At 66.3% G+C, this 83,289-nt stretch carries 61 protein-coding genes and 1 pseudogene; 24 read left to right on the top strand and 38 right to left on the bottom strand.

The annotated features are described in order from the left end of the window. The first annotated feature begins 32 nt into the window (after positions 1-32). On the top strand, positions 33-9,677 hold the full coding sequence (locus A6A40_RS32245) for a beta strand repeat-containing protein (RefSeq protein ID WP_261344803.1): 9,645 nt from the start codon (positions 33-35) through the stop codon (positions 9,675-9,677). Positions 9,678-9,723: 46 nt separating this feature from the next. On the opposite strand, the gene A6A40_RS30265 is transcribed toward A6A40_RS32245, so the two are convergent. Beyond that, the gene (locus tag A6A40_RS30265; protein ID WP_236784157.1) at positions 9,724-10,227 is read right to left on the bottom strand and encodes a MarR family winged helix-turn-helix transcriptional regulator; all 504 of its coding nucleotides are present in this window, start codon (positions 10,225-10,227) and stop codon (positions 9,724-9,726) included. A gap of 285 nt (positions 10,228-10,512) precedes the next feature. Between A6A40_RS30265 and A6A40_RS30260 the strand changes: the two genes are divergently transcribed. Next, positions 10,513-11,181, top strand: coding sequence for an HAD family hydrolase (locus A6A40_RS30260; protein WP_108549555.1), 669 nt, complete (start codon positions 10,513-10,515; stop codon positions 11,179-11,181). 466 nt (positions 11,182-11,647) lie between these two features. On the opposite strand, the gene A6A40_RS31155 is transcribed toward A6A40_RS30260, so the two are convergent. Together A6A40_RS31155 and A6A40_RS30240 are read right to left on the bottom strand one after the other, a co-directional pair. Continuing rightward, positions 11,648-12,751 (bottom strand): methyl-accepting chemotaxis protein (locus tag A6A40_RS31155; protein ID WP_211112052.1); only part of this gene is annotated, 1,104 nt, incomplete at its 3' end. A gap of 1,048 nt (positions 12,752-13,799) precedes the next feature. After that, positions 13,800-15,086, bottom strand: coding sequence for an MFS transporter (locus A6A40_RS30240; protein WP_108549491.1), 1,287 nt, complete (start codon positions 15,084-15,086; stop codon positions 13,800-13,802). An 863-nt stretch (positions 15,087-15,949) separates the two neighbouring features. Here A6A40_RS30240 and nifJ point away from each other — a divergent pair. The 5 genes and pseudogenes from nifJ to A6A40_RS30210 all read left to right on the top strand — a co-directional run. Continuing rightward, a pseudogene (gene nifJ, locus A6A40_RS30230) lies at positions 15,950-19,444 on the top strand (pyruvate:ferredoxin (flavodoxin) oxidoreductase); the annotation flags it as partial. 174 nt (positions 19,445-19,618) lie between these two features. Then, positions 19,619-21,139, top strand: a complete 1,521-nt coding sequence (locus tag A6A40_RS30225; RefSeq protein WP_108549490.1) for a tagaturonate reductase — start codon at positions 19,619-19,621, stop codon at positions 21,137-21,139. Positions 21,140-21,204: 65 nt separating this feature from the next. Then, positions 21,205-21,507 (top strand): hypothetical protein, encoded by a 303-nt coding sequence (locus A6A40_RS30220; RefSeq protein WP_108549489.1) that lies wholly within the window; start codon positions 21,205-21,207, stop codon positions 21,505-21,507. 36 nt (positions 21,508-21,543) lie between these two features. Continuing rightward, a complete protein-coding gene (locus A6A40_RS30215; RefSeq protein WP_108549488.1) occupies positions 21,544-22,608 on the top strand; it encodes a LacI family DNA-binding transcriptional regulator in 1,065 nt (354 codons plus the stop codon). A gap of 132 nt (positions 22,609-22,740) precedes the next feature. Then, positions 22,741-24,264, top strand: a complete 1,524-nt coding sequence (locus A6A40_RS30210) for an FAD-binding oxidoreductase (protein WP_108549487.1) — start codon at positions 22,741-22,743, stop codon at positions 24,262-24,264. 177 nt (positions 24,265-24,441) lie between these two features. Here the strand turns inward: A6A40_RS30210 and A6A40_RS30205 are convergent, their stop codons facing one another. From A6A40_RS30205 to pflB, 3 genes are all read right to left on the bottom strand, one after another. After that, a complete protein-coding gene (locus tag A6A40_RS30205; RefSeq protein ID WP_108549486.1) occupies positions 24,442-25,995 on the bottom strand; it encodes an esterase-like activity of phytase family protein in 1,554 nt (517 codons plus the stop codon). A 132-nt stretch (positions 25,996-26,127) separates the two neighbouring features. Beyond that, entirely contained in the window at positions 26,128-26,901 is a 774-nt protein-coding gene (pflA, locus tag A6A40_RS30200) for a pyruvate formate-lyase-activating protein (protein ID WP_236784156.1), read from the bottom strand. 126 nt (positions 26,902-27,027) lie between these two features. Further along, positions 27,028-29,313, bottom strand: a complete 2,286-nt coding sequence (gene pflB, locus A6A40_RS30195) for a formate C-acetyltransferase (protein WP_108549484.1) — start codon at positions 29,311-29,313, stop codon at positions 27,028-27,030. A 406-nt stretch (positions 29,314-29,719) separates the two neighbouring features. Between pflB and A6A40_RS30190 the strand changes: the two genes are divergently transcribed. Beyond that, complete coding sequence (locus tag A6A40_RS30190; RefSeq protein WP_108549483.1) at positions 29,720-30,598, top strand: MurR/RpiR family transcriptional regulator; 879 nt, start codon at positions 29,720-29,722, stop codon at positions 30,596-30,598. Positions 30,599-30,643: 45 nt separating this feature from the next. Here the strand turns inward: A6A40_RS30190 and A6A40_RS30185 are convergent, their stop codons facing one another. Then, positions 30,644-31,018, bottom strand: coding sequence for a hypothetical protein (locus A6A40_RS30185; protein ID WP_108549482.1), 375 nt, complete (start codon positions 31,016-31,018; stop codon positions 30,644-30,646). A 220-nt stretch (positions 31,019-31,238) separates the two neighbouring features. Between A6A40_RS30185 and rraA the strand changes: the two genes are divergently transcribed. Together rraA and acnB are read left to right on the top strand one after the other, a co-directional pair. Then, positions 31,239-31,745, top strand: a complete 507-nt coding sequence (gene rraA, locus A6A40_RS30180; protein ID WP_108549481.1) for a ribonuclease E activity regulator RraA — start codon at positions 31,239-31,241, stop codon at positions 31,743-31,745. Positions 31,746-31,947: 202 nt separating this feature from the next. Continuing rightward, positions 31,948-34,539, top strand: a complete 2,592-nt coding sequence (gene acnB, locus A6A40_RS30175; RefSeq protein WP_108549480.1) for a bifunctional aconitate hydratase 2/2-methylisocitrate dehydratase — start codon at positions 31,948-31,950, stop codon at positions 34,537-34,539. Positions 34,540-34,671: 132 nt separating this feature from the next. Here acnB and A6A40_RS30170 read toward each other — a convergent pair whose 3' ends face one another. The 7 genes from A6A40_RS30170 to A6A40_RS30140 form a co-directional block, all read right to left on the bottom strand. Then, the gene (locus A6A40_RS30170) at positions 34,672-35,448 is read right to left on the bottom strand and encodes an SDR family NAD(P)-dependent oxidoreductase (RefSeq protein WP_108549479.1); all 777 of its coding nucleotides are present in this window, start codon (positions 35,446-35,448) and stop codon (positions 34,672-34,674) included. 33 nt (positions 35,449-35,481) lie between these two features. Further along, positions 35,482-37,008: a tripartite tricarboxylate transporter permease gene (locus A6A40_RS30165; protein ID WP_108549478.1), complete on the bottom strand. Its 1,527-nt coding sequence runs from the start codon at positions 37,006-37,008 to the stop codon at positions 35,482-35,484. A 51-nt stretch (positions 37,009-37,059) separates the two neighbouring features. Then, entirely contained in the window at positions 37,060-37,596 is a 537-nt protein-coding gene (locus tag A6A40_RS30160) for a tripartite tricarboxylate transporter TctB family protein (protein ID WP_108549477.1), read from the bottom strand. A 70-nt stretch (positions 37,597-37,666) separates the two neighbouring features. Then, entirely contained in the window at positions 37,667-38,656 is a 990-nt protein-coding gene (locus A6A40_RS30155; RefSeq protein ID WP_108549476.1) for a tripartite tricarboxylate transporter substrate binding protein, read from the bottom strand. 71 nt (positions 38,657-38,727) lie between these two features. After that, positions 38,728-39,381: a 2-dehydro-3-deoxy-6-phosphogalactonate aldolase gene (locus A6A40_RS30150; protein WP_108549475.1), complete on the bottom strand. Its 654-nt coding sequence runs from the start codon at positions 39,379-39,381 to the stop codon at positions 38,728-38,730. Beyond that, complete coding sequence (locus A6A40_RS30145) at positions 39,378-40,403, bottom strand: 2-dehydro-3-deoxygalactonokinase (RefSeq protein ID WP_108549474.1); 1,026 nt, start codon at positions 40,401-40,403, stop codon at positions 39,378-39,380. The genes A6A40_RS30150 and A6A40_RS30145 overlap by 4 nt, the downstream gene beginning before the upstream one ends. Further along, positions 40,388-41,200: an IclR family transcriptional regulator gene (locus tag A6A40_RS30140; RefSeq protein WP_108549473.1), complete on the bottom strand. Its 813-nt coding sequence runs from the start codon at positions 41,198-41,200 to the stop codon at positions 40,388-40,390. The genes A6A40_RS30145 and A6A40_RS30140 overlap by 16 nt, the downstream gene beginning before the upstream one ends. Positions 41,201-41,442: 242 nt before the next feature. Here A6A40_RS30140 and A6A40_RS30135 point away from each other — a divergent pair, with 242 nt between their 5' ends. From A6A40_RS30135 to A6A40_RS30125, 3 genes are all read left to right on the top strand, one after another. Continuing rightward, on the top strand, positions 41,443-42,552 hold the full coding sequence (locus A6A40_RS30135; RefSeq protein WP_108549472.1) for a branched-chain amino acid ABC transporter substrate-binding protein: 1,110 nt from the start codon (positions 41,443-41,445) through the stop codon (positions 42,550-42,552). 213 nt (positions 42,553-42,765) lie between these two features. Continuing rightward, positions 42,766-43,092: a heme-degrading protein HmuQ gene (gene hmuQ, locus A6A40_RS30130; RefSeq protein ID WP_108549471.1), complete on the top strand. Its 327-nt coding sequence runs from the start codon at positions 42,766-42,768 to the stop codon at positions 43,090-43,092. Between the two features lie 41 nt (positions 43,093-43,133). After that, positions 43,134-44,027: a pirin family protein gene (locus A6A40_RS30125; RefSeq protein WP_108549470.1), complete on the top strand. Its 894-nt coding sequence runs from the start codon at positions 43,134-43,136 to the stop codon at positions 44,025-44,027. Positions 44,028-44,036: 9 nt separating this feature from the next. On the opposite strand, the gene A6A40_RS30120 is transcribed toward A6A40_RS30125, so the two are convergent. From A6A40_RS30120 to A6A40_RS30045, 16 genes are all read right to left on the bottom strand, one after another. Next, positions 44,037-44,222 carry a hypothetical protein gene (locus A6A40_RS30120; RefSeq protein WP_108549469.1) on the bottom strand — a complete coding sequence of 62 codons (186 nt, stop codon included), beginning with the start codon at positions 44,220-44,222 and terminating at the stop codon, positions 44,037-44,039. After that, positions 44,219-45,367, bottom strand: a complete 1,149-nt coding sequence (locus A6A40_RS30115) for a PepSY-associated TM helix domain-containing protein (protein WP_108549468.1) — start codon at positions 45,365-45,367, stop codon at positions 44,219-44,221. Before A6A40_RS30115 ends, A6A40_RS30120 begins: the two co-directional genes overlap by 4 nt. A gap of 36 nt (positions 45,368-45,403) precedes the next feature. After that, positions 45,404-47,863 (bottom strand): TonB-dependent receptor, encoded by a 2,460-nt coding sequence (locus A6A40_RS30110; RefSeq protein ID WP_236784155.1) that lies wholly within the window; start codon positions 47,861-47,863, stop codon positions 45,404-45,406. Positions 47,864-48,034: 171 nt separating this feature from the next. Then, on the bottom strand, positions 48,035-49,060 hold the full coding sequence (locus A6A40_RS30105; protein ID WP_108549467.1) for a FecR family protein: 1,026 nt from the start codon (positions 49,058-49,060) through the stop codon (positions 48,035-48,037). Between the two features lie 101 nt (positions 49,061-49,161). Continuing rightward, complete coding sequence (locus A6A40_RS30100; protein ID WP_236784154.1) at positions 49,162-49,644, bottom strand: RNA polymerase sigma factor; 483 nt, start codon at positions 49,642-49,644, stop codon at positions 49,162-49,164. Positions 49,645-50,112: 468 nt separating this feature from the next. Further along, on the bottom strand, positions 50,113-50,457 hold the full coding sequence (locus A6A40_RS30095; RefSeq protein ID WP_014249543.1) for a HesB/IscA family protein: 345 nt from the start codon (positions 50,455-50,457) through the stop codon (positions 50,113-50,115). A gap of 23 nt (positions 50,458-50,480) precedes the next feature. Further along, complete coding sequence (locus tag A6A40_RS30090; RefSeq protein WP_108549465.1) at positions 50,481-50,948, bottom strand: iron-sulfur cluster assembly protein; 468 nt, start codon at positions 50,946-50,948, stop codon at positions 50,481-50,483. A 15-nt stretch (positions 50,949-50,963) separates the two neighbouring features. Then, on the bottom strand, positions 50,964-51,431 hold the full coding sequence (gene sufU, locus A6A40_RS30085; protein ID WP_108549464.1) for a Fe-S cluster assembly sulfur transfer protein SufU: 468 nt from the start codon (positions 51,429-51,431) through the stop codon (positions 50,964-50,966). After that, positions 51,428-52,690, bottom strand: a complete 1,263-nt coding sequence (locus tag A6A40_RS30080) for a cysteine desulfurase (RefSeq protein WP_108549463.1) — start codon at positions 52,688-52,690, stop codon at positions 51,428-51,430. Before A6A40_RS30080 ends, sufU begins: the two co-directional genes overlap by 4 nt. Before the next feature lies 1 nt (position 52,691). After that, the gene (gene sufD / locus A6A40_RS30075; RefSeq protein ID WP_236784153.1) at positions 52,692-54,059 is read right to left on the bottom strand and encodes a Fe-S cluster assembly protein SufD; all 1,368 of its coding nucleotides are present in this window, start codon (positions 54,057-54,059) and stop codon (positions 52,692-52,694) included. Further along, the gene (gene sufC, locus A6A40_RS30070) at positions 54,059-54,811 is read right to left on the bottom strand and encodes a Fe-S cluster assembly ATPase SufC (protein ID WP_108549461.1); all 753 of its coding nucleotides are present in this window, start codon (positions 54,809-54,811) and stop codon (positions 54,059-54,061) included. Before sufC ends, sufD begins: the two co-directional genes overlap by 1 nt. A 97-nt stretch (positions 54,812-54,908) precedes the next feature. Next, on the bottom strand, positions 54,909-56,393 hold the full coding sequence (gene sufB / locus A6A40_RS30065) for a Fe-S cluster assembly protein SufB (protein ID WP_108549460.1): 1,485 nt from the start codon (positions 56,391-56,393) through the stop codon (positions 54,909-54,911). A 45-nt stretch (positions 56,394-56,438) separates the two neighbouring features. Further along, a complete protein-coding gene (locus A6A40_RS30060; protein WP_108549459.1) occupies positions 56,439-56,909 on the bottom strand; it encodes an SUF system Fe-S cluster assembly regulator in 471 nt (156 codons plus the stop codon). Between the two features lie 313 nt (positions 56,910-57,222). Beyond that, positions 57,223-58,257 (bottom strand): hypothetical protein, encoded by a 1,035-nt coding sequence (locus tag A6A40_RS30875; protein ID WP_158279390.1) that lies wholly within the window; start codon positions 58,255-58,257, stop codon positions 57,223-57,225. A gap of 11 nt (positions 58,258-58,268) precedes the next feature. Next, positions 58,269-58,694 carry a phage holin family protein gene (locus A6A40_RS30050; protein WP_108549458.1) on the bottom strand — a complete coding sequence of 142 codons (426 nt, stop codon included), beginning with the start codon at positions 58,692-58,694 and terminating at the stop codon, positions 58,269-58,271. Beyond that, positions 58,691-59,698: a hypothetical protein gene (locus A6A40_RS30045; RefSeq protein ID WP_108549457.1), complete on the bottom strand. Its 1,008-nt coding sequence runs from the start codon at positions 59,696-59,698 to the stop codon at positions 58,691-58,693. The genes A6A40_RS30050 and A6A40_RS30045 overlap by 4 nt, the downstream gene beginning before the upstream one ends. Before the next feature lie 206 nt (positions 59,699-59,904). On the opposite strand from A6A40_RS30045, the gene A6A40_RS30040 reads away from it, so the two are divergent. Together A6A40_RS30040 and A6A40_RS30035 are read left to right on the top strand one after the other, a co-directional pair. Continuing rightward, a complete protein-coding gene (locus tag A6A40_RS30040; RefSeq protein ID WP_108549456.1) occupies positions 59,905-61,137 on the top strand; it encodes a hypothetical protein in 1,233 nt (410 codons plus the stop codon). 160 nt (positions 61,138-61,297) lie between these two features. Continuing rightward, a complete protein-coding gene (locus A6A40_RS30035; protein ID WP_108549455.1) occupies positions 61,298-63,457 on the top strand; it encodes a malate synthase G in 2,160 nt (719 codons plus the stop codon). Between the two features lie 40 nt (positions 63,458-63,497). On the opposite strand, the gene A6A40_RS30030 is transcribed toward A6A40_RS30035, so the two are convergent. Both A6A40_RS30030 and A6A40_RS30025 read right to left on the bottom strand, forming a co-directional pair. Further along, entirely contained in the window at positions 63,498-64,820 is a 1,323-nt protein-coding gene (locus A6A40_RS30030) for a class I SAM-dependent methyltransferase (RefSeq protein ID WP_236784152.1), read from the bottom strand. A 12-nt stretch (positions 64,821-64,832) separates the two neighbouring features. Beyond that, positions 64,833-65,309 (bottom strand): class I SAM-dependent methyltransferase, encoded by a 477-nt coding sequence (locus tag A6A40_RS30025; protein ID WP_108549454.1) that lies wholly within the window; start codon positions 65,307-65,309, stop codon positions 64,833-64,835. Between the two features lie 431 nt (positions 65,310-65,740). Here A6A40_RS30025 and A6A40_RS30020 point away from each other — a divergent pair, with 431 nt between their 5' ends. Further along, positions 65,741-66,562 (top strand): ParB/RepB/Spo0J family partition protein, encoded by an 822-nt coding sequence (locus A6A40_RS30020; RefSeq protein ID WP_108549453.1) that lies wholly within the window; start codon positions 65,741-65,743, stop codon positions 66,560-66,562. 77 nt (positions 66,563-66,639) lie between these two features. Here A6A40_RS30020 and A6A40_RS30015 read toward each other — a convergent pair whose 3' ends face one another. Together A6A40_RS30015 and A6A40_RS30010 are read right to left on the bottom strand one after the other, a co-directional pair. Continuing rightward, complete coding sequence (locus A6A40_RS30015) at positions 66,640-67,407, bottom strand: phage tail protein (protein WP_108549452.1); 768 nt, start codon at positions 67,405-67,407, stop codon at positions 66,640-66,642. Positions 67,408-67,670: 263 nt separating this feature from the next. Beyond that, on the bottom strand, positions 67,671-68,303 hold the full coding sequence (locus tag A6A40_RS30010; protein ID WP_108549551.1) for an MBL fold metallo-hydrolase: 633 nt from the start codon (positions 68,301-68,303) through the stop codon (positions 67,671-67,673). A 260-nt stretch (positions 68,304-68,563) separates the two neighbouring features. Between A6A40_RS30010 and A6A40_RS30005 the strand changes: the two genes are divergently transcribed. Both A6A40_RS30005 and A6A40_RS30000 read left to right on the top strand, forming a co-directional pair. After that, positions 68,564-69,016 carry an RrF2 family transcriptional regulator gene (locus A6A40_RS30005; RefSeq protein WP_108549451.1) on the top strand — a complete coding sequence of 151 codons (453 nt, stop codon included), beginning with the start codon at positions 68,564-68,566 and terminating at the stop codon, positions 69,014-69,016. Positions 69,017-69,115: 99 nt separating this feature from the next. Continuing rightward, positions 69,116-69,820, top strand: coding sequence for an SDR family oxidoreductase (locus A6A40_RS30000; RefSeq protein WP_108549450.1), 705 nt, complete (start codon positions 69,116-69,118; stop codon positions 69,818-69,820). Positions 69,821-69,894: 74 nt separating this feature from the next. Here the strand turns inward: A6A40_RS30000 and A6A40_RS29995 are convergent, their stop codons facing one another. The 3 genes from A6A40_RS29995 to phoU all read right to left on the bottom strand — a co-directional run. Then, positions 69,895-71,187: an adenylosuccinate synthase gene (locus tag A6A40_RS29995; protein ID WP_108549449.1), complete on the bottom strand. Its 1,293-nt coding sequence runs from the start codon at positions 71,185-71,187 to the stop codon at positions 69,895-69,897. A 116-nt stretch (positions 71,188-71,303) separates the two neighbouring features. Next, on the bottom strand, positions 71,304-72,470 hold the full coding sequence (locus A6A40_RS29990; protein ID WP_108549448.1) for an ATP phosphoribosyltransferase regulatory subunit: 1,167 nt from the start codon (positions 72,468-72,470) through the stop codon (positions 71,304-71,306). 353 nt (positions 72,471-72,823) lie between these two features. Next, the coding region (gene phoU / locus A6A40_RS29980; RefSeq protein WP_418208643.1) for a phosphate signaling complex protein PhoU at positions 72,824-73,358 on the bottom strand (535 nt) is incomplete at its 3' end. Between the two features lie 357 nt (positions 73,359-73,715). Here phoU and A6A40_RS29975 point away from each other — a divergent pair. The 5 genes from A6A40_RS29975 to A6A40_RS30630 all read left to right on the top strand — a co-directional run bounded on the left by A6A40_RS29975 (position 73,716) and on the right by A6A40_RS30630 (position 79,978). After that, a complete protein-coding gene (locus A6A40_RS29975) occupies positions 73,716-74,429 on the top strand; it encodes a hypothetical protein (protein WP_108549446.1) in 714 nt (237 codons plus the stop codon). Positions 74,430-74,454: 25 nt separating this feature from the next. Then, entirely contained in the window at positions 74,455-76,593 is a 2,139-nt protein-coding gene (locus tag A6A40_RS29970; RefSeq protein WP_108549445.1) for an adenylate/guanylate cyclase domain-containing protein, read from the top strand. A gap of 38 nt (positions 76,594-76,631) precedes the next feature. Next, complete coding sequence (locus A6A40_RS29965) at positions 76,632-78,344, top strand: ShlB/FhaC/HecB family hemolysin secretion/activation protein (RefSeq protein WP_108549444.1); 1,713 nt, start codon at positions 76,632-76,634, stop codon at positions 78,342-78,344. Positions 78,345-78,789: 445 nt separating this feature from the next. Continuing rightward, positions 78,790-79,206, top strand: a complete 417-nt coding sequence (locus tag A6A40_RS30635) for a hypothetical protein (RefSeq protein WP_146191674.1) — start codon at positions 78,790-78,792, stop codon at positions 79,204-79,206. Next, a complete protein-coding gene (locus A6A40_RS30630) occupies positions 79,160-79,978 on the top strand; it encodes a hypothetical protein (protein ID WP_146191673.1) in 819 nt (272 codons plus the stop codon). The genes A6A40_RS30635 and A6A40_RS30630 overlap by 47 nt, the downstream gene beginning before the upstream one ends. A gap of 155 nt (positions 79,979-80,133) precedes the next feature. On the opposite strand, the gene A6A40_RS29955 is transcribed toward A6A40_RS30630, so the two are convergent. Continuing rightward, positions 80,134-80,748, bottom strand: coding sequence for a cold-shock protein (locus tag A6A40_RS29955; protein ID WP_236784151.1), 615 nt, complete (start codon positions 80,746-80,748; stop codon positions 80,134-80,136). Between the two features lie 402 nt (positions 80,749-81,150). Here A6A40_RS29955 and A6A40_RS29950 point away from each other — a divergent pair, with 402 nt between their 5' ends. Next, positions 81,151-83,028, top strand: coding sequence for a right-handed parallel beta-helix repeat-containing protein (locus tag A6A40_RS29950; RefSeq protein WP_108549442.1), 1,878 nt, complete (start codon positions 81,151-81,153; stop codon positions 83,026-83,028). The last annotated feature ends 261 nt before the right edge of the window (positions 83,029-83,289 follow it).

Genomic DNA, 83,289 nt, shown 5'->3' with positions numbered 1-83,289 from the left:
GCACCACCACTTGGACTCTGACTCCGGCGCAGTTGAGCGGGCTGACGATCACGCCGCCGCCGAACAGCGACGTCGACTTCACGCTGACGGTGACCGCCATCGCCAAGGACGGCAGCGCCGTTGCCGCGACCAGGAGCGAGACGCTGCGCGTCACCGTCGATCCGGTGTCGGACACGCCGACGCTGACGGTCAGTGCTGCGACCGGCAACGAAGACAGCGCGATCCCGCTGACGATCAGCCCGGCCCTGACCGACACCGACGGATCGGAGGTTCTGACAATCCGCATCAGCGGCATTCCGACCGGCGCTACGCTCGCGAACACGCTGAACGGCACTCTGACGGTCACCAACGGCTCGATCACCCTGACGCCGCAGCAGCTTGCCGGGCTGACGATCACGCCGCCGCCGAACAGCGACGTCGACTTCACGCTCAACGTGACCGCGGTCGCCAAGGACGGCGGCGCGCAAGAAGCGACCAAGACCGATTCTCTGGTCGTGACCGTCAAACCCGTCACCGATACGCCCACGCTGGAGGTCGATCCGGCCAGCGGCGATGAAGACACCGCGATCGCGCTCAACATCACCTCCGCCCTGACCGATTTGGACGGCTCGGAAACGTTGAGCATCGTCATCAGCGGTATTCCTACCGGTGCGACGCTCTCCAACACGCTGAACGGTTCGCTGACGGTCACCAACGGCGCGATCACCCTGACGCGGGAGCAACTGGCCGGTCTGAAGATCAGGCCGAAGCAGGACAGCGGCGACGATTTCACTCTGACCGTCACCGCGACTGCCAAGGACGGGGACGCCACTGCTGTCGCCGTCCAAAAGACGCTGGCGGTGACCGTCGTCGCGGTCGCCGATACTCCGACGGTCACTGCCAGCAACGTCACCTACAATCTGGCGAGCGGACAGAACGACACCCTGACCGGAACCGCCGGCAACGACACGCTGTCGGGCGGGGCTGGCAACGACACCATCCAGGGCGGCGGCGGCGATGACGTCATCTACGGCGACGGCACCGGAACCTTCACCACCGCATTGTCGATCACGTCCGACGTGACGGACACCGACGGCTCGGAGTCGATCTCCAAGGTGACGATCTCCGGCGTGCCGGCGGGCGCCAGCCTGAGCGCCGGCACCTATGTGACGGAAGCCAACGGCACCACCACTTGGACCCTGTACAAGGCCCAGTTGCAGGGCCTTAAGCTGACCGCCAGGGAAGGCGACAGCACCCACCCGATCACCCTGACCGTCGTCGCCACGTCGGCGGAGGCCGAGAACACGAGCACAGCGGACAGCACGGCCAAGACGCTGACCATCAGCTTCACCAACACACCGCAGGGCAACGACAGCCTGGATGGCGGCGACGGCAACGACACCATTTTCGGCGGCGCCGGTAAGGATACACTGATCGGCGGTCTGGGCGACGACAGCCTGGATGGCGGAACCGGCGACGATCTGCTGGCGGGTGGCCCCGGCAACGACACCATCGACGGCGGCGATGGCAACGATACGGTGACCTACGCCTCCTCGACCGGTCCAGTGAATGCCAATCTGGCGACCGGTGTCGGCACCGGCGACGGCACCGACGTGCTTCGCAAGCTGGAGAACGTCACCGGCTCGGCTTTCGATGACGTGATCACCGGAAACAGCGTCGCCAACATCCTGATCGGCGGTGCTGGCAACGACACCATCACCGGCGGGGCAGGCGCCGACACCGTGCGGGGCGGGGCGGGCGACGATCTGTCGATTTTCACCGTGGGCACAGACGGCGGCACCTCGTCCAAGCCCGAACTTCAGGACGGCGATACCGGGATCGACACCTTCCGGGTGATGTTGACCACGGCTCAGCTGTCCAACGCCTCGATCCTGGCCGACCTGCGCACCCTGCGAGACCTGATCGAGACGGCCGCGGCAAGCCCGACGGCGGCGACCACCGACACCGACGTCACCAAGGCCGGCACCCTGTCCGCGCTCGGCATCAAGGTGGCGGATTTCGAGAGGCTGGAGCTTTATGTCGATGGCCAGCCGGTCAACGTCCGCACAGCGCTGAACTATGCCCCGTCCGCCACGACGGCCACCACCTCGACCAACGAGGACACCGCCGTCACCGGCACCCTGCGGGCGACCGACCAGGACACGGTCAATGGACGAACCGACGACACGCTGACCTACAAGGGGCCCGGCGACAACGGCCAGCCGGTGCGCCTGACGCACGGCACGCTGGTTGTGAATGCCGACGGCAGCTTCTCCTACACCCCGGACGCCGATTTCAGCGGGACGGAGACCTTCACCTTCACGGTGACGGACGCCTTCGGCGGCACGTCCACCGCCGTGCAGACGATCACTGTCGCCCCGGTCGCCGACCCGTTTCAGATCGCCACGCTCAACGCACGCGGCAACGAGGATGCCGCAGGCGGCATTGCGCTCGCCCCCACCATCACGCTGAGTGATGTCGATGCCGCCAGTCCTGAGACGGTGGAGAACATCACCCTGCTGATTCAGTCGTCCCAGCTGGACGCCGGTGGGGCCAAGCTCTATCTCGACGGCGTGCTTCTGACGCGCAGTGGTCCCACCGGCGGCAATTACAGCTGGACGATCCCGACCTCGGCATTGCAGGCCGATGGCACCACCGCCGGGGTCTGGACAATCCGGGGACTGAAGATCGTCACCGATCCCGATTCCGATGCCGATCTCGACTACACGCTGAAGGTCGGGACAATTGACGGCAGCGGTGCCACCGCAAGCCGCCGAGAGCAGACGGCGACCGGCACCATCACCGTGGACGCCGTCGCCGATGCTCCCACCGTCACGGCCGCCGCTGCTGCGACGGACGAAGACAGTTCGGTCCTCCTGACCATTGCGCCGGCCCTGACCGACATCGACGGGTCCGAGTCGATCAGCCTGATCACGATCAGCGGTGTGCCGGCTGGCGCGACGCTCAGCGTCGGCACGGTGGCGAGCACCCAGTCGGATGGCAGCACCACTTGGACGCTGACCCCGGCGCAGCTGGCGGGCCTCCGCCTGACTCCGCCGCGCGACTTCTCCGGCACCATCACGTTGGGCGTCGTTGCCACCTCCGCGGAGAGGGAGAACGGCTCCACCGCCAATTCGGCCAAGGCCGACCTGACGATCACCGTCACCGGCGTGGCCGACGCCCCCATCGTGACCCCGCAGCCCGCTTCGGGGGCCGAGGACAGCGCCATCGCGCTCGCCATCGACGCCCGGCTGTCCGACCTGACAGGGGAGTCGCTGGACCACATCACCATCACCGGCGTCCCGGAAGGGGCGAGACTGTCCGCCGGCATCCACAACGCCGACGGCAGCTGGACTCTGACACCGGCCCAGCTGAGCAACCTGACCTTCACGCCGCCGTCCAACTATTCCGGCACGGTGACGCTGACGATCACCGCCACCTCGGTGGAGGGCGCGACCAAAGCCACCTCGGCGCCGGTGTCCCTGGTGGTGACCGTCGCTGCGGTCGCCGATACGCCGGTTCTGACGGCTTCCGACGCGGTGGGGCGCGAGGATACCGCAATTCCGGTGTCGGTGGTCGCCGCCCTGACCGACCGCGACGGATCGGAGACGCTCAGCATCCTGGTCGAAGGTGTGCCGGCCGGCGCCACGCTGAACCATGGCCGTTACGACGCGGCGCTGGACAAATGGGTGCTGACCCAGGCCGACCTGGCCGGTCTGACCATCACCCCGCCGCCCAATTCCAACACCGGCTTCAACCTGATCTTCACCGCCCGGGCGACGGAGTCCTCCAACGGCAGTTTCGCCGATGCCGCCCAGGTGACCGTCCATGTCGAGGTGCAGGGCGTCGCCGACGCCGTGACGCCGAACGGCGCGCTCAGCGCCCGCGGCAACGAGGACACGGCGATCAATCTGCGCCTTGGCGATCTGGTGATGCTGGACAATGACGGATCGGAACGGCTGTCGCTGGTCATCAGCAACCTGCCAGCCGATTCCTGGCTGTCGCTGGCGGCGGGGCACGAGAGTGGGCTGGTATATCTCGGCAACGGCCGCTGGTCGGTGGATGTCGCCTATCGCAACGAGCTGACCCTGACGACGAAGAAGGACTTCGCCGGCAGCGTCACGCTCAAGGTGGACGTCATCACCACCGACAGCAACGGCGCGCCGATCGTCACGGTGAACGGCGTCACCTCCGGCGGGGTGTTGAAGGACACCCGCGATCTGATCGTCACCGTCGATCCCAAGGCTGACGAGCCGAACGTCTCCATCGGCGCCAGCGCCCTGGAGGACGCCGTCGGCGGCATCCCGTTGACCATTTCGGCGCTCACCGCCGACATCGACCATTCGGAACAGATTTCCGCGATCGTCATTTCCGGCCTGCCGTCCTGGGCGACGCTGACCAGCACGGATGCGGGCGCGCTGACCGCCAATGCCGACGGCAGCTGGAGTGTGGACCCTGCCAAGCTCGGCAACCTGCGGCTGATCGTGCCGCAGCACCGTGCCGACGATTTCACCATCACCGTGACGGTGACGGTGGCCGACGGCACCGACAGCCTGACCAAGACCTACACCCCGACGGTCGTCATCACCGCCGTGGCCGACGCACCGGTGTCGCATGCGGCGGATGGGTCCATCGTGCCCTACCATGTTGATGACCAGTCGACGACCGGCGTGCCGGACGGGCTTGTGCTGAACCTGAACGCCTTCCTGCAGGACACGGACGGGTCTGAAAGGCTGGCGGTCAGCATCTCCGGCGTGCCGAAGGGAACGGTGCTGTCGCGCGGCATCGACAACGGCAACGGAACCTGGACGCTGACTGCGGACGATTATGCCGCGGCGCTGGCCGAAGGCGGTCTGAAGCTGACAGTCAAGGATGCCCATGCCGCCGGCATCTCCCACAGCATCGACTCCGCCTCCAACGTCGACACAGCCAGCATCACGTTGACAGTCAACCCCTACAGCATCGAAAGCGAAGGGGATCGCAATGCCACCGTGTCCGACAGCTTCGTGCTGAGCTGGACCACCTCGACCGGTTCCAACGGCGGTGGCTCGACTGATCCGGGCGGCTCGAACGGAGGCAACAATGGCGGCGGCACCAGTCCACCGCCCCCGCCCCCTCCTCCCCCTCCGCCGCCACCCCCTCCGCCGCCACCCCCTCCGCCGCCACCCCCTCCGCCGCCGCTTGACCCCAGCGTCGGCAGCGACCGGCCGGCGGCCGTGACCACCGCCGAGGATTCGGCGGTCGCCCTCGGTATCGAGGCCGGCCTGGCGAATTGGCAGAACGTGTCCACCGTCACCCTGTCGGGCATCCCGACCGGGGCCAGCCTGGCCAACACGGCCGGCGATACGCTGACCGTCACCGGCGGCTCGATCACGCTGACCAAGGCGCAGCTGGCCGGCCTGACGCTCACGCCGCCCCCGAACAGCGACGCCGATTTCAGGGTCACGCTCGATGTGGTTTCCGGCAGCAACAACGCCCACACCACGTTGACACAGGCCGTGACCGTCACCGCCGTCGCCGACAGCCCGCGGTTGACGGTGCAACCGGCCTCGGGCAGCGAGGATACGGCCATCGCGCTGAATATTTCCGCTGCGCTGGAGGACACTGACGGCTCGGAAATCCTGGCCAGCATCGTCATCGAAGGGGTGCCGGCGGGCGCCACGCTGTCGGCTGGATATCTGGACTCCACCACCGGGCGCTGGCTGCTGACCCCCGACCAGCTCGCAGGGCTGAAATTCACCCCGCCCCACGATGCCAGCGGCACCTACCAGCTGAGCGTGACCGCCGTCGTGCGGGAGACGAGCAACGCCGACCGGGCGACCACGACCAGGACCTTGACCGTCGATGTGGCGCCGGTCAGCGACGCTCCTTCGATTTCCGCCGGTTCGGTCACGGCGCAGGAGGATCACGCCGCCAGCCTGTCGATCTCCGCCGCGGTTACCGATCTGGTCGGTGGCGGCGAGGTGATCACCGCGCTGAGGGTGACGGTTCCGGCCGGCTTCACCCTGTCGGCGGGTACGTTGCTCGGCAATGGCGTCTACGACCTGTCCGGCCTGACCGTGGCGCAGCGTTCCGCCCTGTCACTGACGCCGCCCGCCAACTTCGCCGGCACGGTGACGCTGACCGTGGAGGCTGCCGCAAAGGACGGCACGGCGGCGGAGACCTGGTCGTCCAAATCCCTCAATGTCACGTACGCCGCCGTCGCCGACGCGCCGAACGTCACCGTACAGAACACGACGGGGGCGGAGGACACCGCCATTGCCCTGAACGTGTCGGCCAACCTCATGGATACCGACGGGTCGGAGACGATGGCGGTCATCCTGTCCGGCCTGCCGGACGGCGCGGTACTGAACAAGGGGTCCAACAACGGTGACGGGTCCTGGACGCTGAAGCCATCGGAACTGTCAGGCCTGACCGTCACGCCGCCGCGCAACTATTCCGGCGGCATGGACCTGACGCTGACCGCCACCAGTCTGGAAAGCTCCAACAAGAGCACCGCCACCACCACGGCCACCATTCATGTGGACGTCACGGCGGTGACCGATGCACCCACCGTCATCGTTGCCAACGCCTCCGGCAGCGAGGACACCGAAATCGCGCTGAACCTGACCGCGTCCCTGGTCGATACCGACGGGTCGGAGACGATGACCATCGTGCTGTCCGGTCTGCCCGCCGGCGCGATGCTGATCGATGCGAACGGCAACAGGCTGACGCCCATCGCCGGTGCGGTCGACCTGACCGCGGCCCAACTGAGCGGGCTGAAGCTGCTGCCGCCTCCCAACAGCGGCACCGACTTCAATCTGACCCTGACCGCGACGACGAAGGAACAGTCGACCGGCGTCACCGCCACCACCAGCCAGCTGTTCCGTGTCAGCGTCGATCCTGCCGCCGACCAGCCCGTCATCACCGCGGGTGCCTTGACCGGGACGGAGGACACCGTCCTGCCGCTGAACCTGTCGGTCGCATTGTCCGATACCGACGGGTCGGAGCGTCTGGGGCTGGTAACCATCACTGGCGTGCCTTCCGATGCACTGCTGTCGGCCGGCACCCGCAACGGCGACGGCAGCTGGACGCTGACGCCGGCACAGTTGACCGGCCTGTCGCTGACCCCGCCGGCCAACAGCGATGTGGATTTCACGCTGACCGTCACCGCCGTCAGCATCGAATCCAACGGGAGCACGGCGACCAGGGTGGCCACCGTGCCGATCACGCTGAACGCGGTGTCCGACACTCCGACCCTGACGGTCACCGCCGCCAGCGGGAATGAGGACTCGGCGATCGGGCTGACGATCAACCCGGCGCTGACCGACACCGACGGGTCGGAAGCGCTGACCATCACCATCAGCGGCATCCCCGGCGGCGCCACCCTGACCAACACCGCAGGCGATGTTCTGACCATCACCGGCGGCAGCATCACCTTGAACCCCGGCCAGCTTGCCGGGCTGGCGATCACCCCGCCGCCCAACAGGGACGACGATTTCACCCTGACCATCACCGCCACCGCCACCGACGGAACCGCCGCCCCGGTCGGCACCAGCGCGCAGCTGGCGGTGACCGTTGCACCGGTGACCGACACGCCGACCCTGGATGTCCTGCCGGCGACCGGGGACGAGGATACCCGGATCCCGCTGTCTATCAGCGCGCTGCTGGGCGACACCGACGGGTCGGAGACGCTGACCGTCACCATCAGCGGCATTCCCGGCGGAGCGACCCTGACCAACACCGCCGGCGACACGCTGACCGTCAGCGGCGGCAGCATCACGCTCAATCCGGGCCAGCTTGCCGGCCTGGCGATCAAGCCTCCGTTGAACGACGACGGAGACTTCACCCTGACCGTCAAGGCCATCGCCAAGGACGGCGTCGCCAACGCGGTCGAGGTGAGCAAGACGCTGTCCGTGACGGTCGCCCCGGTGTCGGACATGCCGACCCTGGCCGTGGCCGCAGCCTCCGGCAGCGAGGACGCTGCGATCCCGCTGACCATCAGCTCCGCCCTGACCGACGGTTCGGAGACGCTGACAATCACCATCAGCGGCATCCCCGCCGGTGCACAGCTGGCCAACACCGCAAATGGCGTGCTGACGGTCGTCAACGGCAGCGTCACCCTGAGCGCGGCGCAGCTCTCCGGTCTGACGATCAGGCCGCCGTCGAATGACGACGGCGACTTCACCCTGACCGTCACCGCCACCTCCACGGACGGCGGCGCCACGCCGGCCTCCATCGTGGCGCAACTGCCGGTCACGGTGGCCGCAGTCTCCGACGCGCCGACCCTGGCCCTCCTGCCCGCAACAGGGACGGAGGACGGGACGATTCCGTTGTCCATCACCACGGCGCTGACCGACCTCTCGGAGACGCTCACCGTCACCATCAAGGACATCCCGACCGGGGCCACCCTGTCCAACACAGCCGGCGACGCGCTGACTCCGTCCAACGGGTCGATCACGCTGACGCCGGACCAGCTGGCCGGGCTGGCGATCAAGCCCCCGCCCGACAGCGGCACCAGCTTCACCCTGTCCGTCACCGCCTCGTCGAAGGACGGCAGCGCTGCTGCGGCCACCACCTCCGGTACGCTGGCGGTGACGGTGACACCGGTGGCGGACACCCCCGACCTGACCGTGGTCTCGGCTGTCAACGGGCATGAGGATACGGCGATCGCGCTGACGATCACCGCCGCCTCCACCGACATCGACGGGTCGGAAACGGTTGGAGTGCGGATCACCGGAGTGCCCGATGGCGCCAGCCTGAACCACGGTACCCACAATGCCGACGGCAGCTGGACCCTCACCACCGCGCAACTGGCGGGCCTGACCTACACCCCGCCGACCGACGCCACCGGACCGGTCACACTGTCGGTCACGGCGACCGCACAGGATGGAGCGGACCGTGCGGCGGTGACGCGGAGCGTGACGGTGACGGTCGATCCGGTGAACGACAAGCCGACCCTGGCCGCCGGCCACGCCACCGCCGTCATCGCCGCCGACGCGACCGGCCATCCGTCGGTCGCCGCCGATGCGACGATCTCCGACGTGGACAGCAGTGTCATGTCCGGCATGACGATCCGCATCGCAGCCGGTTCGCAGACCGGCGACACGCTCAATCTCGCCGGCATGACGATCGACACCGATCCGGCCACCGGCCACAAGACCTTGTCCGGGACGGGAATCGAGGTCAGTTGGAACGATGCCACTCACCAGCTGTCGCTGGCCGGAAATGCCTCGACCGCCACCTACACCGACATCCTCCGCCACCTCGCCCTGACACCCGGCGGCACCGGCGCACGGACGCTGGAGGTGACGGTCAGCGATGATCAGGGGATGTCCAGCGACCCGGTGGCGCTCCAGGTTCTGGTTGCGGGCGATGCGACGATGACCGGGAGTGCAGGAGCCGACATCCTCTATGCCGGCAGCGCAACGACCAGCATGTCCGGCGGCGATGGCGACGACCTGTTCATCTTCGCGCCGCGAAACGGCGATCTGACGATCAACGGCGGCGTGGGCAACTGGACCGACGTCGTCGAGGTTGGAGCCTTCGTCAGCAATGTCAGCGGCAACTGGTTGCAGCAGCTCGATGCCCAAGGGATTGCCTACACCGTCGACCCCTCGGGTCATGCGCTGACCTTCAACACCGACACGACGGTCACGCTGGAGGACCAGAACCATCACCAGCTGGTTCTGCAGAACATCGAACGGCTGACATACTGATATGGCCTTGCGGTGGGGGCGGGCGCCTGGCGCGTCCGTCGCCGCCTCAGGCGACCGGCGGGCGCTCCACCCTGTCTTCCGCCCTATCCTCCACCTTCTCTTCCGTCACAGGCCCGGTCTGCATATGGGTGATGATGCGCTTCATCAGGCGGCCCAGCATCGCCCGTTCATCCTGTGCCAGTCCGGCAATGGGCGGACCCAGCGACTGGCGCAACGGATCGCGGTCCAGCAGCGCCCGCCCCTCGTCGGTCAGGTCGAACAGCCAGCCGCGCTTGAATCCCGGATGCGGCCGCCGGGCGAGTAGTCCCTTGTCCACCAGGGTGGAGACGGTGCGCGAGACCGGGGCGAGGTGGATCCGCTGGAAACGGGCCAGTGCCGTCAGGGTGCGTGCAGGTTCCGGCGAATCGTGGAAATAGCGCAGGGCCACCCACTGCGCCGGGAAAAGCCCGTCGGCGAAGCCGATGCCATAGACAAGCCTGCTGACCTGATCCAGCAGTGTAACCAGATCATCGTCCGCAGACCATCCATCGTCCTCCGGCGTTCCCAACACGCGTGTCTCCCGCTCCCAACTCCACGCCGAACCGACCGGCCGCAGTCTTCAACCGGGACTGTATCGAAGTCAACACGCCAGCGGAAGCGGCCGCGTTCGCGCAAGCGTGGTGAAACAGGACTAGAATTCGCGTTCATTATCCCCAAAGGAAATCCATGGCGCTCCGCCGGAAATATTTGGCGAAGCGCTGCGGCGCCCCCACGTCTGGTTCCGTCGGGAATGCCGGCGTCGGCAATATCGCCCGTTCAACCGATGGACCATACGGATATGACCAGTTTCCCCCACATGACCAATGCATTCCTGTTCGATCTTGACGGAACGCTGACCGATACCGTGTATCAGCATGTGCTGGCCTGGAAGGAGGCCCTCGACGAGGAAGGGATCGCGCTGTCGGTGTGGCGCATTCATCGCAAGATCGGCATGAGCGGCGGATTGTTCACCAATATGCTGCTGCGTGAAACCGGGCTGGCCATCGACCAGGATCTTCTCGACCGGTTGCGCCGCCGCCATGCGGACGCATACAAGAGGCTGGCCGCCGGAGTCGTTCCGCTTCCCGGCGCGCGGGACCTGTTGGATGCATTGACCGGGATGGGCATCCCCTGGGCCATTGCCACCAGCGGACGGATGGAAACCGCGAGGCCGGCGCTGGAGAAGCTGGGGGTCGATCCCGGCCGGGCTGCGGTCGTGACCCGTGACGAGGTCCAATATGCCAAGCCGGACCCTGACCTGTTCCTGGCTGCCGCGGCCCGCATCGGCGTGGACATCGCGAGCGCCTTCGTGGTCGGTGACAGCATTTGGGACATGATCGCTGCGAAGAGGGCCCGCGCTCTTGGCATCGGCCTGTTGTCGGGCGGTTACGGGCGCGAGGAACTGGAGCGTTCCGGTGCCCTGCGCGTCTACGAGGATCCGGCCGACATGCTGACGCATCTCGACGAGGTCGGCGGCCGCCGCTGAGGGGCGGCGGCCGGGGTGTTGCCGGTAGGCTGGCCGTCGGCTCCATCCCCTTCGGCCGGCTGGTCGCGCTCGTCCGGCAGCTCCCGCCCATAGCGTGCCGGCAGAGCGGAGCGACCGATGTCAGGCTGCCTTCACGTCGCTCAGGAAGCGGCCGACCTCTCCGCGCAGCTGCTCGGCCTCCCGAGCCAGATCCCTGGCGGCGGCAAGCACCTGGCTGGCGGCGCTGCTGGTGCTGGTGGCGGCGCCGCGGATGCCGTCGACGTTCCGCTGCACTTCCTTGGTGGCATCGGCGACCTGGCTGACATTCCGCCCGATCTCCTGGGTGGCGGCGCTCTGCTGTTCGACTGCGCTGGCGACCGACACCGCCATCTGGTCGATGTCCGCCACCACGCCGATGATCTCGGAGATCGAAGCCGCCGTTTCCGTTGCGACCTTCTGAACCGATGCGATCTGGCTGCCGATCTCNGCGGGCGGCTTCGATGGTGGCGTTCAGCGCCAACAGGTTCGTCTGGCCGGCAATGCCGCTGATCAGGGCAACCACTTCGCCGATGCGACGGCCGGCGGCGTCCAGGCCGGCGACCAGTTCGCTGGCGCGCTGGGAGCGTTGTGTCGCGTCGCGGGCGATCCCGCGGGAATGGGCGGTCTGGCGACTGATCTCCTGGATCGATGCCGCCAATTCTTCGGAAGCCGACGCGACCGTCTGGACGCTGGTCGCCGCTTCGCCCGATGCATTCGCGGCCGAGGTGGACTGGCTGTCCGTCTGGGCGCTGATCGCCGACAGGGACTGTGCCGTCGCCTCCAGTTCGGTTGCGGCGGACGCCAGCATGTCCAGCATGCGGCGGGCGTCGAGGTCGAAGCGGTCGGTGAGGGTGGCGATGCTTCGCGCGCGGTCGAGCTGGACCTGTGCTTCGGCCTTCTGCTTCTCCTCCAGCTCGTGGTTGCGGATCATGTTCTGCTTGAAGATTTCGGTGGTTCGGGCGATGTCGCCGACCTCATCCCCCCGCCGGGTTCCGAAGACCTCGGTGGTCAGGTCGCCATCGGCGAGCTGGCGCAGGGATCCCACGATGTGCCGGATGGGGTCGACGATGGCCTTGCGCGAAACGAACTGTGCGGCGGCAAATCCCACCAGAATGCCCCCAACCGCCACAATCCCCATGATCCAGAGCGTGCGGTAGAAGATGTCCGTGGCCTCGTTGGCGAGATGTTCCGCCTTCATGAGATTCAGATCGGCGAATTGGCGGATGGCGCCTTCCAGCTTCGCGGCGGCCTCACGGCTGGTTTGCCCTTCATGGTTCAGCCGCTTCTGAGCCTCCGAGATTTCGACGGTGCCGGCGATTTCTTCCGCCACCTTCAGCGTCGCATCCAACTCCCTGAGATAGGTTTTCCCGAGGTTCTGAATCCTCTCCACATGCTCTTTGTTTTCTTTGTTGGAAGACTTGAGAAGTTGTTCGATCCGCTCAATGAAAACGGCACGATAATCCTCTATGGCCTTTTTTGCCTCGAGCAGGTTTTCTTTGCTTGGGTTTGCAGCAATCATGTATTCAGCACGGTTGAGGGAGAGAAGGTTCACCCTAAGCCTAACACTAAGAGTGCTTTCGAGCCCAGATGCCGCGATGTCGTCCGTAGATTTGTTTAGTTTGCTCAGGCTGTTGCCCGAGATAATTGAAATTATCACTGAGACTGCGATAAGTATAGAGCTTATAATGGTAATTTTTGTCGTTATGGAAGCGTTTTCCATTGAAACATCTCCTTTCGGGAATTAATTCAAATTCATCCGTTTGCCCTTTGTGGGGCTGGGCAATCGTCGCGTGATATATCAATCATCATATCCGGCATGTCGAATACCAATTTGCATCGGTTTGTAACAAAAGAATCGAGAAGATTAAAATAATAATAATGAAGACTCATGGATTAATAAGAGAAAGATCAAAGTTCAATTCAAAATTGTTTATGGTGACATCGGGCGATTATTAAAAACTATTTATCATTAATAAATTCAAGAGTTAAAGAAGCCATATGTATATAATGGAATTTAATAAATTTTTTGATGTGTGATTTTCCGCATATGCGCCGCGATGAATGGTTGTGTATTGAACCATTGGATGATTTAAATCACACTTTTGGATGAAAAGGGGGGGGCTTGCGGTGACATAATCTGTTGCTGCCGGCAAGGGCGTCAAAATTTGGTTGATAGAGAACAATTTATAGCTGCATATTTTTCTGATAAAATGCTCGTTTTAATTTTGTTTGAGCGCGGCTGACGCAGCAAAGAAAACGGAAAAAGATGGATCGCAAAACCTTAAATGGGCGGAGAACCGCTTCATCTCGCTCCTGATGGCCGAAACAGGATAGCCACCGGCTTCCGGACAAAAAAAAGCCGCCGGGGAAACCGGCGGCTCTGAAGTCCGAGAGGAACGTCCAACAAGTTGTGCCGCGATCAGACCACGGCGCATCCAGCGGTACAGCGACTAATATATTAATATCTCATGCGCTTGGCAAGCGGCTTCGATGGTTCGGCCGGTTTTTTCATCCGGCGGGCGTTCCGGCCTGTGCGCAAAGCAAAGGCGTTCCCCGGCGATGGAGCCGGAGAACGCCTTGGGAAAGGGGGTGCCGGATGTTCAGTCGGCGGCGCCGGTGGCGGCTTGCGGGACCGATGGGGCAGCCGTCTTGCCGCGCTCCCCCAGCACCAGGGCGATGATGACGAAGGCGGTCAGGTCGAACACGGTCAGGCAGGCGAACAGCGGCTCATACCCGATGGTGGTGGCGAGCTGGCCGATGATCAGCGAGAAGATCATGCCGCCCATGTAGCCGGCCATGCCGCCAAAGCCGGTCGCCGTGGCGACGTCCTGCTTCTCGAAGGTGTCCGTGACCAGGGCGTAGAGCAGGCTCGACAGCATCTGGTGGGCGAAGGCACCCAGCGAGAACAGGAAGATGGCGGTGATCGGGCTGGCGGAGAAGCTGATCAGGGCCGGGCCGACCATGCACAGCGCTCCGATTCCGACGCCGGCGATGCGGGAGTTGACCAGCGACATCCTGAAGCGTTTCACGAAGAAGGGCGACAGGTAGCCGCTGAGGATGCAACCGAGATCGCCGAACAGGAAGGGCAGCCAGGCGAACAGGGCGAATTGCTTGATGTCCATGCCCCGCGTGGTGACCATGTACAGCGGGATCCAGAAGCTGAAGGTCTGCCATGCCGGTTCGGTCAGGAAACGGGCGGCGGCGATGCTCCAGAACTTGCCTTTGCCAAGCACGCGCTTCACCGAGGGCTTCGGCAGTTCGACATGCTCCTGGCCTTCAAGGATGTAGGCGTGCTCCTCATTGGTCAGGCGCGGGTGGTTCTCCGGGTTGCGGTAGAGCATGAACCACAAGGCCGACATGCCGATGCCGAGCAGACCGGTGACGAGGAAGGCTTCCTGCCAGCCATAGGTCAGCGACAGCCAGATGACGAAGGGCGGGGCGACCATCGCGCCGATCGAGCTGCCGGTGTTGAACCAGCCCGTGGCGATCGAGCGTTCCTTGGCCGGGAACCACAGGGTGGAGGTCTTCACGCCCGATGGCATGGCCGCCGCCTCGCTGATGCCGAGCAGGCCGCGGAAGAAGGCCATCGACTGCCAGCCGCCGGCCAGCGCATGCATGGCGGCCGCGGTGCCCCAGACGAAGGCGAACATGGCGTAGCCGAGCTTCAGGCCGATCAGATCGGTGATGTAGCCGGCGATCGGCTGCATCAGGCTGTAGCAGAGCTGGAAGGCGCTGACGATGAAGGAATACTGCTCGGTCGTGAAATTGAGTTGCTCCTTGAGCGTCGGCGCCAGGATGCCCAGCGTGTTGCGGTCGATGTAGTTGACCACGGTGCCGAGCATCATCAGGGCAAGGATTTGCCACCGCAAACCACGGATCGTCTTCATTCTTTCCTCACATGCCTGCTTCGGCAGGCGCCGGTGCGCACGTACAGTCCCTGGACGGCTTTCCTTGGCCGGGATGCCTTGCCAACGGGTGTTCGGTGCCGGGCGACGGGTACGCTTCCGCTTCCGCTTCCGCTTCATTTCAAGGAGGGCGGGAGCCGCGTTGAAAGAGTTATATTAATATATCAGTGAAGGCATCAAGTGGTTTTCCCGGACTGCCTGCAGCCTCAGCGAAAATGTCGCAGGCCAATGCTGCGGTGCACGATTTCTTCGCAATTGCAGCGTAGTGGGGGCCGGTGCCGACGGTCGTTTCTTTGCTGCGATGCAACCTTTTCAATGGTTGAGAAATTTGTCTTTCTATTCGGATTACTGAAGAGGAGCGGTCGATTTTCCGCATCCGCATGTAGGAGGCCATGGCAGCCAGCGGAGATAAATGATCTGGATCAGTGGGCTGAGCTCGCTTGACGTCCGCGCGGGGTGCCGGCTATGGGGGCCCGCACCGGAGATTTCCCATGGAACGCCTGCACGGCGGCGTATGCTGCGGTGAGACAAATTGAGACCTTCCTTGCAAAAGTAATATATCAGACTGTTGTGCGGCGCAGAGCGGTGGCGGGCGGAAAATCCGCGTCGGACTGACACGCGTCATTGCGTCGATCCTTCGGGCAGCAGACCCTTTCCCCTGGTCGACCGCCGTTTCCTGCAGCGTTTTCCGCCGGCTTCCGCCATTGCCGGCCCTGCCCATCGAAGACGCCTTACGGAGATCACCGTCGCCACGCAGAAGGACCTTTTCCGGCATGACCCAGACCTCGACACCGACCCCATCCACCCAGGCCGTACCGCGTTCAGCTCCGCCTTCCGCCCGCATCATGGACGGCAACGAGGCGGCTGCATCGGTGGCCTACCGCACCAGCGACGTGATTGCGATCTATCCCATCACGCCATCCTCGCCGATGGGGGAGTTCGCCGACGAATGGTCGGCGGCGCGCCGTCCCAACCTGTGGGGAAGCGTTCCCGTCGTGGTGGAGATGCAGTCGGAGGGTGGGGCCGCCGGCGCCATCCATGGCGCGTTGCAGGCCGGCACCCTGGCGACGACCTTCACCGCATCGCAGGGCCTGTTGCTGATGATCCCCAACATGTACAAGATCGCCGGGGAACTGACGCCCTTCTGCATGCATGTGGCGGCCCGCACGCTGGCGACGCACGCGCTGTCGATCTTCGGCGACCATTCCGATGTGATGGCCTGCCGCCAGACCGGCTTCGCCATTCTGGCCTCCGCCAACGTGCAGGAGGCGCACGACATGGCGCTGGTCGCCCATGCCGCGACCTTGCGGGCGCGGGTGCCGTTCCTGCATTTCTTCGACGGTTTCCGCACCTCGCATGAATTCAACCGCGTCGAGACCATGTCCGACGAGGATCTGCGCGCGCTGATCGACGACGCCTGCGTCGATGCCCACCGCCGCCGCGGCCTGACGCCGGACCATCCCGTCGTCCGCGGCACCGCGCAGAATCCGGACGTCTTCTTCCAGGCCCGCGAGGCCGTGAACCCCTATTACGACGCCTGCCCGGCCATCGTGCAGGAGATGATGGACCAGCTGGCCGCGCGCACCGGCCGCGCCTATCGCCTGTTCGACTATGCCGGCCATCCGCAGGCGGAGCGGGTGGTGGTGGTCATGGGCTCCGGTGCCGAGACCTGCGCCGGTGCGGCCGGGCGGCTCGTGGAGGAGGGAGAGCGGGTCGGTTGCCTGACCGTTCGCCTGTTCCGCCCCTTCGCCATCGCCGATTTCGTTTCGGCCCTGCCGCCCACCGTTCGGCGCATCGCCGTGCTCGACCGCACCAAGGAACCGGGGGCCGTCGCCGACCCGCTCTATCTCGACGTGGTCGCGGCTTTGGCGGAAGCCCGCGCCGCCGCCCCCGAGCTTGCCGAGCCGATGGTGATCGCCGGCCGCTACGGCCTGTCGTCGAAGGAGTTCACCCCGGCGATGGCGAAAGCCGTGTTCGACGAGCTGAAGCGCGAGCGTCCGAAGCGCCGTTTCACCGTCGGCATCACCGACGATATCACCCACCACTCGATCCCCTGGGATCCGGCCTGGGGCATACAGGAGCCGGGCGTTTCCCGCGCGGTCTTCTTCGGGCTCGGCGCCGACGGCACGGTGGGGGCCAACAAGAATTCGATCAAGATCATCCAGGCGCACAGCGGAAATCATGCCCAGGCCTATTTCGTCTATGACAGCCGGAAATCCGGTTCCACCACCGTGTCGCACCTGCGCTTCGCGAGGGAGCCGATCCATGCGCCTTACCTGATCGGTCAGGCCGAGTTCGTCGCCTGCCATCATCTGCCGCTGATGGAGCGGGTGGAGGTGGTGGAGATGGCAGCCCCCGGCGCCACCGTCCTGCTGAACGCCCCCGGCACGCCGCAACAGGTGTGGGACGTCCTGCCGGCGGAAGTGCAGCGCATCTGCATCGAGCGTAAACTTTCGCTCCATGCCATCGACGCCGGCGCCGTGGCGCGCGAGGTCGGGCTCGGACGTCGCGTCAACACCATCATGCAGACCTGCTTCTTCGCCCTGTCCGGCGTGATGCCGGTCGAGGACGCGATCGCCGACATCAAGGCGGCCATCGTCAAGACCTACTCCCGCCGCGGCGAGGAGGTGGTGAAGCGCAACATCGCCGCCGTCGATCAGGCGCTCGCCCATCTCCGCGCCGTGCCGGTGCCGGACCATGTCACCGCCGACCACGACCGCCCGGCCCCGGTGCCGGAGACGGCGCCCGACTTCGTCAAGCGCGTCACCGCGATGATGATCGCCGGCCATGGCGACCGGCTGCCCGTCTCTGCGTTCCCGGTGGACGGCACCTGGCCGACCGGCACCTCCAAGTATGAACGCCGCAGCATCGCGGCGGAGGCGCCGGGCTGGAACGCCGACCTCTGCATCGAATGCAACAAATGCGTGCTGGTCTGCCCGCATGCGGCCATCCGTGCGACGGTGGTGCCGGAGTCGGCTCTGGTGGATGCGCCGGCCGGCTTCGAGACCATCCCCTACAAGGGCCGCGAGTTCCCCGGCGGGCGCTATCGCCTGCAGGCATCGCCGGCCGACTGCACCGGCTGCACGCTCTGCGTCGCCGCCTGTCCCGCACAGGACAAGGGAGGCTCCGGCCGCAAGGCGCTGGAGATGCGTCCGATCCAGGCGCTGACCGGCGAGCAGGAGGCCTTCGACTTCTTCCGCAGCCTGCCGGCCATCGCGCGCGAATCGGTGCCGGCAACCGTCAAGCACACCCAACTGCTGGAACCGCTGTTCGAATTCTCCGGCGCCTGCGCCGGCTGTGGCGAGACGCCCTACATCAAGATGCTGACCCAGCTGTTCGGCGACCGCATGGTGATGGCGAACGCCACCGGCTGCTCGTCGATCTATGGCGGCAACCTGCCGACCACGCCCTACACCACCGACGCCAGCGGCCACGGCCCGGCCTGGGCCAACTCGCTGTTCGAGGACAATGCGGAATTCGGGCTCGGCATGCGCGTTGCCATCGACCAGATGGCCGAACAGGCTCGCGACACGCTGGCGCTACTGTCCGCACAGCTGGAACCCGGTCTGGTGACGGAGCTGCTGCAGGCCGAACAGACCGACCCGGCCGGCATCGCCGCCCAGCGTGGCCGCGTCGCCGCCCTGATGGGGCAGCTTGCCGCGGTGAAGGACCCGCTGGCCCGCCGGCTGGAACAGTTGGCCGACTATCTGGTCCGCAAATCGGTGTGGATCGTCGGCGGCGACGGCTGGGCCTATGACATTGGCTATGGCGGGCTCGACCATGCGCTGGCGTCCGGGCGCGACGTCAACATCCTGGTGATGGACACGGAGGTCTATTCCAACACCGGCGGCCAGCAGTCGAAGGCGACGCCGATCGGCGCCTCCGCCAAGTTCGCCACCGCCGGCCGGTCCGCCGCCAAGAAGGATTTGGGCCTGATGGCCATGGCCTACGACCATGTCTATGTCGCCCGCACCGCCTTCGGCGCCCGTGACAGCCACACGCTGAACGCCCTGATGGAGGCGGAGGCCTACCGCGGTCCGTCGCTGGTGCTGGCTTACAGCCATTGCGTGGCCCATGGGTTCGAGCTGTCGCACGGGCTGGAGCACCAGAAGCTGGCGGTGGACAGCGGCCACTGGTCGCTCTACCGCCGCGACCCGCGCCGGCTCGCCGACGGCAAGACCGCTCTGCAGTTGGACAGCGGCGCCCCCTCCGCCGGACTTGCGGCGTTCATGGCCGGCGAGTCGCGCTTCAGCGCGGTCGAGCGCAGCAACCCCGAACGCTACCACGCCCTGCTGGACGAGGCCGAAGCGGAGATCCGCCGCAAGCGCCATCTGTTCGAGNCCGCCCAGCGGGGGAGGGTTGGGGTGGGGGCATTCGAAGCCGACACCCCAGCCACATTGCCGCACCCTTTTCCCCTTGCGCCCAATATTAATATATTAATATATTTTCCCATCGCCCGTGCCTGTTCCGATGGCGCCGGCCCTGCCTTTCTGCTCCTGTAAGGATGCCCAGTCATGCGTTCCCTGACCCGTGACCAGCTTGCCGGTGGCGCGTTCGACGTTGCCCATACCGCCGGTGCGCCGACCCTGCCCGTGACCATCCTCCAGGTGGGCGACGGCAATTTCCTGCGCGGTTTCGTCGATTGGATGGTCGATGTCGCCAACGGCCAGGGACTGACCAAAGCCGGTGTCGCCATCGCCCAGCCGCTGGATCAGGGCATCGCCGAGCTTCTGAAGGCGCAGGACACCCTTTACACCGTCCTGCTGCGTGGCATCGAAGGCGGGTGCGAGGTCGAATCGCGCCGTGTCGTCTCCTGTGTGTCCGAGGCGCTGAACCCCTATGCCGACTGGGCGCGGATGGTGGAGCTGGTCTGCTCGCCGGACCTGCGCTTCTTCGTTTCCAACACCACCGAGGCCGGAATCGCCGACCGCGAGGAACCCTACACCCCAGGCACCTGCCAGGACGGCTTCCCGGCCAAGGTCGCGGCCCTGCTGCATGCCCGCTACAAGGCGCTGGGCGGCAGTGCCGACAGCGGCGTCGTCTTCCTGCCCTGCGAGCTGATCGAGGCCAACGGCGCCAACCTGAAGCGGATCGTGCTGGCCCATGCCAAGCGCTGGGGCCTGGAGGCGGGCTTCGCCGACTGGGTGGAGACGCACAACCACTTCCTGAACACCCTGGTCGACCGCATCGTCCCCGGCTATCCGAAGGACGAGGCCGCGGCGCTCAGCGCCAAGTGGGGCTATGAGGACCGGCTGGCCGTTGCCGCCGAACCCTTCCATGTCTGGGTGATCGAAGGGCCGGCCCATCTGGCCGAGGAACTGCCGCTGCACAAGGCCGGCCTGAACGTGGTCTGGACCGACGACCTGCAGCCCTACCGCACCCGCAAGGTCCGCATCCTGAACGGCGCCCACACCGCCAGCGCGCTGGCCGCCTATTGCGCCGGGCTCGATACCGTCAAGTCGATGATGGACGACCCGACCGTGTCGGCTTATCTGAACAAAGTGATGTTCGAGGAGATCGTCCCCTACGTGCCGCTGCCGGAGGCGGAGCGACAGGACTACGCCCGCACCATCATGGAGCGCTTCGGCAACCCCTATATCCGGCACGAGCTGATCTCGATCACGCTCAACTCGGTGTCGAAGTGGCAGGTCCGCGTGCTGCCCAGCCTGAAGGACGCCGTGGCCCGCAACGGGCAGGCTCCAGCCGGACTGTCCTTCTCGCTGGCGGCGCTGCTGCGATTCTACCGTGGCAAGCTGGTCGATGGCGCCTATACCGGCGAGCGCGAGGCGGGATCCTACCCGATCAGCGACAATGCCGGGGTGATCGCCGCCATGAGCGCCGCCTGGACGGCAAATGCCGGCGATTTGCGGGCGCTGGTGGCTGCGGTCCTTGCGGACGCCCGGCTGTGGAAGGACGATCTGACCGCCATCCCCGGCCTTGCCGCCCGCGTCGCCGACAGCCTTGCCGCCATCGAGGAAAAGGGCATGAAGGCGGCCATGGCCGATCTCGCTGGGGCGGAGCTTGTCGCCGGCTGAACCGGCTTGCATGACAGAAGCGCGGGGCGTGTCCGCAAGGGGGCGCTCCGCAAGGCACGGCATCGATGACACCGACATTGACCCTTCGCATCGCCGAGTTGGAGCTCGACGCGGCGGTGCTTCGCCATCGCCTGTTGCATATCCCCCTGGCTCTGCAGGAAGATTGCGGCCTGTGGGCGAGCCACAGGACGATCGGACGGCAGGCGCTGACCCTGTTCCGGGCCGTCCGGCAGGAAACCCGCGACAGTGGCGACGAGACCGAATGCGATCAGGCGCTCAGCCGGATCGAAGCGGCCTATCAGCTCGTCCATGACGCGATCCGATCCCTGTCCGTGCTGGCTCTCGCAGACCTGCCGACCCGCCACTGACGGGCAGCGATTTACGACGCGTGAGGAAGACCGACGATGCAGACGACCGAAACGAGGAAGCGGACACGCCGCGGCACCCAACGGGTGACCATGACCGACGTGGCGAACGCCGCCGATGTGTCGCCCAGCACCGTGTCGCTCTATCTCCGCCGTCCGGGGGCGGTGTCCCGCCACCTTGCCGAGCGGATTGCCCGTGTCATCGACGAGATGGGCTATGTGCCCAATCTGGTGGCCGGCAGCCTCGCTGCGGCGCGCAGCCGCACCGTCGGCGTCATCCTGCCCTCCATCCTGAATTCCTTCTTCGCCGAGACCTACAACACGCTTCAGGGCATGTTCCAGGCGGCGCACTACCAGACCCTGCTGGGCGTCAGCGAGTTCAGCCCGGAGGAGGAGGAAAGCCTGATCAGGGCCTTCCTCGCCTGGTCGCCGGCGGCGATGGTGGTGACCGGCTTCCACCACACAGAACGGACCCGCGCCATGCTGGCCTCCTGCGGCGTGCCGGTGGTCGAGATGTGGGACATGCCGTCCCATCCGGGCGAGGCGGTCGGCATCAGCGTCGGCTTCTCGCATTTCGAGGTCGGCCGCATGCAGACCAGCCATCTCTATGACCAGGGCAGCCGCAAGGTCGCCTATATCGGTGCCGCCGCCCATCAGGACCTGCGCGTGCGCAGCCGCACCGACGGCTATGAGGCGGAGGTTCTGCGGCGTGGCCTGCACGATCCCATCGACTTCACCGTGCCCGACGCCGCCACGACGGAGGTCGGCCGCTGGCTGATCGATGAGATCCTGACGCGTCACCCCGACATCGACGGTGTGGTCTGCTCCAACGACGCGCTGGCGCTGGGCGTTCTGTTCGAGGTGACCCGTCGCGACTTGCGCGTGCCGGACGATCTGGCGGTGGTCGGCTTCGGCGATCTGCCCTTCAGCAATTCCTGCCCGCCGCCGCTGACGACCGTCCGCCCGCCCCAGCGCGAGATCGGCCGCCTCAGCGCGACGCAGATTCTCGCGGCATTGGATGGTGCCCGCATCGCGCCCCAGCACCACAACCTCGACTGTGAGTTGGTGATCCGCGGCAGCACCCGGCCGGTTGGGAAGAGGTAGGAAGCGGGGCCTCCCCAGAAGAGGATGATGGGACATTTCATCAACTTTGAGCGTGCGTGGTTGACGCCTTTTGTTATCATTAGGATAATTTGAGGCATCAAGCACAACCAGGAACGCAGGGTGGACTGGCTCATGGCGCTCGGACTGCACTCATCACGCCGCAACTTCCTTGTCGGCGCCGGCCGTTTCGCGGGGGCCGCCGCTGCGGTGCGATTGATGCCGGGATCCGCCTTCGCCGCGGAGCCAGGTGGGGCGTACTGTCCGCCGCCATCGGCCTGGTCCGATCTGGCGAAGGCGGTGAAGGGCGGGGTGCTGCGGCCGGAAGATCCGTTCTTCGCCGATGTTTGCCGGCCCAACAACCTGCGCTACGGCGCCACCCTGCCGGCGGGCATCGCCCGCTGCGCAAGCGCCGCGGATGTCCAGGCCTGCATCCAATGGGTGAAGCAGCAGGCCATGCCCTTCGCCGTGCGTTCCGGCGGCCACAGCTACGCCGGCTTCTCCACCACGCCCGGCCTGCTGATCGACATGACCAGGATGGCCGGAGCGGAACTGCTGCCGGGCAAGGACGGGCTGGTCAAGGTCCTGGGCGGCACGCTCAACTCCGCCGTCTACAAGCAGATGGAACGGCTGGGCCGCACCATCACCCATGGGCGCTGCGATTCGGTCGGCGCCGCCGGTTTCCTGCTGGGAGGCGGCATCGGCTTCAACATGCGCAAGTACGGCATGGCGTCCGACCTGCTGCACGCGACCGAACTGGTGACCGCCGACGGCAGCCACGTCAAGGCCGATGCCGATACCCACTCCGCCCTCTATTGGGCATGCCGCGGCGGTGGCGGCGGCAATTTCGGCATCAACACCTCCTTCACCCTGGAAACCCGACCGGCGGAGGCGGTGACGGTCTTCAACCTGACCTGGACCGACAAACTGCCGACGGTGCTGAAACTTCTGCTCACCGAACTGGCGGCCGCGCCCGACGATTTCGGCAGCAAGATCAACGTCACCATTCCCAGCCGGCAGGAACAGTGCGACAAGGTGCCGGTCAGCGTCTCCATCCTCGGTCAACTCCACAGATCGAATGCGACGCTGAAAGAGATCTTCAAATCCACCTGGGAGTGGATCGACTGGAGCAAGTCGCAGGTAAAGGAAAACATACCGTACTGGGAGGGCCAGGATTTCCTGACCGAGACGACCTTCCCCTATTACTATCAGGAGAAATCGAGCTACATGAGGGCGGCGGATATCGGCGATGAGGCCATCGCCGCGATGTTCGACTGGGCGGCAAAGATGCCCGCCACCTCGATGCCGGTGGCCTTCAAGTTCTTCCAGGTCGGCGGCGCCATCAACCGGGTCGGCCCGACCGAGACCGCCTATGTCCACCGCGGCTATGACTGGCTGTTCTCGGTCGAGGCCAACTGGTGGCGGCCGACGGATTCGGCCCTGCTGATCGAGCAGGCGCTGGAGTGGCAGCAGCGCTTCTACGACGACGTGAACCGGCGGACCAGGGCGCAGGGGGCGTTCCAGAATTTCCCCGACCCGTCGCTGGCCGATTGGCAGCGCGCCTATTACGGCGAGAATCTGGCGAAGCTGGCGGAGGTGAAGAAGGCGGTCGATCCGGCGATGCTCTTCACCTTCGCGCAGGCGATCCGCCCGGCCTGAGGCCCGGCGGCCGCGGCATCCGGCACGGATACCGGCGGCCATCATCGATGAGCGCCGGTATCTGCAGGTTTGCCCGGATCGGACCACGAACGGTCCGGCCCGGACAACCCCGATGGCCCTATGATTTCGCGGGAGTGCCGAGCCCGCCGATGTGTGGGCGGGGATCGGAACTCCCGGTCAGCGAGGCGGCTGGACGGCCAGCGGATCGACATAGGTCGGCAGCGTCAGCCGGTAGACCAGCAGCATGGTGTCGACATCGGCCCCGGCATCATAAGGGGCGTCGGCTTGATAGCCGTTGCGGGTCAGGAAGTCGTTGTCGTTGCCGACGAAAAGGAAGAAATCGTTGGGCCGGTCGGCGTCGAGCGCCGGAAGCAGCCCAATCGCCTCCCATTTTTCCGACAGCAGGTTGGAATCCTGGGCGCCGCCATTGTGCAGCCCGAACTTCGCCAACTGGCCGTTGTCGTTGAGGCTCAGGAACTGGGTGTAGGACGCGGGCGTCACCGACGCCGCGAGATTGCCGCCGGGGGCGACCGGGGTGGTGTCCTCGTAGACAGTACCGACCAGATTTGTGGCGTTCGACACATCGACGATGTCGATGCTGCGGTAGAGCGAGTCCGTGCCGTCCATCCCCTGGCCGTTGTTGCTGTCGCGCGACAGGACGAGGAACTGCTTGTCGGTTAGCGCCAGCATCTCGCTCTGCGCCGCCACCAGCGTCTTGTTTCCCGACTGGAAGGTGGGGAGTTGCACGACGTAATGGCCGATCGGCGTCGGGCTGTCCGGGTTGCGGGACACATCGTAGATCAGCAGACGGGTGTTGCGCCGGGTGGCGCCGCCGCCGCCGGTGCCGCCGTCCTGGCGGGTGGCGCTCTGCAGCAGGGCGGCCAGCTTGGTCTTGTCCGGCGTCAGCGACAGGCCTTCCAGCCCCTGGTTGTTCTGCCGTCCGCTGGCCGGGTTGGCCGGGGACGGCGCCGGCTGGCCGGCGGCCGGGTTGTTGGAGGAGAAATCGAGCCCGCCGTTGCGCACCGGCAGCAGGGCCGCCGGCGGCTGCACCGCCGAGATCATCCGGCCGGTTGCGGAGAAATGGTAGATGTAGGGGCCGTATTCGTCGCTGATGTAGAAGCTGCCGTCGGCCAGCCGGGCGATGCCCTCGGTATCGAGGCTGATCTTGCCGTTGTAAGCCTGCGGCAGGGGCGGCAGGCCGTTGGACGCTGCCCGTACGCCGCTGCCTGGCAGCGGATCCAGTCCGGTGGTGACGGCACCGTCTGCGTCCGTCAGCAGGGTGGTATCGATCAGGTTCATCGTGATCTGCGACTGCTGCCCGGCGCCGGCGGCCAGTGCGGCACTGCCGTAATAGGGCGTCAGCGTCAGGGCCAGCGTGTTCAGGCGGGGCCGGTAGTCGGTCGTGCCGGTGACGTTGTAGCCGCGGTCGGGCAGGGCGAACATGATGCCGCTGTAACTGTTGCCGCTGCGCCGCCAGGACTTCGCGTCGAAGGTCAGTCCCGACATCGAGCCGAGCGTCTCGCCATACTTGTCGCGGGCGCTGGCGCTGATCCGGCCGACGCCGACAAGACCCTGGTTGATGAAGCTGGAGCCGGCTACGGTCGCGCTGTCCACGGTCTGGGCGGAGGCGACACCCACCGCAACCCCGCAGGTGGACAGAAGCAGAGTGGCAAGACCGGTTGCGGACAGCAGAATCGTCCGCAACTTGCCTGCGCAGTGCGTCTTGGACATTGAAAAGCCCCCAAAGCGAATCCCAGAGGGGTTATTAGTCGCGGGCGGGTGACGGCATCGTGTCGCCTTGGTGACGGGTCGATGACGTTTGTCGGAGGGCCTGTTGTCAGAGGGGTTTGTTGGCGGCGGGGCTCAGTCGGCCCGCAGCCCTTTGGCCTGGAACTGCCCGCGCACCCGCTCCACCAGGTCACGAGACGGCGGTTCGGTGTCGGTCAGCATGTATTTGCGGCCGAGCGACTTCCATTTGTGTTCGCCCATCTTGTGGAAGGGCAGCACATCGACGCGGTCGACGACGCCGAGGCCGGCGACGAACTCCGCCAGCCCGTCGATCTCGGCGGCGTCGTCGGTCAGGTTGGGGACCAGCACATAGCGCAGCCAGATGCGCTTGTTCAGCCCCGCCAGCCGTTCGGCGAATTCCAGCGTTGGGCGTAGCGGGACGCCCGTCAGGTGGCGATAGGTCTTTTCAGAAAAGGCCTTGATGTCGAGAAGGACGAGGTCGACGTCCTCCAGCAGATGATCGTCGGCATGGTTGCCGAGGAAACCGGAGGTGTCGAGCGCGGTGTGCAGGCCCAGCGCCTTCGCCCCGCGCAGGATGGCGGCGGTGAATTCGGGCTGAACCAGCGGCTCGCCGCCGCTCAGGGTCAACCCGCCATGGGCGCGCTTCAGGAACTCGGCATAGAGCGCGATGTCGGCCAGCACCTCGGTCGAGGTCGTCCGCGTCCCGTCATGCATGTGCTGGGTGTCGGGATTGTGGCAGTAGAGGCAGCGCAGCGGGCAACCCGACATGAACAGGACATAGCGGATGCCCGGCCCGTCCACGGTGCCGCCGGTTTCGACCGAATGGATCCAGCCGGAAACCGGCCCCAGGCCGTTGGGGGGGCGGGGAGGGGGGTAGGCGTTCGTCATTGCGGAATGTCCGTCTGAATATCTGTCGTCCACATGGGACCGCATTCCGAATTCGCCACCCCCGCCGGCAAGGCGGGGATGACGGATTGGAGTTCCAGGCCGTTGGACGAACTGTCCGGACGGTCTTCAGTGCTTGTCGTGGAACGTGCGGCTGATGACGTCGAGCTGCTGCTCGCGCGTCAGCTTGATGAAGTTCACCGCATAGCCGGACACCCGGATGGTCAGCTGCGGATACAGCTCCGGATGGTCCATGGCGTGCAGCAGCGTCTCGCGGTCGAAGACGTTGACGTTGATGTGGTGGCCGCCCTGGGCGGCATAGCCGTCCAGCATGCCGACCAGATTGTCCACACGCTCGCCTTCCGTCCGGCCCAAGGCGCCGGGGACGATGGTGAAGGTGTAGCTGATGCCATCCTGCGCATGGGCGTAGGGCAGCTTGGCGACGCTGGCCATCGACGCGACCGCGCCCTTCTTGTCCCGTCCGTGCATCGGGTTCGCACCCGGCGCGAAGGGCTGGCCGGCCTTGCGGCCGTCCGGCGTGTTGCCGGTCTTCTTGCCGTAGACCACATTGGAGGTGATCGTCAGCACCGACTGGGTCGGCATGGCGTTGCGGTAGGGCTTCTGCTTGCGCAGCGCCGTCATGAAGCGCTCCACCGCCCAGATGGCGATGTCGTCGACGCGGGCGTCATTGTTGCCGAAGGCCGGGTAGTCGCCCTCGATCTCGAAATCGGTGGCGAGGCCGTTCTCGTCGCGGATGACCTTCACCTTGGCATGCTTGATCGCCGACAGGCTGTCCGCCACCACGCTGAGGCCGGCGATGCCGCAGGCCATCGTGCGCAGGATGTCGCGGTCGTGCAGGGCCATCTCCATCCGTTCATACATGTACTTGTCATGCATGTAGTGGATGGCGTTCAGCGCGTTCATGTAGACCTTGGCCAGCCACTCCATCATCGGCTCGAAGCGGGCCATGACCTCGTCATAGTCCAGCACGTCGCCGGTGATGGGCGCGAAGGCCGGGCCGACCTGTTCGCCGGACACCTCGTCCTTGCCGCCGTTGATGGCGTACATCAGCGTCTTTGCCAGGTTGGCGCGGGCGCCGAAGAACTGCATCTGCTTGCCGATGCGCATGGCCGAGACGCAGCAGGCGATGCCGTAATCGTCGCCCCAATAGCCGCGCATCAGGTCGTCGTTCTCGTACTGGACCGAGCAGGTCTTGATCGAGGTGTCGGCGCAGAAGCGCTTGAAGCCGTCCGGCAGCTTCTCCGACCACAGCACCGTCAGGTTCGGTTCCGGCGCCGGGCCCAGGTTGTGCAGGGTCTGCAACATGCGGAAGTTGGTCTTGCTGACCAGCGTCCGGCCATCCAGCCCCATGCCGCCCAGGCATTCGGTCACCCAGGTCGGGTCGCCCGAGAACAGCTGGTCGTATTCCGGCGTGCGCAGGAAGCGGACCAGGCGCAGCTTCATGACGAAGTGGTCGATCATCTCCTGGGCCTCGGCCTCGGTGATGACGCCGTCGCGCAGGTCGCGGTCGATGTAGATGTCGAGGAAGCTGGACACACGGCCCAGCGACATCGCCGCGCCGTTGGCTTCCTTGACCGCCGCCAGATAGGCCAGATAGGTCCATTGCACCGCCTCGCGGGCGGTGGCGGCGGGGCGCTTGACGTCGAAGCCGTAGGAGGCGGCCATCTGGACCAGCTCCTTCAGCGCGCGGATCTGCTCGGAGATCTCCTCGCGCAGGCGCAGGACGTCCTCGTCGATGCGGCTGACTTCCAGCGAGGCCAGTTGGGCCTTCTTGTCCTTGATCAGGAAATCGGCGCCGTAGAGCGCCAGCCGGCGATAGTCGCCGATGATGCGACCGCGACCGTAGGCGTCGGGCAGGCCGGTGATGACGCCGGACTTGCGGCAACGCAGCATCTCGGGCGTATAAACGTCGAACACGCCGTCATTGTGCGTCTTGCGCAGGACCGGGAACACCTCCTCCAGCTTCGGCGACGGGGTGTAGCCGTATGCTTCCAGGCCGGTCTTGACCATGCGCCAGCCGCCGAACGGCATGATGGCGCGCTTCAGCGGCTTGTCCGTCTGCAGGCCGACGATCACTTCCAGCTCGCGGTCGATATAGCCGGCGGCGTGCGAGGTGATCGAGGCGAAGATCTCGGTGTCTGCATCCAGAACGCCGCCCTTCGCGGCGCGTTCCTGCTTCAGCAGGTCGGTGACCTTGGCGAACAGCGCGGCGGTGCGGGCGGTGGGACCGGCGACGAAGCCCGCGTCCCCTTCATAGGGCTGCAGGTTGCGCTGGATGAAATCGCGGACGTCGACCGATCGGCGCCAGACGCCCGGGGCGAAACCGCGCCAGGGGTCGGCGGCGGACTGCTGCTCCGGGGCCTGGGCAAGTCCGTCCATCAGCAGGGTGTCCATGATGTCTCCTTAGAGCTATAGACGTCGGCGCGGTCAGGGGGCCGTGTCGGCGGTCGTGTGATGCCCGCGAACAAGCGGAGCGATTGAAACCATAGGCGCTTCTGGCGCCGGTATCGTTGATACACGTCATAACTTCGGGCCGGGACACCGTCGCGGCGATCCGTCCCTCTTGCGCTGGATGCCGATACCGTTGCGTTCCGTCCTGTAGTTTTACTACATACTCCCGGACGGGCTTCCCGGCAAGGCGCGCAGCCTCGGCATTTTGTCGCAGGGTTAGGCGCAGCGGCTTGGAAATCCTTGGAAACTGCCTGACTGGCGCGCGATGGATTCGGTCGTTCGCAGCGCTGTATATGTAGCTTTGCTACATGTGATAGGCTGGCGCACAATCAGAAGGGAGACACCCCCGATGCTGGCGAGAATCGCCGCGGTCCGCGACCAAATCCGGCCTTCCGAACGCAAGCTGGCCGACTATGCCATGGCCCATCCGGGCGATGTGATCAACCTGTCGATGGCCGAACTGGCGGAGCGGGTGGGGGTCAGCGAACCGACGGTGGCGCGCTTCTGTTCTGCGCTGGGCTGCCGCGGTTTCCGCGAATTCAAGATCAAGCTGGCGCAGGACATCGCCGGCGGCATGCCTTTCCTGCACCAGGACCTGTCGGTGGATGGGGAACTGAATGCGGATGGGGGAGTTCCAGGGGCGGTGCTGGCCGGCAAACTGTTCGACCGCACCATCGCCACCCTGATGCAGGTGCGCAACAACCTGCCGGCCGACGCGGTGGACCGTGCCGCCGACGTGCTGGCGGCCTCGCGCCGGATCGAGTTCTACGGCTCCGGCAATTCCGGCACGGTGGCGGAGGACATCCAGCGCAAATTCTTCCGGCTGGGCATTCCCACCGTTGCCTACACCGATTCCCACATCTACTTCGCGTCTGCCCTGACCCTGACGAAAGGCGATGCAGTGGTCGCGGTATCAAGCACCGGCCGGACCCGCGACATCCTGGATGCCGTCCAGAATGCCCGCAAGGCCGGCGCCGACGTGATCGCCCTTACCCGCTCCGGAACGCCGCTGGCGGAGATGGCGACGGCAAGCCTTGTCGCCGACATCGCCGACGATTTCGACATCCACTCTCCCATGACCGTCCGCATCGCCCATCTGGTGCTGGGCGATATCCTGTCCATCGCCGTGGCCCTGCGCATGGGCGACACGTTGCAGGAGCGTCTCAAGCGGCATGACCGCGCCGTCGACGCCCATGTGTCGGAGCGGAAGGCTGCCGGGAACAGTTAAGACAGGTCAGAGGTTCCGGCGGATCGGGGCGGCCCGATCCCAGGATCACGGCCCGCCCGGCAGCTTCGCCCCCTCGCGGGCATAGATTTGGATCGGCCGGCAATCCTCGTCGACCGCAACCACCACCGCGCCCGGCTGGCTGTTCAGGTACACCCAGGCGTCCCAGCGGACGATGGCGTCGCGGAACTCGTCACGGTAGATGCCATAGTTGACGCCGCGGATGTCCGATGCCGGCAGCCGGGCGCCCGTCAGGACCGATGCCACCGACGGATTGCAACTGTTGGAGACGTTGCGGTCCAGTGCGGCCAGCACGGCGGGGTCCGGTGTGGCGACCGGTGGCGGAGCGATGGACGCGCAGGCGGCAAGCAACAGGGGCAGTGCGCCGGCAGCCGCGGCTGCCGGGAAATTCGGTGTTTTCATGCTGGGCACCGTTCCTTCTCTCTGCACTTGTCTGAAAATGGCGCAACCTGTCGAATATGGGGGTGCATCCCCGCTTCGGCGATTGCAGGTTCGGCAAGCCTCCTGCGGCATGATCGCCGCCTGCCGCAGCGGCCGATTGCGGGCCTTGCCTCCCGCTCGCCTTTGGCGCAAGAGGTGTGGGAGAAATCCCTGCAACGTCGACGCTGCGGAGCCGCAAGCCATGTCCACCGGCCAGACTTTCGTCCCCACCTGCGACCTGTTCGACCGCTTCAAGGACGCGGCCCGCTATATCCTGCCGGGCTTCCGCGACTTCGGCGCCGTCACCCGCTTCAGCGGCGAGGTCGTTACAGTCAAGTGCCTGGAGGACAATTCCCGCGTCAAGGAGCTGCTGGCGACCCCCGGTGCCGGCCGGGTCCTGGTGGTGGACGGTGCCGGCAGCCTGCGCTGTGCCCTGATGGGTGACATGATCGCCGCCTCGGCGGTCAAAAGCGGGTGGGCCGGCGTGGTGATCTGGGGCTGCGTCCGCGACGTGGCTGAACTGGCCACCCTGCCGCTGGGCATCAAGGCGCTGGCATCCATGCCGCGCGCCTCGACCCGCCGCGACCAGGGGCTGGTCGATGTGGCCGTGGAACTGCCGGGCGCCCATATCCAGCCGCGCGACATCCTGTTCGCCGACGAGGACGGCATCGTCGTCCTGACGCCGGAGCAGGCCGCCGAGCTGAATTAAAGCGGAATGGCCGAAGTGGTCATACCAAGCACCGGTAATACCAGTGCAAAAACAGAGGCCATTTCATCCTGTCCGCTTCACGTAAGCAGGGCGCCCCCTTGCACTTTCACTTAAGCGGGCATATAAACCCGACCTGAGTTCAAGCGGGCCGTCTCACGGTTCCCATCCAAGGGCCGGCCTTTCATTTATGAGGAACCCTGCCGTGCTCGAAGCCTACCGCCAGCACGCGGCCGAACGCGCCGCCCTCGGAATCCCGGCCCTGCCGCTGACCGCCAAGCAGACGTCCGAGCTGATCGACCTGCTGAAGGCCCCGCCGGCGGGCGAGGAAGCGTTCCTCCTCGACCTCATCACCAACCGCGTTCCGGCCGGCGTCGACGATGCCGCCCGCGTCAAGGCAGGCTTCCTGGCCGCCGTCGCCAAGGGCAACGACAGCTCGCCGCTGATCTCCAAGGTGAAGGCCACCGAACTGCTGGGCACCATGCTCGGCGGCTTCAACGTCCAGCCGCTGATCGACCTGCTGGCCGATGCGGAGTGCGGCGCCGCCGCGGCGGAAGGCCTGAAGAAGACCCTGCTGGTCTTCGACTTCTTCCACGACATCAAGGAACTGGCCGACAAGGGCAACGCCAACGCCAAGGCGGTGCTGCAGTCCTGGGCCGATGCCGAGTGGTTCACCTCGCGTCCGGAAGTCCCGGCGTCGATGACCCTGACGGTCTTCAAGGTGTCGGGCGAGACCAACACCGACGACCTGTCGCCGGCCCCCGATGCCTGGAGCCGTCCGGACATCCCGCTGCACGCGCTCGCGATGCTGAAGAACCCGCGTCCGGGCATCGAGGCCGACGAGCCGGGCCAGCGCGGCCCGACCAAGCAGCTGGAAGAGCTGAAGAAGAAGGGCAACCTGATCGCCTATGTCGGCGACGTGGTCGGCACCGGCTCCTCGCGCAAGTCCGCCACCAACTCGGTGCTGTGGTTCACCGGCGAGGACATTCCGTTCGTCCCGAACAAGCGCTTCGGCGGCGTCTGCCTCGGCACCAAGATCGCCCCGATCTTCTACAACACGATGGAAGACGCCGGCGCCCTGCCCATCGAGTTGGACGTCAACAAGATGGAGATGGGCGACGTCATCGAGCTGCGCCCCTATGAGGGCAAGGCCCTGAAGAACGGCGAGGTCATCGCCGAGTTCACGGTCAAGTCCGAGGTGATCTTCGACGAGGTGCGTGCCGGCGGCCGCATCCCGCTGATCATCGGCCGCGGCCTGACCGCCCGTGCCCGCGAGGCGCTGGGGCTGGCTCCGTCGACCCTGTTCCGCCAGTCGGCATCCCCGGCCGACACCGGCAAGGGCTTCACGCTGGCCCAGAAGATGGTCGGCCGCGCCTGCGGTCTGCCGGAAGGCAAGGGCGTCCGTCCCGGCACCTATTGCGAGCCGAAGATGACCACGGTGGGGTCGCAGGACACCACCGGCCCGATGACCCGCGACGAGCTGAAGGATCTGGCCTGCCTGGGCTTCTCGGCCGATCTCGTGATGCAGTCCTTCTGCCACACCGCTGCTTATCCGAAGCTGGTGGATGTGAAGATGCACCATGAGCTGCCGGACTTCATCTCCACCCGCGGCGGCGTGGCGCTGCGTCCGGGCGACGGCGTCATCCACTCCTGGCTGAACCGCCTGCTGCTGCCGGACACCGTCGGCACCGGCGGCGACAGCCACACCCGCTTCCCGATCGGCATCAGCTTCCCGGCCGGCTCAGGTCTGGTGGCCTTCGCCGCCGCCACCGGCGTCATGCCGCTGGACATGCCGGAATCGGTGCTGGTCCGCTTCAAGGGCGAAATGCAGCCGGGCGTCACCCTGCGTGACCTCGTCAACGCCATTCCGCTCTACGCGATCAAGGCCGGCCTGCTGACGGTCGAAAAGAAGGGCAAGAAGAACATCTTCTCCGGCCGCATCCTGGAGATCGAAGGTCTGCCGGAACTGAAGGTCGAGCAGGCGTTCGAGCTGACCGACGCTTCGGCCGAGCGTTCCGCGGCGGGCTGCACCGTGCTCCTGAACAAGGAGCCGATCATCGAGTACATGACCTCCAACATCACGCTGATGAAGTGGATGATCGCCAACGGGTATGCCGACGCGCGCACCCTGGAGCGCCGCATCAAGGCGATGGAGGCGTGGATCGCCGATCCGCAGCTGCTGAAGCCCGACGCCGATGCCGAGTATGCGGCGGTGATCGAGATCGATCTGGCCGACATCAAGGAGCCGATCCTGGCCTGCCCGAACGATCCGGACGACGTGAAGACGCTGTCCGAGGTTGCCGGCGACAAGATCGACGAGGTGTTCATCGGCTCCTGCATGACCAACATCGGCCACTTCCGTGCCGCCGGTAAGATCCTGAACGGCAAGTCGGACATCCCGACCCGCCTGTGGATCGCCCCGCCGACGAAGATGGACGCGATGATGCTGACCGAGGAAGGCTATTACGCCACCCTCGGCAAGGCCGGCGCCCGCATGGAGATGCCGGGCTGCAGCTTGTGCATGGGCAACCAGGCGCAGATCCGCAAGGGCTCGACCGCCATCTCGACCTCGACCCGCAACTTCCCGAACCGTCTGGGCATCGATACCCGCGTCTATCTGTCGTCGGCCGAACTGGCCGCCGTCGCGGCGCTGCTGGGCAAGATCCCGACCAACGAGGAGTATCTGGCCCAGGTCGGCGTGGTGAACAAGGCTGCCGCCGACGTCTACCGCTACATGAACTTCGACCAAATCCCGGCTTTCCAGGAAGTCGCGGACAAGGTCGCCGTCCCGGCCTGATGGCCGGGCGCAGCGGTCGGTAACGAAAACCCCCGCCGGAGCGATCCGGCGGGGGTTTTTTGTGGTCGTTGAAAAGGGGGAATTACGGCATGCAGGACGCGCGGCGATCCACCGCCCCTGCCACTACGGTCCTTACGGCATGAACTGGCCGCCGTTCACGTCCAGAACCTGCCCGGTGATGTAGCCCGAGCAGCCATGGGAGGCGAAGAACAGGAAGGTCGGGGCGCATTCCTCCGGCTTGCCGAAGCGGCCCATCGGGATGCCGGTCGACACGCGGGCCTTGGCTGCCTCGTCCTTGTCGGCATGGAAGGCGGTGTCGAATGTGCCCGGCGACACCGTGTTGAAGCGGATGCCCTCCTTGGTGTGGAAGGCGACCCAGTTCTTCTGGATGTTGTGCAGCCACGCCTTGGCGGCGCCATACAGCCCGGCGCCCGGCCCGCCGCCTGTATAGCCGGCGACCGACCCGACCAGGATCACCGACGCCGTCTGCCCGCTGTCCTGGGCCGACCGGCGCAGGTGGGGCAGGGCATGCTTGGTGGTCATCAGGGCGGACCGGGCGTTCAGGTCGGTCACCGCGTCGAAGAACTCGTCGTCGATCTCCTCCAGCGGCTTGCGGCCGACCAGTCCGCCGGCGTTGTTGATCAGCACGTCGATGCCGCCGAACCGCTCGACGAAGGCGTCCACCACGGCCTTGCAGGCGGCGCTGCTGCACAGATCCCCGGCGAAGAAGGCCGCCTCGCCGCCCGCGGACTCCATCGTCTTGAGCGTCGCGTCGAGATCGGCCGGCGCCTTGCGGCCGTTGATGCCGACCTTGGCGCCGTGGCGGGCGAAGGCCTGCGCCGCGGCAAGACCGATCCCCTGGGTCGAACCGGTGATGAGGACGCGGCGGCCCTTCAGATCGTCGAACATGGCTGTCTATTCCTCGTTATCAGGCTTTGTTTGTCAGGCTTGATTCAGCCGGCTGGAGGCATCGGTCCGGCGGGTTTCCTGCCGATGGCTGCGCCAACGCTTCACCAGCGGCAGGAACAGGGTCAGGATGGCGATGGTCAGCAGCACGACGGTGATCGGCCGGGTGTAGAGGAAGTCATAGCTTCCGCCCGACAGCGATAGGGCGCGACGGAAGTTGGCCTCCGCCATCGGGCCCATGATCAGCGCCAGCACCACCGGCGAAGCCGGGAAGTCCCACTTCTGCATGAAGTAGCCGGCGACGCCGGCGGCCAGCATGATGCCGATGTCGAACAGGCTGTTGTTGATGGCATAGGTGCCGACGATGCACAGGACCAGGATCACCGGAGTCAGCACCGACTTCGGCATCTGCAGGACGCGTCCCATGACGCGCAGCAGCCCCAGCCCGATCACCAGCATGGCGACGTAGCAGAACAGCATGCCGGCGAACAGGGTGAACACCAGTTCCGCATGTTCCTTGAACAGCAGCGGTCCCGGCTGCAGCCCCTGCAGCGTCAGCGCGCCCAGCATCACAGCGGTGACGGCGTCGCCGGGAATGCCCAGCGTCAGCATGGTCAGAAGCGCGCCGCCGGTGCAGCCGTTGGCGCCGGCCTCGCAGGCGGCGACACCGGCCAACTCGCCCTTGCCGTAATTCTCCGGCGTCTTGCTGAACCGCTTGGCCTCGTTGTAGGCGACATAGGCGGCGATGTCGGCGCCGGCACCGGGGATGATGCCGATCACGACACCGAGGCCGGTGGAGCGCGCAACTGTTCCCAAAAGGCGACGGTAGGTCGCCCATTCAGGAATGATGCGGCCCAGCGCCGCGGCCATGCCAAGGCGGACCTTCGGATCCTCCAGCGACTTGAAGGCTTCGGCGGCGGCGAACAGGCCGATCATCACCGGAATGAAGGGGACGTTGAACAGCTCGGTATAGCCGCCGGTGAAGCGGGGGAATCCGTCCATCGGGTCCATGCCCACCGTGGCGATCAGCAGTCCCAGGAAGCCGGCGATCAACCCCTTGATCACCGAACGGCCGGAAATGCTGGCGATGATGCTCAGGCCGAAGACGGCGAGCGCGAAACTCTCGGACGCACTGAACTTCAACGCAAAACCGGCCAGGAGCGGAGCCATGAAGATCAGGACGACGATGCTTGCCGTGCCGCCGAGGAAGGATGACAGGGTGGCGGTGCCCAGCGCCACGCCGGCCATGCCCTTCTTCGTCAGTTCGAACCCATCCATCGCCGTGGCGGCGGCGGCCGGGGTGCCGGGAATGCGCAGCAGGATCGCCGTCACCGAGCCACCATAGACGCCGCCGAAGAAGACGCCGGAGATCATCAGCAGACCGGATACCGGATCCATGCCGAAGGTGAAGGGCAGCAGGATGGCGACACCCATGGTGGCCGTCAGGCCGGGCAGAGCGCCGATGATGATTCCGAGCGTGACGCCGACCAGCGACAGGAAAATAGCGAGCGGATTCGCCGCCAGCGTGGCGAATCCATTCATCAGAAGATCAAATTCATACATGGCGGCGGTCCTCCATGACATACGGTGCGGCCATGAAAAGGGTGGGGCTGGTCATTCGAACAAGCTCCCCACCGGCAACGGCACCTGAAGCGCATAGTGGAAGACGCCATAGACCAGCGCCGTCACGCCGACCGCCAGCACGGGGTTCCAGATCGGGCTGCGCTGCCCCATCAGCGCCATGATCACGGCCATGTAGACGGCGGTGGCCACGCCGTAGCCGACATACTCCATTGCGACGATGCAGCCGGCGGTCGCCAGCATGCCCAGGGCGACCCCGGCATAGCCGGCGATCCCGATCTGTGCCTTTGCGGTGGCAGTCGGGGCGGTGGGCGTACGCAGGGTGTTGGCGATCAGGATCAGGCACAGCAGGATCAGCGCGCCCGCATGGATGATCGGGAAGCGGGCGGCGCCGACGTCGGTCGCCAGCATGCTTCTGGGGAAATCGCCGGTCGCTGCGATGGCCGAAGCCGCGATGGCGATCAGCACGACGGAGATCACGAGATTGGCGATCTTCGTCGTCAACGGCATGGCGTTGCCGGTATCGTCGCTGGAGCCGGGGCGTTCGCTCCCGGCGGGCGGGTTGCTCATGGTCCGGTCTCCTCAACCGATGAAGGCGCACCCCGGCGGTGAACCGCCAGGGCGCGGAGTCGGCCCGGCGTTACTTCGCCATGCCCAGCTTGGTCATCAGATCCTTGAAGAAGGCATTGTCCTTCTGCATGGCCTGACCGAACTCGGGACCGTCGGCATAGGCCCAGGTCAAGTTCATCTTGGCCAGTTGATCGCGGAAGGCCTGATCCTCCGCCGCGGCCTTGCTGGCGGTGCGCAGGGTGTCGACCACCGCGGCCGGCGTCTTCTTCGGCACCACGATGCCGCGCCAGGTGGCGACGGACAGGTCGATGCCCTTTTCCTTCAGCGTCGGCACATCCGGGAAGGTCTTGCTGCGCTGCTCGGCCATCACGGCGAGCATGCGCAGCTGGCCGGCGGCGAGCTGGCTCGACACCTCGGCCGGGCTGACCGACACCGCTTCGATATGACCGCCCAACAGCGAGGTCACGGCCGGGTTGGCGCCGTCGAACGGCACATGGTTGAAGGTCGTGCCGGTCTTCTCCTCCAGCGCCTCGGCCGCGAGATGCCAGATGGCGCCGGTGCCCGAATTGCCGATGCGCACCTTGCCGGGGTTGGCCTTGGCATGCTCCAGGAACTCCTCCACCGTCTTCCAAGGCGCGTCGGCCTTGACGGTGATGGCGCTCGGCTCCGCATTCAGGCGGGCGATCGGGGTGAAATCCTCCACCGTGAAGCGGGCGACGCCCATATGCGGCAGCAGGGTGATCTCCACCGTGCCCATGCCGATCTTGTAGCCGTCGGGACGGGCGGCCATGATCTCGGTCAGGCCGACCGCGCCGCCGCCGCCGGTCTTGTTCACCACGCCCATCGACTGCGGCAGCTGCTTCTTGGCCGCATCGGCGAAGGCGCGGGCGACGAGGTCGGTGCCGCCGCCGGCGGCATAGGGGACGATCAGCTCGACGGGCTTCGCCGGATAGTCGGCGGCCAGGGCGGCGCCGGAGAGGGTCGCGGCTCCGGTGAACAGCATGCCGGCGGACAGGCCGGCCGTCAGAACGGTACGGGTCAGGCGAGTGGAGATCTTCATGGCATTCCCTCTGGGTGTGCCGGCTTGTGCGCCGGTCGTTGAAAGGCGACGATCAGAAAAAGGGATGGCGATCAGCGGCTGGACGATCCTTCCGCCCAGGCCTGGGCGAAGCGCTTCGCACGGACTGCGATATCGGCCACCGGCATGCCAGGGCTGTAGAGCGCCGAACCGAGGCCGAAGCCGGAAGCGCCGGCGGCGCGGAAGGGCTGCATGGTATCGGGCGTGATGCCGCCGACCGGCAGCAGACGCACGCTGTGCGGAATGACGGCGCGCAGAGCCTTCACCACGGCCGGGGGGATTTGTTCGGCGGGGAACAGCTTCAGCGCGTCGGCTCCGGCGGCGAGTGCCGCGAAGGCTTCCGTTGCGGTGGCGACGCCAGGGGTGCAGGCCATCGAGCGCGATTTGGCGGCACGGATGATCGCGGTGTCGGCATGCGGCATCACCACCAGATCGGCACCGATGGCGGACAGCCGGTCCACGGCATCCAGCGTCAGCACCGTGCCGGCCCCGACCAATGCGTCGGACGGCAGGCTGCTGCGGATGGCGGCGATGCTGTCGAACGGATCGGGCGAGTTCAGCGGCACCTCGATCAGCCGGAATCCCGCCTGGTAGAGTGCCGCCGCCGCCGGCTCCGCCTCCGGCGGGGTCAGGCCGCGCAGGATCGCCACCAGGGGCAGGGCGGAGAAAGCCGCATCGAAGCGGGCGGATAGCGAAAGCTCGATCATGGCGCGCTCATCGTGTTGGCGGCGGTTCCAATCGGAAGCAGTCCGGCCGCGGTGGCGAATTGGAACAGGCCGCGCGGGGCGGTATTGCCCAGTTGTGCCGAGGGGGTGACGCCGAAGGCCGCGAGCCCGCGGCCATAACGGCTGCACAGAGCCGGGGCGCCGATCAGCAGCAGCGGCGTGCCCGCCGGCATTTCCGCCAGCAGCGCAAGGCCGGAGCGCAGCTCGTGCCCGATCAGCAGGCCCGACAGGTAATGGGCCAGCGCCTCCGCCGGCATGCGCCCGGTCAGGCCCAGCGTGCGGGTGGCGAACAGCTGGTGCGGCAGGTCGCCGGGACCGGCGGACTGCGCGGCACGGATACCGACGGCGAAGGCAGCGGCCTCATCCTCCGGCGACGCCTCGCGGTCGGCGGGCATCAGGCGGCCGAGCAGCGAATGGGTCTTCAGGACCGCGAACAGCTCCCCCGTCATGTAGGAGGAGAAGGCGGCGATGCGCCCGTCGCTGACGCGGACCCATTTGGAATGGGTGCCGGGCATGGCGATGCAGGCGTTCCGCGCCCAGTCGGCATTCTCGGCCAGCGCGCCGGCAATCTGGATCTCCTCCCCACGCATCACGTCGGGGGGCGCACCGGCCGGGTCGTGCAGAACACCGGGGGCGATCAGGATGGGGCGGCCGGATGCCGTCTCGACCCGCGCCGCCCGGTCGGCCAGGGTCGTCGCATCGGCGGGAGTGGCGACATAGGGGGCCTCGACCCATCCCTGGGCACTGCCGACCATGCCGCCGGCCACCACCGGCAAGCCGGGATGCGCATCCAGCCAGTCTCCGCAGAGGGCGGCCAATGCGGCGTCGAATCCGGCGGGGCCGGGTTGCGGCAGGTTCTGGATGCCGTGGGCGGTCGCCCGTTCGGCAAGCACGCGCGCGCCGCCGTCCATCAGGAAGCCGCGCAGGCTCGACGTCCCCCAGTCCAGCGCGATCAGTGCCGGTTCGGTGGTGGTGTCGGCGGAGGAGGTCATGGTGCGATCCATCCCAGATCCTTGGATATCGCGTCCGCCGTGGCACGGACCAGCGGTCCCAGAGTGTCCATGCGGTCGTCTGGCATGTAAGGGACGGCGCTGGCGACGCTGATCGCCGCCACCACCAGATTCCGGCCATCGCGTACCGGTGCGGAGACGCAACGGATGCCGAGTTCGTTCTCTTCCAAATCCTTGGCCCATCCCTGGGCGACATAGCGGTTCAGTTGCTTTTCGAACTGCGGCCAGTCTGCGGGACGCGGCCGGTCGGCGGGCGCGCCGGGGGAACTGAGCAACGCGTGCAATTCGGCCCAGCGCGCGCGCGGCATGGCCAGCATCAGCGCCTTGCCCAGTCCGGTGGAGGCAATGGGCATGCGCTGTCCCGTGCGGGACCGCATCTCCAGCCCCCGGGTGCCGGGAATCTTGTCGAGATAGAAGACCTCGCCGTTGTCCTCGACGCCAAGATGGACGGTGTCGCCGGTGGCCTGTGCCAGCGCCTCGATATGCGGGCGGGCGACGGCGACCAGGGGACGCTGCTCCAGCGCCTTCATCCCCAGCTGGATCAGCTTCGGGCCCAGCAGATAGCCCTTGTAGGGGATGTGATGGAGATACCCTTCCCCCACGAGGCTGACGAGCATGCGGTGGGTGGTGCTGCGCGGGGTGCCCAGACGCGCTGCGATTCCCTTCACGTCGCCGATGCCGGCAGCCACGCATTCCAGCAATGCCAGTCCGCGCAGCAGGGTTTGGGTTCCGGTGCCTTGCGGCTTGCCGCCCTCGGACTCCTGCTCGGTCGCTTGGATGATTCCGCCCATGATTTGTTTGGCTACCGTTGTTTTTCGCATGCTCGCGCATGCCCCAAAGTGTGTCAAATAATTTTGTATGATGCCATATAGTGAGACATATCTGGATGGCGACGAACGGTCGCGGGGGGGATGAGAGCGCTGCGACACCCATGATCGCGCTTTCAAAATCCTGTCGCTTGGGTCAGAAATGGGAATGCGCCGGGGCCGTTGGACGTGGACCGGCGCAAAATGGTCATCCCAGGAGAAATATTATGCGTCTCACCGTCCTTTCCTTCGTCAGCGCGACGGCGCTGCTGGCCGGCTTCGGCACGGCGCAGGCAGACATCGTGATCGGACTCGGCACGGCGACCACCGGTCCGGTGGCGGCGCTGGGCGAGCAGTCGGTGTACGGCGCCAAGCAGGCGATCGCGGACATCAACGCCAAGGGCGGCGTGCTGGGCCAGAAGCTGGTGCTGAAGGTGGGTGACGATGCCTGCGATCCGCGGCAGGCGGTGGCGGTCGCCAACCAGTTCGTCCGCGATCAGGTCGCGGCTGTCGTCGGCCATCTGTGCTCCGGCGCCAGCATCCCGGCGGCCGACGTCTACCAGGAGGAAGGCGTGGTGATGGTCACCCCGACCGCCACCAACCCGCTGCTGACCGCCAAGGGCCACCCGAACATCTTCCGCGTCTGCGGTCGCGACGACCAGCAGGGCCTGGTCGCCGGCAAATATCTGGCCGAGACCTTCAAGGGCAAGAATGTCGCGGTGCTCGACGACAAGCAGGCCTACGGCAAGGGGCTGGCCGACGTCGTGGTCGAGACGCTGGAGAAGGCCGGCGGCAAGGTCGCCTACCGCGGTTCCGTCACCGCCGGGGAGCGCGACTTCTCGGCGCTGATCACCGCCCTGAAGGACAAGAAGATCGATGCCGTCTATTACGGCGGCTATCACCCGGAACTGGGGCTGATCGTCCGTCAGGCGCAGGAGCAGGGGCTGAAGCCGCAGTTCATCGCCGGCGACGGCCTGAACAACCAGGAATATTGGGCGATCACCGGTCCGGCGGGCGAGGGCACGCTCTACACCGACAGCCCGTCGGCCGCCAGCGATCCCAAGGCGCAGGAACTGATCGCCTCCTTCAAGTCGGCCGGTCTGCCGGAGCCGGGCAACTTTGCCTTCTACAGCTACGCTGCGGTGCAGGTGATTGCCCAGGGCCTGCAGAAGGCCGGCAGCACCGACGGGAAGAAGCTGTCCACCGCGCTGCATTCCGGCAGCTATGACACCGTCGTCGGCGCGGTCGAGTTCGATAAGAAGGGCGACATCACCAAGCCGAACTATGTGATGTATGTCTGGAACAACGGCCAGCCCAAGATGGTCGCCCAGAAGTAACCGGAGCGCCGCTGCGGGAGGTTGGTCGGCCTCCCACAGCGGCATCCACCGGAACAAAGTGCAACCTCATCATATTGAAATATTTGTCTATTAAGGCTTCTTAACGAATCTCCGGCGCTTTCGGTCCCCTGCCGGGTTGATTGCCGGGGCGCTATCCCAACCTCTTTCCTCGCCAAGGTTGGGCTTGTCGACAACGCCGGGAAGGAATGCCGCATGTTCATCGCGATGAACCGCTTCAAGGTCCGCCACGGGGCGGAGCAGGAGTTCGAGGAGGTCTGGCTGAACCGCGAGGTCCATCTGCACAAAGTTCCGGGGTTCGTGGAATTCCATATGCTGCGTGGACCGGACAGGGAGGAATACCGGCTCTACTCTTCCCACACCGTTTGGGAATCGGAAGCCGCTTTCCAGGGTTGGACCCGGTCGGAAGCCTTCCGCGCCGCCCATGGCAATGCCGGCAATCGCAAGCCGCTGTATGTCGGGCCGCCGGAGTTCGAAGGCTTCGAAGTCATCCAGACCGTACCGCGCAATCCGGACGCTTGACGGCAGGTCGGGCCGCCACACCATCCGCCGGGAGGAATCCGATGCTGGAACAGGTCATCGAGCAGCGCCGAAAGAGCCTTGGCGGATTCGAGGTTGGGCGGGTCCTGCCCTTCGTTCAGCGGCGGATGGTCGGCCCCTTCGTTTTCTTCGACCATATGGGGCCGGTCGATTTCCAGCCGGGCCTGCCGCGGGACGTCGACGTGCGCCCCCACCCTCACATCGGCCTGTCCACCGTCACCTACCTGTTCGAGGGCGAGATCATGCACCGCGACAGCGTGGGCTCGGAACAGGCGATCAGGCCGGGAGAGGTGAACTGGATGACCGCCGGGCGCGGCATCACCCATTCGGAACGGTTCGAGCGCGCCCGGATGGAGGGTGGACGGTTGCATGGCATCCAGGCCTGGGTCGCCCTGCCCGAAGCGGATGAGGAGACCGATCCCGCCTTCAGTCACTACGGCACCGGCGACCTGCCGGTCTTCGAAGAGGGCGGCGTGCGCGGCCGGCTGGTGGCGGGCGAGGCGTTCGGTGCCAGGGCGGGGGTGAAGACCCACTCGCCTCTGTTCTACATCCATTGGGATCTCGCCCCCGGCGCCAGTGTGGAGATGCCGGCCGGCGGATGGGAGCGGGCGGCCTATGTGGTGGCGGGAGCCGTCGAGGCCGAGGGGCAGCGCTTCGAGGCCGGCCGGATGGCGGTGTTCGGCCCCGGCCATCCGGCGGTGCTGACCGCGGTCACGCACTCCATCGTCATGGCCATCGGCGGCGAAGCGCTGGGACGGCGCTTCATCGACTGGAACTTCGTGTCCTCGTCGAAGGAGCGGATCGAGCAGGCCAAGGCCGACTGGCGCGCCGGCCGGATGAAACTGCCCGACCTCGACAGTGGTGAATTCATTCCGCTGCCGGAAATGCCGAAGCCGCCGGCCAATCCGATGTCCTGACGACCTCCCTCAGCGTTCGCGTTTCCGCCAGCACCAGACCGCAGAGACCACCGGGACCGACAGGGCTACCCAGGACACGGCATCCTCCACGCCATCGTCCAGCAGGGCTGTGACCAGCCCGGCGGTGGTGACGAGCGCGATTGCGGCGGGAACGGCGAAGATCGCCAGCAGGGGGAGGGGAGCGCGCGGCTTCATTCCGCCGCCTCCCCGGCGATGGTGCGCAGGCCGGGGCCGACGACCCCATGGTCCTGTGTGTTGCGGCGGCGGGCGATCCACAGATACAGGCCGCTGCCAAGAATGATGATGGTCAGCACGTCCAGCACCGCCCAGAGGACCTTCATCGGCAGCCCGCCATAATCGCCGAAATGCAGCGGCTGCGACAGCCGCAGCGCCAGCATGTACCAGGGCATGGAGCGCATGTCGGTGAAGGCTCCCGTCTCGGCATCGATCAGGGCTGGCGTCAGGATCCGGCTGGTGGCCGGTGTCGCCCCCTTCAGCCACACCGCGTAATGGTGGTTGCTGGAGAAGCGTACGCCGGGGAAGGCGACGAACTGGGGGCGCATGCCGGGGGCGGCCTCCATGGCCGTGCGCACTGCTGCGTCGACGGAGGCGAAGCGTTCCGGCACCGGTTTGCCCTCATAGGGGGCGATCATCGCCGCCAGCTCGTTGGCACGCCAATAGGCGACCAGCGGCACCGACAGGGTGTTGATGACGCCGGTCAGCCCGACCACCACCACCCACATCAGCGTGACGATGCCCAGCATGTTGTGCAGGTCGAGCCATTTCAGACGCCGGCTGCGCCCGGCCCGCACCGTGCCGAACGACAGCTTCCGCATGAAGGGAGCGTAGATCACCACTCCCGACAGGGTGGCGAGGAACAGCAGGAACCCCATGAAGCCGAGGAACAGCTCGCCCGGCAATCCCGCGAACATGTCCACATGCAGGCGCAGCATCACATGCATGAAGCCCTTGTCGTCGTTCAGGTCGGCCAGGATCCGCGTGGTGCGCAGGTCGATGGCGGAGATGTGCATCTGCGACACCGGCGGGCGCGCGCCCGGACCGGTCGTGACATTCACCACCGGCCGGTCCACGTCGAAGCTGAGGAACAGCGGACGCTCGCCGGGATATGTGGCCAGCGCCGCGGCCACCGCGTCGTCCAGCGACTTCAACGGGGTGTCGGCCGGCATCTGCGGCAGGGTGTCCTCCTCCGTCAGCGCCTCGATCTCATCGTGGAAGATCAGCGGCAGGCCGGTCAGGCACAGCAGCAGCATGAAGACTGTGCAGATCAGGCTGGTCCATTTGTGGATCAGCGTCCAGATCCGGATGGTTCGGTTGGTCATCGGCCACTCCCCATGGCGCCGTCAGGACTGTGCCGGTCAGAAATCCACCGACACCGACAGCTTGGCCGTCAACGGGCTGCCCTGGCTCAGGTAGCCGCCCGAAGCTGATGCCCAGTAGTCCCTGTCGGTGACGTTCTCCACCGCCGCCCGTACGGTGACCGGACGGTTCTGGATATCGGTGACCATCCGCGCGCCGATGTCGAAGCGGGTCCAACTCGGGATCTTCAGCGTGTTTGCGGTGTTGAGATACTGCGCCCCGGTGTGGATCACGCGGCCGGTCAGCGTCACGGTTGGGAAGGAGGCCGGAAGGAAGGGCAGGTCCCATTCGACGTTGGCGTTGAACTGGTGGCGCGGCACGCCGACGGCATCCTTGCCCTCGGTCGCGGCGCTTCCGGTATCGGTCAGTTCCGGATCGATGACGGTGGCGCCGCCCAGCAGGCGGACGCCCTGCATGGGCTCGCCGTACAGCATCAGCTCGATGCCGCGGTTGCGCTGTTCGCCGGACACGCTGTAGACGCGGGTGAAGGCGTCGGTGACGCCGCTGGGCTGGGTGGTCTGGAACAGCGACAGCGAGCCGCCGAAGCTGCCGAAATCCAGCTTGCCGCCGACCTCGTACTGGACCGAGCGGTAGGGTTCGAAGATCTCTCCGGAATTGGCGGCCGTGGACGGTGCGGTCGGCCCCTGCGCCAGTCCCTCGATCCGGTTGGCGTAGAGCGACAGTTCCTTGGTCGGCTTCACCACCAGACCGACCACCGGCGTCAGCGCCGACTGGTCGTAATCGGAGGTTCGGGCGCCATTGGCACGGTTGTAGCCGCGGACCTGGATGTTCTGCTGGCGGAGGCCGACGGTGACCATCACCCGGTCCTCGAGGATCGACAGCGTGTCCGATGCATAGACGCTGCGCAGAACCGATTCGCTGACCTTCGGCAGGTCGCCGACCATGCCGCTGGACGAGGTCGTCGCCGGGCGCGGGAAACCGACCATATTGTAGAGGTTGATGGCGGTGGTCGTGCCGAATTCGAAGCCGTTGTTGTTGGTCGTCCGCAGAGCGGAGGCGCCGGCATTCAACTGGTGCCTGACCGGACCGGTGTGCAGGTCGGCCCGGATGCCGGCTTGGCCCGTGCTGGTGAAATCCTCGCGCGGGACGGTCAGGCGCCTGACGGTGCCGGTGCCGTCGACCCGCGTGACGGTGGGGGACGCATAATCGCCATCCTCCCGCATGCTGCGCATGCCGAAGGCGCCATAGACGGTCAGGTTGGGCAGAATGTCGTATTCGGCGCGGACCTGGCCGAATGTGTCGCGCATCTGCGAATAGCTCCAGGGCTGCGCATAGTTCTGCGAAGCCGACGGCACCGCCGGGACGAAGCTGCCGAAATAGACAACTGGGCGGCCCTGCTCCACCCGCTGGGTCTGGGTGCCGACGTCGAGCGTCACGCGGGCGCGTTCACCACGATAATCCAGGGCGAGGGAGCCGAGTCTCAGCGTCCGCTCCTCGTCATCGATGGCGGTGTCGCCGCCGCGGACCGCGGCATTCACGCGCACGCCGAACTGCTTGGCATCGCCGAACCGCCGGCCGACGTCGGCGGACAGGCCGAAGCGGCTGTCCATGGCATAGTTGGCGGTCAGGCGGGTCAGCGGCTCGTCCTCCGCCCGCTTGGGCACCAGATTCACGCCGCCGCCAATGCCGGATCCACTGGGGGCCGCCCCGTTCAGGAAGGCGTTGGCGCCCTTCAGCACCTCCACCCGTTCGAACATGTTGGTGGCGACGATCTGGCGCGGAGCGGTTCCGTAGAGGCCGTCGACCGACAGATCCTCACCTGTCAACTGGAAGCCGCGGATGACGAAGCTCTCCGCGAAATTGCCGTAGCCGAGGCTGCTGCGCACCGCCGGGTCGTTGGCAAGCACATCCGCAATCGTATCGGCCTGCTGGTTTCGGATCGTCTCGGCGGTGTAGCCGGTGACGGAGAACGGCACATCCATGGCGTCCTGGTTGCCCAGCGCGCCGATGCGCCCGCCGCGCGCCACCTGGCCGCCGGCATAGGCCGGGGGCAGGGCGCCGGGCCCGGTCGCGGCCCGGTTGCCTTCGATCTGCACCGGATCAAGTTGCACGGCGCCGCCAGCGCTCACCCGCTCGACCGTCACGGTTTCGCTGTTGAGGAAGCGAGCGGCCAGCCCTGTGCCCGACAGCAGGCGGTTCAGCCCCTCGCGCGCGGTCATCGATCCGCTGACACCGGGCGAGGTGATGCCCTGGGTGACGGCACCGGGGGTCAGCACCTGGATGCGCGTGGCAGCGGAGAAGGCGGCGAGCGCCCCGTCCACCGACTGGGGCGCGATGGCAAAGGTCACTGCGCCGGCCGATGTCGTTTGCGCGGTCGCTGCGGGGACGCTGGACAGCAGAAGCCCCGGCGCGATCAGCACCGTCGTCGCCAGCAGCCGCCCCAGGAACACGCGGCCGAGCAGGCCACTCTTGACGCCGTCCCGGCGTCCGATGGCCACATCCGTCACTCCGAACTTTTCCCCAAACTTCGCCAATGCCATTGCTCGCCTCTGTCATCCGGTGAGAGAGCACGCCGCTTTCTGCGACTGCGTCTCATTCGCTTACTTGCCGGACATGACGATGGGCGCACGGAAATCCCTGGGAGGTTTTTTCAATCCTCCCGCATTTTTTCAGCGGAGCAGGGTCAGATAGGGGGTGATGCGGGTGGCGCGCACGCCGAGACCGCGCTCCAGCGCATCGAACACGGCGTCGGGGCGGTCGAGCGCGAACACGCCGGAGACCACGCGCTCCGCTGCCTCGTCGTTCAGCAGGACCACACGGCCCGGCCATTGTTGGTTCAGCGCGGCTATGACCGAGGCGAGCGACTGCTGGCGGAAGACGATCTGCCCCTGGCGCCATGCGAAGACGACGGTCGGATCCGCCGTCCGCGGTCCGGCCAGGCCATGGGGACCGGCCTCCGCGCTCTCGCCTGGGCGCAGGCGGACGCTGTCGGGCCAAGGGTCGCGATCATCTGCGTGCCGGTGGGCGGTGACCTCCACCAGCCCTTCGCCGACCGTGACCGTTGTGCGGTCATCGTCGCGCCGGACGCTGAATTGGGTGCCCAGCACGCGGGCGGCACCTGCGCCGCCATCGACGACGAAGGGACGGTCGGGATCGCGGACGACGTGGAACCACGCCTCTCCACGCAGGATCCGGACGCGCCTCGCCCCACCCTGAAAATCCAGCGCCAGCGCGGTGTTGCCATTCATTTCGGCGGTGGAGCCGTCCGGCAGGATTAATGTCCGCCGCTGTCCGGCCGAGGTCACCTGATCGGCAACGGCATTCTGGTAGAGCGCCGGTCCGCGCCAGATGCCAAGGCCGCCAACCGCCAGCAGAACCGCCATCGCCGCAGCGAAGCGCCGAACACCGATCGCGGCGGGGCGCCGGGGGGCTGCGATGCGGGCTTCGGCATGGGCCGCACGGGCAGGTTCCTCCAGGTCGTGCAGGAGGGTGCGCAGTTCGCTCCAGGCGCGGGCATGAGCGGGGCTGCGGGCCAGCCACTGGGCGAAGGCGGTGCGCTCCGCCGGGGTGACGTCGTCGGCCTGCAGGCGGAAGAACCACGCGTTGGCTTCCGAGAACAGCCGGTCTTCGTCCAGTCCGCCGTCTGCCGGCTCAGCGCCTAGCGGTTCCCTCGGCTGTCCATCCCGATGATTCATCGCGTCTTGCCGCAAGCTCCTGTTGCCTCGTGTTTGGTAAGACGACCTGCGGAGGCAGATCCCTCAAAGAAATTGGCCTGTCGGGAAAAGGGTTCTGCCGATCATCGCGGCGGGCGCCGCTTCATGTGGGCGCGGCATTGCTCAAGCGCCGCGCGCAGATGGTACTCCACCGTACGGGGGGAGATGCCGAGCCGTTCACCGATGGCACGGTACGTCAACCCCTCGACATGATAGAGCAGGAACACCTCGCGGGTTTTGGGTGAAAGGGCATCGATGGCGCCGCGCAGCCGGGCCATGGTCTGGTTCCGCTCCACCACAGCGTCGGCGCCGGGGACCGCAGTTGGCATGTCGTCGCCGGGAGGCCCGACCTCGCGAAGGCGCTGGCGCTTGGCGGCGCGGCAATGGTCCAGTGCGATGCGGTCGGCCACCACATAGAGCAGACCGGCCGGATTCTGCACCGCGTCTCCATCGGGCAGACGGGCCAGCCGCAGGAAGGCATCCTGCGCCAGATCGCCCGCTGTCTGCGGATCGCCGGTGCGCCGCGCGATGACACGCTCCACCCGCAACCGATGCGCATCGAACAACTCCGCGATCCTGCGCGCCCAGCTTCCGACAGGGCCGGTCATCGGGCGGGCCGGATGCTGGTATCATCGGTCAGGGCAGGGCGGAGAATGTCGGTCACGGGTGCGCGGAATGCCGGATGCAAAGGAACCGACACCCGCTTGGCCATTGCCTGGGATGCCGGTAACACCGGTATAGCCGCACCGTCCTTAGAATGCGAACGATTCTTATTTTGCTGCGTCAAGCAGCGGGAGCTTACCCGCTGATCGGCTTAACGCTGTGCCATGCCGATGATCGCTTTTCCGAGTTGGCCGACTGGAACGGTTTCACCACGCGATGCCGCCGATGTGGCAGACGCATCAGATCGAGTGGCTTCGCCGACATGGATTTGGCCGGCTGCCGCGACGGTTACAGTCTTGGCCGGCGGCAACACCCAGGGATTGCTCTATTTCCTCCACCACCGCAAGCGATGGTGGAGGCGCTACCGGACGTCAGACGTGGAAGCTCTCGCCGCAGCCGCAGCGGCCCTTCTCGTTCGGGTTCTTGAAGACGAAACCGGTCTGGAACTTGTCGTCGACATAGTCCATCTCGCTGCCGATCAGGAACATGACGGCGGCCGGGTCGATCAGGATGGTGACGCCCTTGTCCTCCACCACCTCGTCGAACTTCATCTTTTCCTTGGCATACTGGACGTCATAGCTAAGCCCCGAACAGCCGCGCGCCTTCACGCCGATGCGAAGGCCGACCATGTCGTCGGTGGCCTTGGACATCAGCGCCTTGACGCGCTCCGCGGCGGCGTCGGTGATCGTGATCGCCTTGGGCAGGGAACGGGCCATGGTGACGGTCTCCTAAATACGGCTCAGAACATATCCAGTTGCAGACGGGCTTCCTCGGACATCATGCCCTGGTGCCAGGGGGGTTCCCACACCAGTTCGATCTTGACCTCGTTGACGTCCTCGACGCCCAGCACGGCCTGACGGACCTGCTCGGGCAGTTCGCCGGCCACCGGACACATGGGGCTGGTCAGCGTCATATCAATCTCGACGTTGCGCTGCCCATCCATGTCCACGCGGTAGATCAGCCCCAATTCCCAGATATCGACCGGGATTTCCGGGTCGTAGCAGGTCTTGATGGCCGCCACGACGCGATCCATGATCTCCTCCCGCGGGTCGTAACCCTCGGGCGGCTGGGGCATCGGGGCGAACTCCTTGGAGCCTGCCTCGGCAGTCTCCGCGGCAGTCTCCGCGGCAGTCTGCACCTTCAACTGCGCCTCGGCTTCGGCCGGATTGGGAGCCATCGGGCGCTGGGTCAGGGCTTCATCGGGCATTTCGATCACCCTCCGTCAGAACTGGTCGCTGGAGGCAGAAGCCTCACCGTGGAGTGCCGCGTTCATGGCGTGCCAGGCCAGCGTCGCGCACTTCACCCGCACCGGGAACTGGCGCACGCCGGACATCACCATCAGCTTTTCCATCGTCTCGTCGTCGACACCCTCGGGGATGTCGGGCTCGTCCTGGGTGCACAGCTCATGGAAGGCGTGGAAGAGCTTCTCAGCCTCCGTGGCCGTCTTGCCGCGCACCAGTTCCGTCATCATCGAGGCGCTGGCAGTGGAGATGGCGCAGCCGCGGCCCTGGAAGGCCACGTCGTCGACCACCCCGTCCTTCAGGGTCAGATAGACCATGAAGCGGTCGCCGCACATCGGATTCTCGCCCTTCGCCTCGCGGTTGGCGTCGTCGGGATGGCGGAAGTTGCGGGGATTCTTGCCGTGGTCCAGGATCACTTCCTGATACAGCTCGCGCAGATCGTCCATCATGCTCCGAAGAACTCCTTGACCGCCTGGAGGGACTGGACGAGGGCGTCGGCTTCCTCCCGCGTGTTGTAGAGGCCGAAGGAGGCGCGGACGGTCGGTCCCACCCCGAACCGCTCGGCCAGCGGCTCGGCGCAATGGCGGCCGACGCGCACGGCGACGCCATACTGGTCGACGATGGTGCCGACATCGTGCGGGTGCACGCCCTCCAGCGCGAAGGAGATGATCGGCCCCTTGCCGGGTGCGGTGCCGACGATGCGCAGGCCGTCGATCTGCGAGAGCTGCTGCGTCGCGTATTGCAGCAGGTCATGTTCGTGCGCGGCGATGGCGTCGCGGCCGAGAGTCTCGACATAGTCGATGGCGGCGCCCAGACCGATGACCTCGGTGATCGGCGGGGTGCCGGCCTCGAAGCGCGACGGCGGGGCCTTGAAGGTGGTGCCTTCGAAGCTGACGCTCTCGATCATGTCGCCGCCGCCCTGATACGGGGGCATCTTCTTCAGGAGGTCGTACTTGCCGTAGAGCACGCCGAGGCCGGTCGGGCCATAGAGCTTGTGGGCGGTGAAGACGTAGAAGTCGGCGTCGATGTCCTGCACGTCCACCGTGCCATGCACCACCGCCTGGCTGCCGTCGAACAGGACGGGCACGCCGCGCTCATGCGCCAGCTTGGCGATGGTCTTCGCCGGGGTGACGGTGCCCAGCACGTTGGAGCAGTGGGTGATCGCCACCAGCTTCGTGCGGTCCGATAGCAGATCCTTGTAGGCGTCCATGTCGAGAACGCCGAACTCGTCGCAGGGCACGACCTTGATGACGATCCTCTTCTCGGCCTGGAGCAGTTGCCACGGAACGATGTTCGCGTGATGCTCCATGATCGACAGGATGACCTCGTCGCCTTCGTTCAGGAAGGTCCGGCCATAGCTGCTGGCCACGAGGTTGATCGCCTCGGTCGAGCTGCGGGTGAAGACGATGCAGCGGTCGTTCGGTGCGTTCAGGAAACGCGCGACCTTGGTGCGCACCGCCTCGAACTGGTCGGTGGCGGTCTGCGACAGGAAATGAACGCCGCGATGGATGTTGGAGTAATCCTCCTCCAAGAAGCGGGTCATCGCCTGGATGACCTGACGCGGCTTCTGGGCGGACGCACCGCTGTCCAGATAGACCAGCGGTTTGCCGGGCTTTCCCTTCCTGGCGTGGACGCTGCGGGCGAGGATGGGGAAATCCTCCCGCACCCGCTGCACGTCGTAGGCTTGGTTCAGGATGGCATCGGACATGTTATTTCTGCTCCTCCAGCCAGCCGGCGATGATCCCCTGGAAGGCGTCGCGGATCGACTCCTCGGCGATTTCCTCCAGCGATTCGGACAGGAAGGCGCCGATCAGCAGGCCCTGGGCCGTGTCGCGGTCGATGCCGCGGGCGCGCAGGTAGAACAGCGCGTCGTCGTCCAGTTCGCCAGCGGTGCAGCCATGGCTGCACTTCACGTCGTCGGCGTGGATTTCCAGTTCCGGCTTGCTGTCGATCTCGGCGCCGTCGGACAGCAGCAGGGCGCGGTTCAGCTGATAGCCGTCGGTCTTCTGCGCATCCGGGCAGACGGTGATCTTGCCCTGAAACACCGCGCGCGCCGTGTCGTCGATCACGCCCTTGTAGACCTCGCGGCTGGTGCCGTTCGGCTTGGCGTGGACGATCACCGTGGTGGTGTCGGCATGCTGGGTGCCGCGGACCAGATAGCCGCCGCTGACATGGGTCCGCGCCTCGGTCCCGTCCAGGCGGCTGACCACCTCGTTGCGCGACAGCTTTGCACCCGTGGTCAGGATGAAGTTGTCGTAGCAGCCGCCGGTCGCCACCGTCGCCGCGATGTGCGACAGGTGGATGGCGCCGCCGCCTTCGCGCTGCGACTTGTAATGGTGCAGGGTGGCGCCTTCGCCGACGAAGACCTCGGTCACATGGTTGGACAGTGTGGTGCCGGCGCCACGGCCGACATGGTGTTCGACCACCACCGCCTTCGACCCGGCCTCTGCGATCAGCAGGCTGCGCGGATGGCAGGAGGTCGCCTGGGCCTCGGTCCCGACGGAGACGTAGACCAGCTCGACAGGGCGTTCGACCTGAACGCCGGCCGGCACATGCAGGACCGCGCCGTCGGCGAGATAGGCGCTGTTCAGCGCCACCAGGGGACGGTCATCCGCCGCGGCGAGGCGGCCGATATGGTCGGCCAGCAGGTCGGAATGCGTGGTCAGCGCGGCGGCGAGACTCAGCAATTCGACGCCCGGCGGCAGCCCCTCGACGGAGGACAGGTCGGCGCGGAAACGGCCGTCGACGAAGACCAGGCGCGGCCCGTCCTGCCCCTCGGCCCGCACCGTCGGCAGCAGGTCGATGGTGGCCGCCGCCGGGCCGGCCGGCTGGAAGCTGACCTTGGCGAGGTCGCGCAGGTTGGTGTAGCGCCAGCTCTCGTTCCTGATCGTTGGCAGGCCGACGGCGGCGAATCGCTCGCGGCCCGTCGCACGCAGCTCGGTCAGCCAGGACAGGCCGCTGCCGGGCAGCCCGGAGCCCACCCGATCGAGCGGAGCCAGGAAGGCCGGCGCCGTCGCCGGATCGGCGCCGCGTGTCGAGTAGGTCATCGGCTGAAGGGGGGAGGAGTGTGCCGTCATCACGCCGCCTCGCTCGCGCCGAAGTCGCGGTAACCGTTCTTCTCCAGCTCCAGCGCCAGTTCCTTGCCGCCCGATTTCACGATGCGGCCGGCGGCCAGGACGTGCACATAGTCGGGAACGATGTAGTCGAGCAGGCGCTGGTAGTGGGTGATGACCAGCATCGACCGCTCCGGCGAGCGGAGCGCGTTGACACCCTCGGCCACGATCTTCAGCGCGTCGATGTCCAGGCCGCTGTCCGTCTCGTCGAGGATGGCGAATTTCGGCTCAAGCATCGCCATCTGCAGCGTTTCGTTGCGCTTCTTCTCGCCGCCGGAGAATCCGACATTGACCGCGCGCTTCAGCATCTCGTCCGACATGCCCAGCGCCTTGGTCTTCTCGCGGATCAGCTTCAGGAACTGCATGGCGTCCAGCTCCTTCTCGCCGCGATGCTTGCGGATGGCGTTGATCGCGGTCTTCAGGAAGGTTGTGTTGCCGACGCCGGGGATTTCCACCGGATACTGGAAGGCCAGGAAGACGCCCTCGGCTGCCCGCTCTTCCGGCTCCATCGCCAGCAGGTCCTTGCCGTAGTAGGTGACCGAACCTTCCGTGACCTCATAGCCGTCGCGGCCGGCCAGCACGTAGGACATGGTGCTCTTGCCGGCGCCGTTCGGGCCCATGATGGCATGGACCTCGCCCGGACGGATGGTCAGGTCGACCCCCTTGAGGATTTCCTTGCCGTCCACGGTGGCGTGCAGGTTCTTGATTTCGATCATCGTCTTGGCCTCGTTGTCTTCTTCAGGCTTCCGGCACGCCGTCCGGTGGCTTCACTCCGTCCTCCGCCGCTCCTCGGGGAAGCGGGGAGGGCATCCCTTACCCCACGCTGCCTTCCAGGCTGATGCCCACCAGCTTCTGCGCTTCCACGGCGAACTCCATGGGGAGTTCCTTCAGGACCTCCTTGCAGAAGCCGTTGACGATCAGGGACACAGCGTCCTCCTCCGAAATGCCGCGCTGGCGGCAGTAGAACAGCTGGTCCTCGCTGATCTTGGCCGTCGTCGCCTCGTGCTCGATGCGGGCGGAACGGTTGCGGCTCTCGATGTAGGGGACCGTGTGGGCGCCGCATTTGTCGCCGATCAGCAGGCTGTCGCACTGTGTATGGTTGCGCGCCCCCTCCGCCCTGGGCAGGATCTTCACCAGCCCGCGGTAGGTCTGCTGCGCCTTGCCGGCCGAGATGCCCTTCGACACGATCGTCGAGCGGGTGTTCTTGCCGATGTGGATCATCTTGGTGCCGGTGTCGGCCTGCTGGAAGTTGTTGGTGATGGCGACCGAATAGAACTCGCCCACCGAATTGTCGCCCTGCAGGATGCAGCTCGGATACTTCCAGGTGATCGCCGAGCCGGTCTCCACCTGCGTCCAGGAGATCTTGGAGTTCCTGCCGCGGCAGGCGCCGCGCTTGGTCACGAAGTTGTAGATGCCGCCGACGCCCTCCTCGTTGCCGGGATACCAGTTCTGGACCGTCGAGTATTTGATGGTCGCATCGTCCATCGCCACCAGTTCGACCACCGCGGCGTGCAGCTGGTTCTCGTCGCGCTTGGGCGCCGTGCAGCCTTCCAGATAGCTGACGTAGGACCCCTCATCGGCGATGATCAGCGTCCGCTCGAACTGGCCGGTGTTGGCCTGGTTGATGCGGAAATAGGTGGACAGCTCCATCGGGCAGCGCACGCCCTTGGGGATGTAGACGAAGCTGCCGTCGGTGAAGACCGCACAGTTCAACGTCGCATAATAGTTGTCGGTATAGGGCACCACCGAGCCGAGATACTTCTTCACGAGTTCCGGGTGCTTTTGCACCGCCTCGGAGATCGCGCAGAAGATGATGCCCATCTCCTCCAGCTTCGCCTTGAAGGTGGTGGCGACCGAAACGCTGTCGAACACGGCGTCCACGGCGATAGCCGGGCTCTTGCCCTCCGACCCCTCGACGCCGGCCAGGATCTCCTGCTCACGCAGCGGGATGCCCAGCTTCTCGTAGGTCTTCAGCAGTTCGGGATCGACCTCGTCCAGCGACTTCGGCCCGGCCTTCTTCTTCGGCGCCGCATAATAATGCGCGTCCTGATAGTCGATGGGCGGGAAGCTGACGGCGGCCCATTGCGGCTCCTCCATCGTCTGCCAGACGCGGAAGGCCTTCAGGCGCCATTCCAGCAGCCACTCCGGCTCCTCCTTCTTGGCGGAGATGAAGCGGACGATGTCCTCGTTGAGGCCCTTCGGCGCGACGTCGGATTCGATGTCGGTCGTGAAGCCGTACTTGTACTTCTGCTCCGTGACGGCGCGGACCTGCTCGACGGTTTCCGGTTGGGCGGCCATGGCTTTGCCTCGTCCTTCTCAAGAATGCTGTTCGGTGCGCGCCGTTCAGTGCGCAGGGCGGGCCGGCTGGGCGGCTGTTGAAGTCGTTGCGGCTGCCGGGGCCGGGAAGGTGATCGGGACCATCATGTCGGCCAGCGACACCTCCTCCAGCGCGCCGCGGATGGCGCGGTTCACCTTTTCCCAACCGCCGCGCATGGGGCAGAGCTGCTCCACGCCGCACTGGCTGTCGGCACCGTCGACACAGGCGGTCAGCGCGATGGGACCGTCGAGCGCCGTGATGATTTCCGCGATGGAGATTGCATCGGCCGGCCGGCTCAGCGCATAACCGCCAGCGGCACCGCGCTGGGAGGTCGTGAGCCCGGCTGGCGTCATCGCCTTCATCAGCTTGGCGACGGTGGGAGCGGGAACGCCGGTACGGTCGGCAAGATGGGCGACGGTATGGACCGTGCCGACCTGGCGCGCCATCTCGCTCAGCACGACGATGGCATAGTCGGTCAGCTTGCTCAGCCGGATCATGCCCACACCCCGTTTCACCCCGGTTTCGAATACAGGACCAATTTAGTCCTGATTGCTCCGGGGGGCAAGGGGCGTTTGTCGATTAAAGTGCAGGGTTTCCGCGGGTTTCCGGCGGATGCATGGCAGATGCGCCGACAATACCCGTCAACGCCGCTCGGTTATAACGTGGTGATTCTCCCCACGCTACAGCGAAGCCGCAGGTCAGGGGACAGGATGCGGCGGTTTGCCGCAGGATGGTAAAAGAGACCCCCAATGCGGAAAACCCCGCGCCGGGGGCGGCGCGGGGTCAGTCCGGTGACGATGGAAGCGGGGATCAGCCCGGCTTCTTCACTTCCTCGCGGGCGGCGCTGGTGGCTTCGGAGACGACGTCGCGAACGTCTTCCTTGGCCGACTCGACTGCGGTCTGTGCCGCGGCCTGGGCGGCGCGGGTGCCGCGGTCGAGCGCGTCCATCGCGATGGCCTTTGCCCGATCAGTGGCCTCGTCGGCATAGTCGCCGACCCACTGCTTCTCATAGCGCGTGCCGGGCAGGGCGGCGCCGATGGCCGCACCCAGCGCCACGCCCATGGCGCCGGCGACGATGGGATGATCCTCGACGAGGTCCCAGAAGCCGGTCGACATGTCGTGCGCGCGGTGGCGAAGATGGTCGGCCGACGGCGTCATGGAGGACAGGCGCGACATGCCGCGGCTGACATAGCCCTGCGACTGGCGCTGGCTGTGGAGGTCGCTCCGGCCGGACACAGGGTCGGACACATGGCCGTTGTCCGAACCGCCCACCATGCCGCTGACGGTGCCCGACGCGCTGTCGTAGGCGGAGCTGACCGCGCCCGAGGCGCTGTCATAGGCCGAGCTGGCGGCGTTGCGGACGCTCTCGCCGGCGTCGCTCAGGGTTTCGCGGGCATAGTCCACGGCGTCGCCCATGCGGTGGCGGGCGTTGCGGACCGTGCTGGAGCGGGCGATGCGGCGGTCGTAGCCGGTGCTGGACAGGGCCAGCCAGCCCAGACCGATGCCGATCAGCGCCAGCGGGATCGGGTTGCTGGTGACGCTGTCCAGCACCGAACCGGAGGGCTGGGACTGCCGGCGATTGTAATGGATGGTCTGGCCGCTTTCGTAACGGTCGGTCTGGTGCAGACTGGCGCGCTGGGGCGGGGTGTCCGGCGTCGACGGCGAATAGGTGTGCTTCATGGAATTCTCCATCAGGGATTGGGGGGACCACCGCGTCAGACTGTCGCGCAGACGGGATGTCCGGTCGCGCAGCGCATCGATGGTGCCGCCGATGCGCGCGCGGCTGGCGCGGATGTCACCCTCCAGGGCGTCGAGATTTTTCGATTGACGATCGTCGTCCGTCATCGGCCGGTCCCTCAGCGGGCAAGCTGGGATTTCGCCCAGCGCTTGTCCTCGTCCAGCGTGTTCATGGTGCGGCGGGGGCGGAGGTTGGCGGGGCTCAGCCGGTTCTTGCCGACGTAAGCCAGGATGCCGCCCACCGCCAGAACCGTCACGCCGACGATCAGCGCGGACAGCCACGGGGCCAGGACGTTGGACAGGCCGAGAACCGCGGAGGCAAGCAGGACCAGGACGCCGGCGAAGGCGACCAGTCCGCCGACGGCGATGAAGGCCACGCCACCGGCGGCCTCGGCGGCCTTGTCGGTCAGCTCGGCCTTCGCCAACGCGATCTCGGATCGGGCGAGGTTGGCGGATTCGCGGGCGAGATCGGCGAACAGGCCGGCGAGCGGCCGGTCCTGCCGCGGATCCCGCGGCTCGTCATAGCGGTTCTCGGCGGCGCTCATGGACGCTGACCCTGCGGCTTGGAGGTGGAGGAGCTGGCCCCGGCAGGGCCGCCCTGGCTACCGCCCTGGACGCTGCCGACCTCGGTGGCGCCGGAGTTCACGGTGCTGGCGCCGAGAGCGGTGTCCGCCGACGGCGAGGCGCCGTGGCCGGTGACCGAGGCCGGGGCGGTGGACATCGGCATGCCGATGCGGCCGGCGGCCGGCTTCGGCTCTTCCAGACGCTCCGATCCGCGTTCGGAGTCCATGCGGCCGGCGAGACGGCCGGTGTTCACAGCCGACGACCCCGTCGTCGGGGTGTCGGCGCTGTGGGGCGGGGTGCTGCGGCCGACGGACTCGCCGATGCCGCCGGCCATGCCACGGCTGGGGGCGGAGCCGCGGCCCGTGTCCCGGCCGGTATCGCGGCCGGTGTCGTAGGAGGCGCCGCGGGCGGTGCGCACGGATTGCGACGGGTGCGCAGTGCCGCGAAGCGAGGTCGAGGCGCGGTGCATGCGGCGGTCGCTGGAGCTTTTGAGGAAACGCGCGGCGAGGAATCCGACGGCGAAGGCGGCACCGATGAACACCTCGGGCTGGCGGCGGGCGAAGCCCTCGACCTCGCCGACGATGTCGTCGACGGAGGCGTCGCGCAGCATGTCGGCGACACGCTCGACGCGGCTGGCCGCCTGCTCGGCGTAATCGGCGACCACGCCGCCATTCTCCTCGTTCAGCTGCTCGGCGGCCTTGTGCAGGGCGTTGGCGACGCCGCCCAGCTGATCGGCGGCGCGGCCGGTCTGCTGCTCCAGCAGCGAGCGGATGCGGCCCTGGGCGTTGCCCAGCGTCTCGCGCCCGGTGGACATCACATCGTCGGCCGCGCGGTTGACGGTCTTCTTCATCTCATCGACGCTGCCGCCGGCGTTCGAGCTGCCGGCAGCGAAATTTCCGGTCGGCGGGCTTCCAGCGGTTGAACTTCCGGTCGTGGAGCCGGTCGGGGTCGGTCCGCCGGTGCCGGTCATGTCGCGGTTCGGCATCTTGTCTTTCCTCCTCGGGGATTCCGGTATTCCGTGGCTCCGCGCCTGCGGCTTCAAACCGCCCGTTGCGGAAGCGGGTGTCGGGAAGTGAAACACGGCCCAGGCCTTCGGGGTTCCACGCACGCACCGCGCGAAATGGACAGTTTCTCCGATTGTGCTAAACTTTGCCGCGAACAGGTTGGTTCGGCCGAACTGGGGGTGGCGGCATGAGCGTCTTCAGCGTGGTGGCCGACGGTCAGGCCGGACTTTTCCGTCTGCAGCAGGCGAAGAAGCCGTGGGAGAAGGAGCTGCAGGCCAAGGACGCCCACGGCCAGCTCGCCCAGAAGGCGGAGCGCGCGCAGGCGTTGACCCAGGCCGCGACAAAATGGCAGAGCGACCATGCCAGCGCCCAGGCGGCGCTGGAGGAGGCGAGGCGGGTCGGCGGGCCCAAGCAGGCGGCTGCCGCGCGGCTTGAGCAGGTCGAACGCAAGATCGAGCAGTTGAAGCTGGCGATGCGCTTTGCCCAGGGCGATCCGCAGAAGCTGGCGACCCTGGCGCGGGAGGCGGCGCTGCTGGCGCGCGAGGCCGGGCGCGCCGCAAAGGAATATGGGGCCGGCATCAAGGCCGCGGCGGAGTTGGGGCTGCCGGGCGATGCCACCGGCGGCGCCACGATGCTGTCGTCGGAGACGACGATCACCCGCACGACCACCAGCCTGACCCTGCAACAGACCGAGGTGACGCTGACCATCGGCATCTCGACGGGGGAGGGGGCGTCGGCCGCCGCCGGTTCCGCGGCAAGCACCGCCGACCTGATGGCGGCCGATGCCGGCGCCGATGCGGATGCGCAGTCCGCGGGGGCGGAGGAGATGCGGGACGGCAAGCTGCCCGCCGACATCGCCCGCCTGGTGGAGGATGTGCTGTCGGGCCTGGGCAACGGCGGGATGACCGCCGCCAGCCCGTCCGACACCGATCCGTCCGACACCGATCCGTCCGCTGCCGGCCAGCCTGCCGCCGGTCAATCCGGCGCGCCGACTGCCGGCACCGGCGGGCGAAGCGCGATGATTCAGCAGCTGATGTCCGACAACGCCTTGAAGATGTCGCGCTACCGCGAGGCCGACACCTTCGGCCAACGGGTTGAGGGGGTGCTCGCCACCTCCAAGCGCATCATCGGCGAGGCGAAGGCCGCCAACATGCTGGACGAGTCTGAAAAACGGCGGCGCGAGCGGCGGGAAGGCTTCAAGGCCGACGACAAGATGGTCGAAGCCGCCCAGAAGGAGGTCAACGCCCTGCGCGCCGCGGCGCTCGGGTCGGCCAAGGAGCTTGGGCAGGCGCTCGGGGGCACCGGAGCGCTCGGCGGCAGCACTGCGGAGGGGGCGCAGGCGCCGGCCCCGTCGACCGCCGCCGCCTCGGTTGTCCAGCCCGCCTCCCAATCGGCTGCCGTGCTTAATCTATTGGCGTGAGCGCGGCCGGTCCGGTGCCGGCCGCCTGCTACCATTTCTCCATACGCTGCGGTGCGACATTGTGTTGACCGGGTCAATCGGAAGACGCGATAACCGATGAACCAAGACTCCCGGAGAGGAGTCTGCGAACCGAGCGCAAGAGAATGGGACACGCAACGAGATGAGCAACTGGATCCGCCGTGGCGGCCTCGAAATCGCCCGCCCGCTGTACGACTTCATCAATGACGAGGCGCTGCCGGGGACCGGTGTCGACGCCGACCGTCTCTGGACCGGCCTCGACCAGCTCCTGCACGAGCTGGCGCCGCGCAACAAGGCTCTGCTGGACAAGCGCGACAGCCTGCAGGCGCAGATCGACGGCTGGCACACCGCCCGCCGCGGCAAGCTCTTCGATCAGGCCGAGTACGAGTCCTTCCTGCGCGAGATCGGCTATCTGGTACCGGAGGGCGGCGACTTCGCCGTCGGCACCGGCAAGGTCGATCCGGAGATCGCCTCTCTCGCCGGCCCGCAGCTGGTGGTGCCGATCACCAATGCCCGCTATGCCCTGAACGCCGCCAACGCGCGCTGGGGCAGCCTGTACGACGCGCTGTACGGCACCGACGCCATCCCCGGCACCCCGGCGGCCGGCGGCTATGACGCCGCCCGCGGCGCGCAGGTGATCGCCTGGGCCCGCAAGTTCCTCGACGACAGCGTTCCGCTGGCCGACGGCAGCCATGCCGACGCGACCGGCTATGCGGTCGAGGGCGACGCGCTGGCGGTGACGCTCAAGAGCGGTGGCAAGACCAGCCTGAAGGACAAGGCCGCCTTCGTCGGCTGGCAGGGCGAGGCCTCGGCGCCGTCGGCGGTGCTGCTGGTCCAGAACGGCACCCACATCGAGATCCGCATCGACCGGAGCAGCGTGATCGGCAAGGGCGATGCCGCCGGCGTCGCCGACGTCGTGCTGGAAGCCGCGCTGTCGACCATCCAGGACTGCGAGGATTCCGTCGCCGCCGTGGATGCGGAGGACAAGGTCGTCGCCTACCGCAACTGGCTGGGCCTGATGAAGGGCACGCTGGAGGCCAGCTTCCCCAAGGGCGACAAGACCGTCGTCCGCAAGCTGAACCCCGACCGCACCTACACCACGCCGACCGGCAGCGTCACCCTGCATGGCCGCAGCCTGCTGCTGGTCCGCAACGTCGGCCACCTGATGACCATCGACATGGTCAAGCTGTCCGACGGCAGCGAGGCGCCGGAAGGCATCCTCGACGGCGTCTTCACCTCGCTGATCGCGCTGCACGACCTGAAGGCCGAGGGTGGCCTGCGCAACAGCCGCGCCGGCTCGGTCTACATCGTGAAGCCGAAGATGCACGGGCCGGAGGAGGTCGCCTTTGCCGACGAGCTGTTCGGCCGTGTCGAGGATCTGCTGGGCATGGCCCGCAACACCCTCAAGGTCGGCATCATGGACGAGGAGCGCCGCACCAGCGTCAACCTCAAGGAGTGCATCCGCGCCGCCAAGGACCGGGTGGTGTTCATCAACACCGGCTTCCTTGACCGCACAGGCGACGAGATCCACACCTCGATGGAGGCCGGCCCGGTCGTTCGCAAGGCGGCGATGAAGGCCACCAAATGGATCTCCGCCTATGAGGACAACAACGTCGATGTCGGGCTGCGCGCCGGTCTGAAGGGCCGTGCCCAGATCGGCAAGGGCATGTGGGCGATGCCCGACCTGATGGCCGACATGCTGGTCGCCAAGATCGGCCATCCGAAGGCCGGCGCCAACACCGCCTGGGTGCCGTCGCCGACCGCCGCCACCCTGCACGCCACCCACTATCACGCGGTGAACGTGGCCGAGGTGCAGGACCAGCTGGCCAAGCGGCAGGCCGCCGCCCTGTCCGACATCCTGACCATCCCGCTCGCCGACCGCCCCAACTGGTCGGAGGACGAGATCCGGCAGGAGTTGGAGAACAACGCCCAGGGCATCCTCGGCTATGTGGTGCGCTGGATCGACCAGGGCGTCGGCTGCTCCAAGGTGCCGGACATCCATGACGTCGGGCTGATGGAAGACCGCGCCACCCTGCGCATCTCCAGCCAGCACATCGCCAACTGGCTGCACCACGGCATCTGCACCGAGGCCCAGGTGATGGAGGTCATGAAGCGCATGGCTGCCGTCGTCGACAAGCAGAATGCCGGCGACCCGCTGTACAAGCCGATGGCCGGCAACTTCGACGGCAGCATCGCTTTCCAGGCCGCCTGCGATCTGGTGTTCAAGGGCCGCATCCAGCCGAACGGCTACACCGAGCCGGTCCTGCATGCGCGCCGCCGTCAGGTGAAGGCGGCGGGGTGAGGTTTGTCTTCGCTGCGGGGGGCCTTGCTCCCCGCAGCATTTATTCCGAGTGGCCGATGTCCAGAACCCGCACCGCCACCTGCTTGGTGTAGGGGCTGGCGGCGAAATACTCGTAACGGACCGCGTTCTCGGCGGCAAACTCCTGGAACGCCCGGTACTCGTCGTCGCGCCAGCTGCGGTTGCCGATATATTCGTCGAAGACGATGATGGTTCCCGGACGCACCCGGTCGGCCAGCGCGGTCAGTACGGTGCGGGCCGAGGCATAGATGTCGCTGTCGACATTGACGAAGCGCACCGGCCCCGGATGGGCCGACAGGAACGGCGGCAGGCTGTCCTCGAACCACCCCACATGCAGGCGGGCGTTGTCGCGCACCGGCGGCAGCTGGCTGCCGGTGGTCAGCACGCCGCGGGGAGAGTTGACCCAGCCCTCCGGCAGGCCCTCGAACGAATCGAAGCCGTGGACCTCCTGGCCGGCCGCGTCGGCGATGTGGTCGAGCGAGGTGCCGCGCCGCACGCCGAACTCCAGCACCAAACCGGGTGTGGCGGCGCAGGCGACGGCGTGACGCAGCAGCCGGCCGCTGTTGCCGAACAGCCGGAAGTCGGCGGAGAGCTTCGGCAGCAGCGCCTTGACCCCGTCGGGCAGCGGGCGGCGCTTCGGGTTGTCGCCGACCTCCGCCGCTTCCACCGCGTCGGCCTCGGCATCGCGGCCGAGCAGCCGCAGGGTGGCGGCGAGATAGCCCCAATATTTGCCGGCGGCACCGCCGCAGCGGGTGGCGCGGCGCAGGCGGCGCAGGGCCTCGTCGGGGCCATGATCGTGCAGGGCCTGGGCATGGCTGCCGAACCAGCCCGCGGCATGCTCGGGATCGTCGGCCAGCAGCGCATCGAAATGGGCCAGCGCCTCCCGGTCATGCCCGAGATAGGCGGCGGCGGTGGCGGCCTCGAAGCGGATGTCGGGGGAAAGGTCGCCGGTGGCCAGCGCCTCGCGCGTCACGGCGATCGCGTCGGTGTAGCGGGCGTCGCGGCGCAAGGCCCCGGCCAGCGCCGCCGTCAGGTCGGGGCGTCCGGGGGCGAGGCGCAGCGCACGCTCCAGCAAGGTGACGGCTGGGAAGGGGGCGTTGTCGGCCTGATGGGCCTTGGCGAGGAAGGCGAGACGGTCGGCGTCTGCGGGGCTGTCGGCCAGCACCCGGCGCAGACAGGCGATGGCGGCGGCCGGACCGCGATGGCCGAGATGGGCCAGCCCCAGCAGATGGAGCCGCTCGATCCCGGAGCACGGGGGTGCGCCGCGAAGCAGGCGCAGGGCGGGGCGGTAACGGCGCGCGTCTATCAGGGCGCGCGCCTCGTCCAGTACGGTGTCAGCAGTCAAAATGACTCGTCGTCAGGGCAGCCGGCGGAAGGTCCAAACCGACGCCGGCGGAAGGTTCCGGGCGATCCAGGCATGACGCCGCGGTTTCAGCCGCAGCCGCCGGATCAACTCCGGATTCACCGGGGCGAAGGGACCATAGGTGAATTGCACGAAAACCCCGTCGGGCGCCAGCACGGAAAAGGCACCGCGCACGATCCGCGCCTGCACCGACAGCGGCATGGCGATCAGCGGCAGACCCGACACCACGGCGTCGCAGCTTTCCCAGCCATGGGCCTGAACGATCCGGTGCACCCGCGTCGCGTCGCCGCGCACCACCGTCGCGTCCGGATGCAGCAGCGAGAGATGGTCGGCAAAGGCGGGGTCCAGTTCGACCATCAGCAGATTGTTCGGAGCGACCCCATGGCCGAGCAGGGCGGAGGTGACGGGACCGGTGCCCGGCCCCAGTTCCACCACGCGGCGGTTGGGACCGCATTGGGCGGCCTTCGCCATGGCCCGGCACAATTCGGTACCGCTTGGAGTTACCGATGCGACCTTCAGGGGTGAGCGAATCCAGCGCTCGACAAAAAGCTTGCGTTCAGCAAGTGACATCGACCGACCTCCCAACAGACGCCGGATCAATTCCTCGGCTCTGCTTCAACCCTTTCTACTGAGTTACGTTTCATTGCGCCAGCCGAATGGATTTTGAACGTTCGTTTAACAAAACCGTGACGCCGCCATGAAATTTTGTGGACATCGAGTATTTTGCGGACTGCGCCGGTGGGGGTAATCCCAATCGTTGCGGTCGGGCCGGATGCCGGGCCCCTGGTGAATTCCGGTCGCCATGTTCTCCTTTTCTTCCACTCCACCGTTGACATGGCCGGGACCGGCGGGGCACCGTTGCGAAATCGGAAGGACTCGGTACCAGGGGACCAGAACACGACATGCCGACGCTCGCGCCCGATCATTCGGACCTGTTCGACGACGTGGGCAAGCCGCCCCGGCTGCTGGAACTCGATGTCGCACGCATCCTGCGCAATCCGGGCATGCCGCGCCGCCATTTCGACCCGGAAGAGATGAAGGGGCTGGCCGATTCGATCGCGCATTACGGGCTGAAGCAGCCGATCCTGGTGCAGGAGGTCGTGGGCGGCCACCGGTTGGTTGCCGGCGAACGGCGACTGCGCGCGCACGAGATGCTGGGGCTGGCGACCATCTATGCGCTGGTCACCTCAGGCAATCCGGACGAGCTGTCGCTGGTGGAGAATGTGCAGCGCGTCGATCTGGACGCGCTGGAACTGGCGGAGGCGCTGGCCCGGCTGATCGACCGCTTCGGCTACACCCAGGAGCAGCTGGGCCGCATCATCGGCAAGAGCCAGAGCAACGTCAGCCACACCCTGCGGCTGAACAGCCTGCCGGAAACCATCAAGCAGGAATATGCCGCCGCCCACCATGACGTGTCCCGCTCCACCCTGATCGAGATCGCCTGGATCAAGGATTTGGACGAGCAGATCGCGCTGTGGGAGCAGGTGAAGGCCGGCGACGGCACCGTCCAGGCCGCCCGCAGCCGCAAGGATGCCGCGAAGGAGCCGTCGTTGCGCACCATGTCGGCGGTGGGCCGTTTCCTCGACGCGCTGCGCCGTGCGACCGCCCGTCTGGGCGACCCGCGGGAACACCGGGCCTATGTCGACGATATGCAACGCCGAGAACTGATCAGTCTGCGCCGCCGTATCGACCTGCTGCTGGGTGACGAGCCGATGGTCGATTGACCTGCTGTGCCCATGTTATCCCGAACCTCGCGCCTTAGTTGCGGCGGGGTTCGGGATGCACGGTTGGGTGGGCGGCTTTACGGACGGTTCGGGTAGAGGCCGGTTACGGCAATGCAGACGGTCTGCCCGATCGCCGGGGACTGGGTGGAGACTTTCTGGGTCGCGCCGGCCGCAGCCTGGGCGATGGCCACCGTGCCGCCGGTGATGCCGGTGCTGGGTACGGTGATGGAGCCGGTGGCCGTCCCCTTCACATTGGCTGCGGTGCCCGGTCCGCTGGTGTTGTACGGACCGTTCAGGGTGACGCCGAGGCCGCCATCCGAGACGCTGGCATCGCCGAGATAGACGGTTCCCGAGGTCGGGGCCGACACCGGGTTGCCGCCGTTGGTGATGGGAACGCTGACGTTGCCTGTGAACGGCACGGTGGTCGAACTGCCCGATCCGCCGCCGGTGCCGGTGAAGGTGGCGGCGTGGGTGTGCGGCTGAAGCGGGACCTGTGCCGGCGCCAGCAGAAGCTCCTGCTGGCCGACCTTGGCGCCAATCGTGATGTTCGCCAGGCCGGGACCGGTGCCGCTGCCGATGGCGGCACGGCCGCGCAGGTCGGGAATGGCGAACAAATCCGAATTGTTGCCGCCATAGCGGTAGCCGATCAATGCGAACAGTGCCTGGTTGTCGCGGACCGTAAGAGTGCGGCCGTCTGCCGTGACATAGCCCTGCGGGCACCAGTCGAACGCGTATGTGCAGATTGTCCCGATATAGGGCTCGACGTTGCAGGCTGATGCGGGGGCGCTGAAAAGGGCCAGGCCGGTCGCCATTGCAAAGCAGGCCGGGAGCAGGTGCTTTCTCATGATGTGTCCCTTTGGATATTGATTGCTTTGTGAGATATCAAGGCTACTCAGGAGAATGTAAAATGTGCTCACACTTCTTCATACGCGCATACTTTTTGCGGAAATACAACTAAAATTGATTTTCCTTCCGCGCGGATCCTTGGGCGTGCGGATTCCGCAAGAATTTCCCGTTCCCGCGCTTCTTTGCCACCCGACCATAGCGATCGCCCGTCCGAGCTGGTGCGGCAGGAGTCGGTGACTCCACGTCGCTGCGCCGTGAGCCGTCAGTCGTTCAGGAAGGGATTGTACAGCCTTTCATTGCCGAAGCTCGACATCGGGCCATGACCGGGAATGAAGGCGATATCGTCACCGTACGGGAACAGCTTGCCACGGATCGAGGCGATCAGGTCGGCGTAATTGCCCTTGGGGAAATCTGTGCGGCCGATCGAGCCCTGGAACAGCACGTCGCCGACGATGGCCAGCTTCGACGGCCGATGGACGAACACCACATGACCGGGGGTGTGGCCGGGGCAGTGCCGGACCTCCAGCCTCTGGTTGCCGACGGTCACGGTGTCGCCGTCCTCCAGCCAACGGTTGGGCGTGAAGGAGCGGACGGGCGGAAAGCCGAACATCTGGCTCTGCATCGGCATGCCGTCGATCCAGAACTGGTCCTCGCGGTGCGGACCCTCGATCGGCAGCGACAGCTTGTCGGCCAGGTCCGCAACCGCGCCGGCATGGTCGATGTGGCCGTGAGTGACCAGGATCTTCTCCAGCGTCACACCCTTCGCCTTCGCCGCAGCAAGGATGCGCTCCAGGTCGCCACCGGGATCGATGGCGGCACCCTTCATCGTCTCGGGGCACCAGAGCACCGTGCAGTTCTGCTGGAACGGGGTGACCGGAACGATGGCGTACTGCATGTCCTGACCTTCGTGCTGCGTGGAGATGTCGGAATGGATCAATCGGCCGCGCGTGACCTTATCGCGCCCGTGGCGGCCGTCGCAAACCATTCGCGCAAAGCCGGTCGCATTGGGCGGCGATTCTGGCTAAGGTCCGCAAGTCCGGGCGGGTGTCATGCCTTCGGGTGGAATACCGGGCCGGCACCAAATGTTAACCACTGAAGCTCTAGACCGGGGCGGACGTACCAGCCGCCGCCGCAAAGAATACGGATTCCGCCGGAATGCTGTCGCAGAAAGCCAAATACGCGTTGCGTGCCCTGATCATGCTGGCGGAGAAGGACAATGGCGATCTGATCCTGATCGCTGACATCGCCGAGCGCGAGAACATCCCGCGCAAGTTCCTGGAAGCGATCCTGGTGGAGTTGCGCAAGGAAGGGCTGCTGTTCGCCAAGCGTGGCAAGAGCGGCGGATACCGGCTTGCGCGGCCGGCGGCGCAGATCACCTTCGGCGAGGTGATTCGCCTGATCGACGGCCATCTGGCACCGATCCCCTGTGCCAGCAAGGCCTCCTTCCGGCCGTGCGAGGACTGCATCGATACGCAGACCTGCTCGGTCCGCTGGCTGATGGTCCAGGTCCGCGACGCCACCGCCGCCGTGCTCGACAACCAGACGCTGGCCGACGCCCTGCGCCATCGCCAGTCGACCGGCAACATCGCCGCCAATTTCGACATCTGACGCTTCCGGCTTTCCCCGTCCATCCTGAAATCGCAATTGAGGCCATGCTTCCGCGTCCCTATGGTTGGCGGGACCAACATGGCTTCAGGAGGGTTCCGGATGTCTGGAGAGAGGGTGGCCGTCGTCACGGCCGGGGGCAGCGGCATGGGGGCGGCTTCCGCGCGCCGTTTGGCGGCCGACGGATTCAAGGTTGCGATCCTGTCCTCCTCCGGCAAGGGCGAGGCGCTGGCCGGCGAATTGGGCGGCATCGGCGTGACCGGGTCGAACCAGTCCACCGACGACCTCAAGCGGCTGGTCGACGCCACCATGGAGCGCTGGGGCCGCATCGACGCGCTGGTCAACAGCGCCGGGCATGGCCCGCGGGGGCCGCTGCTGGAGATCAGCGACGAGGAGTGGCACCGCGGGATTGAGGTCTATTTCCTCAACGTCGTGCGGGCGGTCCGTCTGGTGGCGCCGGTCATGGTGGCGCAAAAGTCCGGCTCCATCGTCAACATCTCCACCGCCTGGGCGTTCGAGCCGAGCGCCATGTTCCCGACCTCCGCCGTCGCACGGGCCGGTCTGGCCGCCTACACCAAGATCTTCGCCGACCAGTATGCGGCGGACAATGTGCGGATGAACAACGTCCTGCCCGGCTGGATCGACAGCCTGCCGGCGACCGAGGAGCGCCGCGAGAGCGTGCCCATGCAGCGTTACGGCAGCAGCGATGAGATTGCGGCCACGGTGGCCTTCCTGGCCTCGCCCGGAGCCGGCTACATCACCGGACAGAACATAAGGGTCGACGGCGGCCTCACCCGTTCGGTTTGAGCCGTAAGGACCTTCGAAAACGAAAAAGGGCCGGCGAAGCGCCGGCCCTTCTGTCTTTGGAGCTCCCCGCCGCCTCAGTCGGCGAACGGGTCGGTCATCAGGATGGTGTCGTCGCGCTCCGGGCTGGTCGACAGCAGGGCGACCGGGGCCTGGATCAGTTCCTCGATGTGGCGGACATACTTGACCGCCTGGGCCGGCAGCTCCGCCCACGAACGGGCGCCGCGGGTGGTGTCCTTCCAGCCTTCGAAGGTCTCGTAGATCGGCTCGACGCGGGCCTGGGCGCCGGCGTTGGACGGGTAATAGTCCAGCTCCTTGCCGTCCAGGCGGTAGCCGACGCAGACCTTGATCTCGTCGAAGCCGTCCAGCACGTCCAGCTTGGTCAGGGCGATGCCGTCGATGCCGCCGGTCTTGACGGCCTGGCGCACCATGACGGCGTCGAACCAGCCGCAGCGGCGCTTGCGCCCGGTGACGACGCCGAACTCCTTGCCCTTCTGGCCGATCAGCTCGCCGATCTCGTCCTTCAGCTCGGTCGGGAAGGGACCGGAGCCGACGCGGGTGGTGTAGGCCTTGCAGATGCCCAGCACATAGCCGACGGCACGCGGACCCATGCCGCTGCCGGCGGCGGCGTTGCCGGCCACCGTGTTGGAGGAGGTGACGTACGGATAGGTGCCGTGATCGATGTCCAGCATCGTGCCCTGGGCGCCTTCGAACAGGATGCGCTTGCCGGCGCGGCGCAGTTCGTCCAGCTGCTTCCAGACGACGGCGGCATAGGGCAGCACCTGCGGGGCGATCTCGCGCAGCGGCTCCAGGATGTCGGCCGGGGTCATTTCCGGCGCGCCCAGCGCGCGGAACAGCGCGTTGTGGTGTGCCAGCAGGGCGTCGACCTTCTCCACCAGCACGGCGTCGTCGGTCAGGTCGCACAGGCGGATGGCGCGGCGGGCGACCTTGTCCTCATAGGCCGGACCGATGCCCCGGCCGGTGGTGCCGATCTTGCCGGCGCCCTTGGCCTCTTCGCGCGCCTTGTCGAGCGCGCTGTGCACCGGCAGGATCAGCGGGACATTCTCGGCGACGATCAGGTTCTCCGGCGTGACGGAAACACCCTTGTCCTTGATCGCGTTCACTTCGCGGATGAAGGCCCACGGGTCGAAGACGACGCCGTTGCCGATGACCGACAGCTTGCTCTGGCGCACGACGCCGGAGGGCAGCAGGCTCAGCTTGTATTCGACGCCGTTGATCACCAGCGTGTGGCCGGCGTTGTGACCGCCCTGGAAGCGCACCACCACGTCGGCCCGGCTGGACAGCCAGTCGACGATCTTGCCCTTGCCCTCGTCGCCCCACTGGGCGCCGACCACCGCAACGTTGGCCATCTCTCGTCTCCGCAAAACTAAAAAGGAACCGCTCGACCTTACCGATCCACCGCAGGGTACCATCCGCGCGGTGTGGGGGTCCGTTCACCCAAGACTCGAACCTGCAGAACGCAAGTTTACCCGACCGGCTTGACGTCCCCGCCGGCCAGCCAATGGCCGCACTGAAGCCGCTTGGCCTCCGCGGCCGCATCGGCAACCGGGGCAAGCCCGGCCACCGTAACCCAACCGTCAGCCCGCAGCCGGCGCGCCGTGTCCCAGCCGGTACCGTGCGGCACATACACGCGCCCCGGCGCCTTGGCCGGCGGAACGGCGCGCAGCAGCGTGTCCATATACAAGGTGAAGCCGGTCGCCGGTTCTCCCCGGCCATCCCCCTTGGCATCGCCCTGGGCCCCGGCACGATAGCGCCCGCCCTGGCCAAGCTCGCCCGCCGCGCGGGAGAACAGGGTGAAGCTGAGGCCGGTCTGGTATTCGAAGCCGCGATGCTCCACCAGATCGACGGTCACCGTCAGGTCGGGCATCGCCGCGTGCAGCAGGGCCAGCGTGTCGGTCAGCCGGCGGCGGTCCTTCTCGGCGCCCTCCGGCAGCGGCAGTGCGGCCAGCGCCTGCATCGCGCGGTCGGCCGGGCCGGAGGCGCTCATCAGCGACTCCAGCAACGCCCCCGCCGGTCCCCCGACAGCGGCCACGGCGGCGGCATCCTTGCGGTCGAGCGCCGCACGCAGCTGCCGGATCTCATCCTCGCCAAGGCCGAGCCCGGCGCAGATGCGCGACACCATGGTGGGAACGCAGAGGTCGACCGACAGGTGCGGCACGCCGATGGCGGTCAGCGCCTGGACGGCCAGCAGGACCACCTCGGCATCCGCCTCCGCCTCGAGCGCGCCGATCAGCTCGACGCCGACCTGGGTGAACTGGCGTTCCGGGCGCAGCTGCGATCCCTTCACCCGCAGAACCTGCCCGGCGTAGCACAGCCGCAGCGGCCGGGCCTCGTTCTTCAGGCGGGTGGTGGCGATGCGGGCGATCTGCGGCGTGATGTCGGCGCGGACCGCCATCATCCGCTGCGAATGCGGGTCCATCAGCCGGAAGGTCTGCTTGGACATCGCCGCACCGGGTCCGGAGAGCAGGTTCTCCTCGAACTCGACCAGAGGCGGATCGACCCGGCGGTAGCCTTGCGCGGCGAATTCCGCCAGCAGGCGTTCGACGGCGGCCGCCTCGTGCGCCGCTTCGGACGGCAGCACGTCGTGCAGTCCGGCGGGAAGCAGGGCGGAACTCAATGCGTCGGCAGGCATGACCAGCGTCGTCTCGTTTCAGGCAAGGAACAGGGTGCCGCGGCGAATGTCGGACACACGGGGCGGGCTAATACCCGACACCCGCGCCGCATGCAAACGGAAAAGCCCCGCACTTCGGCGGTATCTCCCCTGCGCGGCCGGGGCAGATGGAGGACGTCGCGGGAATTTCGTGGCCTTTGCCGGACAAAGTGTCGCTGTGGGGAACGTGGGGGAGTGCTCAGCCGGCGTCCGCCGGTCCGATCTCGTCGTCGAAGGCACCCGGCAGGTCCTTTTCCGGAAGCTCGGCGGAAGGGGGCGCCGGCGAAACCACGGCGAAGCTGCTGGCGTCGTTCTTCGGCCGCAGGATGGTCAGNCGTGGTCGCCGATGCGCTCCAGGTTCTTCGCCATGAACAGCAGATGGGTGCAGGGCGTGATGTTGCGCGGATCCTCCATCATGTAGGTCAGGACCTCGCGGAACAGGCTGGTGTAGAGGTCGTCCAGTTCCTCGTCGCGCTCCCAGGCGGCGATGGCCTTGTCCACGTCGCGCTCGATGTAGGCGTCCAGGACCTCTTTCAGGATGGCTTCGACCAGCCGGCCCATGCGCGGGATGCCGGCAGCCGGACGCACCACCGGCACCTGGGCAAGGGCCAGCGACCGTTTGGCCACGTTGGCGGCATAGTCGCCGATGCGTTCCAGGTCGGCTGAAACCTTCAGGGCCGAGACGATCTCGCGGAGATCCTGGGCCATCGGCTGACGCAGGGCCAGCAGCCGCACCGCCTCCGCGTCGATATCGCGTTCGTAGGCATCGAGCCGGGCGTCGGCCTGCATCACCTGGGAGGCCAGCCCGACATCGCGCCGCGATACCGCCTTGACGGCGGCCGCCACCTGGGCCTCCGCCACGCCGCCCATCTGGGTGACAAGGTTCGACAGGCGCTGGAGTTCCTGCGCGAAGGAGCGGACGATGTGTTCGGTGCCCATGATTCGGTCGTGACGTCCCATTGATGCCCGTCCCGACCGCCGCGACCGGAACGGTCGCCTGGGCGCGGGACGCGTACAGTACCGTCGGGTGATGACGCCGGAATGGCGGCTTCATTGCGGTTTCATGACAATCTCGCGGCGGTTGTAGGGCAGGCGTTACAGACAATGGGGTGTCGAGGCGGCGCATTGGATTTGAAGTAACTCGGTAACTTCGCTAAAGGGTATTCAGCCATATTGAATCCGTCCGCAGCGGGTATGCCCCGTTGCATAGACCGGGAGGCCGTTTCCATGTCCGTCGCGTTCCAGATGCCCGCCCGCGCGGTCGTCGCCGGCGCCTTGCTTCTGCTGACTGCCTCTCCGGAGGCGCTGGCCGCCGATCCGGCGCCTGCCGCGGTGGGTGCCGCGCCCACCGCGCTGGTGGAGGATGTTTCGGACGGTGTCGACGGCGTGCAGCCGATGGATTATCTGCCGGCCGGTCGCACCGTGGCGCTGAAGTCCGGCCAGACGCTGACGCTGAGCTATTTGGAATCCTGCGTGAACGAGACGATCACCGGCGGTTCGGTGACGGTCGGCGCCCGCGAGTCGGCGGTTCAGGGCGGAACCATCGACCGCCACACGCTGCCCTGTGACGGCGGCAAACTTCTGCTGGCGTCGAACGAGGCGGGCAAGGCGGGGGTGACCGTCTTCCGCAGCGCGCCCATCGCCCTGCCGGGCATGAAGGCGCCGCTGCCCAAGCCGGACTTCACGCTGTACAAGACCCATCCTGTGCTGATCCTGTCGGCTCCCGGCCCGGTCACCATCGACCGGCTGGATATGCAGGGCATCGCGCTGACCACGGTCAATGTCCCCGGCACGACTCTGGATACCGCCAAGGGGGGCACCGGGCTGGAACCCGGCGGCCTCTACAAGGTTTCCGCCGGCCAGAAGTCCTTCGTCGTCAAGATCGACGACAAGGCGGTTGCCGGCGGCGGTCCGGCTCTTGGCCGGCTGATCCGTTTCTGACCGGTCCGGCGTGAGGCTGCCGACGATGACGCTGCCCCGGCGGGTGAGGCTGGTCCTGCTGGGCGCTGTCACGCCCATCGTCGCAGGGCTTCTGGCGCTGGCGGCCTCGCCATCGCTGCAGGGTCCGTCCATCGACAGTCTCTATTGGCTGCGCGAGCATCTGTACGGCCCCCGGCCGGCGCCCGACCCGTCGCCGGTGGTGGTGGTCGGCATCGACGAGGAGACCTACCGCCGCCCGCCCTTCGCCGGCACGCCGCAGGCGCTGTGGGGGCCGCGGCTGGGCACGGTGCTGGGGGCGATACTGGACGGCGGGGCGGCGGCCATCGGTCTCGACCTTGTGCATCCGACCTCCGTCGAGACGCTGATCCCCGGTTTCGAGCGCGACTATCTGCTGACCCTGCGCCGCGGCGGCAAGGAGGGCCGGCTGGTGCTGGCCAAGGTGCAGCACCAGAGCGACCCGCTGATGCCCTACCGCGGCTATATGATCGCCGCCGGCATCAACAATATCCGCTCCGTCAATCTTGTCGAGGATCCCGACGGCGTGCTGCGCCGCGTGCCGCTGACGCTGAGCGTAAGCGGGTCGGATGGGCAACCGAAGGCCGAGCCCGGCATGGCGGTGGAGGTGGCGTCCCGGGCGCTGAAGGCGCCGCTGGAGCGGGCGGCTGACGGTTCCTTCACGCTGGGCGGCCACCGGCTGCCGGGTGGGGAGGGCAACCGGCTGCTGGTCAACCATGCCACGGCGGCCGGCGCCATCCCGACCTATTCGCTGGCCGACCTGCATGCCTGCGCCGAAGCCGGCAAGGCCGACTATTTTGCCAAGCATTTCAAGGGCAAGGCGGTGATGGTCGGCACCGTGCTTGATGTGGAGGACCGCAAGCTCTCCTCCAACCGCTGGGTGACGAAGCCGGAGGGGCTGAACCTGCCCGAACGCTGTGCCCTGCCGGTGATGAGTGACCTGTATGTCGCCGGCCGCACGCGCGACAGCATTCCCGGTGTCTACATCCACGCCGCCGCCATCTCCAACCTGATGACCCGAGATGCACTATCCGAGGTGGGAAAGCCCGCTGCCGCGGCGCTGGTCCTGCTGCTGGCCGGGGTCGCCGCCCTGGTGACGTTGGCCGCCCGCCCGCCGCTGGCCGCCGCTGGCCTGATCCTGCTGCTGGCCGTCTGGAGCGGGGTGTCGGTCGGGCTGTTCCGGGGCGGTCTGGTCCTGCCCTATCTGCAGGCGGCGCTGGCTGCCCTGCTGGTCTTCCCGCTGGCGCTGGGCTTCCGCTTCGCCGTGCTCGACCGTGACCAGCGGCACATCCGCAATGCTTTCAAGCTCTACCTGCCGGGATCGCTGATCGACGACATGATCGCATCGGGCCAGTCGCCCAGCCTCGGCGGCGAGGAGCGTGACCTGTCGATCTTGTTCTGCGACATCGCCGGCTTTACCAAGATGTCGGAGGGGATGGAGCCGGAAGCGCTTGTCACCGTGCTGAACCGCTATTTCACGGTGATGACCGATATCATCGAGGCACATGGCGGCTTCGTCGACAAATACATCGGCGATGCGGTTCTGGCGGTGTTCGGCGCGCCCTATGCCATCGACAACCACGCCCGCGCCGCGGTGGCGGCGGCGCTGGCGATGCGGCAGGCGATGGCGGACGACCCGACCCTGCTGGCGACCTCCAGCGGACGAGGTTCCAACCGCATCGGCATCGCCACCGGTCCGGCGCTGATCGGCAACATCGGCTCACCGCGCCGCTTCAACTATACGGTGATGGGCGATACGGTGAACCTGGCCTCCCGCCTGGAAGGGGCCAACAAATATTACAACACCGCACTGATGGTCAGCGGCGAGACGGTACGCCATCATGGCGACCCGGAGGCCTTCCGCAGCCTCGACATCGTCCAGGTGGTCGGCCGCAGCGAACCGGTCGAGGTGTTCGAGCCGCTGTCCGAGGCCCGTCGCGCCGATCCCGAGGACCGCGCCCAGCGGGCCGCCTATGCCGCGGCTCTCGACCATTGGCGGGCTGGCCATTTCGACGAGGCGGTGTCCTGCTTCCGTGCCTTGGCAGCCGGCGACGGTGCCGCGTTGGCGATGCTGCACAAGGCGGAAAAGCGCCTCGGCCATCCCGCCGAACCAGGCTGGGCCGGTGTGACCGCGCTCACCGACAAGTAGCTTTCCGGCAGCTCTCTCTTAGGACCGCGATCCCCGCCATGCACCGTTCCGTTCCGTGTTCCGCCCTGCGCCTCGCCCGCCTGTCCGCCCTGCTGCTGGCGGGTGTTGCAGTTCCGCTGCCGGTGCTGGCCCAGTCTGTCTCTCCGGTGCTGCCGCCTTCGCTCGATCCCAATCGGCTGGAGCAGCGTTTCGAGCGTCCGGCGGTGCCGCAATCGGTCCCGGAAATCGAGATGCCGGAGCCGGAGAAGGCTCCGGCTCCCCGCGACGCCGAACGCATCACCTTGACGCTCAGCGAGGTCCGCATCGACGGCAACAGCGTCTATGATGCCGCCAGCCTGTCCGCCCTGTGGCGGGACAAGCTGGGCAAGCCGGTGACACTGGCCGACCTTTATGCCATTCGCGACGCCATCACCGCGCGTTACCGCAATGACGGCTATGTGCTGTCCCAGGCTGTGGTGCCGGCCCAGCGCATCCGTGACGGCATCGTTCGCCTTCAGGTGGTGGAGGGCTATGTCAGCGACGTGGTCGTGCAGGGGGAAGCGGCCGACCGTTTGGGTCTGTTGCAGCGGATGGGGGAGAAGATCAAGGCGTCCCGTCCGTTGCGCATGGCGGACATGGAGCGCTATGTCCTGCTGGCCGACGATCTGCCGGGAGTGGCGGTGAAGACCGTGCTGGAGGCCTCACCCGATACCCCCGGCGCTTCCCGTCTGACGCTTGCCCTGGAACGCACGCCCTTCTCTGGACTTCTGTCTCTGGACAACCGCGGAACCCGATCCGTCGGGCCGATGCAGGTGACCGGCGTCGCCAGTGTCGAGGACCAACTCGGTCTGTTCGAGCGCACCACCGCCCAGGGCATCGTGACCCCGCAAATCCGCGAGCTGCGCTTCTTCGACCTCAGCCAGTTGGTGCCGGTGGATGCCGAGGGCACCACCGTTGAGTACGGCGCCCGCCGTTCCTGGTCGGAGCCGGGAGACAGCGTCCGTCCGCTTGAGCTTTACAGCCTGACGAGTTCCGCCCGCATCGCGGTGGCGCATCCCTTCATCCGCAGCCGGGCGCAGACGCTGCGGGCCGGCGTCAGCTTCACCATCCGCGACAGCCGCACCGATGTGCTGGGCGACAAACTTTCGCAGGACCGGCTGCGCATCGTTGCGGCCAACGTCTCCTACGACTTCGCCGACGATTGGGGCGGCACGACCCTGCTGACGGCGGAGCTGTCCAAGGGGCTGGACATCCTGAACTCCACCTCCTCCGGCAGCGCCAACCTGACCCGCAGCGGCGGGCGCAGCGATTTCCGCAAGCTGCTGGTTTCGGCCCAGCGCAACCAGCCGCTGAACGAGTCGGTGGTCCTTGCGCTGTCCGGTGAAGCGCAGTACAGCCCCGACCAGTTGTTGTCATCCGAGGAGTATGGCGTGGGCGGGAAGCAGTATGGCCGAGCCTTCGATCCGTCGGAGCTCACCGGTGACAGCGGTTTTGCCGGCCGGGCCGAGCTTCAATATATCCTGCCGCTGCAGGAGGAGGGGCTGGATTACGCCGTCGCCTATGGTTTCGGCGACTATGGCGCGGTCTACAATTATGAAGGGGGTACACGCCATGGCCGCCGTTCCCTCGCCTCGACCGGTGTCGGCCTGCGTTTCGGCGTGTTCCGGCGGATCGACGGCAGCATGGAGGTGGCGAAGCCCTTCATCACCACGCCCTTCGGCACGCAGGACCGCGCTCCACGCGTTTTCTTCACTTTGTCGACACGGTTCTGAGGCTCCGCGTTTCCAATCCAGCACGGGGGCGGTTGCCGTACGGCTGCGGACGGTTACCCATTGGCGGCGGCGCAGCACAGGCCTGAACGGTCATGGTCATAGCCAGCTTCCGCGCATCCCCGATCCGCGTCTGCCGGTCCTTGGGAAGGAATCCGCGGCCTTGCGGTGTTGAAGGCGTCGCCCTGATGCCGACCGGGGGACCACGGCATCGGCATCGCAATCATCATTCTCCAGGATTCGGTGGGCTGCCCCAGTGCGGACGCGCCGCTCCGACGCATCCGAGGCGGTCGAATTCTTCGGTTGCTTGTGAAAAGGAGCGAAGGAGACGACGCAGTCAACGACAGTCTATTGTATGCATTTGCAATTTATCGCGGTGTTACTGAATTCATATTGACGATATCGATTGCAATGGCGAACATTAATATCGTCGTTCAATATTTTTTGGATGGATGCTATCGTGAAAATAGTATTTTCAAACCTCATGCTTGCGGCTGCGGTTATGCTGCCTTCGACCGTAATGGCGCAAGGAATGCCGAGCGGTATGGTCTTCTTCTTCACGTCCGGTGCGATATGCCCGTCGGGCAGCAGCCGGGTTGACGATGCCAGCGGCCGCTTGATTCTTGGAACCTTGCAGCCCGCCAACGTCGGAATTGCGAATTCCGCAGAGACGATGAAAGATCAAACTCCTCCGTCTCACACCCATGCCGCAACATTCACGTTCAATGTAGGATCGAACAGCATAAAGTCTGCGGGAGGAAGCCGCGATACCGGCACAAGTGGACAAAAATCATCAACCATCGGCTTCGATGTCTCAAGTGGTGATCTTCCTTATACGCAAATTCTTGTTTGCAAAGCGAATTGAGGAGGCCGAAGTGAGGTGTTCTAATATTGTGTCAGCGCTCGGTGCATTTTTTCTGGCTTCCGCCGCTACCGGAGCTCATGCAACCGACGGTTTGCCAAAAGGTACGATTGCCTATTTCGCCAAATCATGCCCCAGCGGTTGGTCGACTTACGACAATGCCAATGGGCGCTTCCTGGTGCCGGTGCCGAGCGGCGGCGGTGTCGCGGCCATGATCGGTACGCCGCTCAGCGGCGTGGATGCCGCGGGAAAACACACCCATACCGCCGAAACCACCGTCAATCCTGGCAATGTCCAACGTCAGGAGAATAGTGGGTCGAGAAAGCAGCGTGCCGCACCGGGACCGGTGAAGTCCGACCAGACGACCAGCAGTCCGGCAACCGCCCTTCTGCCTGCCGTCTCCTATCTGGTTTGCAAGAAGACGGACGATGGCGACACTTCTCCCATCAATGCCGGCGTCGCTACATTCTTCGACAACACGAGTTGCCCGTCGAACTGGCAGTCGTATGAATCAGCTCGCGGGCGTTATCTGGTCGGATTGCCAAGCAACGCATTTGGGCCGGCGAATTTCGGTGGCAAGGCTTTGAACGTGGGCGAGGAGCGTCAACACAAACACAAGTTTGACGGCACGCTCGACTACAACAATGCCGGCCTCAAGCAAAGCGGCGGCCATCACAATTTTGCCGCCCCACATGATACCAGCTTCTCGGGTTTTACCGACGATAGTGCAATCGGCGCCCCGTACATCGCGCTGACCTTCTGCAGCAAGCAGTAACCTTGACCAGAATCCCCTCTCCGGCAGCTTTTGACAGGCTGCCGGAGAGGGAATTCAATGAAGTTCGCAACAACTGCCTTGTGGTTGGCCAAAACCCGTTGGATTCGGCTCGCCTGGGTACGATACCTGGAGGCAGTCCTATGCAAACCCGATGATCAGATCAACTCGACCCGCTGAGCGACCGGTGCATCCTCCGACCCGACGGCCAGATAGCGCACATCCTCGCCGTCGGCGACAATGTCCAGTCCGGATTGACGCAGGGTGGCGCGGTCGAAATAGACGGTCGCCCCCTCTTCCCACGGCTCGATCAAGCCGGATTGGCTGTCGAGATTGTACCAACGCACGGTGCCGTAGGCCATGGTGGCCGGACCGGCGGGCTCGGCTTGACGCTCTCGCCGTTCACGCGGCGGCTTGGGCGCGCGGACGAGAGGCTCGCCACCGTCTTCGGGCTGGGCCGATGGCTGGACGGCCGACGCGGTGGGGCGGGGCGGGCGCTGGCTGCGGACGCGCGGGGCCGGCGGAGTTTCCGGCGGCGTCGCGGAGTGGATGGCGACGACCTGCGGCCCCTTGGCACCCTGGGCCAGGTCGCAGACGACCGTCGTCCCTTCGACCGGGTTGGGCAGGGAGGCGGCAGCCAGGACCGAAGCGTGCAAGAAGGCCTCGCCGGACCCATCGGCAAGGCGGACGAAACCAAAACCCTTTTCCGGCTTGAACCACTTTACTGTCGCGGTGACGCTCGTCGCGGTGACGTTCTTCAACTCTTCGCTCAAGACAGGTCCCTTTCACGTCCTGTAGGCCGGGGCGGGCGGTCCTGACGCTGAACTGGGCGCGGCACCGCTGAATGAACAAGAATAAGCCCCCGGCAGTGGAGAGCTTACCATAAAACTCCAGAAAATGACCAGCGCAGTGATGCCCTGTATTGCATCCTCGCAGTGCTGCGCAAGGCCGCTTTCGCCGCATGCACGTAAAAATAGAATTGGCGGCGAGGGCGTGTTGCTGGCATCAATGAGCTATCATTGAAAATAGAATAAAATATATCGGTTGGCTGAAGTGTCAGAGTACAAGGAGACGATCTTAAGGATCGCACCTGTCCGTCAGAGGTAGTCGTGACGTAAAGATATTATTAACCAATAAAATTGACTCATGCCTCCATCAAAACGGAGGATTGATTGATGACGACCACCGACCAGACCGCTTTTTTCGTGTCCACCAAGGGCAATGACAGCTGGTCCGGGCGGCTCGCCGCTCCCAACGCCGCCGGCACCGACGGGCCCTTCGCCAGCCTAGAGAAGGCACGCGACGCCATGCGGTCCAGCGACATCGACAGCACTTATGTCCGCGGCGGCACCTACCGCCTCGACGAGACTTTGACCCTCGACGCTCGCGACAGTGGCCACAACTTTCTCGCCTACAATAGCGAGACGCCGGTGCTGAGCGGTGGGGAGCGGGTGACCGGCTTCGTCAGCGAGGGCAAGGGTCTGTATTCTGCCAAGCTTTCATTGGCGAACGGCCTGGATGTCAGCATCGGCGGCGTCCGTCAGCATGCGGCCCAGACCGGCAACCACGCCCCGTCCGAGCCGGCGACCAGCGGCTGGCATGTGCTGAAGGCCGACTCCACGGGCGCCAGCAAAACCAGCTTCAATTTTTCCGCCGGAGACATCCCGTCGGGCCTGAAGCCCCATGCGGGTCTGGTCGTCCAGACCTTCGACACGGAACGGCTGAAGGACGACATCTCGCATGTGAAGTCGATCGACCAGTATCATCACACGGTTACGCTCGACGACGCGGCCTCCTATGGACTGCGCACCGGTGGCACCTACCGGGTGATGAATGACGCCTCGCTGATCCGCGACGCCGGAGAATTCGGCTGGCGCGCCGGTGACGGCAGGCTGGTGGTGAAGCCCGAGGATCCCGGCAGCTTCCAGTCCGACGGTGTCGTGGTCGCCCGCCTCGGTTCGCTGATCAAGACCAGCAATGCCAGCAATCTCAGCATCGAAGGGCTGACCTTCTCCGACGCGCGTTATGACGGCTCGGCGATCTCGATGCAGGGCGGGCGGGGCAATTCGGTCGGTGGCAACCACTTCGTCAATGTCGGCACTGCGGTGGCGCTCGATGGAACCGACAACAGCCGCATCGCCGGCAATCATATGGAACAGCTCGGCGGGAATGGCGTGTCGATGATCCACGCCGCCAACGGTAACCGCATCTACGCCAACACAATCGAACATATCGGCCAGATCACCAAGGGCGGGGCCGGTATCGGCGCGGTCGGCAGCAGCAACACGCTGGTCAGCAACAACGACATCAGCGACGCCCCGCGGTATGGCGTCTCTTTCAAGGAATGGGACGACGGGCAGCTGAACCGCAACAACACCGTCGAGTTCAACCGCATCCACCATGTCGGGCAGGAGACGGCTGACGGCGGCGGCATCGAAATGCTCGGCCGCTCGGCCGCCAAGATGGGTTCGGTCATCCGCGGGAACGAGATCATTGACACCGGCGGCCTCGCCACCGACGGCAAGGGGAACTGGCTGACCGATCACAAGGGCTGGGGCATCTCGCTCGATGATTTGACCAGCGGCGTGATCGTGCGCGACAACCTCGTGAAGGGCTTCGCCTGGGCCGGTATCTATGTGCACGGCGGCGACGACAATCTGCTTGAGAACAATTTCGGTGTCGCCAGCCATCCGCAGGACGCCTTCATTCGTTTGGAATGGGTGCCGAAGGCGGGTGACGAGGCACGCCCGCATGACAACACGGTGATCAACAACCTTGCTGCCGGTGACATGCCCATCGAGCAATATTGGAAGCTGCTCAGCCCCGGCAGGCTGATCATGGACGGAAATCTTGCCGCCAATGGCCGTGCCTACGGCCCGAATGATGCCGTCTTCAATCCCGGCTTCACCGACAGCGCCCGCGGCGACTATTCCCTGAAGGAGGATGCGGCGGCTCTATCCCATGGCATTCACGACCTCAGCTGGTCGTCGATGGGCGTGGAAGGCTATCAGGCCGGCGTCAGCATGATCCAGTTCTGGGATCACGCGGCCTGATGATCGGAAGGGGCGTCGGCCATTCGCTGGCGCCTCCCGCTCAAAAAATCGTCATTCTGCTGAAAAAAGTTCTTGCGCGGTTTGGGAGGGCTCGCCTATAAAGCGCCTCCCGACGCGAACGACGCCGGCGCCGCCGACACGGCAGCGACCGACACGCGACGGGGAAGCCCGACAAACCGGCGCTTTTCACCTGAACCCCAGCGGTTCGGTGAGGCTTTCGGTTTCTGCATCGGGCGGGCTCTTTGACAAGTACATACCGTG

The sequence above is a fragment of the Azospirillum humicireducens genome (assembly GCF_001639105.2).
Taxonomy (GTDB): domain Bacteria; phylum Pseudomonadota; class Alphaproteobacteria; order Azospirillales; family Azospirillaceae; genus Azospirillum; species Azospirillum humicireducens.
The sequence above is the reverse complement of the archived record's forward strand: the minus strand, read 5'-3'. Positions and strand labels throughout refer to the sequence as shown.

What these genes read in the sequence shown, in the direction of transcription:
- A6A40_RS30260 (WP_108549555.1), top strand. Translation starts at nt 10,513, where the DNA reads ATGACCAATGCATTCCTGTTCGATCTTGACGGAACGCTGACCGATACC.
- A6A40_RS30240 (WP_108549491.1), bottom strand. Translation starts at nt 15,086, where the DNA reads ATGAAGACGATCCGTGGTTTGCGGTGGCAAATCCTTGCCCTGATGATG.
- A6A40_RS30225 (WP_108549490.1), top strand. Translation starts at nt 19,619, where the DNA reads ATGCGTTCCCTGACCCGTGACCAGCTTGCCGGTGGCGCGTTCGACGTT.
- A6A40_RS30220 (WP_108549489.1), top strand. Translation starts at nt 21,205, where the DNA reads ATGACACCGACATTGACCCTTCGCATCGCCGAGTTGGAGCTCGACGCG.
- A6A40_RS30215 (WP_108549488.1), top strand. Translation starts at nt 21,544, where the DNA reads ATGCAGACGACCGAAACGAGGAAGCGGACACGCCGCGGCACCCAACGG.
- A6A40_RS30210 (WP_108549487.1), top strand. Translation starts at nt 22,741, where the DNA reads ATGGCGCTCGGACTGCACTCATCACGCCGCAACTTCCTTGTCGGCGCC.
- A6A40_RS30205 (WP_108549486.1), bottom strand. Translation starts at nt 25,995, where the DNA reads ATGTCCAAGACGCACTGCGCAGGCAAGTTGCGGACGATTCTGCTGTCC.
- pflA (WP_236784156.1), bottom strand. Translation starts at nt 26,901, where the DNA reads ATGACGAACGCCTACCCCCCTCCCCGCCCCCCCAACGGCCTGGGGCCG.
- pflB (WP_108549484.1), bottom strand. Translation starts at nt 29,313, where the DNA reads ATGGACACCCTGCTGATGGACGGACTTGCCCAGGCCCCGGAGCAGCAG.
- A6A40_RS30190 (WP_108549483.1), top strand. Translation starts at nt 29,720, where the DNA reads ATGCTGGCGAGAATCGCCGCGGTCCGCGACCAAATCCGGCCTTCCGAA.
- A6A40_RS30185 (WP_108549482.1), bottom strand. Translation starts at nt 31,018, where the DNA reads ATGAAAACACCGAATTTCCCGGCAGCCGCGGCTGCCGGCGCACTGCCC.
- rraA (WP_108549481.1), top strand. Translation starts at nt 31,239, where the DNA reads ATGTCCACCGGCCAGACTTTCGTCCCCACCTGCGACCTGTTCGACCGC.
- A6A40_RS30170 (WP_108549479.1), bottom strand. Translation starts at nt 35,448, where the DNA reads ATGTTCGACGATCTGAAGGGCCGCCGCGTCCTCATCACCGGTTCGACC.
- A6A40_RS30165 (WP_108549478.1), bottom strand. Translation starts at nt 37,008, where the DNA reads ATGTATGAATTTGATCTTCTGATGAATGGATTCGCCACGCTGGCGGCG.
- A6A40_RS30160 (WP_108549477.1), bottom strand. Translation starts at nt 37,596, where the DNA reads ATGAGCAACCCGCCCGCCGGGAGCGAACGCCCCGGCTCCAGCGACGAT.
- A6A40_RS30155 (WP_108549476.1), bottom strand. Translation starts at nt 38,656, where the DNA reads ATGAAGATCTCCACTCGCCTGACCCGTACCGTTCTGACGGCCGGCCTG.
- A6A40_RS30150 (WP_108549475.1), bottom strand. Translation starts at nt 39,381, where the DNA reads ATGATCGAGCTTTCGCTATCCGCCCGCTTCGATGCGGCTTTCTCCGCC.
- A6A40_RS30145 (WP_108549474.1), bottom strand. Translation starts at nt 40,403, where the DNA reads ATGGATCGCACCATGACCTCCTCCGCCGACACCACCACCGAACCGGCA.
- A6A40_RS30140 (WP_108549473.1), bottom strand. Translation starts at nt 41,200, where the DNA reads ATGGGCGGAATCATCCAAGCGACCGAGCAGGAGTCCGAGGGCGGCAAG.
- A6A40_RS30135 (WP_108549472.1), top strand. Translation starts at nt 41,443, where the DNA reads ATGCGTCTCACCGTCCTTTCCTTCGTCAGCGCGACGGCGCTGCTGGCC.
- hmuQ (WP_108549471.1), top strand. Translation starts at nt 42,766, where the DNA reads ATGTTCATCGCGATGAACCGCTTCAAGGTCCGCCACGGGGCGGAGCAG.
- A6A40_RS30125 (WP_108549470.1), top strand. Translation starts at nt 43,134, where the DNA reads ATGCTGGAACAGGTCATCGAGCAGCGCCGAAAGAGCCTTGGCGGATTC.
- A6A40_RS30120 (WP_108549469.1), bottom strand. Translation starts at nt 44,222, where the DNA reads ATGAAGCCGCGCGCTCCCCTCCCCCTGCTGGCGATCTTCGCCGTTCCC.
- A6A40_RS30115 (WP_108549468.1), bottom strand. Translation starts at nt 45,367, where the DNA reads ATGACCAACCGAACCATCCGGATCTGGACGCTGATCCACAAATGGACC.
- A6A40_RS30105 (WP_108549467.1), bottom strand. Translation starts at nt 49,060, where the DNA reads ATGAATCATCGGGATGGACAGCCGAGGGAACCGCTAGGCGCTGAGCCG.
- A6A40_RS30095 (WP_014249543.1), bottom strand. Translation starts at nt 50,457, where the DNA reads ATGGCCCGTTCCCTGCCCAAGGCGATCACGATCACCGACGCCGCCGCG.
- A6A40_RS30090 (WP_108549465.1), bottom strand. Translation starts at nt 50,948, where the DNA reads ATGCCCGATGAAGCCCTGACCCAGCGCCCGATGGCTCCCAATCCGGCC.
- sufU (WP_108549464.1), bottom strand. Translation starts at nt 51,431, where the DNA reads ATGATGGACGATCTGCGCGAGCTGTATCAGGAAGTGATCCTGGACCAC.
- A6A40_RS30080 (WP_108549463.1), bottom strand. Translation starts at nt 52,690, where the DNA reads ATGTCCGATGCCATCCTGAACCAAGCCTACGACGTGCAGCGGGTGCGG.
- sufD (WP_236784153.1), bottom strand. Translation starts at nt 54,059, where the DNA reads ATGACGGCACACTCCTCCCCCCTTCAGCCGATGACCTACTCGACACGC.
- sufC (WP_108549461.1), bottom strand. Translation starts at nt 54,811, where the DNA reads ATGATCGAAATCAAGAACCTGCACGCCACCGTGGACGGCAAGGAAATC.
- sufB (WP_108549460.1), bottom strand. Translation starts at nt 56,393, where the DNA reads ATGGCCGCCCAACCGGAAACCGTCGAGCAGGTCCGCGCCGTCACGGAG.
- A6A40_RS30060 (WP_108549459.1), bottom strand. Translation starts at nt 56,909, where the DNA reads ATGATCCGGCTGAGCAAGCTGACCGACTATGCCATCGTCGTGCTGAGC.
- A6A40_RS30875 (WP_158279390.1), bottom strand. Translation starts at nt 58,257, where the DNA reads ATGACGGACGACGATCGTCAATCGAAAAATCTCGACGCCCTGGAGGGT.
- A6A40_RS30050 (WP_108549458.1), bottom strand. Translation starts at nt 58,694, where the DNA reads ATGAGCGCCGCCGAGAACCGCTATGACGAGCCGCGGGATCCGCGGCAG.
- A6A40_RS30045 (WP_108549457.1), bottom strand. Translation starts at nt 59,698, where the DNA reads ATGCCGAACCGCGACATGACCGGCACCGGCGGACCGACCCCGACCGGC.
- A6A40_RS30040 (WP_108549456.1), top strand. Translation starts at nt 59,905, where the DNA reads ATGAGCGTCTTCAGCGTGGTGGCCGACGGTCAGGCCGGACTTTTCCGT.
- A6A40_RS30035 (WP_108549455.1), top strand. Translation starts at nt 61,298, where the DNA reads ATGAGCAACTGGATCCGCCGTGGCGGCCTCGAAATCGCCCGCCCGCTG.
- A6A40_RS30025 (WP_108549454.1), bottom strand. Translation starts at nt 65,309, where the DNA reads ATGGCGAAGGCCGCCCAATGCGGTCCCAACCGCCGCGTGGTGGAACTG.
- A6A40_RS30020 (WP_108549453.1), top strand. Translation starts at nt 65,741, where the DNA reads ATGCCGACGCTCGCGCCCGATCATTCGGACCTGTTCGACGACGTGGGC.
- A6A40_RS30015 (WP_108549452.1), bottom strand. Translation starts at nt 67,407, where the DNA reads ATGAGAAAGCACCTGCTCCCGGCCTGCTTTGCAATGGCGACCGGCCTG.
- A6A40_RS30010 (WP_108549551.1), bottom strand. Translation starts at nt 68,303, where the DNA reads ATGCAGTACGCCATCGTTCCGGTCACCCCGTTCCAGCAGAACTGCACG.
- A6A40_RS30005 (WP_108549451.1), top strand. Translation starts at nt 68,564, where the DNA reads ATGCTGTCGCAGAAAGCCAAATACGCGTTGCGTGCCCTGATCATGCTG.
- A6A40_RS30000 (WP_108549450.1), top strand. Translation starts at nt 69,116, where the DNA reads ATGTCTGGAGAGAGGGTGGCCGTCGTCACGGCCGGGGGCAGCGGCATG.
- A6A40_RS29995 (WP_108549449.1), bottom strand. Translation starts at nt 71,187, where the DNA reads ATGGCCAACGTTGCGGTGGTCGGCGCCCAGTGGGGCGACGAGGGCAAG.
- A6A40_RS29990 (WP_108549448.1), bottom strand. Translation starts at nt 72,470, where the DNA reads ATGCCTGCCGACGCATTGAGTTCCGCCCTGCTTCCCGCCGGACTGCAC.
- A6A40_RS29975 (WP_108549446.1), top strand. Translation starts at nt 73,716, where the DNA reads ATGTCCGTCGCGTTCCAGATGCCCGCCCGCGCGGTCGTCGCCGGCGCC.
- A6A40_RS29970 (WP_108549445.1), top strand. Translation starts at nt 74,455, where the DNA reads ATGACGCTGCCCCGGCGGGTGAGGCTGGTCCTGCTGGGCGCTGTCACG.
- A6A40_RS29965 (WP_108549444.1), top strand. Translation starts at nt 76,632, where the DNA reads ATGCACCGTTCCGTTCCGTGTTCCGCCCTGCGCCTCGCCCGCCTGTCC.
- A6A40_RS30635 (WP_146191674.1), top strand. Translation starts at nt 78,790, where the DNA reads ATGGATGCTATCGTGAAAATAGTATTTTCAAACCTCATGCTTGCGGCT.
- A6A40_RS29950 (WP_108549442.1), top strand. Translation starts at nt 81,151, where the DNA reads ATGACGACCACCGACCAGACCGCTTTTTTCGTGTCCACCAAGGGCAAT.